The sequence below is a fragment of the Pseudomonas sp. Leaf59 genome, assembly GCF_920984685.1.
GTDB lineage: Bacteria > Pseudomonadota > Gammaproteobacteria > Pseudomonadales > Pseudomonadaceae > Aquipseudomonas.
The window spans coordinates 1-107,546 of the sequence record NZ_CAKLBR010000020.1; the positions used below are offsets into that span (position 1 = coordinate 1).

Annotated in this window: 102 protein-coding genes, 1 tRNA gene, 1 rRNA gene and 1 pseudogene; 67 read left to right on the top strand and 38 right to left on the bottom strand. The window is 61.3% G+C overall.

The features are described 5' to 3' along the window. Positions 1–76 (top strand): 5S ribosomal RNA (gene rrf / locus LUB09_RS24145); the annotation flags it as partial. Between the two features lie 73 nt (positions 77–149). Here the strand turns inward: rrf and LUB09_RS19100 are convergent. Then, positions 150–3,218, bottom strand: a complete 3,069-nt coding sequence (locus LUB09_RS19100; RefSeq protein WP_231423412.1) for an autotransporter domain-containing protein — start codon at positions 3,216–3,218, stop codon at positions 150–152. A gap of 214 nt (positions 3,219–3,432) precedes the next feature. Between LUB09_RS19100 and recC the strand changes: the two genes are divergently transcribed. The 3 genes from recC to recD are packed head-to-tail and all read left to right on the top strand — an operon-like array spanning position 3,433 to position 12,619. Further along, the gene (gene recC, locus LUB09_RS19105; RefSeq protein ID WP_231423413.1) at positions 3,433–6,882 is read left to right on the top strand and encodes an exodeoxyribonuclease V subunit gamma; all 3,450 of its coding nucleotides are present in this window, start codon (positions 3,433–3,435) and stop codon (positions 6,880–6,882) included. Beyond that, the gene (gene recB / locus LUB09_RS19110) at positions 6,879–10,553 is read left to right on the top strand and encodes an exodeoxyribonuclease V subunit beta (RefSeq protein WP_231423414.1); all 3,675 of its coding nucleotides are present in this window, start codon (positions 6,879–6,881) and stop codon (positions 10,551–10,553) included. Before recC ends, recB begins: the two co-directional genes overlap by 4 nt. Further along, on the top strand, positions 10,550–12,619 hold the full coding sequence (gene recD, locus LUB09_RS19115) for an exodeoxyribonuclease V subunit alpha (protein ID WP_231423416.1): 2,070 nt from the start codon (positions 10,550–10,552) through the stop codon (positions 12,617–12,619). Before recB ends, recD begins: the two co-directional genes overlap by 4 nt. Positions 12,620–12,745: 126 nt before the next feature. Here recD and LUB09_RS19120 read toward each other — a convergent pair whose 3' ends face one another. Then, entirely contained in the window at positions 12,746–13,693 is a 948-nt protein-coding gene (locus tag LUB09_RS19120; protein WP_209984807.1) for a LysR family transcriptional regulator, read from the bottom strand. 131 nt (positions 13,694–13,824) lie between these two features. Between LUB09_RS19120 and LUB09_RS19125 the strand changes: the two genes are divergently transcribed. Then, positions 13,825–15,342: a CoA-acylating methylmalonate-semialdehyde dehydrogenase gene (locus LUB09_RS19125; RefSeq protein WP_209984804.1), complete on the top strand. Its 1,518-nt coding sequence runs from the start codon at positions 13,825–13,827 to the stop codon at positions 15,340–15,342. Between the two features lie 15 nt (positions 15,343–15,357). Then, on the top strand, positions 15,358–16,245 hold the full coding sequence (gene mmsB, locus LUB09_RS19130; protein WP_209984800.1) for a 3-hydroxyisobutyrate dehydrogenase: 888 nt from the start codon (positions 15,358–15,360) through the stop codon (positions 16,243–16,245). A gap of 320 nt (positions 16,246–16,565) precedes the next feature. Here the strand turns inward: mmsB and LUB09_RS19135 are convergent, their stop codons facing one another. From LUB09_RS19135 to LUB09_RS19145, 3 genes are all read right to left on the bottom strand, one after another. Further along, a complete protein-coding gene (locus tag LUB09_RS19135) occupies positions 16,566–16,910 on the bottom strand; it encodes a cupin domain-containing protein (protein WP_003230905.1) in 345 nt (114 codons plus the stop codon). 130 nt (positions 16,911–17,040) lie between these two features. Continuing rightward, positions 17,041–18,441 carry an amino acid permease gene (locus tag LUB09_RS19140; protein WP_209984782.1) on the bottom strand — a complete coding sequence of 467 codons (1,401 nt, stop codon included), beginning with the start codon at positions 18,439–18,441 and terminating at the stop codon, positions 17,041–17,043. An 88-nt stretch (positions 18,442–18,529) separates the two neighbouring features. After that, positions 18,530–19,438: a LysR family transcriptional regulator gene (locus tag LUB09_RS19145; protein WP_209984779.1), complete on the bottom strand. Its 909-nt coding sequence runs from the start codon at positions 19,436–19,438 to the stop codon at positions 18,530–18,532. A gap of 187 nt (positions 19,439–19,625) precedes the next feature. Here LUB09_RS19145 and LUB09_RS19150 point away from each other — a divergent pair, with 187 nt between their 5' ends. The 4 genes from LUB09_RS19150 (at position 19,626) to LUB09_RS19165 (ending at position 23,624) form a co-directional block, all read left to right on the top strand. After that, positions 19,626–20,390, top strand: coding sequence for a sulfite exporter TauE/SafE family protein (locus LUB09_RS19150; protein WP_231423418.1), 765 nt, complete (start codon positions 19,626–19,628; stop codon positions 20,388–20,390). Between the two features lie 124 nt (positions 20,391–20,514). After that, positions 20,515–21,105, top strand: a complete 591-nt coding sequence (locus LUB09_RS19155; protein ID WP_209984773.1) for an NAD(P)H-dependent oxidoreductase — start codon at positions 20,515–20,517, stop codon at positions 21,103–21,105. A gap of 31 nt (positions 21,106–21,136) precedes the next feature. Next, complete coding sequence (locus LUB09_RS19160; protein ID WP_231423420.1) at positions 21,137–22,033, top strand: LysR family transcriptional regulator; 897 nt, start codon at positions 21,137–21,139, stop codon at positions 22,031–22,033. A 145-nt stretch (positions 22,034–22,178) separates the two neighbouring features. Continuing rightward, the gene (locus LUB09_RS19165) at positions 22,179–23,624 is read left to right on the top strand and encodes a SulP family inorganic anion transporter (protein WP_209984767.1); all 1,446 of its coding nucleotides are present in this window, start codon (positions 22,179–22,181) and stop codon (positions 23,622–23,624) included. Between the two features lie 21 nt (positions 23,625–23,645). On the opposite strand, the gene LUB09_RS19170 is transcribed toward LUB09_RS19165, so the two are convergent. Continuing rightward, positions 23,646–24,026, bottom strand: coding sequence for a lysozyme inhibitor LprI family protein (locus tag LUB09_RS19170; RefSeq protein ID WP_231423422.1), 381 nt, complete (start codon positions 24,024–24,026; stop codon positions 23,646–23,648). Positions 24,027–24,185: 159 nt separating this feature from the next. Between LUB09_RS19170 and LUB09_RS19175 the strand changes: the two genes are divergently transcribed. Then, complete coding sequence (locus LUB09_RS19175) at positions 24,186–24,554, top strand: glyoxalase superfamily protein (protein WP_209984761.1); 369 nt, start codon at positions 24,186–24,188, stop codon at positions 24,552–24,554. A gap of 92 nt (positions 24,555–24,646) precedes the next feature. On the opposite strand, the gene LUB09_RS24150 is transcribed toward LUB09_RS19175, so the two are convergent. After that, complete coding sequence (locus LUB09_RS24150) at positions 24,647–25,510, bottom strand: methyl-accepting chemotaxis protein (RefSeq protein ID WP_416350665.1); 864 nt, start codon at positions 25,508–25,510, stop codon at positions 24,647–24,649. Between the two features lie 39 nt (positions 25,511–25,549). After that, positions 25,550–26,566 (bottom strand): annotated as a pseudogene (locus LUB09_RS24155) (methyl-accepting chemotaxis protein); the annotation flags it as partial. Between the two features lie 252 nt (positions 26,567–26,818). Between LUB09_RS24155 and LUB09_RS19185 the strand changes: the two are divergent. Beyond that, positions 26,819–27,436, top strand: a complete 618-nt coding sequence (locus LUB09_RS19185; protein WP_231423424.1) for an FKBP-type peptidyl-prolyl cis-trans isomerase — start codon at positions 26,819–26,821, stop codon at positions 27,434–27,436. Between the two features lie 125 nt (positions 27,437–27,561). On the opposite strand, the gene LUB09_RS19190 is transcribed toward LUB09_RS19185, so the two are convergent. The 3 genes from LUB09_RS19190 to LUB09_RS19200 form a co-directional block, all read right to left on the bottom strand. Then, a complete protein-coding gene (locus LUB09_RS19190; RefSeq protein ID WP_209984752.1) occupies positions 27,562–27,819 on the bottom strand; it encodes a PA4570 family protein in 258 nt (85 codons plus the stop codon). A 160-nt stretch (positions 27,820–27,979) separates the two neighbouring features. Then, positions 27,980–28,321: a zinc ribbon domain-containing protein YjdM gene (locus LUB09_RS19195; RefSeq protein ID WP_209984749.1), complete on the bottom strand. Its 342-nt coding sequence runs from the start codon at positions 28,319–28,321 to the stop codon at positions 27,980–27,982. Between the two features lie 137 nt (positions 28,322–28,458). Beyond that, a complete protein-coding gene (locus tag LUB09_RS19200) occupies positions 28,459–29,427 on the bottom strand; it encodes a polyprenyl synthetase family protein (RefSeq protein WP_015372944.1) in 969 nt (322 codons plus the stop codon). Between the two features lie 239 nt (positions 29,428–29,666). Here LUB09_RS19200 and rplU point away from each other — a divergent pair, with 239 nt between their 5' ends. From rplU to LUB09_RS19235, 7 genes are all read left to right on the top strand, one after another. After that, positions 29,667–29,981 (top strand): 50S ribosomal protein L21, encoded by a 315-nt coding sequence (gene rplU / locus LUB09_RS19205; protein ID WP_003176051.1) that lies wholly within the window; start codon positions 29,667–29,669, stop codon positions 29,979–29,981. 34 nt (positions 29,982–30,015) lie between these two features. Then, positions 30,016–30,273: a 50S ribosomal protein L27 gene (gene rpmA / locus LUB09_RS19210; RefSeq protein WP_003176049.1), complete on the top strand. Its 258-nt coding sequence runs from the start codon at positions 30,016–30,018 to the stop codon at positions 30,271–30,273. A 193-nt stretch (positions 30,274–30,466) separates the two neighbouring features. Beyond that, positions 30,467–31,690: an Obg family GTPase CgtA gene (gene cgtA / locus LUB09_RS19215; RefSeq protein WP_003230855.1), complete on the top strand. Its 1,224-nt coding sequence runs from the start codon at positions 30,467–30,469 to the stop codon at positions 31,688–31,690. 113 nt (positions 31,691–31,803) lie between these two features. Continuing rightward, positions 31,804–32,922: a glutamate 5-kinase gene (proB, locus tag LUB09_RS19220; RefSeq protein WP_209990505.1), complete on the top strand. Its 1,119-nt coding sequence runs from the start codon at positions 31,804–31,806 to the stop codon at positions 32,920–32,922. 15 nt (positions 32,923–32,937) lie between these two features. Next, entirely contained in the window at positions 32,938–33,402 is a 465-nt protein-coding gene (locus tag LUB09_RS19225) for a CreA family protein (RefSeq protein ID WP_032869812.1), read from the top strand. A 100-nt stretch (positions 33,403–33,502) separates the two neighbouring features. Beyond that, a complete protein-coding gene (locus LUB09_RS19230; protein WP_231423426.1) occupies positions 33,503–33,985 on the top strand; it encodes a glutathione peroxidase in 483 nt (160 codons plus the stop codon). A 113-nt stretch (positions 33,986–34,098) separates the two neighbouring features. Next, complete coding sequence (locus tag LUB09_RS19235) at positions 34,099–35,202, top strand: NADH:flavin oxidoreductase (protein WP_231423428.1); 1,104 nt, start codon at positions 34,099–34,101, stop codon at positions 35,200–35,202. Here LUB09_RS19235 and LUB09_RS19240 read toward each other — a convergent pair. Together LUB09_RS19240 and cysZ are read right to left on the bottom strand one after the other, a co-directional pair. Continuing rightward, positions 35,171–36,373 (bottom strand): glycosyltransferase family 4 protein, encoded by a 1,203-nt coding sequence (locus LUB09_RS19240; RefSeq protein WP_231423429.1) that lies wholly within the window; start codon positions 36,371–36,373, stop codon positions 35,171–35,173. The genes LUB09_RS19235 and LUB09_RS19240 overlap by 32 nt on opposite strands. A gap of 54 nt (positions 36,374–36,427) precedes the next feature. Next, a complete protein-coding gene (cysZ, locus tag LUB09_RS19245) occupies positions 36,428–37,192 on the bottom strand; it encodes a sulfate transporter CysZ (RefSeq protein WP_209984738.1) in 765 nt (254 codons plus the stop codon). 281 nt (positions 37,193–37,473) lie between these two features. Between cysZ and trxB the strand changes: the two genes are divergently transcribed. After that, on the top strand, positions 37,474–38,436 hold the full coding sequence (trxB, locus tag LUB09_RS19250) for a thioredoxin-disulfide reductase (RefSeq protein WP_209984735.1): 963 nt from the start codon (positions 37,474–37,476) through the stop codon (positions 38,434–38,436). A 660-nt stretch (positions 38,437–39,096) separates the two neighbouring features. Here trxB and LUB09_RS19255 read toward each other — a convergent pair. From LUB09_RS19255 to LUB09_RS19280, 6 genes are read right to left on the bottom strand one after another with little or no spacing between them, the layout of a single operon-like run. Next, positions 39,097–39,438: a HopJ type III effector protein gene (locus LUB09_RS19255; protein WP_209984732.1), complete on the bottom strand. Its 342-nt coding sequence runs from the start codon at positions 39,436–39,438 to the stop codon at positions 39,097–39,099. Further along, complete coding sequence (locus LUB09_RS19260; RefSeq protein ID WP_057007330.1) at positions 39,431–39,727, bottom strand: DUF1244 domain-containing protein; 297 nt, start codon at positions 39,725–39,727, stop codon at positions 39,431–39,433. The genes LUB09_RS19255 and LUB09_RS19260 overlap by 8 nt, the downstream gene beginning before the upstream one ends. Positions 39,728–39,743: 16 nt before the next feature. Then, positions 39,744–40,115, bottom strand: a complete 372-nt coding sequence (folX, locus tag LUB09_RS19265) for a dihydroneopterin triphosphate 2'-epimerase (protein ID WP_057007329.1) — start codon at positions 40,113–40,115, stop codon at positions 39,744–39,746. A 2-nt stretch (positions 40,116–40,117) separates the two neighbouring features. After that, positions 40,118–40,678 (bottom strand): GTP cyclohydrolase I FolE, encoded by a 561-nt coding sequence (folE, locus tag LUB09_RS19270; RefSeq protein WP_209984729.1) that lies wholly within the window; start codon positions 40,676–40,678, stop codon positions 40,118–40,120. Positions 40,679–40,698: 20 nt separating this feature from the next. Beyond that, positions 40,699–41,409 carry a dihydromonapterin reductase gene (gene folM / locus LUB09_RS19275; RefSeq protein WP_231423430.1) on the bottom strand — a complete coding sequence of 237 codons (711 nt, stop codon included), beginning with the start codon at positions 41,407–41,409 and terminating at the stop codon, positions 40,699–40,701. 57 nt (positions 41,410–41,466) lie between these two features. Next, positions 41,467–42,024, bottom strand: coding sequence for an antibiotic biosynthesis monooxygenase (locus tag LUB09_RS19280; protein WP_209984723.1), 558 nt, complete (start codon positions 42,022–42,024; stop codon positions 41,467–41,469). A gap of 213 nt (positions 42,025–42,237) precedes the next feature. On the opposite strand from LUB09_RS19280, the gene LUB09_RS19285 reads away from it, so the two are divergent. Continuing rightward, positions 42,238–43,197: a MerR family transcriptional regulator gene (locus LUB09_RS19285; RefSeq protein ID WP_209984720.1), complete on the top strand. Its 960-nt coding sequence runs from the start codon at positions 42,238–42,240 to the stop codon at positions 43,195–43,197. Positions 43,198–43,199: 2 nt separating this feature from the next. On the opposite strand, the gene LUB09_RS19290 is transcribed toward LUB09_RS19285, so the two are convergent. Further along, complete coding sequence (locus LUB09_RS19290) at positions 43,200–43,805, bottom strand: hypothetical protein (RefSeq protein ID WP_209984714.1); 606 nt, start codon at positions 43,803–43,805, stop codon at positions 43,200–43,202. Positions 43,806–43,863: 58 nt separating this feature from the next. After that, positions 43,864–44,331, bottom strand: coding sequence for a PAS domain-containing protein (locus tag LUB09_RS19295; protein WP_231423431.1), 468 nt, complete (start codon positions 44,329–44,331; stop codon positions 43,864–43,866). Between the two features lie 127 nt (positions 44,332–44,458). Between LUB09_RS19295 and LUB09_RS19300 the strand changes: the two genes are divergently transcribed. From LUB09_RS19300 to LUB09_RS19330, 7 genes are all read left to right on the top strand, one after another. After that, complete coding sequence (locus LUB09_RS19300) at positions 44,459–44,914, top strand: flavodoxin (protein WP_209984709.1); 456 nt, start codon at positions 44,459–44,461, stop codon at positions 44,912–44,914. A 179-nt stretch (positions 44,915–45,093) separates the two neighbouring features. Next, positions 45,094–45,876 carry a class II aldolase/adducin family protein gene (locus tag LUB09_RS19305; protein WP_231423433.1) on the top strand — a complete coding sequence of 261 codons (783 nt, stop codon included), beginning with the start codon at positions 45,094–45,096 and terminating at the stop codon, positions 45,874–45,876. Further along, complete coding sequence (locus LUB09_RS19310) at positions 45,876–46,784, top strand: alpha/beta fold hydrolase (protein ID WP_231423434.1); 909 nt, start codon at positions 45,876–45,878, stop codon at positions 46,782–46,784. The genes LUB09_RS19305 and LUB09_RS19310 overlap by 1 nt, the downstream gene beginning before the upstream one ends. A gap of 443 nt (positions 46,785–47,227) precedes the next feature. Beyond that, a complete protein-coding gene (locus LUB09_RS19315; RefSeq protein WP_231423437.1) occupies positions 47,228–48,139 on the top strand; it encodes an SDR family oxidoreductase in 912 nt (303 codons plus the stop codon). Positions 48,140–48,580: 441 nt separating this feature from the next. After that, entirely contained in the window at positions 48,581–50,371 is a 1,791-nt protein-coding gene (locus LUB09_RS19320) for a DUF1302 domain-containing protein (protein WP_231423438.1), read from the top strand. Between the two features lie 26 nt (positions 50,372–50,397). Beyond that, a complete protein-coding gene (locus tag LUB09_RS19325; RefSeq protein ID WP_231423439.1) occupies positions 50,398–51,756 on the top strand; it encodes a DUF1329 domain-containing protein in 1,359 nt (452 codons plus the stop codon). 241 nt (positions 51,757–51,997) lie between these two features. Then, a complete protein-coding gene (locus LUB09_RS19330; protein WP_231423441.1) occupies positions 51,998–54,499 on the top strand; it encodes a LuxR C-terminal-related transcriptional regulator in 2,502 nt (833 codons plus the stop codon). Here the strand turns inward: LUB09_RS19330 and LUB09_RS19335 are convergent. Then, positions 54,496–55,368: a helix-turn-helix transcriptional regulator gene (locus LUB09_RS19335; RefSeq protein ID WP_231423442.1), complete on the bottom strand. Its 873-nt coding sequence runs from the start codon at positions 55,366–55,368 to the stop codon at positions 54,496–54,498. The genes LUB09_RS19330 and LUB09_RS19335 overlap by 4 nt on opposite strands. Before the next feature lie 139 nt (positions 55,369–55,507). On the opposite strand from LUB09_RS19335, the gene LUB09_RS19340 reads away from it, so the two are divergent. Beyond that, positions 55,508–56,413, top strand: a complete 906-nt coding sequence (locus tag LUB09_RS19340; RefSeq protein WP_231423444.1) for a DMT family transporter — start codon at positions 55,508–55,510, stop codon at positions 56,411–56,413. Between the two features lie 248 nt (positions 56,414–56,661). On the opposite strand, the gene norR is transcribed toward LUB09_RS19340, so the two are convergent. Next, complete coding sequence (gene norR, locus LUB09_RS19345) at positions 56,662–58,182, bottom strand: nitric oxide reductase transcriptional regulator NorR (protein ID WP_231423446.1); 1,521 nt, start codon at positions 58,180–58,182, stop codon at positions 56,662–56,664. A gap of 147 nt (positions 58,183–58,329) precedes the next feature. Between norR and hmpA the strand changes: the two genes are divergently transcribed. From hmpA to ptaA, 9 genes are all read left to right on the top strand, one after another. Next, positions 58,330–59,511, top strand: a complete 1,182-nt coding sequence (gene hmpA / locus LUB09_RS19350) for an NO-inducible flavohemoprotein (protein ID WP_231423447.1) — start codon at positions 58,330–58,332, stop codon at positions 59,509–59,511. Between the two features lie 212 nt (positions 59,512–59,723). After that, a complete protein-coding gene (locus LUB09_RS19355; protein WP_209984679.1) occupies positions 59,724–60,230 on the top strand; it encodes a disulfide bond formation protein B in 507 nt (168 codons plus the stop codon). 791 nt (positions 60,231–61,021) lie between these two features. Next, a complete protein-coding gene (gene cyoA, locus LUB09_RS19360) occupies positions 61,022–61,963 on the top strand; it encodes a ubiquinol oxidase subunit II (protein WP_209984676.1) in 942 nt (313 codons plus the stop codon). A gap of 3 nt (positions 61,964–61,966) precedes the next feature. After that, positions 61,967–63,985 (top strand): cytochrome o ubiquinol oxidase subunit I, encoded by a 2,019-nt coding sequence (gene cyoB / locus LUB09_RS19365; protein ID WP_057007311.1) that lies wholly within the window; start codon positions 61,967–61,969, stop codon positions 63,983–63,985. Between the two features lie 3 nt (positions 63,986–63,988). Continuing rightward, on the top strand, positions 63,989–64,612 hold the full coding sequence (locus tag LUB09_RS19370; RefSeq protein ID WP_003238390.1) for a cytochrome o ubiquinol oxidase subunit III: 624 nt from the start codon (positions 63,989–63,991) through the stop codon (positions 64,610–64,612). Continuing rightward, positions 64,612–64,947 (top strand): cytochrome o ubiquinol oxidase subunit IV, encoded by a 336-nt coding sequence (cyoD, locus tag LUB09_RS19375; RefSeq protein WP_003176003.1) that lies wholly within the window; start codon positions 64,612–64,614, stop codon positions 64,945–64,947. The genes LUB09_RS19370 and cyoD overlap by 1 nt, the downstream gene beginning before the upstream one ends. Positions 64,948–64,958: 11 nt before the next feature. Next, on the top strand, positions 64,959–65,846 hold the full coding sequence (cyoE, locus tag LUB09_RS19380; protein ID WP_209984671.1) for a heme o synthase: 888 nt from the start codon (positions 64,959–64,961) through the stop codon (positions 65,844–65,846). Between the two features lie 116 nt (positions 65,847–65,962). After that, positions 65,963–66,658, top strand: a complete 696-nt coding sequence (gene queC, locus LUB09_RS19385; RefSeq protein ID WP_209984669.1) for a 7-cyano-7-deazaguanine synthase QueC — start codon at positions 65,963–65,965, stop codon at positions 66,656–66,658. An 85-nt stretch (positions 66,659–66,743) separates the two neighbouring features. Further along, on the top strand, positions 66,744–67,838 hold the full coding sequence (gene ptaA, locus LUB09_RS19390; RefSeq protein ID WP_231423448.1) for a pyoverdine biosynthesis transaminase PtaA: 1,095 nt from the start codon (positions 66,744–66,746) through the stop codon (positions 67,836–67,838). A gap of 204 nt (positions 67,839–68,042) precedes the next feature. Here the strand turns inward: ptaA and LUB09_RS19395 are convergent, their stop codons facing one another. From LUB09_RS19395 to LUB09_RS19430, 8 genes are all read right to left on the bottom strand, one after another. Then, the gene (locus tag LUB09_RS19395) at positions 68,043–68,747 is read right to left on the bottom strand and encodes a hypothetical protein (protein ID WP_231423450.1); all 705 of its coding nucleotides are present in this window, start codon (positions 68,745–68,747) and stop codon (positions 68,043–68,045) included. Between the two features lie 86 nt (positions 68,748–68,833). Next, positions 68,834–70,087 (bottom strand): 2-aminoadipate transaminase, encoded by a 1,254-nt coding sequence (locus LUB09_RS19400; RefSeq protein WP_231423451.1) that lies wholly within the window; start codon positions 70,085–70,087, stop codon positions 68,834–68,836. Between the two features lie 103 nt (positions 70,088–70,190). Then, the gene (locus LUB09_RS19405; protein ID WP_231423452.1) at positions 70,191–71,204 is read right to left on the bottom strand and encodes a sensor domain-containing diguanylate cyclase; all 1,014 of its coding nucleotides are present in this window, start codon (positions 71,202–71,204) and stop codon (positions 70,191–70,193) included. Positions 71,205–71,398: 194 nt separating this feature from the next. Next, on the bottom strand, positions 71,399–73,300 hold the full coding sequence (locus LUB09_RS19410) for an alkaline phosphatase D family protein (protein ID WP_231423453.1): 1,902 nt from the start codon (positions 73,298–73,300) through the stop codon (positions 71,399–71,401). A gap of 103 nt (positions 73,301–73,403) precedes the next feature. Beyond that, a complete protein-coding gene (locus LUB09_RS19415) occupies positions 73,404–73,583 on the bottom strand; it encodes a hypothetical protein (RefSeq protein WP_231423455.1) in 180 nt (59 codons plus the stop codon). 139 nt (positions 73,584–73,722) lie between these two features. Next, positions 73,723–75,951 (bottom strand): ATP-binding protein, encoded by a 2,229-nt coding sequence (locus LUB09_RS19420; RefSeq protein WP_231423456.1) that lies wholly within the window; start codon positions 75,949–75,951, stop codon positions 73,723–73,725. Further along, positions 75,948–76,562, bottom strand: coding sequence for a biliverdin-producing heme oxygenase (locus LUB09_RS19425; RefSeq protein WP_231423458.1), 615 nt, complete (start codon positions 76,560–76,562; stop codon positions 75,948–75,950). The genes LUB09_RS19420 and LUB09_RS19425 overlap by 4 nt, the downstream gene beginning before the upstream one ends. A 195-nt stretch (positions 76,563–76,757) precedes the next feature. Beyond that, positions 76,758–77,138 (bottom strand): response regulator, encoded by a 381-nt coding sequence (locus LUB09_RS19430; protein ID WP_209984630.1) that lies wholly within the window; start codon positions 77,136–77,138, stop codon positions 76,758–76,760. Between the two features lie 203 nt (positions 77,139–77,341). Between LUB09_RS19430 and LUB09_RS19435 the strand changes: the two genes are divergently transcribed. Continuing rightward, positions 77,342–77,716, top strand: a complete 375-nt coding sequence (locus LUB09_RS19435) for a c-type cytochrome (protein WP_209984612.1) — start codon at positions 77,342–77,344, stop codon at positions 77,714–77,716. Positions 77,717–77,788: 72 nt separating this feature from the next. On the opposite strand, the gene LUB09_RS19440 is transcribed toward LUB09_RS19435, so the two are convergent. The 4 genes from LUB09_RS19440 to LUB09_RS19455 form a co-directional block, all read right to left on the bottom strand. Beyond that, a complete protein-coding gene (locus LUB09_RS19440) occupies positions 77,789–78,259 on the bottom strand; it encodes a hypothetical protein (RefSeq protein ID WP_231423460.1) in 471 nt (156 codons plus the stop codon). Positions 78,260–78,327: 68 nt separating this feature from the next. Further along, on the bottom strand, positions 78,328–78,552 hold the full coding sequence (locus tag LUB09_RS19445; protein ID WP_231423462.1) for a hypothetical protein: 225 nt from the start codon (positions 78,550–78,552) through the stop codon (positions 78,328–78,330). After that, positions 78,549–79,685, bottom strand: a complete 1,137-nt coding sequence (locus LUB09_RS19450; RefSeq protein ID WP_231423464.1) for an S-type pyocin domain-containing protein — start codon at positions 79,683–79,685, stop codon at positions 78,549–78,551. Before LUB09_RS19450 ends, LUB09_RS19445 begins: the two co-directional genes overlap by 4 nt. Positions 79,686–80,010: 325 nt before the next feature. After that, positions 80,011–80,382, bottom strand: coding sequence for a PH domain-containing protein (locus LUB09_RS19455; RefSeq protein ID WP_057007296.1), 372 nt, complete (start codon positions 80,380–80,382; stop codon positions 80,011–80,013). Positions 80,383–80,536: 154 nt separating this feature from the next. Here LUB09_RS19455 and LUB09_RS19460 point away from each other — a divergent pair, with 154 nt between their 5' ends. Further along, a complete protein-coding gene (locus LUB09_RS19460) occupies positions 80,537–81,172 on the top strand; it encodes a LysE family translocator (protein WP_231423465.1) in 636 nt (211 codons plus the stop codon). A gap of 9 nt (positions 81,173–81,181) precedes the next feature. Here LUB09_RS19460 and LUB09_RS19465 read toward each other — a convergent pair whose 3' ends face one another. Then, the gene (locus tag LUB09_RS19465) at positions 81,182–81,511 is read right to left on the bottom strand and encodes a hypothetical protein (protein WP_231423466.1); all 330 of its coding nucleotides are present in this window, start codon (positions 81,509–81,511) and stop codon (positions 81,182–81,184) included. A 235-nt stretch (positions 81,512–81,746) separates the two neighbouring features. Here LUB09_RS19465 and LUB09_RS19470 point away from each other — a divergent pair, with 235 nt between their 5' ends. Together LUB09_RS19470 and LUB09_RS19475 are read left to right on the top strand one after the other, a co-directional pair. After that, positions 81,747–82,643, top strand: a complete 897-nt coding sequence (locus LUB09_RS19470; RefSeq protein WP_231423467.1) for a hypothetical protein — start codon at positions 81,747–81,749, stop codon at positions 82,641–82,643. A 159-nt stretch (positions 82,644–82,802) separates the two neighbouring features. Next, positions 82,803–83,069 (top strand): hypothetical protein, encoded by a 267-nt coding sequence (locus LUB09_RS19475; RefSeq protein ID WP_231423468.1) that lies wholly within the window; start codon positions 82,803–82,805, stop codon positions 83,067–83,069. An 82-nt stretch (positions 83,070–83,151) separates the two neighbouring features. Here the strand turns inward: LUB09_RS19475 and LUB09_RS19480 are convergent. Then, positions 83,152–83,236: transfer RNA gene (locus LUB09_RS19480), tRNA-Leu, on the bottom strand. Positions 83,237–83,344: 108 nt separating this feature from the next. Between LUB09_RS19480 and queA the strand changes: the two genes are divergently transcribed. From queA to LUB09_RS19510, 6 genes are all read left to right on the top strand, one after another. Continuing rightward, positions 83,345–84,394: a tRNA preQ1(34) S-adenosylmethionine ribosyltransferase-isomerase QueA gene (queA, locus tag LUB09_RS19485; RefSeq protein ID WP_209984590.1), complete on the top strand. Its 1,050-nt coding sequence runs from the start codon at positions 83,345–83,347 to the stop codon at positions 84,392–84,394. A gap of 5 nt (positions 84,395–84,399) precedes the next feature. Next, positions 84,400–85,515, top strand: coding sequence for a tRNA guanosine(34) transglycosylase Tgt (gene tgt, locus LUB09_RS19490; RefSeq protein WP_209990501.1), 1,116 nt, complete (start codon positions 84,400–84,402; stop codon positions 85,513–85,515). Between the two features lie 44 nt (positions 85,516–85,559). Further along, positions 85,560–85,898: a preprotein translocase subunit YajC gene (gene yajC, locus LUB09_RS19495; RefSeq protein ID WP_003238439.1), complete on the top strand. Its 339-nt coding sequence runs from the start codon at positions 85,560–85,562 to the stop codon at positions 85,896–85,898. Positions 85,899–85,960: 62 nt separating this feature from the next. Then, positions 85,961–87,832 (top strand): protein translocase subunit SecD, encoded by a 1,872-nt coding sequence (gene secD, locus LUB09_RS19500; RefSeq protein WP_003238441.1) that lies wholly within the window; start codon positions 85,961–85,963, stop codon positions 87,830–87,832. A gap of 9 nt (positions 87,833–87,841) precedes the next feature. Further along, a complete protein-coding gene (secF, locus tag LUB09_RS19505; protein WP_057007285.1) occupies positions 87,842–88,756 on the top strand; it encodes a protein translocase subunit SecF in 915 nt (304 codons plus the stop codon). Positions 88,757–88,880: 124 nt separating this feature from the next. Continuing rightward, entirely contained in the window at positions 88,881–89,423 is a 543-nt protein-coding gene (locus tag LUB09_RS19510) for a glycine zipper 2TM domain-containing protein (protein WP_003238445.1), read from the top strand. A 216-nt stretch (positions 89,424–89,639) separates the two neighbouring features. Here LUB09_RS19510 and suhB read toward each other — a convergent pair whose 3' ends face one another. Further along, the gene (gene suhB / locus LUB09_RS19515) at positions 89,640–90,455 is read right to left on the bottom strand and encodes a type III secretion system regulator SuhB (RefSeq protein ID WP_003175971.1); all 816 of its coding nucleotides are present in this window, start codon (positions 90,453–90,455) and stop codon (positions 89,640–89,642) included. Between the two features lie 145 nt (positions 90,456–90,600). Here suhB and trmJ point away from each other — a divergent pair, with 145 nt between their 5' ends. The 19 genes from trmJ to der all read left to right on the top strand — a co-directional run bounded on the left by trmJ (position 90,601) and on the right by der (position 107,370). After that, positions 90,601–91,371 (top strand): tRNA (cytosine(32)/uridine(32)-2'-O)-methyltransferase TrmJ, encoded by a 771-nt coding sequence (gene trmJ, locus LUB09_RS19520; RefSeq protein WP_209984585.1) that lies wholly within the window; start codon positions 90,601–90,603, stop codon positions 91,369–91,371. Between the two features lie 2 nt (positions 91,372–91,373). Then, positions 91,374–92,159, top strand: a complete 786-nt coding sequence (cysE, locus tag LUB09_RS19525; RefSeq protein ID WP_209984583.1) for a serine O-acetyltransferase — start codon at positions 91,374–91,376, stop codon at positions 92,157–92,159. A 300-nt stretch (positions 92,160–92,459) separates the two neighbouring features. Beyond that, entirely contained in the window at positions 92,460–92,951 is a 492-nt protein-coding gene (gene iscR / locus LUB09_RS19530; protein WP_057007282.1) for a Fe-S cluster assembly transcriptional regulator IscR, read from the top strand. Between the two features lie 50 nt (positions 92,952–93,001). Beyond that, positions 93,002–94,216, top strand: coding sequence for an IscS subfamily cysteine desulfurase (locus LUB09_RS19535; RefSeq protein WP_209984576.1), 1,215 nt, complete (start codon positions 93,002–93,004; stop codon positions 94,214–94,216). Positions 94,217–94,316: 100 nt separating this feature from the next. After that, positions 94,317–94,703: a Fe-S cluster assembly scaffold IscU gene (gene iscU / locus LUB09_RS19540; protein WP_003175965.1), complete on the top strand. Its 387-nt coding sequence runs from the start codon at positions 94,317–94,319 to the stop codon at positions 94,701–94,703. 28 nt (positions 94,704–94,731) lie between these two features. Beyond that, positions 94,732–95,055 carry an iron-sulfur cluster assembly protein IscA gene (gene iscA, locus LUB09_RS19545; protein ID WP_003175963.1) on the top strand — a complete coding sequence of 108 codons (324 nt, stop codon included), beginning with the start codon at positions 94,732–94,734 and terminating at the stop codon, positions 95,053–95,055. An 8-nt stretch (positions 95,056–95,063) separates the two neighbouring features. Continuing rightward, the gene (gene hscB / locus LUB09_RS19550; protein WP_169896443.1) at positions 95,064–95,585 is read left to right on the top strand and encodes a co-chaperone HscB; all 522 of its coding nucleotides are present in this window, start codon (positions 95,064–95,066) and stop codon (positions 95,583–95,585) included. A gap of 53 nt (positions 95,586–95,638) precedes the next feature. Then, positions 95,639–97,501, top strand: a complete 1,863-nt coding sequence (gene hscA / locus LUB09_RS19555) for a Fe-S protein assembly chaperone HscA (protein ID WP_209984574.1) — start codon at positions 95,639–95,641, stop codon at positions 97,499–97,501. A gap of 3 nt (positions 97,502–97,504) precedes the next feature. Next, positions 97,505–97,846, top strand: a complete 342-nt coding sequence (gene fdx, locus LUB09_RS19560; RefSeq protein ID WP_209984570.1) for an ISC system 2Fe-2S type ferredoxin — start codon at positions 97,505–97,507, stop codon at positions 97,844–97,846. Between the two features lie 14 nt (positions 97,847–97,860). Continuing rightward, positions 97,861–98,061, top strand: a complete 201-nt coding sequence (iscX, locus tag LUB09_RS19565) for a Fe-S cluster assembly protein IscX (RefSeq protein WP_003238461.1) — start codon at positions 97,861–97,863, stop codon at positions 98,059–98,061. A gap of 91 nt (positions 98,062–98,152) precedes the next feature. Continuing rightward, positions 98,153–98,578: a nucleoside-diphosphate kinase gene (ndk, locus tag LUB09_RS19570; RefSeq protein WP_003175956.1), complete on the top strand. Its 426-nt coding sequence runs from the start codon at positions 98,153–98,155 to the stop codon at positions 98,576–98,578. Positions 98,579–98,607: 29 nt separating this feature from the next. Next, a complete protein-coding gene (rlmN, locus tag LUB09_RS19575) occupies positions 98,608–99,756 on the top strand; it encodes a 23S rRNA (adenine(2503)-C(2))-methyltransferase RlmN (RefSeq protein ID WP_231423469.1) in 1,149 nt (382 codons plus the stop codon). Between the two features lie 12 nt (positions 99,757–99,768). Continuing rightward, positions 99,769–100,527 carry a type IV pilus biogenesis/stability protein PilW gene (gene pilW / locus LUB09_RS19580; RefSeq protein ID WP_209984563.1) on the top strand — a complete coding sequence of 253 codons (759 nt, stop codon included), beginning with the start codon at positions 99,769–99,771 and terminating at the stop codon, positions 100,525–100,527. After that, positions 100,527–101,513 carry a RodZ domain-containing protein gene (locus tag LUB09_RS19585; RefSeq protein WP_209984560.1) on the top strand — a complete coding sequence of 329 codons (987 nt, stop codon included), beginning with the start codon at positions 100,527–100,529 and terminating at the stop codon, positions 101,511–101,513. The genes pilW and LUB09_RS19585 overlap by 1 nt, the downstream gene beginning before the upstream one ends. Positions 101,514–101,515: 2 nt before the next feature. Beyond that, positions 101,516–102,625, top strand: a complete 1,110-nt coding sequence (gene ispG / locus LUB09_RS19590) for a flavodoxin-dependent (E)-4-hydroxy-3-methylbut-2-enyl-diphosphate synthase (protein WP_209984557.1) — start codon at positions 101,516–101,518, stop codon at positions 102,623–102,625. Between the two features lie 23 nt (positions 102,626–102,648). Beyond that, positions 102,649–103,938, top strand: coding sequence for a histidine--tRNA ligase (gene hisS / locus LUB09_RS19595; RefSeq protein ID WP_209984552.1), 1,290 nt, complete (start codon positions 102,649–102,651; stop codon positions 103,936–103,938). A gap of 66 nt (positions 103,939–104,004) precedes the next feature. After that, the gene (locus tag LUB09_RS19600; RefSeq protein WP_322214605.1) at positions 104,005–104,622 is read left to right on the top strand and encodes a tetratricopeptide repeat protein; all 618 of its coding nucleotides are present in this window, start codon (positions 104,005–104,007) and stop codon (positions 104,620–104,622) included. After that, positions 104,615–105,766: an outer membrane protein assembly factor BamB gene (gene bamB / locus LUB09_RS19605; RefSeq protein ID WP_209984548.1), complete on the top strand. Its 1,152-nt coding sequence runs from the start codon at positions 104,615–104,617 to the stop codon at positions 105,764–105,766. Before LUB09_RS19600 ends, bamB begins: the two co-directional genes overlap by 8 nt. 134 nt (positions 105,767–105,900) lie before the next feature. After that, the gene (der, locus tag LUB09_RS19610) at positions 105,901–107,370 is read left to right on the top strand and encodes a ribosome biogenesis GTPase Der (protein ID WP_231423471.1); all 1,470 of its coding nucleotides are present in this window, start codon (positions 105,901–105,903) and stop codon (positions 107,368–107,370) included. Positions 107,371–107,546: the final 176 nt, after the last annotated feature.

Here is a 107,546-nt window from a genome sequence, read left to right on the forward strand (position 1 = left end):
CGAACTCAGTAGTGAAACGATGCATCGCCGATGGTAGTGTGGGGTTTCCCCATGTGAGAGTAGGTCATCGTCAAGATTAAATTCCGAAACCCCATTTGCGAAAGCAGATGGGGTTTTGTTTTGGGCGGTTGGAAAGTCAGGCTTTACGCTTAAAACGCCAATGTCAGCCGAGCATTCAACGACTGATCAGATGTATTGCTGCTCACCTGACCGTCATAACTCAACCCCACGCTCAAGGTATCGCTCAACCCCAGATCGACGCCCACGCCGATTATTGCTGCACTGCGAGCAATCGGTGCGCCGGCCAATTCGAAGGTGTCGCCGCCACTGAAAGCGGCACGGCTCTCTGGCGTCACGTCGCCATAGGCGCGACGCCAGCCCAGCATGGCGTTAGGCTTGACCGCGACGCTGCCAGCATTCAAATGAGTGGCTGCACGTAGGCCCAGGGTACTGAAGGTGATGTGATTGTCCTGGGACTTGTTCTCCAGCGTGATCAGGTTGCTGTTCTCATCGAAGGAGTCAGTGTCCAGTCGCACATGGGCAAGGTTGGCGAAGGGTTCGAGCAGCGCGTTACCCATTTCGATGGAGTAACCCAGTTCGCCGAAGACCTGGTTGGTCGCTGCCTTGTAATCTTCTTTGAAATGCTCGGAAGAGCCCGGCAAGTCCAGCGTGCGCTTGGCCGTCAGCTCGTGCCAGGTGCGCACCGCGCCCAGGCGCAGGCCCAGTTGGCCCCACTTGGCGCCTCCATAGACGCCCAGGTGATAGTTATCGCTGTCAGTGGAGCCGGATGCATGACGCAGGTCGAAACTGCTGCTGCTCACGCCAGCCAGCGCGCCCACGCGCCACGTATCATCGAGCGGTACATCAACGCCGAACAACAGCCCGCTGGTATGACTGTCGAGTCCCGAGACGTCACGGCTGCCGTCGGTTTTCCCGGTCGCGCCAATGGCTTGAGTCCACACCACGCCACGCGAAGCATCACCGACCAGTGTTTGCGCCGTGCTGCCGAATGCCTGCGCCGACTGCGATTGTTGCAAGCGATCATTCATGGCATTACGCACCAGTCGGCTGTCTTCAATCAATGCAGTCTGCGTTGAAGCATGCAGCTCATTGGACAACGCCTTGAACGTGGCTTGTGCCGTCGGCGCGTCATCCTGTACCACCTGACGCCAGAGCGCATTGCCAGCACCCGCGCTGTCCAGCCCTTGCGCGACAGCCCTGGCATTGCGGGTAGTCGCAAGGGTGGAGAAGCTCTGCGCGTTACGATCAAGCGTCAGGCCCACATCGGTAGCTGTGTAGTTCAACGTTGGGGTGAGGAATGCGAAGTTGGTTTGCACGGGAGCAAACGCACCGCTTACGCCGCCGGCTGCCGAGAGGATCGAGTAACGGCTCGCGGCCAGCCAGTGACCGCCTTCAACCAGCGACAATGTGCTGTTATTGATGTTTGCACGACCGCTGGCGACGATGCGATCAGCATTGCCGGCAGCGTCCGACTCCACCTGATAGACCGCACCCTGAGCAAGGTTGACGTCACCCTTGACGTTCAGTTGCCCGACCGAATTGCCCGGCGCCACCACGCCACCCTGAGCGACATTGATGCCGCCAACAATGCCGTTGCCACCCAGCGTTGCGCCTTGCTGCACACTGACGAGCGAGTTCCCCAGATTGCCGTTTACGGCCAGGCGCCCGGCTTGCACAGTCGTCGCGCCCGACAGACTGCTATTGCCGGTCAGGTTCAACGACCCCACCCCCCGTTTGATCAGCGCACCGTTGCCCGCCAGTGTGTTGCCGAGGGTATCGTTGGTTGACTGATCGACCACCAGTGTGGCGTCATCGGTGATCGCTCCGCTGCCGAACGCCTGGGCGTGACCGGTCAGAACCCCGCCATTGATCACCGTGCCGCCCGAGTAAGTGTTATTACCGGTCAGCAGCAGATTACCGCTGCCGTTCTTGATCAGCGCGCCACTGCCGCTGATATCGTTGCGCCAGGCGTCAATGGCGTTATAGCCACCGAGGCTGGCGTCCATGTTCACTGTGACGTTGGAATTGAACGCCGCGAAACCATCGCCCGCCGCGTACAGGTTCAATCGGCCATAGCCGCCTGACTGATCGATCACCGCATAGCCTGAGGCAATTTCAGTCGTCGCCAGAATCTCGCGGCGCTGGCTCGCGTCCAGATAAGGAAAGCGCGTTTCCAACAGCACTTCGGCGTTAACCGGCACTACCGGCGCCAGGTTGGTCGCGCCCACAGGATCGAATCCGTAAGTCATGCGCGACGTATACAGCGCCTTGTCCTGAGCGTGCTGAGAGGTACGGTCAGTGGCCGGGTCGATGGTCGCCAGGCAGTTATTAACATTGCCGCCGCATTGCGCAGTGAAATACGCCAGCGCCTGTGCCCGCGCATCGGCGCGCAGTTGAGCATTGGCCGGGTTGGACAAGTTATCGATGGCGAAATACGTTGCGGTAATGCGCCCACCGATCACGTCAAAAGGCGAATGCATGCCCGCTTCAATACGGTTGTCACCGATTTCCGACGCGCGCAGCATGAGTTCGCTGAAACGTTCGGGAATCGCGTAGGCCAGTGCGTAGGAAGACAAGTACGCAGCGTTGGTATGGCCGCTGGGGAATCCCGAATCGCTGGCCGGCGTCGTGCTCTTGGCCGGCCGCAGCGAAGGCTGCACCACGAACTCCAGGTTTTGACCGTCCAGGCTTTGCCGCCAGGGACGGGGATACAGATAGTGGGATTTGGCAGGCGTGGTAGACGCGTCATTACGCAACGCTCCGACCAGATCGACCACCTTGCCCAGCGCCGAAGAGGAGCTGCCGGCGCCGTTGCCTTTATCGTCGTACCTGACGGTTTTGTTGCTGTCGTCGAATTGCGTGATGGTCGTGAAAGCGCCAGCGCCTGCCTTGTAGGCAGCGCTCAACGAACCGAGCCCGCTGATGGCGCTGTAGCTCTGGTCACGGCGATCATCGAAGTAGGCGGCGGTTTCTTGCGCAACGGTACGAGCGTTGGCGCGGTCGAGCACGATTTGCAGGTTGCGCCTGAGCAATCCCTGACCCAGCGCGGTCGGCGTGCCGGTATCCCAGGTCGCGCCGGTCGTCCACAGCGTGCCGAAGCCGGACAGCAGATCGACACCGTTGATGCTGTCGTCCCCCGCACGGCTCGCTGCCTGAACCGATACGGCAAGCAATGAAAGTAGCAATGAAGACGCCATTATCTGGGCCGTTTGGGTGTTGGATCGCATAGCCTTCGCCTTCACTCTATCGGGATAAGGCGCCGACCCTAGCAAGCAGGTTTTACACGCCCATGTATGCGCAGTGACACATTTGTGGCGGCTCCAGGGGGCCTAAACCATCTCAAGCCCGCCAATAACGGCCCACAGTGCTAAAGTCGCACCCCTCGATTGTGCTTTTCCCAAGGAAGCCGTTATGCCGGATGCGACGTCCCTCAGCGCTGGGTTCATGGTGGTTCACGGCAACCGCCTGGACGAGCTGCGCAGCCTGGTGGTCAGTTGGATGCGCCGTTACCCCTTGGCGCCCCTGGAAAACGAAATCGCTCTGGTGCAAAGCAACGGCATCGCCCAATGGCTCAAGCTGGCCCTGGCCGAAGATCCGCAGGACGACGACATGGGCGGCTGCGGTATTGCCGCCGCCATCGACGTTCAACTGCCCGGCAGCTTCATGTGGCAGCTCTATCGCATGGTGCTGGGCCGCGACGAAATCCCGCCCAAATCGCTGCTCGATAAGGCGCCCCTGACCTGGCGCCTGATGCGTCTGCTGCCGGAGCTGATCGACCAGCCACACTTCGAGCCGCTGCAGCGTTTTTTGACCGACGACACCGACCTGCGCAAACGCTACCAACTCGCCGAACGCCTGGCTGACCTGTTCGACCAGTACCAGGTCTACCGCGCCGATTGGCTGGAAGACTGGGCCGCCGGCCGCCATCAATTACGCAACGGTCGAGGCGAGTCCAAACCCCTCAATCCCGCCAATTGCTGGCAAGCCGAATTATGGCGCGCACTGCTGCTGGATGTGGGAGAGCAGGGCATGGCCCAAAGTCGCGCCGGTGTGCATCAGCGCTTCATCGAACGCATCAACAGCCTTGAGCAAGCGCCAAAGGGCCTGCCTTCGCGAGTGATCGTCTTCGGCATTTCATCACTGCCCGCCCAGGCGCTCGAAGCCCTCGCCGGCCTGGCCCGATTCAGCCAGGTGCTGCTCTGCGTGCACAACCCTTGCCGCCATCATTGGTCCGACATCGTTGCCGACAAGGACCTGCTGCGCAACGAGTACAAACGCCAGGCGCGCAAAGCCGGCATGCCCGTCACCCTCGACCCGCAAACCCTGCACCAGCACGCGCACCCGCTGCTCGCCGCCTGGGGTAAGCAGGGGCGCGACTACATCAGCCTGCTGGACAGTTACGACGACCCCAGCAGCTATCGCGCCGCGTTCCGCGACGGTCGCATCGACCTGTTCAGCGACAGCGAGCCCACCACGCTGCTCAACCAGCTGCAGGACGACATTCTCGAACTGCGCCCCTTGAGTGAAACCCGCGAAATGTGGCCCGCCGTCGACCTGCAGCGCGATACCTCAGTCCGCTTCCACATCGCCCACAGCGCCCAACGCGAAGTCGAAATCCTCCACGACCAACTGCTCCAGCGCTTCAGCGCCGACCCCACGCTGCGCCCTCGGGACATCATCGTCATGGTCCCCGACGTCGACAGCTACGCGCCGCATATTCGCGCGGTGTTCGGTCAACTCGAACGCAGCGATCCACGCTTCATTCCGTTCACGCTCACCGACCAGGGCCAGCGCGGCCGCGATCCGTTGCTGATTGCCGTCGAGCACCTGCTCAAACTGCCTGACAGCCGCTTCCCCGTCAGTGAAATCCTCGACCTGCTCGACGTGCCCGCCCTGCGCGAACGTTTCGCCATCAAGGAGCGCGACCTGCCCACCCTGCATCGCTGGATCGAAGGCGCCGGTATCCGCTGGGGCCTTAACGCCGAACAGCGCGCCGGCCTGGGCCTGCCGCCAGCGCTGGAGCAGAACAGCTGGCGATTCGGCCTGCGTCGCATGTTGCTCGGCTACGCGGTCGGCACCGGTATGGCCTGCGACGGCATCGAACCCTACGACGAAATCGGCGGCCTCGATGCTGCCCTGATCGGCCCGCTGGTGGCCCTGCTCGACGCGCTCAATGACGCCCATCAAGCCCTGTCGCAAGCCGCGTCGCCGAGGGTATGGAGCGAACGCCTGCAGCGCCTGATGCAACGGTTCTTCCTGGCCAGCAGCGAACATGACGACTACCTGCTGGGCCAGCTCGAACAGTTGAGAGAAACCTGGCTGGAAACCTGTGAGTCCGTCGGCCTGCAGGACGAATTACCCCTCACCGTGGTGCGCGAAGCGTGGTTGGCCGGTCTGGATCAGGGCCGCCTGTCCCAGCGTTTCCTCGCCGGGGCCGTCAATTTCTGCACCCTGATGCCCATGCGCGCCATCCCCTTCAAGCTGGTGTGCCTGCTCGGCATGAACGACGGCGACTACCCGCGCGCGCAACCGCCGCTGGATTTCGACCTGATGGGCAGCGACTACCGTCCCGGCGACCGTTCACGCCGCGAAGACGACCGCTACCTGCTGCTCGAAGCCCTGCTCTCGGCCCGCGACCAGCTCTATATCAGTTGGGTGGGCCGCAGCATTCGCGACAACAGCGACCGGCCGGCCTCGGTGCTGATCGGCCAGTTGCGCGACCATATGGCCAGCGGCTGGCACAACCTCCAGGACGCTCCATTGCTGGAGGCCATGACCCAGGAACACCCGCTCCAACCGTTCAGCGCCCGCTACTTCCACGAAGGCGACGCGCTGTTCAGTTACGCCCGCGAATGGCAGATGCTGCACCAGGCGACCGACGCCCCACCCATCGCAGACGCACTCGCACCGCATCAGCAGGAAGAACCCCTGAGCCTCGGCCAATTGCAGGATTTTTTGCGCAACCCGGTCAAACATTTCTTCAGCCAGCGTCTGAAGGTGTTCTTCGAAGCCGCCGAAGTACCGCTGGCGGACGAAGAACCTTTCGTCCTCGACGCCCTGCAACGCTATAGCCTGAGCGACAGTTTGCTCAACGCCGCCCTGACCCGACCCGATCAGCTCGACCAGGCCCTCAGCGCCCAGGCCCTGCGCCTGCAAGGCAGCGGCCTGCTGCCCATGGTCGGTTTCGGCGAATGCCTGCGCAACGAGTTGATCGAGCCGTTGCCCGACTTGCTGCAGCGCTATCAACAATTGCTCGCGCTTTGGCCCACGCCCCACACCGGCGCAGAACCGATCAGCTTCGACTACCAGGGCATTCAACTGGACGGCTGGGTCAGCGGCCTGCATCGGCGCAGTGATGGCGGATTACTGAGCGTCACCACCATCCCCAACAGCATCGGCTCGATCAAGACACGCAAGTGGCATCGCCTGATTCGGCCCTGGGTCAACCATGTAGTGGCCTGCGCCTGCGGACTGCCATTGAGCACCGGCCTGGTCGCCAGCGACGACACCTTGCTGCTGGCCCCACTGGAAAAGGCCGCGGCCCAAGCCCTGCTCAACGACCTGCTGCTGGCCTGGCACACCGGCATGAGCAAGCCGCTGCCAGTCGCCGTCAAAACCGCGTTTGCCTGGCTGGGCCAAACCGACCCCGTCAAGGCGCAGGCGGCCGCCAGCAAAGCCTACGAAGGCGATGGCATTACCACTGATGGCGAGCGCCGTGAAAGCCCGGCACTCACCCGGCAATTTCCCGACTATGCCGCGCTCACCGCCAGCGAAGAGTTCGAGGGCTGGGCCGAAACCCTGTATCGCCCGCTGATCAATGCGTCCTGGCGATCACTCACCCGCGAGGAGGCCGGCGCATGACCCGCAAACCCCTGGCCCTGGCGTTCCCGCTCAAAGGCAGCCAACTGATCGAAGCCAGCGCCGGCACCGGCAAGACCTTCACCATTTCGGCCCTGTACCTGCGCCTGGTGCTCGGCCACGGTGGCGAAACGTCCGGTTTTGGTCACGAGTTGCTGCCGCCGCAAATTCTCGTGGTGACCTTCACCGACGCCGCCACCAAGGAACTGCGCGAACGCATCCGCATCCGCCTGGCCGAAGCCGCACGCTTTTTCCGCGTTGAAATCGAACAGCCGGACGCGCTGATCGCCGACCTGCGCGACGAATACCCGCCCGAGCTATGGCCTGCCTGCGCCAATCGCCTGGACATCGCCGCGCAGTGGATGGACGAAGCAGCCGTCTCGACCATCCACAGCTGGTGCCAGCGCATGCTGCGCGAACATGCCTTCGACAGCGGCAGCCTGTTCACCCAGACCCTGGAAACCGACCACAGCGATCTGCTGGGCGAGGTGCTGCGCGATTACTGGCGGCTGTTCTGCTACCCCCTGCACGACGACGCACTCAACTGGGTGCGCAACCACTGGGGTGGCCCGGCCGCGCTCATGCCACGGGTGCGCGCGCTGTTCGGCAGCGAGCGGCCGACCGACGAGACCCGCGAGCCGGCCGAGCTGATCAACGCCTGCCTGCAGGAACGCCGTGAAGCGCTGATCCACCTCAAGGCGCCCTGGCAACAATGGGCAACGGAATTGCGTGAGATCTGCCTGCAGGCCGTCGCCGCCAAAGCGGTTGACGGCCGCAAGATGCAGGCCCGTTACTTCGAGCCGTGGTTCGAAAAAATCAGCGCCTGGGCCGCCGACGAAAGCCTGGAGCAGTTGGACATCGGCACCGGCTTCACGCGGCTTACCCCGGACGGCATGGCCGAAGCCTGGAAGGGCGACCCGCCGCAGCATCCCGGCATCGAGGCCATGGCCGATCTCAAAGCCCGTCTTGATGCCTTGCCGACGCCCGACGCCGCCGTGCTGCAACACGCCGCCGGGTGGGTCGGCAAACGGTTTGAAGAAGAAAAACGTCGCCGCGCCGAAATGGGCTTTGACGACATGCTGATCCGCCTTAACGCCGCCCTGCAAGCCGAAGGCGGCGAGCGCCTGGCCAGTGTGATCCGCGAGCAGTTCCCGGTGGCCCTGATCGACGAATTCCAGGACACCGACCCGGTGCAGTACAGCATCTTCGACAGCATTTACCGTATCGAAGAAAACCACCTCGACAGCGGCCTGTTCCTGATCGGCGACCCCAAGCAGGCGATTTACGCGTTCCGGGGCGCCGACATCTACACCTACCTGCGCGCGCGCAAATCCACCCTCGGCCGCCATCACACGCTGGGCACCAATTTCCGTTCCAGCCATGCCATGGTCGAGGCGGTAAACCATGTGTTCCAGCGTGCGGAAACAGGCCGTGGCGCGTTTCTGTTTCGTGAGCCCAATGGCGATAACCCGGTACCGTTCCACGCGGTGCTGGCCCAGGGCCGCAAGGAACAGTTGCAGGTCAATGGTCAGACGCTGCCGGCGCTGAACCTCTGGCACCTGCCCACCGATCAGCCGATTTCCAACGTCATCTATCGCAAGCATCTGGCTGCTGTCTGCGCGACCCAGATTGTCGAGCTGCTCAACGGTGGGCAACAAGGCACGGCAGGTTTGCGGCAGCAGGATGACCGCTTCAATGGCGTGCTGCCGTCAGACATCGCCATCCTGGTGCGCGATGGCAAGGAAGCCCAGGCCGTGCGTGCCGAGTTGGCAGCCCGTGGCGTGCGCAGTGTGTACCTGTCCGATAAGGATTCAGTGTTCGCCGCTCAGGAAGCCCACGACCTGCTGGCCTGGCTCAAAGCCTGCGCCGAGCCCGACGTCGAGCGCCCACTGCGCGCCGCGCTGGCCTGCGTCACCTTGAACCTGTCGCTGGCGGAACTGGAGCGCCTGAACCAGGATGAACTGGCGTGGGAAACCCGCGTGATGCAGTTTCGTGGCTACCGCGCGATCTGGCGCAACCAGGGCGTGCTGCCGATGCTGCGTCGCTTACTGCATGATTTCAAACTGCCGCAAACGCTGATCGCCCGCAGCGATGGCGAACGGGTGCTGACCAACCTGCTGCACCTGAGCGAGTTACTGCAACAGGCCGCCTCGGAACTCGATGGCGAGCAGGCGCTGATCCGTCACCTGGCCGAACACCTGGCGCTGTCCGGTCAGGCCGGTGAAGAGCAGATCCTGCGCCTGGAGAGCGACGAGCAACTGGTCAAGGTGGTGACCATTCACAAGTCCAAGGGCCTGGAATATAACCTCGTTTTCCTGCCGTTCATCTGCTCGGCCAAACCGGTGGATGGCAGCCGCTTGCCGCTGCATTACCACGATCAACAGGGTAAGTCCCAGGTCAGCCTGCGTCCCACCGCCGAGCTGATCGCCCAAGCCGACGACGAGCGCCTGGCCGAAGACCTGCGCCTGCTCTACGTGGCCCTCACGCGCGCGAAACATGCGTGTTGGCTCGGCATCGCCGACCTCAAGCGCGGCAACACCAGCAGCTCGGTGCTGCACCTGTCGGCGCTCGGCTATCTGCTCGGTGCCGGCGCCGCGCTGGGCGAGTCTGCCGGGCTGGCGGGCTGGTTGCTGGACCTGGCGCAAGGCTGCCCGGCGGTGCACTACACTGAGGTGCCCGACCCGCAGGACAATGTCTTCCACCCGCCGCGCAACCAGGCCACCTTGCTGGCGCCGTTGCTGCCCACGCGCAAGGCGGCGGAAAACTGGTGGATCGCGTCCTACAGTGCCCTGCGCATTGGCGACAGCATGAGCGCCGCCCCCCTCGAAGCGCCGGAAAGCCCCCAGGCCCAGAAGCTGTTCGATGACGAACGCCTCGACCCCGATGCCCCGCGCGAAGTGGCAGCGTCCGGCGGCGATATTCACCGTTTCCCACGTGGCCCTAACCCCGGGACCTTCCTTCACGGTTTGCTCGAGTGGGCCGGTGAGGAAGGTTTCGACGTGACCCCACAGGCGCTCGAAAAAGCCGTCGGCGCGCGCTGCAATCGTCGCAACTGGGAAGGCTGGATCGTCACCCTCAGCAGTTGGCTGGGCCATCTGTTGGAAACGCCGCTGCCCCTGCATGACGATCAGGTCACGCTCAGCGGTCTGCAGCACTATCAGATCGAGATGGAATTCTGGTTCGCCAGTCACAAGGTCGATGTGCTCGCCCTCGACAGGCTGGTGTGTCAGCACACCCATCACGGCGTGTCGCGCGTGGCTGCCGAACCGGTATTGCTCAATGGCATGTTCAAAGGCTTTATCGACCTCACGTTCGAACACGAGGGCCGCTACTACGTGGCCGACTACAAATCCAACTGGCTCGGCCCCGATGATTCGGCCTACACCGTCGAGGCCATGGAACAGTCGATCCTCGAGCATCGGTACGACCTGCAATACGTCCTCTACCTGCTGGCCCTGCATCGCCAGCTCAAGGCCCGTTTGCCCGATTACGACTACGACCGGCATGTCGGCGGTGCGCTTTACCTGTTCCTGCGGGGCACCCAGGCCGCCAGCCAGGGCGCGTATTTCACCCGGCCACCGCGCGCGCTGATCGAGGGGCTTGACCTGCTGTTCCAGGGTAAATCGATACCGCCCAAGGCTGAGCCCGCGTGGGAACAAGGAGTGCTGTTATGAGCCTGTCGCCGCTACCGCTGGAGGCACTGGCGCCCTTGAACCGCGCCGCCGACCTGCTGCAACTGCTCGAACGTTGGGTCGAACGTGGCTGGCTGCGTGCGCTGGACAAAGCCTTCGTCGGCTTCCTGCATGAGCTCGACCCGCACGCCGACCCCCTGGTGTTGCTGGCGGCGGCCTTGACCAGTCACCAGCTTGGCCACGGCCATGTGTGCCTGGACCTGTTCGAAACCCTCAAGGCAGCGGATTTCGCCCTGTCGTTGCCCCCCGAAGGCGACCTGCAGACCGGCGCCATGCTGCTGCCGTCGCAACTGCTCGACGGCCTTGACGGCGCCCATTGGTGCCAGGCCCTGGCGGCCAGCCCGTTGGTCGCGTTGGCCGTCGATGACAGCGAGTCCGCCCACAGCCGGCCGTTGGTGCTGGCCGGCAAACGCCTGTACCTGCGCCGTTACTGGGCCTATGAGCGGCGCATCGACACGGCGTTGCGCCTGCGCCTGGCCACCGAAGAAACCGTCTCGACCGACTTGCCCCAACGCTTGAACGGCCTGTTCGAACACGCCCCGCCGGATGGCGTGATCGACTGGCAGAAACTCGCCTGCGCCCTGGCCACCCGCGGTGCGTTCAGCATCGTCACCGGCGGCCCCGGCACCGGCAAGACCACCACCGTGGTGCGCCTGCTCGCGCTGTTGCAGGCGCCCGCCGTGGAGGCCGGCAGCCCGTTGCGCATTCGTCTGGCCGCGCCCACCGGCAAGGCCGCCGCGCGCCTGACCGAATCCATCAGCCAGCAAGTGTTGTCGCTCAATGTGCCGCAGGGCGTGAAGGACAAGATCCCGACCCAGGTCACCACCGTTCACCGCTTGCTCGGCAGCCGCCCAGGCACCCGGCACTTTCGTCATCACCTGGGCAACCCGCTGCCGCTGGATGTGCTGGTGGTGGACGAAGCCTCGATGATCGACCTGGAAATGATGGCCAACCTGCTCGACGCCTTGCCGTCTCACGCGCGGCTGGTGCTGCTGGGTGACAAGGACCAGCTCGCCTCGGTGGAGGCCGGTGCCGTGCTCGGCGACCTGTGCCGCGACGCCGAGGCCGGCTGGTACAGCCCACAGACGCGGCAATGGCTGCAAGCGGTCAGCGGCGAAGACCTCAGTGCCAGCGACTTGCAGGAAGACCTCGACGCCAGCCACCCGCTGGCGCAACAAGTGGTGATGCTGCGTTACTCGCGGCGTTTTGGCGAAGGCAGCGGCATCGGCCAGCTGGCGCGCTGGGTCAACCAGCAAAACGCCGAACAGGCACGTGCACTGTTGGCCGCGCGCAGCCACAGCGACCTGTTCTGCGTCAGCCTCAAGGGCGAGCACGACCACGCCCTGGAACGGCTGGTGCTGGACGGGCAGGGCGATGGCGCCCAGGGTTATCGCTACTACCTGAACCTGCTGCAGTCCGCGCGCCCGCCGCTCGATACCCCACGCGAAGACCCCGCCTGGACCCACTGGGCGCAACAACTGTTGCAAGCCTTCGACGCGTTCCAGTTGCTCTGCGCCGTGCGCAAGGGCCCCTGGGGCGTGGAAGGCCTCAACCTGCGTATCACCGCCGCCTTGCGCAAAGTGAAGCTGATCGAAGGCGACGAGCAATGGTACGAAGGGCGCCCGGTCTTGATGACGCGCAATGACTACGGCCTTGGGCTGATGAACGGCGACATTGGCATCGCCCTGAAACTGCCGGAAAGTGACGGCGGCCCGCAGGTATTGCGCGTGGCCTTTCCGCGCAACGACGGCCAGGGCGGCGTGCGCTTTGTGCTGCCCAGCCGCTTGAATGATGTGGAAACCGTGTACGCCATGACCGTGCACAAGTCCCAGGGCTCCGAGTTCACCCACACTGCGCTGATCCTGCCGGATGCGCTCAACCCGGTGCTCACCAAAGAGCTGATCTACACCGGCATCACCCGCGCCAAACGCTGGTTCAGCCTGATCGAACCGCGTGGCGGCGTGTTCGAAGAAGCGGTGCGGCGCAAGGTCAAGCGCTTGAGCGGGTTGATGCTGGAACTGGGCCAGGACACAGTAGAGGCTGACTGAACGGACCCTCCATTCTCAATCTGTAATGCAATCAAAGTGTGGGAGGGGGCTTGCTCCCGATAGCAGAGTGTCAGGCACTGATAGGTCACTGACTCACAGCCATCGGGAGCAATCCCACTCCCACATTTAATCGGCAAATCGCATCTCCCGCGTTTCCCCCATCAACAACCGCTGGTTCTGCTCCGTCACCTCACGGATGTAATCCCACAGCAGGGTGATCCGTTTGAGCTTGCGCAAATCCTCCCGGCAGTACATCCAGAACTGCCGCGTAATCGCAATCTGCTCCCCCAGCACTGGCAGCAAGCGTGGGTCCTGCGCCGCGAGAAAGCATGGCAATATCGCCAGCGACCGCCCTTGCTGCGCGGCCACGTACTGCGCGATTACGCTGGTGCTGCGCAAGCTGGCGCTGGCACCTGGCACCACGTTGGCGAGGTACAGCAACTCTGAACTGAACGCCAGGTCATCCACGTAGCTGATAAACGGATGCTCGGCCAGATCTGCCGGACGCTGGATCGGTGGGTGCCGGTCGAGGTAGTCCTGGGTCGCGTACAGCTGCAATTGGTAATCGCACAGTTTGCAGCACACATACGGCCCGTGTTCCGGGCGTTCCAGGGCGATGACGATGTCGGCTTCGCGCTTGGACAGGCTGATGAAGTGGGGCAGGGGCAGGATGTCCACCGAGATGGCGGGATAGGTGTCGACGAAATGGCTCAACTGCGGCGTGATGAAAAAACTGCCAAAGCCCTCGGTGCAGCCCATGCGCACATGGCCGGACAACGCCACGCCGGAGCCGGACACCTGCTCGCAGGCCATGTGCAACGTGCTTTCGATGGACTCGGCGTAACCGAGCAAACGCTGGCCCTCGGCGGTGAGCACGAAGCCGTTGGTGCGGGATTTTTCGAACAGCAGCGTGCCGAGGGACACTTCCAGCGAAGTGATGCGCCGCGACACCGTGGTGTAGTCCACTGCCAGGCGCTTGGCCGCAACGCTGGCCTTGCGGGTACGCGCCACTTCGAGAAAAAACTTCAGGTCATCCCAGTTCAGGGAGCCCAGTGAGGTGATGTTTTTTTGCATATTGGACCGGCTTTTATGTGCGTTCTTATTAGAGATTTGCACATCTATACTCCAAAAACAGTCCGAACGCCTCACTTCCCAAGGCGGTTCACGCGCCTTGTCTCTGCATAACTATAAGATTTGGAGACCACATGAACGCATCCACCGACATTTCCGTGCAACGGGTCAAGCTGCTGATCGACGGTGAGTGGGTCGAATCCGGCACCACCCAATGGCAGGACATCGTCAACCCGGCGACCCAGGAGGTGCTGGCCAAAGTCCCGTTTGCCACCGCTGACGAAATCAACGCCGCCATCGACGCCGCCCATCGCGCCTTCCAGACCTGGAAACTGACCCCGATTGGCGCGCGCATGCGCATCATGCTCAAGCTGCAAGCGTTGATCCGCGAACATTCCAAACGCATCGCCGCAGTCCTCAGCGCCGAGCAGGGCAAGACCATCGCTGACGCCGAGGGCGATATTTTTCGCGGGCTGGAAGTGGTCGAGCACGCCTGCTCCATCGGTACCCTGCAAATGGGCGAGTTCGCCGAAAACGTTGCCGGCGGTGTCGACACCTACACCCTGCGCCAGCCCATCGGCGTGTGCGCCGGCATCACGCCGTTCAACTTCCCCGCAATGATTCCGCTGTGGATGTTCCCGATGGCCATCGCCTGCGGCAACACTTTTGTGCTCAAACCGTCCGAGCAGGACCCGCTGTCCACCATGCTGCTGGTGGAGCTGGCGCTGCAAGCCGGTGTGCCGGCCGGCGTGCTCAACGTGGTGCACGGCGGCAAGGACGTGGTGGATGCGCTGTGCACCCATACACACATCAAGGCCGTGTCCTTCGTCGGCTCGACCGCCGTCGGCACCCACGTTTATGACCTGGCCGGCAAACATGGCAAGCGCGTGCAGTCGATGATGGGCGCGAAGAACCACGCGGTGGTGCTGCCGGATGCCAACCGCGAACACACGCTCAATGCTTTGGTGGGCGCCGGTTTCGGCGCGGCGGGTCAGCGCTGCATGGCCACTTCGGTGGTGGTGTTGGTGGGCGCGGCCAAGCAATGGCTACCGGACCTCAAGGCGCTGGCGCAGAAACTCAAGGTGAATGCTGGCAGCGAAGCGGGCACGGATGTCGGCCCGGTGATCTCCAGGCGTGCCAAGGCGCGCATCCTGGCGTTGATCGAAAGCGGCGTGAAAGAAGGCGCCACGCTGGAGCTGGACGGCCGCGATATCAAGGTGCCGGGCTTCGAGCAAGGCAACTTTGTCGGGCCCACCCTGTTCTCGGGCGTGACCACGGACATGCAGATTTACACCGAGGAAATCTTCGGCCCGGTGCTGGTCGTGCTGGAAGTCGCCACGCTGGATGAGGCCATCGCGCTGGTCAACGCCAACCCGTTCGGTAACGGCACCGGCCTGTTCACCCAGAGCGGCGCGGCGGCGCGCAAGTTCCAGAGCGAAATCGACGTGGGTCAGGTCGGCATCAACATTCCGATCCCGGTGCCGGTGCCGTTCTTCAGCTTTACCGGCTCGCGCGGCTCCAAGCTTGGCGACCTCGGCCCCTACGGCAAGCAAGTGGTGCAGTTCTATACCCAGACCAAAACCGTCACCAGCCGCTGGTTCGACGACGACACGGTCAACGATGGCGTCAACACCACTATCAACCTGCGCTGAGTGGGGGAGACGATCATGAAAATTGCATTTATCGGCCTGGGCAATATGGGCGCACCCATGGCCCGCAACCTGATCAAGGCCGGCCACGCGCTGAACCTGTTCGACCTGAATCAGACCGTGCTCAAGGAACTCGCCGAACTGGGCGGCACGATCAGCGGCTCACCGCGTGACGCTGCCCAGGGCGCCGAACTGGTGATCAGCATGCTGCCGGCCGCCGCCCATGTGCGCAGCGTGTGGCTCAATGAAGACGGCGTACTCGCCGGTATCGGCCACGGCGTGCCAGCGGTGGATTGCAGCACCATCGACCCGCAGACCGCACGCGACGTGGCGGCCGCTGCCGCCGAGTACGGCGTGGTGATGGCTGATGCGCCGGTGTCTGGCGGCACCGGCGGGGCGCAGGCCGGGACGCTGACCTTTATGGTGGGCGCCACGCCGCAATTGTTCGCCACCCTGCAGCCGGTGCTGGCGCAGATGGGCCGCAACATTGTGCATTGCGGTGAGGTGGGCACCGGGCAAATCGCCAAGATCTGCAACAACCTGCTGCTGGGCATCAGCATGGTCGGCGTCAGCGAAGCCATGGCGCTGGGCGACGCATTGGGCATCGACACCCAGGTGCTGGCGGGCATCATCAACAGCTCCACCGGGCGTTGCTGGAGTTCGGACACCTACAACCCGTGGCCGGGCGTGATCGAAACCGCGCCGTCATCACGCGGTTACACCGGCGGCTTCGGCGCCGACCTGATGCTCAAGGACCTGGGCCTGGCCACCGAAGCGGCGCGCCAGGCCAAGCAGCCCCTGATCCTCGGCGCGGTGGCCCAGCAGTTGTATCAATCGATGAGCCAGCGCGGGGAAGGGGGCAAGGACTTTTCGGCGATCATCAACAGCTATCGCAAGCCCAAATAGCAGGACTTTTGCGCCTTTGTGGCGAGCGGGCTTGCCCCGCGTTGGGCTGCGCAGCAGCCCCAATCCAGGCACCGCGATTTTCCGCAAAGATCGCGGTGAGAGATTTCAGGGCTGCTACGCACCCCCAACGCGGGGCAAGCCCTAATGCCGTTCAGTTAAGCGCAGATTCCCTGTGGCGAGCAGGCTTGTCCTGCGTTGGGCTGCGCAGCAGCCCCAAAGCCAGACGCTGAGCCGTATCAGGTACACCGCGTTTTGCTTGATTGGGGGCGCTTCGCACCCCAACGCGGGGCAAGCCCGCTCGCCACAACGCACTACGCGTATCAGGCAAACACAAAATACTTGCGCACCGTCTCCACCACTTCCCACGTGCCCTTCATCCCGGGCTCCACCACAAAGATATCCCCGGCGCGCAAGTGAATCGGCTCCATGCCCTCAGGGGTGATCACGCAGTAGCCTTCCTGGAAGTGGCAGTATTCCCACTTCACGTACTCCACGTACCACTTGCCCGGCGTGCAGATCCAGGTGCCCATGATCTTGCTGCCGTCTTCGCTGGTGTAGGCGTTGAGGTTGACCGTGTGGGGATCGCCTTCGAGCTTCTCCCATTTGCATGCGTCCAGGACCGGCAGGGGATGGGTGTCGCGCAGTACGGTGATGGGCTTGGACATGATGACTCCGAGGCAGGGAAGGGAAGGATGCACCCTAAGGCCTCGGGCGTTGCGTCAGTGGTCTGAACTCGACATCAGGATGTCTGTAAGCGCATGAGGTGTGGGAAGGGATGTCCCTTCCCACATCCAATCAGTGTGCTGGCGCAGCGTTTGCGTTTCTTATCCGCACCCGGTAGGCCAGGTAGATGATCCCCACCCACACCGGCATCGCGTACACCGACTCGCGAATTCCCGGAATCGCCAGCATCACGCTGATGATCATCACCATGAACGCCAGGCACAGGTAGTTGCTGAACGGGAACCAGAAAGTCTTGAACGACGGCGTCACGCCTTGCTCGCCCATGGCCTTGCGGAACTTGATGTGGGTGATGCTGATCAGCGCCCAGTTGATCATCAGCGAGGCAACCGCCAGTGCAAACAGCAGCTCCAGCGCACTTTTGGGGGCCACGTAGTTGACCACCACGCAGAGCAGCGTCACCAGCGCCGAAACCGCCAGCGCCCGCAGTGGCACGCCCTGCTTGTTGAGCTTCATCAGCGCCTTGGGCGCATCGCCCTGCTCGGCCAGGCCGAACAGCATGCGGCTGTTGCAGTACACGCCGCTGTTGTACACCGACAGCGCCGCGGTCAGCACCACGAAATTGAGGATGTGCGCGGCGGTGTCGTTGCCGATCAGCGAGAAGATCTGCACAAACGGGCTGCCGCTGTAGGCATCGCCCGAGGCGCCGAGGGTTTGCAGCAATTGGTCCCATGGGTACAGCGACAGCAGTACGGTCAGCGCGCCGACGTAGAAAATCAGGATGCGGTAGACCACCTGGTTGATCGCTTTGGGGATCACCTTGCGTGGCTCGCTGGCTTCGGCGGCGGTGATGCCTACCAGCTCCAGGCCACCGAACGAGAACAGGATGAACGCCATGGCCATCAACAGCCCCATGCCGCCATTGGGGAAGAACCCGCCGTGACTCCACAGGTTGCTGACCGACGCCTGCGGGCCACCGCTGCCGCTGAACAGCAGGTAGCCGCCGAGCATGATCATGCCGACGATTGCCACCACCTTGATGATCGCGAACCAGAACTCGGCCTCACCGAAGATCTTCACGTTCAGGGTGTTGATCAGGTTCACGGCGGCGAAGAAAACCAGCGCGCTGACCCAGGTCGGAATCTCGGGCCACCAGAACTGGATGTACTTGCCCACCGCCGTCAGTTCGGCCATGCCCACCAGCACGTAGAGCACCCAGTAGTTCCAGCCCGACAGAAAACCCGCGTAACCGCCCCAGTATTTATGGGCAAAGTGGCTGAACGAGCCGGCCACCGGCTCCTCGACGATCATCTCGCCAAGCTGGCGCATCATCAGGAACGCGATGAAACCGGCAATCGCGTAACCCAGGATCATCGACGGCCCCGCCGACTTGAGCACCCCGGCGGAACCGAGGAACAGGCCCGTACCAATCGCACCGCCCAGGGCGATCAACTGAATATGCCGGTTCTTCAGGCCACGCTTGAGGCCTACCGGGTTTACTGTGTCATCCGCCATTAAACATTACCTTCTACTTGTTGTTCCGCAGGATCGGTTGCACGCAGAACCCATCCCCGGACGCTGAGGGGGCAGATATTACAGAACCTTAAGTTGAATGAAGATCAAAATGTGGGAGCGGCTTGCTCAAGGCTTCCCACAGCGCCTTGGCATACCCCGGCAACTGCTCGAACGAGCGCGCGCACAGCAGCAACCGACGACGGGCCCACTCTTCCGCCAGCGCTTGAGCCTTGAAGGCACTCGGCACCGGCCCGCGCGCCAGCGCCGCCTGTGGCACGATCCCGATGCCTGCTCCACCGGCCACCATGCGCATCAACCCCTCGAAGCCATCGGCGCGGATGCGGGTTTGCAGGCGAAACCCTGCGTGCAGGGCCTGTTCCTCCAGGTACACCGCCAGCGCACTATGGGCGGCCAGGCCGACGTAGTCGTGTTGCAGGCTGTCGATAAAGCTGACCGGGGCGGCTGCCAAGGGATGATCCAGCGGCATGATCAGCACCAGCGGGTCATCGCGAAAGGGCAGGGTCTGCAAGCCATGGGTGTCGACCGCGTCGGAGATGATGCCCAGGTCCGCCGTGCCCTGGCGCAGGGCCTGGGTGATGCGCAGGCTCGGCAGCTCCTGCAGGTCGATATCGAGGTTGGGGTGTTCGCGTAGAAACGCCGCCAGCAGTTCCGGCAGGTATTCGCTGAGTGCGGTGGTGTTGCACAGCAGACGCACCTGGCCTTTGACGCCGTTGGCGTATGCCGCCAGGTCCTGTTGCAGGTGGTCGGCCTGTTGCAGCAGCAGCCGTGCATGGCGGGCCAGGGCTTTGCCGGCGGGCGTTGGCGCGACGCCACGGCGGCCGCGCTCAAGAAAGGCAATGCCCAGCGAAGCTTCCATGGCGCGGATACGGGCGCTGGCGGCGGCCAGGGACAGATGGCTACGGGCGGCGCCGGCGGTGATGTTGCCGGTGTCGAGGGTATGCAGGTAGAGGCGCAGGTCGATCAGGTCAAAGTGCATGGCTGGATTTCCGGTGACTGGGCTGACGCTATCGGGAGCAAGCCCCCTCCCACACTTGAAGGTATTCACACGTCATCATGTGGGCGGGGGCTTGCTCCCGATGAGGCCCTAAGCCTCACGCAAAACAAGAGGCAGCCTCAGTATATGCCGCATTTTCGATCCAGCCGGAAGCCCGCACAATCGCCCCATGACAACCTTCCTCGCGTTCTACCAAAGCCTCGGTCCCACCCTGACAATGCTGGTCATCGGCACTTTCCTGCTGGCCGGCACGGTCAAGGGCGTTATCGGCCTCGGCCTGCCCACCGTCGCCATGGGCCTGCTCGGTCTGACTATGTTGCCGGCGCAGGCTGCCGCGCTGCTGATCATTCCCTCCATGGTGACCAACCTCTGGCAACTGGCGTTCGGCGGCCACTTGAGTGCGCTGCTCAAGCGTCTATGGCCGATGCTCTTGCTGATTTTCCTCGGCACCGGGCTGGGCACGCTGTGGCTGGGTATGGGCGCCGAGCAATGGGTGGTGCGCGCACTGGGCGCGGCGTTGTTGATTTACGCGCTCAGCGGCCTGTGCCTGCCCACGTTCAAAATGGCGCCGCGCACCGAGCGCTGGCTGGCGCCGTTATGCGGTTTGATCACCGGCCTCATCACCTCGGCCACCGGCGTCTTCGTGATTCCGGCGGTGCCTTGTCTGCAGGCGCTCGGCCTGAGTCGCGACCAGTTGGTGCAGGCGCTGGGGTTGTCGTTCAGCGTGTCGACCCTGGCGCTGGCCGCAGGCCTGGCCTGGCACGGCACTCTTGGCACTGGCGAAATCAGCGCCTCGTTGCTGGCACTGGTGCCCGCGCTGCTGGGGATGTGGCTGGGGCAGGCGCTGCGCCAACGCATCAGTGTGGTGCTGTTCAAGCGGGCGTTCTTCATCGGCATGGCACTGCTGGGCGCCCACCTGCTGATCAGCGGATGAATTCAAGAATAACGTTCCATTCGTGCGTTCTGGTCAACTGTATTTTGCCGCGCCGCCGCTTATTCCGAGTGGGCGATATCGATAGCCTGACGGCCTGTATTGATAACCCTCAGGATTCCCTCCCATGAAAAAAGTACTCCTGCTCAACGGTGGCAAAAAATTCGCCCATTCCGATGGCCGCTACAACGCCACCCTGCATGACGCCGCCGTGGCCGTGCTCGACCGTGGCGGCCTTGACGTCAAGGTCACCCACATCGACGACGGCTATGACGTTGCCGAAGAAGTCGCCAAGTTCCTCTGGGCCGATGTGATCATCTATCAGATGCCCGGTTGGTGGATGGGCGCGCCATGGATCGTCAAGAAATACATCGACGAAGTCTTTACCGAAGGCCACGGCAGCCTCTACGCCAGCGATGGTCGTACCCGCTCCGATGCCTCGCAAAAGTATGGCAGCGGCGGCCTGATCCAGGGCAAACGCTACATGCTGTCGCTGACCTGGAACGCGCCGCAGCAGGCCTTTGACGATCCGGCCGACTTCTTCGAAGCCAAGGGCGTGGATGCGGTGTACTTTCCGTTCCACAAGGCCAATGCGTTTCTCGGCATGAGCGCCTTGCCGACGTTCCTCTGCGTGGATGTGATGAAACGCCCGGCCATCGAGGCCGACGTGGCGCGCTACGAACAGCATCTGGCGCAGGTGTTGGGCCTGTCGGTGTAAGCTTGCGTCGACCGATCACGAGGACAGCCCCTTGAAAGCCCGATCCGATGAGCTACAGATCTTCGTCAGCGTGATCGAGTGTGGCTCGATTTCCGCGGCGGCCGAGCAGGCCGGGCAGACGCCCTCGGCGGTCAGCCGCACGCTCTCGCGGCTGGAGGCCAAGCTCGACACCACGCTGATCAACCGCACCACGCGGCGCATGGACCTGACGGAAGAGGGCCGGTACTTCTTCGAACAGGCCAAGCGGATCCTGGCGCAGATGGATGAGTTGGAGGAGCACCTGTCGTCGCGCCAGAAAACCCCGGCCGGGCGGCTGCGGGTCAATGCAGCGGTGCCGTTCATGCTGCATGGGATCGTGCCGTACATTGCCGAGTTTCGAGCCTTGTACCCGCAGATCCAGCTGGAGCTCAACAGCGATGACCTGATCATCGACCTGCTGCAACACAGCACCGACATTGCCATACGCATCGGTGCCCTGGCCGACTCGACCCTGCACGCGCGCGCCCTTGGCTGCACGCCGCTGCAGGTGCTGGCCAGCCCGGAATACCTCACGCGACACGGCACGCCGGCCAGTGTCGCCGACCTGGCGCGGCACACCTTGCTGGGCTTCAGCCAGACCGAGACCCTCAACCACTGGCCCCTGCGCCATGTGGAGGGCGACCGATGGCTGATCCAGCCGGCCATCGTCGCGTCCAGCGGTGAAACCGTGCGGCATCTGGCGTTGCAGGGGCAGGGCATTGGCTGCCTGTCGAACTTCATGACTGGCGAAGACATCAGCGCCGGGCGCCTGGTGCCGGTGCTGGAGGCGTTCAACAGTGGGTATCGCCAGCCGATCCACGCGGTGTTCTACCGCAACTCGCAACTGGCGCTGCGCATTCAGTGCTTCCTGGATTTTATCCAGGCCAAGCTGGCGCGCTATGCCTGCTGACCGGCGGTGAACACCGCCCAATGTGGGAGCGGGATTGCCCGCGAAAGGCGCGCTTTGGGGCACCTGTCGTCACACTTCACTGGCCCCTCCGAGCACATTTCCGTACCATCCGCCGCCTGATCCCCCGCAACTCCCTGGTACCTCCATGACCTTCACCCGTTTGCGCGCCGACGCCCTGGCCGGCCTCACTACGTCTTTCGCATTGCTGCCCGAGTGCATCGCCTTTGCGCTGGTGGCCCATCTCAACCCGCTGATGGGCCTGTATGGCGCCTTCATCATCTGCACCCTCACCGCGTTGTTCGGCGGTCGGCCCGGCATGGTGTCCGGTGCGGCAGGCTCGATGGCGGTGGTGATCGTCGCGCTGGTGGTGCAACACGGCGTGCAGTACCTGCTGGCCACGGTGCTGCTCGGCGGGTTGATCATGGTCGCCTTTGGCGTGTTGCGCCTGGGCAAGCTGGTGCGCATGGTGCCGCATTCGGTGATGCTGGGGTTCGTCAATGGTCTGGCGATCATCATTGCGCTGGCGCAACTGGAGCATTTCAAGCGGGGTGAACACTGGCTCAGCGGCACGCCGCTGTACGTGATGATCGGCCTGGTGGCGGCGACGATGGCGATTGTCTACCTGCTGCCACGCTTGACGCGCGCGGTACCGCCGGCGCTGGTGGCGATCCTCGGCGTGGGCCTGGCGGTGTACCTGCTCGGCCTGCCCACCCGTACCCTGGGCGACATGGCCCACATCGCCGGCGGCCTGCCGACCTTTGCGCTGCCGCAGATCCCCTGGACCCTGGAAACCCTCACCATCATCGCGCCCTATGCGTTCCTGATGGCGATGGTTGGCCTGCTGGAAACCCTGCTCACCCTGAACCTCACCGACGAAATCACCGAGACCCGTGGCTACCCGGACCGCGAAAGCGTGGCCTTGGGGGCTGCGAACATGGTCTCGGGCCTGTTCGGCGGCATGGGCGGCTGCGCGATGATCGGGCAAACCGTGATCAACCTCAGTTCCGGCGGGCGCGGGCGGTTCTCCGGGGTGTTTGCCGGGGTGATGATTCTGTTGTTCATTCTGTTTCTGTCACCCTTGATCGAGCGCATCCCGCTGGCGGCGCTGGTGGGGGTGATGTTCGTGGTGTCCCAGCAGACCTTCGCCTGGGCATCCTTGCGGGTGATCAACAAGGTGCCGGTCAATGATGTGCTGGTGATCATTGCGGTGACGGTGATCACGGTGTTCACCGACCTCGCCACGGCCGTGCTGTGCGGCATCGTGATCGCGGCGCTGAATTTCGCCTGGCAGCAGGCCCGTGAGTTGTATGCCGATGAGCACCTGGAGGCGGATGGCAGCAAGCTGTATCGGCTGCACGGCACCTTGTTCTTTGCCTCAACCACACCATTTCTGAACCGTTTCGACCCGGCCAACGACCCGGCTCAGGTGACGCTCGATTGCCGTCACCTGAGCTTTGTCGACTATTCAGCGATAGCCGCGCTGATGACCCTGCGCGAGCGCTACACCAAGGCCGGCAAGCATGTGCGGGTGCTGCACCTGTCGGAACGCTGCAAGAAGCTGCTCAAGCGAGCGAAGGTGCATCACGATTGAGCGTGTTTATGGCCCAACCCGTTATGGCCCAACCAGGTCTTCGAGTTCCTGGGCGCGGGTCTGGGTCATGTCCAGCACGCAGCCGGAGCCGTTGACCTGATCGATGGTGCCGCCGGTGGCGCTGCCGACGAAGGCGCAATTGGCGTCGCGGTACTGTATCCACAGGCGCTGCACGTCCTGCAGTTGCTTCTTGCGTTCACCTTCCTGAGCGCCCATTGCGGTCTTGTAGGCCCTGTTCAGGCGCGCATCCTGCACCTTGGTTTCCTTGACATTGCACGTGACCATCGCGAGGGTCGTTTCGGCGCTGTCCATGCATTTTTTCAACGCAGGATTGTCGGCGGCTGAAGCGGTGCCGCAAAGCGCCACAAGCAGGGCGCTGACGGCAAAGGATGTACGAATCATGATCGGGTTCCTGGGCTTGAGTGGAGTCGCAGTCTATGACTCGCAGACAGCGCTTGAGTTTCGGGCACGTCCGAGCGAGCTGTAAGCCCACCTCATGGCGAATTTTCTTGGTGGGTTTTCGCCTCTATAGTGGGCGCTCTTTTACACGGAGCAGTCGCCATGCACTTAGGAAAAGTCATCCCCATCCTGCGCAGTTTCGACGAGGCCAAGGCGTTGGAGTTCTATGTCGACTTCCTGGGGTTCAAGGTCGATTGGCAGCATCGGTTCGAAGCGAATTATCCGCTGTACCTGCAGGTATCGCTGGGGGAGTGTGTGCTGCATTTGTCCGAGCACCATGGCGATGCGTCGCCGGGGGCGGCGGTGCGGATTCAGGCGCAAGGGGTGGACGCTTACCAGCAGCAGTTGCAGGCCAAAGACTACCGTTTTGCCAAGCCCGGAATTGAGCAAACGCCTTGGGGCTCGCGGGAGATGAGCATCAAGGACCCGTTTGGGAATCGGCTGGTATTTGTCGAGGAAGGCGAGGGCTGAGTGGTCAATAGCAGGCAATAAAAAACCGCCTTGGTCGGGCGGTTTTTTGTAGAGAGCCGCCTCGGTTAACCCTGAGGCGGCTTTTTGCATTGTTAAACGCGGAAGTGACTGACCATCTGCTGCAACTGGCTGCCCAATCGCGCCAGTTCCACGCTCGACTTGGCTGTCTCGTTGCTTGCCGTGGCGGTCTGTTCCGACACGTCGCGCACATTCACGATACTGCGGCTGATCTCTTCGGCCACCGCACTTTGCTGTTCGGCCGCCGCGGCAATCTGCTGGTTCATCGACTGAATGTTCGACACCGTGCGGGTGATGTTTTCCAGCGACACACCGGCCTTGCGCGTCAGCTCGACGCTGCTGTCGGTGAGGCTGCGGCTGTTGTTCATCACGTTGGCCACTTGCTGGGTACCGTTCTGCAAACCGGCAACCAGGCCTTCGATTTCCTCGGTGGATTTTTGCGTGCGTTGGGCCAGGCCACGCACTTCGTCGGCCACTACCGCAAACCCGCGACCGGCTTCACCGGCACGCGCTGCTTCAATCGCCGCGTTGAGTGCCAGCAGGTTGGTCTGTTCGGCCACGGCCTTGATCACGTCCATCACGCTGCCGATCTTGTTGCTCTCTTGTTGCAGGTGCGACATGGCGTCGGTGGAGCGTGCCACTTCGGCGGCGAGGCGTTCGATCTGGGCGATGGCTTCGGCCACCACCTTGTCGCCGGCGCGGGCCTGGCCATCGGCATCGGCGGCGGCCAGTGACGCCTGCTCGGCGTTACGCGCCACTTCCTGCACAGTGGCAGTCATTTCATGCATGGCGGTGGCGACCTGATCGGTCTCGATCTTCTGGCTGTTGACCCCGGCGCTGGTCTGTTCGGTCACGGCCGACAGTTCTTCGGCAGCGCTGGCGATCTGGGTCACACCGTCGCGAATGCCGCTGATCAGCTCACGCAGGGTGGTGCCCATGCGCTGGATGCCCTGTTGCAGCACCCCCAGTTCATCCCGGCGGGTGACCTGGATGTTGTGGCTCAAGTCGCCGGAGGCAATGCGCTCGACCACGGCAAGGGTTTCCTGCAGCGGGCGGGTGATCTGGCGAGTGATGACCAGCGCCGCAATGATGCCAACCAGCAGGGCCAGCAGCGTGCTGATCAACTGCAGGCTCCGGGCCTGGGCGCTTTCGGCGTCACGACGTTGCAGTTGAATCTCGTAGAGTTTCTCGCTGATCGTGACGATATCGGCGCCCTGGGTGGTCATCTCGGCGCGGGCGCTGACGATGTTGGCATTCGCTGCCTTGTAGCTTTGCACGGCGCTGCGATAGGCACCCAGCGCGGTTTCCAGGGAACTCAGCGCGGTTTGCTGGCTGCTGCCAAAGGCGGCGCTGAGGTTCTTCAGGCTGCTGATGGCCTTTTCGATCTGCGCGGCAGCACGGGCCTCGGTCTCTGCGTTGACGTTGTTGGTGTAACCACGCACTTCGTAACGCGCCTGCTGGAGTTCGGTCTTGGCGTTGACCACGGCCTGGTATTGGGTGAAGCGCTCGGGGCTGTCGGGCATCTGCTGCACGCCGGCTTCAAGGGCGTTGATCTGCGCGTTGGCGATGTCGGCCTTGTCCCCCATCATTTCGCGTGCGGCGTTGCCGTTGCGGTAGGCCTCGCGCATCTTGTTCAGCGACTGCTGGTAGGCGGTGATCACGGTTTTCTGCGCATTGAGCAGCTTGAGGTTTTCCGGGCTCTTGAAGCTGTCGAGCAGCTTTTGCTGCTGGGCGGTGAAGGCTTCCAGGCTGGTCTGCACATTTTGTGCGACGGCCTCGTCACCATTGGCCAGCATATATTGCAGGCGCACGATGCGAAGTTTGGTCAGGGAGGCATTGAGCTGGGTGATATCGCTCATCCAGTTGCTGCGGTCGATCAGGCCGCCCAGGCTGGTCCAGCCGGTGAATGCCAGGATCGACGTGAGGACAAGCACCAGGCCGAAGCCCAGGCCGAGTTTGAGGTTTACGCTGATGTTACCGAACCAGCTGTTCATCGATTGCTCCGCAAGAAAAAATGTCTGTCTGCTGGACGATGTTGTTTTTTGAGCCAGCCAAGGTGTAGCTCTCTATCGGCGACGAGAAAAAAATCTGTAGGGTTTTTATCTGCGATGCGAAGAAATAGCACTAAAAGGGTGCGACGATGCTCCGCCAGGGCGCATCCCCAGTTGCCCGTATTATGCTAGTCTGCGGGCCCTTTTAATTTGGACGGCGCGGCAAATCGCGTGGTCCTGCAGCGGAGCCTCTTCATGTCCGACGTTAATCTGTCCACCGACGAAACCCGCGTCAGCTACGGTATCGGCCGTCAGTTGGGCGACCAACTGCGCGACAACCCGCCACCGGGCGTCAGCCTGGACGCCATCCTGGCCGGCTTGACCGACGCGTTCGCAGGCAAGCCAAGCCGCGTCGACCAGGAGCAAATGGCCGCCAGCTTCAAGGTGATCCGCGAAATCATGCAAGCCGAAGCGGCTGCCAAGGCTGAAGCGGCCGCTGGCGCTGGTCTGGCATTCCTGGCTGAAAACGCCAAGCGTGACGGCATCACGACTCTGGCGTCCGGCCTGCAATTCGAAGTGCTGACCCAGGGTGAAGGCGCCAAACCGACCCGTGAAGACCAGGTGCGTACCCACTACCACGGCACTCTGATCGACGGCACTGTGTTCGACAGCTCCTACGAGCGCGGCCAGCCTGCGGAATTCCCGGTAGGCGGCGTGATCGCCGGTTGGACCGAAGCCCTGCAACTGATGAATGCCGGCAGCAAATGGCGCCTGTACGTGCCGAGCGAGCTGGCTTACGGCGCTCAAGGCGTTGGCAGCATTGCGCCGCACAGCGTACTGGTATTCGACGTCGAGCTGCTCGACGTTCTGTAAGACCTGCTTTGGCTTCAAGTGGGAGCTGGCCTGCCTGCGATGGCATCACCTCGGTGCTTCAGACCGAGTTACCGCATCGCAGGCAAGCCCGGCTCCCACATAAAGCGCAGCATCCCGTGTCTGGCTCACGGATGAAACCTGCCATGCAGCTCCGTCGCCGGGCGCAATGCTCGCGCATAGCAGAACAGAAACAGGTTGCGCACCACTTCCTTCAACACACCCGGTTCACTCGAACTCAGGCCGTTTACGTCCAGGTCGCCCTGGTCCTGCAGCTCATTGAGCGCTTCTTCTTCCAGCACCGCGCAGACTTCGCCGGTTTCCCGATGGAGGATTCGCAGGTAGGGATGTGGACGGTCCAGCCAGGCATCGATCAAATAAGTCATGGTTCATTCTCCTTGATGGGTTTCAATGAGAATAATTCTTATTCGCTGAATAGCAAGGGCCTATTGGCAATTTGTGTGTTTTTCTGTGGGGGTATTGAGCTGAGTCAGCAAACAGGGCGAAACGCCATCCCGCAGTGGCTGCGGGATGGCGGCAGCAAGTTCAGACCTTGCGCACGAACTCGGACTTGAGTTTCATCGGGCCGATACCGTCGATCTTGCAATCGATATCGTGATCGCCGTCACACAGGCGGATGTTCTTGACCTTGGTGCCGACCTTGACCACCAGCGAGGTGCCCTTGACCTTGAGGTCCTTGATCACAGTGATGGTGTCGCCGTCCTGCAGGACATTGCCCACAGCATCTTTCTTCACGGTGTCATCGCTGGCCGCATCGGCTTCGCCCGTGGCGGACCACTCATGGGCACACTCAGGGCAGATCAGTTGGGTGCCGTCTTCGTAGGTGAATTCGGAATTGCATTTCGGGCAGGGTGGCAACGTGCTCACTAAAGCTCCTCAAGGGTCAGGGATGGCTAAAAGTCGCACATTATATAGGGTTTATTGGCGAGTGCGGGACAGTGAGTTGGTAATGGGATCTAAATGTGGGAGCGGGCTCCCACACAAACCCACTACGCCAATCGTCTTTAGTGCGTACGGGCTACCGCAAACTCGCTCAGCTCGACCAGGGCATCCCGGTATTCGCTGGCTGGCAGAGCTTCCAGGCACTGGATGGCACGGGCCACGTAGTCGCGCGCCAGCTGTGCGGTGTACTCCAGGGAGCCCGAGGCTTCTACCGCAGCACGGATAGCTTCGAGGTCTTCGATCCCGCCTTTCTGAATCGCCTTGCGCACCAGTGCCGCCTGTTCCGGCGTACCTTCACGCATGGTGTAGATCAGCGGCAGCGTCGGCTTGCCCTCGGCCAGGTCGTCACCGACGTTCTTGCCCAGGGTTTCAGCGTCGCCGCGGTAGTCGAGCAGGTCGTCCACCAGTTGGAACGCCACGCCCAGATGGTCTCCAAAGGTACGCAGAGCCTCGGCCTGTTCGGCTGTTGCACCGCACAACGCCGCGGCGCTGTGGGTCGAGGCTTCGAAGAGCATCGCGGTCTTGCCGCGAATCACTTCCATATAGGTTTCTTCGGTGGTGCTGGCGTCGCGCACTTTGGACAACTGCAATACTTCGCCTTCAGCGATGATGCGCGTGGCCTGTGAAAGAATCTTCATCACCGGCATCGAGCCCAGCTCGACCATCATTTCGAACGAGCGCGAGTACAGGAAATCGCCCACCAGCACGCTCGGCGCGTTGCCCCACATCGCGTTCGCGGTCTCGCGCCCACGGCGCATGCCGGACATGTCGACCACGTCGTCATGCAGCAGGGTGGCGGTGTGCAGGAATTCAATAGTGGCGGCCAGCAAGCGCAGGTCATCGCCTTCGCGGCCCAGCGCCTTGCCGCACAGCAACACTAATAAAGGACGCAGGCGTTTGCCTCCGGCCGACGTAATATAGTCGCCAATTTTGGAGACCAGCGGCACTTTCGAGGTGAGCTGCTGCTTGATGATGCCGTCGACGGCGCTAAAATCGTCCGCCACCGCGCGGTAGAAAGCTTGGGGTTGCATCAGCGACAGTCGCTCCAGAAGGGTTGCGCGGCATGCTAGGACCCTGACCCCCGGGTGTCAAGGCGCGATAGACGGCCCCTTGCAAGCCTCCTATAGCTTGCGTACAATCGCGCACCCTGAACTTCCTGGGCAGCACCTGCCTTACGCAATTGCATTCGGGACGTCCATCCCATGCAGCCATGCCAGCCAATACCTCTTCTTATAAAGCGCTGGGTGAGCAGGATTATCGGAGAAATACCATGTCGTACGCAGTAATTGTTACTGGTGGCAAGCAATACAAAGTCGCCCCAGGTGAATACCTGAAGATCGAAAAACTGGAAATCGCCACTGGCGAATCCGTGACGTTTGATCGCGTTCTGTTGGTCGCCAATGGCGATGACGTGAACATCGGCGCTCCAGTTGTTGCTGGCGCTACCGTTGTGGCTGAAGTGATCTCCCAAGGTCGTCACGATAAAGTCCGCATCATCAAGTTCCGTCGTCGTAAGCACCACATGAAGCGTATGGGCCACCGCCAGTGGTACACCGAGATCAAAATCACCGGTATTCAGGCTTAATTTCAGCCTAATTCCTCACTAGGAGAATTGACTCATGGCACACAAAAAAGCTGGTGGTAGTACCCGTAACGGTCGCGACTCAGAAGCCAAACGCCTTGGCGTGAAGATGTATGGCGGCCAGAAAATCATTCCGGGCAACATCATCGTGCGTCAGCGCGGCACCCAATTCCACGCCGGTTACGGTGTTGGCATGGGCAAGGATCACACCCTCTTCGCGAAAATCGAAGGCGTGATCAAGTTTGAAGTAAAAGGCGCGTTCAACCGCCGTTACGTGAGCGTTGTCGCCGCTTAATTGCGCGATCGCTGGAAAAGCCCTGTCTCGCGACGGGGCTTTTTCGTTTATGGGGTGAGTCTCTTGCAAAGCTGTTTGTGATGGGCTCCGGGGCTGGATTTGCGGTCGCTGATTGAGGTCGCTACGCTCATTTTTGCAAGAGTCTTATGTCTTGGTTTCTTAAGCTCGTCCGTGCGGCGAGAGGCGTTTTGTTATGAAGTTCGTTGATGAAGTTTCCATCCGAGTAAAAGCAGGCGACGGCGGTAACGGTTGCATGAGTTTCCGTCGCGAAAAATTCATTGAAAACGGTGGCCCAAACGGCGGTGATGGCGGTGACGGCGGTTCCATCTACATGATGGCCGACGAAAACCTCAACACCCTGGTCGACTACCGTTACACCCGGCACTTCGATGCCGAGCGTGGCTCCAACGGCGGCAGCACCGACTGCACCGGTAAAAAAGGCGAAGACCTGGTACTGCGCGTTCCGGTCGGCACCACCATTATCGACTCGGCCACCCAGGAAGTGATTGGCGACCTGACCAAAGCCGGCCAGAAGCTGATGGTCGTGCAGGGCGGCTGGCACGGTCTTGGTAATACCCGATTCAAGTCCAGCACCAACCGTGCGCCGCGCCAGACCACGCCGGGCAAGCCGGGCGAGCAGCGCGACCTCAAGCTGGAAATGAAAGTACTGGCGGACGTGGGCCTGCTGGGCCTGCCGAATGCGGGCAAAAGTACCTTCATCCGCTCGGTCTCGGCCGCCAAGCCGAAAGTCGCCGACTACCCGTTCACCACCCTGGTGCCAAACCTGGGCGTGGTCAGCGTCGACCGCTGGAAGAGCTTTGTGATCGCCGACATCCCCGGCCTGATCGAAGGCGCTTCCGATGGCGCAGGCCTGGGCATTCGCTTCCTCAAGCATTTGTCGCGCACCCGGTTGCTGCTGCACCTCGTCGACATGGCGCCGCTGGATGAAACCAGTGCTGCGGATGCTGCCGAAGTGATCGTCAGCGAACTGACCAAGTTCAGCCCGGCGCTGGCCGAGCGTGATCGCTGGCTGGTGCTGAACAAGTGCGACCAGATCCTTGAAGAAGAGCACGAGGAGCGCGTCAAGGAAATCGTCGACCGCCTGGAATGGGAAGGTCCGGTCTACGTGATCTCGGCCATTGCCAAAGAAGGCACCGAGCGCCTGACCCGCGACATCATGCGCTACCTGGAAGACCGTGCCGACCGCCTGGCGGCCGATCCGGTGTTCAAGGCAGAGCTCGCCGAGCTCGATCAGCAGATCGAAGACGAAGCCCGCGCCCAGTTGCAGGCCCTGGACGACCAGCGTGCCCTGCGCCGCAGCGGCGTGAAGTCGGTCCATGACATCGGCGACGACGATTGGGACGAAGAAGACGTGGATGATGAGGACGGTCCGGAAATCATTTACGTGCGCGACTGATTCGTTGCGATAAACTTGAACGCCGCTCCTTATAGAGCGGCGTTTTAGTATCCGGGTATAACGTTATGGGCGGCGCTGGGTCGCGTGCAGCCCTCACTCTAAGGTTGAAGATGATGCGGAGCAAAGTGACAGGCGCGCAGCGCTGGGTCGTGAAGATCGGCAGTGCGCTGCTGACGGCGGATGGCAAGGGTCTGGATCGCGCAGCAATGAGCGTCTGGGTCGAGCAGATGGTGGCCTTGCATGAAGCGGGCGTGGAGTTGGTGCTGGTGTCCTCAGGCGCCGTTGCCGCCGGCATGAGCCGCCTTGGCTGGACCGCGCGACCCAGCGCGATGCACGAACTGCAAGCCGCCGCTGCCATCGGCCAGATGGGCCTGGTGCAGGCCTGGGAGTCGAGCTTTGCCGAGCACGGCCGTCATACGGCGCAGATCCTGCTGACCCACGACGACCTGTCCGACCGCAAGCGCTACCTCAACGCCCGCAGCACCTTGCGCGCGCTGGTGGAGCTCAAGGTAATCCCGGTGATCAACGAGAACGACACGGTAGTCACCGACGAAATCCGTTTCGGCGACAACGACACGTTGGCCGCGCTGGTCGCCAACCTGGTCGAAGCTGACCTGCTGGTGATCCTGACCGACCGCGACGGCATGTTCGACGCCGACCCGCGCAACAACCCTGACGCGCAGCTTATTTATGAAGCGCGCGCGGACGACCCCGCGCTGGACGCGGTTGCCGGCAGCGTCGGCGGCGCACTGGGCCGTGGCGGCATGCAGACCAAGCTGCGCGCCGCACGCCTGGCGGCGCGTTCCGGTGCCCACACCATCATCGTTGGCGGGCGCCTCGAACGCGTGCTGGATCGCCTCAAGGCGGGCGAGCGCATCGGCACGCTGCTGTCGCCGGAGCGCGGCATGCTGGCAGCGCGCAAGCAGTGGCTGGCGGGGCATTTGCAAACCCGTGGCACCCTGGTGCTGGACGCCGGTGCGGTCTCGGCGTTGTCCCAGGGCAACAAGAGCCTGCTGCCGGTGGGCGTCAAACGGGTGCAGGGCAGCTTCCGCCGTGGCGAGATGGTGGTGTGTGTCGCGCCTGACGGTCGCGAAATCGCTCGCGGGCTGGCCAACTACAGTGCCCTGGAAGCGCAGAAGATTATTGGACAATCGTCCGACGCCATTGTCGGATTATTGGGTTACATGGCCGAACCGGAACTGGTTCACCGCGACAACCTGATCCTGGTTTAACCAAAGGAATACACGATGCGTTTAATGAAGTGCGTACTCGGCTTGTTGTTGCTCACACCGCTGGTGGCCTCAGCCGAAGAAATCGCCCAGGTGTCGACGGTGTTCAAGTTTGTCGGCCCCAACGACCGTATCGTTGTCGAAGCCTTTGACGACCCCAAGGTCGACGGCGTGACCTGCTACCTGTCCCGCGCCAAGACCGGCGGCGTGAAGGGCGGCCTGGGCCTGGCCGAAGACCGCGCCGAAGCCTCGATCGCCTGCCGTCAAGTCGGCCCGATCCACTTCAAGGGCGATCTCAAGGATGGCGACGAGGTGTTCAAGGAACGCACCTCGCTGGTGTTCAAGACCATGCAGGTGGTGCGCTTCCTCGACAAGAAGCGCAATACCCTGGTGTACCTGGTCTACAGCGACCGCCTGATCGAGGGCAGCCCGCAGAATGCGGTCACTGCGATTCCGATTCTGCCGTGGCCGACCGCTCAGTAACCGGCGGGCGAGTTTTGTCAGCGGTGTCTATGATTGCAGGCTCGCGGTCTGTAATCTCGAACCTGTGCAACGCAAAGAACATGGATATCTGGAGTTCGTCATGAGTGCTTTCCACGACCTGAAACTCAAAGCTTTGGACGGTCAAGAACTGCCGCTGGCACCCTTCAAGGGGCAGGTGGTGCTGGTGGTCAATGTGGCCTCCAAATGTGGTTTGACCCCGCAGTACGCGGCGCTGGAAAACCTTTATCAGCAGTACAAGGACCTGGGGTTCACCGTGCTGGGCCTGCCGTGCAACCAGTTTGCGGGGCAGGAGCCGGGCACCGACGAAGAAATCATCCAGTTCTGCAGCCTGAACTACGGCGTTACGTTTCCCCTGGGCAGCAAACTCGACGTGAACGGCCCCGAGCGTCACCAGTTGTATCGCTTGCTGGCGGGCGAGGGCGCCGAGTTTCCTGGGGATATCACCTGGAATTTCGAGAAATTCCTGTTGGGCAAAGATGGGCGCGTGCTGGCGCGTTTCTCGCCGCGTACCCCGCCGGAAGACCCGGCAATCGTCCAGGCCATCGAAAAAGCCCTGAGCTGAGTCACAGACTCCGCTCACTTCTGGCCCTCAATCACTCAGATCAATAGTGCTGTGCGGCGCACGCTCCGGACCATATTATCCACGTCATAAACCCTGCTTTCGTGGAGTGTCCCGTGCCTGTCCAAGCCCTGTTCAAACCCTTCCAACTCGGTACTCTGCAACTGTCGACCCGCGTGGTCATGGCGCCCATGACCCGTTCCTTTTCGCCGGGCGGCGTGCCCAACGCCAAGGTTATCGAGTACTACCGTCGCCGCGCTGCTGCCGGCGTGGGCCTGATCATCACCGAAGGCACCGTGGTCGGTCACGTGGCCTCCAATGGCTACCCCAACGTCCCGCATTTTTACGGCGAAGCCGCCCTGGCCGGCTGGAAGCAGGTGGTCGACGCGGTACATGCCGAAGGCGGCAAGATCGTCCCGCAGCTGTGGCACGTGGGCAGTGTGCGCCGTCTCGGCACCGAGCCTGACGCCAGCGTGCCGGCTTACGGCCCGATGGAAAAACTCAAGGATGGCACGGTGGTCGTCCACGGCATGACCGTTCAGGACATCAAGGACGTGATCGACGCCTTCGCTCAGGCCGCCAGGGATGCTCAGCGCATCGGCATGGATGGCGTGGAGATCCACGGCGCTCATGGTTATCTGGTCGACCAGTTCTTCTGGGAAGGCAGCAACCAGCGTACCGACGACTACGGCGGCAGCCTGGCCAACCGTTCGCGGTTTGCCATCGAGTTGATCCAGGCCACCCGCGCCGCCGTGGGCCCGGATTTCCCGATCATCTTCCGGTTCTCCCAGTGGAAGCAGCAGGACTACACCGCGCGGCTGGTGCAAACCCCCGAGGCGCTGGGTGAATTCCTCAAGCCGTTGTCCGACGCCGGCGTGGATATTTTCCACTGCTCCACCCGTCGCTTCTGGGAGCCGGAGTTCGAAGGCTCCGACCTCAACCTGGCTGGCTGGACCCGTCAGCTTACCGGCAAGCCGACCATCACCGTGGGCAGCGTCGGCCTGGATGGCGAGTTCCTGCAGTTCATGGTCAACACTGACAAGGTCGCACAGCCGGCCAGCCTGGAAAAATTGCTCGAGCGCCTGAACAACGACGAGTTCGACCTGGTGGCCGTGGGCCGTGCCCTGCTGGTGGACCCGGAGTGGGCGGTGAAGGTGCGTGAAGGGCGTGAGGGCGATATTTTGCCGTTCAGTCGTGAGGCGTTGACGACCCTGGTGTAAAGGGCGTGAGGACCGGCAACGGGTGCGGGTCCTTGCACACGCCGCGCAGTTGACGCTCGAACTGCTCGATAATCGCCGTCCACCCCTGGCGGCTCGCATGCTGGCGCGCGTTCAGGCGTGCCCTGCGCAAGGTCTCGCGTTCCTCCAGCAGCCAGATGGCTGCATCGCAAAACGCGCCCTCATCGCCAGGCATGGCCAGCACGCCGTTGTAGCCATGGCGAATATGCTGGGTGGCCGCCGCCTGGTCATACGCGACCACACCAAGCCCCGAGGCCATGGCTTCCAGCACCACATTGCCGAAGGTCTCGGTCAGGCTGGGAAACAGGAACAGATCGCCTGAGGCGTAATGGCGCGCCAGTTCTTCGCCTCGCCGGGTGCCGCAGAACACGGCGTCGGGCAGATCGCGCTCCAGTACCGCGCGTTGTGGACCGTCACCCACGATGATCAGCTTGATGCGCCGGGTCGGGTAGCTGTCCTGCAGCCCCTCAAAGCAGCGCTTGAGCAGCCCGAGATTTTTCTCCGGAGCCAGGCGTCCCACGTGCAGCACGGCGATGTCGTCGCTCTCCAGGCCCCAGCTCTCACGCAGCGTGCAGTCCCGTTTGGCGGGATGGAACAGTTGGCTGTCGACCCCACGCGACAACATCCCCAGACGTTCGAAATGCCGGCGCTCCAGCTCCAGGCGCTGGCTGGCGCTGGGCACCAGGGTCAGGCTCGAGCGGTTATGAAACCAGCGCAGGTAATGCGTAACCATACGGCTCAGCAGGCTCAGCCCGTAGCGGTTGGTGTATTGCTGAAAATTGGTGTGAAAGCCACTCACCACGCTGATGCCCAACCTGCGCGCCGCGCGCAAGGCCGAGAGCCCCAGTGGGCCCTCAGTGGCGATGTACAGCACGTCCGGGCGTTGGCGCGTCCAGCGTCGCAACAGCTTGTGCATCGACGACTGGCCCCATTGCAGGCCGGGGTAGCCTGGCAGCGGCCAGCCACGGCACAGCAGCAGTTCGTCGTCGCTGGGTCGGCACTGGTCGACGCCCTGGCGCGGGCGAACCAGTTCGACCACGTGGCCACGGGCGCGCAAACCGTCGCACAGACGGCCAAGGGTATTGGCCACCCCGTTGATTTCCGGCGGGAAGGTTTCGGTGATCAGAGTGATGTGGAGCGAGGCTGTCGTCATGACCCACAGTGTCGCTGTGGGCCATGTCGTCAATGTGTCGCGCGGATGATGGATTTATGACCGAGTGATCTGCTGCGCCGCCATCGCCTCGGCCCCTTGCTCGCGCACCCAGAACAGCGTCGCGCCGGCCACCGCCGCCGGCATCATCAGCAGGTTCACCACCGGCACCAGCAGCACCAGGTAGACGACCCCGCCAAAACTCATGCTCTGCCAGCGCTTCTGACGCAGCCAGGCGAGCATTTCGTTCCAGCCCAGCTTGTGGTTGTCGGCCGGGTAGTCGATGTACTGGATCGCCATCATCCACACGCCGAACAGCAGCCACAGCGGCGCTGCGATCAGGTTGACCACCGGAATGAATGACAGGATAAAGAGCCCGATGGCGCGGGGCAGGAAATAGCCCAGCTTGCGCATTTCCCGAGCCAGGGTGCGCGGGACCATAGCGATCAACTCGCCCCAGCTGAATGCCGGGAAGTCATCGGTGCCGCGTACCACCACTTCGACCTTTTCCGACAGAAACCCGTTGAACGGCGCTGCGATGATATTGGCGAGCATGGTGAAGGTGAAAAACACCATCAGCACCACCAGCACCACGAACAGCGGCCACAACAGGTAATTCAGAAAGCTCAGCCAGCCGGGCAGCGTTGGCATCAGGTGATCGACCCACAGGCTGAACTGATGGCCGGCGAAATAGATCAAGCCGACGAACAGCACCAGGTTGATCGCCAGCGGCAGCAGCACGAACAGGCGCAGGCCTGGGCTCAATACCAGTTTGAGGCCTTCGCGCAGGTATTGCGGGCCGGAAAGAACAGGAGCGGGCATGGTGAACTCCGAGCAGGATGACGAACGCGCCGACCTTACCGACTTTGCACTCAAGTCGAAAGCGGCAACATCAGCAGTTACAAAGCCGTCGATGAGTCAAGTCGACTGCATAGAGACCACCTATGAGCTGGATTGTTAATGCGTATTTCCTTAATCTTGCCCCCCTCTATACGCTGCACCCATCATTTTCAGGATCTGCGAGTTCAAGCCTTCCCCAAGTGCTTCGCAGTCCTTTTTTATTCCAGCCGTCCTGTTCTGCGGGCGGTCGACAGGAGTGAGTCATGTCTGATACCCGTCATTCGCGAGTGATTATTCTCGGTTCCGGCCCTGCCGGTTACAGCGCAGCCGTCTACGCTGCCCGGGCCAACCTCAAGCCGCTGCTGATCACCGGCATGCAGGCGGGCGGTCAACTCACCACCACCACCGAAGTCGACAACTGGCCGGGTGACGTGCACGGCCTGACCGGCCCGGCGCTGATGGAACGCATGAAGGAACACGCCGAGCGCTTTGAAACCGAGATCGTGTTCGACCACATCAACAAAGTCGACTTCTCCAAGAAGCCTTACAGCCTGACCGGCGACAGCGGCGTGTACACCTGTGACGCACTGATCATCGCCACCGGCGCCAGCGCCCGTTACCTGGGCCTGCCGTCGGAAGAAGCGTTCATGGGCAAAGGCGTGTCCGCCTGCGCCACCTGCGACGGTTTCTTCTATCGCAACAAGCCGGTCGCCGTGGTCGGTGGTGGCAACACCGCCGTGGAAGAAGCGCTGTACCTGGCCAACATCGCCAGCACCGTGACCCTGGTGCACCGTCGCGAGACCTTCCGCGCCGAGAAGATCCTGATCGACAAGCTGCACGCGCGTGTCGCTGAAGGCAAGATCATCCTCAAGCTCAACGCCACCCTGGACGAAGTCCTGGGCGACAACATGGGCGTGACCGGTGCACGCCTGAAGAACAACGACGGCAGCTTCGACGAGTTGAAAGTCGACGGCGTGTTCATCGCCATCGGCCACACCCCGAACACCTCGCTGTTCGAAGGCGTGCTGGACGCCAAGGACGGTTACCTGGTGGTGCAGGGCGGCCGTGAAGGCAACGCGACAGCCACCAACATCGACGGCATTTTCGCCGCCGGTGACGTGGCCGACCACGTCTACCGCCAGGCCATTACCTCGGCCGGCGCCGGCTGCATGGCGGCCCTGGACGCCGAGCGCTACCTCGATGGGTTGAAGGACGCGTCGTTCTAAACCTGTTGAACTGAAAAAACCGGCTGAGAGGCCGGTTTTTTTATGCCCAATCTAAATCACACCGCAAGACAAATGTGGGAGGGGGCAAGCCCTAATGCCGTTCAGTTAAGCCAGCGTGATGCTCGAAGCAACGAGCGGTGCGACTTTTCGGTGTACCTATCGGTTTGTGCGGTAACGGCGGCTTAGGGTTCCGCCCTTACGGCGGCTCACTTTTGAAAAGCGCAAAAGTAAGCAAAACGCTCTTGCCCCAACACTCGGCACCTCGCCCAGGCTCGGTGTGCCCTCACTCAGGCTTTGGAGCGTGGGCCGCCGCGATGGGCCATCCTTGGCCCAGCGCGGCTAACCCGGCGTCCTGCCGGGTTACCCACGCTCCAAAATCTGCGTTCGGCCAGCGTGTTTGACGGGGCGCTTCCAGATCAAAAGCAAAAGCAAAAGCAAAAGCGTGGCGGCCTGAGAGCCGACCGAAATGTCTGCCGAACGCTGTACAAAATGTGGGAGGGGGCTTGCTCCCGATGGCGTCGGCCCAGCAAACATTGATGTTGAAGACCCACCGCTTTCGCGGGCAAGTCGAATCGTCGCACCGCCGTTCCCACAGGGGAGCGGCGCTTAACTGACTGGCATTAGGGCAAGCCCCCTCCCACATGTTGATCTATGTCTGGCTCAGGATTTGCGGGTCAGGGGCTGCGCGGTGAACTTCACCCCGGCCAGGCCATGCTCGATCAACGCCCGGATATTGCCATGGTCACTGCCCTCCGGCGTCGCCATCACCGACCGGTAATGCTCCCCAAACGCCAGCAATGCTTGCTGGTCGCTCAACCCTTCCAGCAACGCCAAACCCAAGGTCTTGCACGAACCTTCGTTCTGGCCGGCCGCATTTTCCACGTTGCCATTGGTGAAGGCTTGCGGCTGGTAGTCGTAACCGGCGGCGATAAACGCCAGGGTGTCGGCAAACAGGTGTTCGCCGCTGTTGAGGCTGGCGCGCAGGGTGTTCAGGTCAGTCATGGGTTTTTCCTTTGGCAAACGCGGCCTGCTGGTCGGCGCTGGCTTCTTGCTGGTACTGGGCTTTCCACTCGGCGTAGGGCATGCCGTACACCACTTCCCGGGCGTCATCCAGGCTCAGTTCGATCTGGCGCTCGTCGGCCTCGGCCTTGTACCACTTGGACAAGCAGTTACGGCAGAAGCCCGACAGGTTCATCAGGTCGATGTTCTGTACATCCTTGCGGCTGTCCAGGTGCGCCACCAGCCGGCGAAAGGCGGCGGCTTCGAGTTCGAGGCGTTGTTGGTCGTTCATAGGGCTCACTTCACTGTCAGCGGCTGGCCGCCAGGGTAATCGACACCGATTCGGCAAAGCGCAGCGCATGGGGCTTGTCCACTTCGACTTCGGCATACAGGACGGATTCATTGCCCATCACCAGGTCCAGCAGTTCCTGGGTGAGGCGTTCGAGCAAGGCAAAGCGGTTGCCTTCCACATGAGCAATGATCGCTTTGGTGATGGTGCGGTAGTTCAGGGCGTGGTCGATATCGTTGTCGCGCACGGCTGCCTGGGCGGCATACAGGATGGTCAGGTTGATCAGCACGTCCTGCTTGTTGAGGATTTCTTCCTCGTTGATGCCGATAAAGGTACGCAGGCACAGGTCCTTGACCCGGATGCGCGCCATGCCTGGTTGAAGTTGTGGCATTGCTACTTGCTCCGTCCAATCAGTTGCAGGAACTCCATGCGCGTGGTGCTCGACTCGCGAAACGCGCCGAGCATCACCGAAGTGTTCATGGTTGAATTCTGTTTTTCCACGCCGCGCATCATCATGCACATGTGCCGGGCCTCGATCACCACGGCCACGCCGGCGGCCTGGGTTACGCTCTGGATGGCGTCGGCGATTTGCCGCGTGAGGTTCTCCTGAATCTGCAGGCGCCGGGCGAACATGTCGACGATGCGCGCCAGCTTCGACAGGCCCAGCACCTTGCCGGTCGGAATATAGGCCACATGGGCCTTGCCGATAAAGGGCAGCAGGTGGTGCTCGCACAGCGAATACAGCTCGATGTCCTTGAGGATCACCATCTCATCGTTGTCGGACGCGAACAACGCACCGTTGACGATGGTTTCCAGGTTCTGCTCGTAGCCATGACACAGGTATTGCATGGCCTTGGCGGCGCGCTTGGGGGTGTCGAGCAGGCCTTCGCGTTCCGGGTCTTCACCCAGGCCCTTGAGGATCTCGCGATAGTGGTGGGGCAGGGATACAGTCATACAACATCCTCGAAAACGGCTTACTTGATATGCCGCCCACCGTTGACGGTCAGGGTGGTTCCAGTGACATAGGGGTTGTCCAGCAGGTAACGCACACTCTGGTAGATCACGTCGGGCCCGGGCTCGATGCCCAGGGCCGACTTGGCCAGGACTTTGTCGCGGTAAGCGGCATCGTCGCCCTCGTTGAACATCACCATCGCCGGCGCAATGCCGTTGACCTTGATCAGCGGCGCGAACTGCGCGGCAAACGACAGCGTGAGGCTGTCGAGCCCGGCCTTGGTGGCGCAATAGGCGATGTGCCGGTGGCTGCCCTTGCGTACCACGTCATCGCTGATATGCACGATATCGGCAGGTGTCGAGCGGTGCAGCAAGGTTGAACAATGCAGGTTGATCAGATACGGCGCAAGCATGTGCACACTGAACATGTCGGTAAACGCGCGGCTTTCGTCGCCCGGCGTTGGCGCGACCCAGGTCGAGGCGTTGTGGATGATTGCACGCAGGCAGTCGGTATGGGTTTTCAGCTCGGTGATAAACGCAAGAATCCCGGCCTCGCTGGAGAAGTCGGCAAACAGGCCTGTGGCACCGCGCTCGCGCAACGCGTGCACACCCGGGCGCTCGCTGCGGTAGCTGAAAATCACCGGCTGACCCGCGTCCAGCAGGCGCTCGGCACAATGCAGGCCGACGCGCTGGGCAGCGCCGGTGATCAGGATCGGGGCAAGGGGTGCGGTCATGGGAGGCTCAGGTCGCGGGCAGGTTGAAACTATACCAGCGACCGGCCTTCCCTGTACTCAGGCCGGAGCTTGCGTGGCCTTGGACGGCGGCGATGGGTGGAGCCAGTTGGCCAGCAGGTGGGTCGACAGAGGAATGAACCAGAACACCATCAACGGCGTAAGCGCCAGGGTGCTGATCAGAATGCGCGGGACCAGATCCAGCTCGCCCAGCAGCGGCCCCAGGCCAAAGTTGAACAGCAGCGACACCGGGAAAAACGCCAGCCAGATCGCCACCGCCTGTTTCCAGCGCGGCGGTCGCGCGCCCGCTGCGCCAAACCAGCCATCGATGCCGCGCACGCGGTGTTCGGACGGGTCGGCAAACAGCTCGCTGCCACGGCTCAGCCACGCACTGCGCGAGGCGGAAAACTCCCAGGCGTGCAGGGTGGTTTCATCGGCGAAGCGGAAGATGATCTGAAATTCATCGTCATGGGGCGGCGGGGCCAGTACGCCGGAGCCCAGGTAACCGGGGAAGTCCGTGGCCAGTTGCTCGCCTTCGCGCAGCCAGGCCATCAGTTCTTCATAGCGCCCTTTGGCCACACGGCGCGCAACCATCAAGGTGACGGGTGAGGTAGACATTGTGTATCTCCGAATGTACGGGTGCGCTGAACCGGGTAGGTGGCGCACAAACGAAGCTGCGGGGTGTTGCAGCTCTGTTGAAAAGGCAGGCAAGGATTATTCCTGTTTTGCGCGAATACACCAGCGACATTGGTCCGATAGGCACGGTCCTTGAAAAACCACGGTATAAAAGCGTTAAATGGGATCCAATTTCACGTACGTCGTGGCCGCCTGATGTCCGAAACCATTGCTCCTGTTCACGAAATCGCTCCGGTTGCCGACTCCGTTTCCGACCAGCTGTTTCCGATTCGTGAAGTCTCCAGGTTGACCGGCGTCAACCCCGTTACCCTGCGTGCCTGGGAGCGGCGCTATGCGCTGATCCAGCCCACACGCACCGAAAGTGGGCATCGTCTGTACTCCAGGGCGGATATCGACACGGTCAATCGCATCCTCGACTGGATCGAACGCGGCCTGGCCGTCAGCAAGGTCGCGAAGATCATCGCCCGTGATGACCAGCAGGCCGTGGTGGTGCGCGCTGAGCGAAACCCGGTCGAAGAGGGAGAATGGCCGAGTTGGCAGGCGCAGTTGATGCTTGCGATCAGCGCTTTTGACGATGCCCAGTTGGACACCCTCTACGGCCGGATTTTTGCGACTTACCCGGCCAGCGTAGCGTTCCAAGGCATCCTGATGCCGCTGTGGAGCGACCTGTTGCGCCATCAAGGCCGCTTCGGCCAGGCCAGTGAATGGTTGTTCTTCGATAACTTTCTGCGTGCCAGTACCTCAAAACGCTTGCGACTGGCCTGCGCTTCTCCGGCGCCGCGTGTGTTGCTGGCGGCCATTGCCGGAGAGTGTCGTGAGCTGGAATTGTTGGTGGCAGGGGTCTTGATGAGCAGCGATCAACTCTCGGTCAAGGTGCTGGGCGTGGGCCAGCCGTTCGATGAGTTGACGCTGGTGTGCGAAAAGACCCGACCGCGCGCACTGGTGTTGTTTTCCAATCACGCGCCTGGCAGCGAATTGCCGCTGCGCCTCAAACGCCTGGCGCTGACCCTGGACTGCCCGTTGCTGCTGGCCGGAGACGCGTCGGACCTGGCCCGCGAAGGCCTGGTGGATTCCACCATCGGCTGCCTGGGCAATGACGGTAAGTTGATGCAGGCTCGCTTGCAGCAGTTTATCGGCGCGAAGCTGGATGCCTGAATTCAGGCGTGCATATGCGGGTGCACCCGGCGGTGTTCGTGCAGGATGAACTGGCGCAGGCGCTCGGTTTCATCCGCATCACCCTGGCTGAGGCGGTAGGCGAACAGGCCCCGCGCCGTCTCCCGCTCGAACGCACCGCGCAGCGAAATTCGCTCGTAGCCCGATGGGCTGAACCACAGCGAAAAACTCTTGGGCGGCTTGACCCGGCCACGCATCTCCACCAGCACGCCCTTGAATGACACCTGATGCACCCACAGTGCGCCGGGGGTGCCGCGGATGTTTTCCAGCGCCACCGGTGTATCCAGCGCCAGGCGCCACGGGCGGATCATCGGCCCGTCTTCGAAGATGCTCGGCACCCCGACTCGCAAATGCACCGCATTGAACTCATCCTCCTCCAGATGCAGCGGGAACGTGAGTTGCTGGTTGTCGAATTGCGCCTGCAGCGTGACGTGATCGTGAGCCGCCAGCCGGGTGAGCAGGTCGCGCAATTGCGCACCGCCATTGACCGTCAGGCTCGACGATGCATCCCTTAGATTGAGCTGGGGGTTGTGCTGCATGTTCTGAATGAAATCCAACTCATCCTGAGTCAGAAGCGCTTCGCGTGACATTGATCGGGCTCAATGAGGAAGAGTAAGGGGCGATTATCCATTCTAATGCCCACGTTTTCTAAACTTTATTCGATCCGGCCGCCGCCTTCAGCGCTGCGAGCTCAGCCTTGACCCCGGCCAGTTCCGCTTCAAGCTGCGCGACGCGCTGCTGAGCCTTGACCTGCAGCGTGACGTCCTTTTGCACACCGATGAAATACGTCAGCTTGTCGGCCTCGTTATACAGGGTAGAAAGCGACAGCTCATTCCAGAACAGCGTGCCGTCCTTGCGGTAGTTGCGCAGGATTTCGCGGCAGGGGCTGCCTTCTTGCATGGCTTTGCGGACTGCTATCAGGCCCGGCTGGTCGCGGTCACCGGTCTGCAGGAAGCGGCAGTCCTGATAGAGGATTTCATCGAGGGTGTAGCCGGTCAGACGCTCGAACGCCGGGTTGACGTAGATCACCGGCGTCTCTCGGCCTTCCCGTTCGGCGACCACGATGCCGTCGTTGGAAGCGTTGATCACCATTTGCATCAGGTTGGGGTTAATCATTAAGCGGTCCAAAGCGTGTTTTCAAAGGGCAGTTTATGGCACCGGCAGGATGTTGCACGGGGCGCACCGAACTATATGCCTCAACTGTTAATATCCCAGGCTTTCACTCAACCACAGGATCAGATTGATGAAAGTCGCCATCCTTTCCGGCTCAGTGTACGGCACGGCTGAAGAAGTCGCCCGCCACGCCGTCGGCATCCTCAATGCGGCCGGCTTCGAAGCCTGGCACAACCCTCGCGCCACCCTGGCAGAGGTGCAGGCATTTGCGCCCGAGGCTTTGCTGGCCGTGACTTCCACCACCGGCATGGGCGAATTGCCCGACAATCTGCAGCCCTTGTATTCGAGCATCCGTGACCAACTGCCCGCCGCCTGGCGCGGACTCCCGGGCGCCGTGATCGGCCTGGGCGACGCCAGCTATGGCGACACCTTCTGCGGTGGTGGCGAGCAGATGCGTGAACTCTTCGCAGAGCTTGGCGTGCGCGAAGTCCTGCCGATGCTGCGCCTGGACGCCAGCGAAAGCGTCACCCCGGAAGCCGACGCCGAGCCCTGGCTGAGCGAGCTGATAACGGCCCTGCGCGGCTGATTGCGGCTTTTCTGGCGGCGCTTCTCTGACGCCGCCGACCCCTGATCTGGACTATTCTTACAACTGACTCGCACGGTCATCAAGCTGGCTGCGAAGGCAACTCATCGCGCCAGGGTGTCTGACTAGACTGGCCCATCACTCAAAAAAATAATAAGAAATGCGCCAAGGAGGTCATCGCCGTGAGCCTATCCCCCGTTCTATCGCCACCGAATGTCAAAGACCAGGTCAGCGCCGCCGAATGGCAAGCGCGTGTCGATCTGGCAGCCTGCTATCGCCTGGTGGCGATGCACGGTTGGGACGATCTGATCTTCACCCATATCTCGGCCAAGGTGCCGGGCACCGAAGACTTCCTGATCAACCCCTATGGGCTGATGTTCCACGAGATCACCGCGTCGAGTCTGGTCAAGGTCGATCAGGCCGGCAATAAACTGATGGACAGCCCCTACGAGATCAACCCTGCGGGCTACACCATTCACAGCGCCATTCATGAAGTGCGGCATGACGTGGTGTGCGTACTGCATACCCACACCGCTGCCGGCGTGGCGGTGGCGGCGCAGAAGCAGGGGGTACTGCCGATCAGCCAGCAATCGTTGTTCGTGCTGGCGAGCCTGGCCTACCACGCCTACGAAGGCGTGGCGCTGAACCACGAGGAGAAGGTCCGCCTGCAGGCCGATCTGGGCGACAACGGTTTTCTGATGCTGCACAACCATGGGCTGCTGACCTGCGGCAGCACCATTGCCGATACATTCCTGATGATGTTCATCTTTCAGCGGGCCTGTGATATTCAGGTACTGGCGCAAACCGGCGGCGCAGAGTTAATCGCCATCGAACCGCAGATTCTCGCCGGCGCGAAGGCCATGGCCGCCGCCGTCACCCGCAGTGCTCAGGGCCTGGGCGGCGCGCTGGCCTGGCCTGCGCTGCTGCGCAAACTCGAGCTGCAAGACCCGGGGTATAAAACCTGATGCCACTCGCCGAGATCCCGTTGCGTGCCTGGCGCAAGCGCAGCCGCAGTTTTGACTTTCGCGGCCATACCATTCGTTACTGGGTGGCCGGTCAGGGTGAGCCGCTGCTGCTGATCCATGGCTTCCCCACCGCCAGTTGGGACTGGCACTACCTGTGGCAGCCCCTGGCCCAGCGCAACCTGGTGATCGCCTGCGACATGCTCGGCTTTGGCGATTCGGCCAAGCCGCTGGATCATGGCTATTGCCTGCTGGAGCAGGCCGATCTGCAACAGGCGCTGCTCCAGCACCTGGGGATCGAGCAGCCCGTGCATGTGCTGGCCCATGACTACGGCGACAGTGTCGCCCAGGAACTGCTGGCACGGCATTACGAAGGCCGCTTCCAGATGGCCAGTTGCGTGTTCCTCAACGGCGGGTTGTTTCCCGAAACCCATCACCCGGCGCTGCTGCAAAAGCTTTTGCTCAGCCCGCTGGGGTGGATGATCAGCCGCGCCTTTGGGCGCAACGCCCTGTCCAACAGCTTCAGCCAGATCTTCGGCCCCCAGACCCGCCCCAGCGAAAGCGCTCTGGACGATTTCTGGAGCCTGATCAGCGCCAACGACGGCACGCGCATCCTGCACAAACTCATCGCCTACGTGCCCCAGCGCCGTACCCTGCGCGATCGCTGGGTGGCGGCCATGCAAGTGGGCGATGTGCCGTTGCGCGTGATCGATGGCGAGGTCGACCCGATCTCCGGCGCACACATGGTGGAGCGATACCATCAACTGGTGCCCCACGCCGATACCGTGCTGCTGACCAATATCGGCCACTACCCGCAGATCGAAGCGCCGGTGCAGGTGCTCAAACACTACCTGATGTTTCGCGCGCACATCGCACGCGCCACCGTGTGGGAGGGGGCTTGCTCGCGATGAAGCCTTGGGTAAGCCTATTTCAGCCAACCAATATCCCTGTGGCGAGCGCGCTCGCCATAGCCACAACAACCGGGCTTGCCCTAATGCCGTTCAGTTAAGGAAATTTTGATCGTTCCCACGCGTGGGAACGATCAAGAGGGCTCTTGTGGGCTTATTGTGGCGAGCGGGCTTGCCCCGCGTTGGGGTGCGAAGCGCCCCCAATCAAGCAAAACGCGGTGTACCTGATACGGCTCAGCGTCTGGTTTTGGGGCTGCTGCGCAGCCCAACGCAGGACAAGCCTGCTCGCCACAGGGAATCTGCGCTTAACTGAACGGCATTAGGGCTTGCCCCGCAATCATCCCGCTGCCTTATCGCGCACCATTCAGCCGCGGCCGTGTTCATTGTGACCGCACGCCCGGTGCCGGACACTCGAACCATTGTCATTGTCGCCTGTGGAGTTCGGTATGAGTGAGTCAGTGCAGTTCCAGGATAAGGTCGTGATCGTCACCGGTGCCGGCGGCGGGTTGGGCCGCGCCCATGCGCTGCTGTTTGCCAGGCACGGGGCCAGGGTACTGGTCAACGATCTCGGCGGCTCCGCCCAGGGCGAAGGCGCCAACGCCTCGGCGGCCGATCGGGTGGTTGCCGAAATCCGCGAAGCCGGTGGCACTGCCGAGGCCAACCATGACTCGGTCACCGACGGTGACAGGATTGTGCAGAACGCCATGGACGCATTCGGTCGCATCGACGTGGTGGTCAACAACGCCGGCATCCTGCGCGACAAAACCTTCCACAAGATGGAGGACAGCGATTGGGACCTGGTTTACCGGGTGCATGTCGAAGGCGCCTACAAAGTCACCCGCGCCGCCTGGCCGCACCTGCGTGAGCAAGCGTACGGACGGGTGATCTTCACCGCGTCCACCTCGGGCATTTACGGCAACTTCGGCCAGTCCAACTACGGCATGGCCAAGCTCGGGCTGTATGGCCTGACCCGCACCCTGGCGCTGGAAGGGCGCAAGCACAACATTTTGGTCAACGCCATTGCCCCCACCGGCGGCACGCGCATGACCGAAGGCCTGATCCCGCCGCAGGTGTTCGAGCGCCTCAAGCCGGAGTTGGTCAGCCCGCTGGTGGTGTACCTGGGCAGCGAGGCCTGCCAGGACACCTCGGGCCTGTTTGAAGTCGGCGGTGGCTGGATCGGCAAGACCCGCTGGGAGCGCAGCCTGGGGGTGGGTTTTGATCCGCAGGCCGGCTTCTCGCCCGAGGATGTGGCGGCGCACTGGGCACAGATCTGCGACTTCGAAGGAGCCGCCCATCCGCAGGACAACATCGAGGCGCTGAAGGAGATGATGGCCAATTTGCAGAAGTACAGCCTCTGATCGTTGCGTGATCGTCCTTTAATCCCCAGGCAAAAAAAAGCCGCTGCAAATGCAGCGGCTGAAGTAAGACGTTGTACCAAGGAGCGGCAGATAAACGTCAATGAACACCGATAACCGATTGAATAAAAACATCAATCAAGTTGAATCCGGCTTTGCACCCTGGGGTGGGAGCGAGCGCAGTGCTCTTAAAGCCCGGCCAGAATAGTCGTTTGTTACAGAATGAGTAATACCTCATTGGGACAAGGACTATTACAAAATTGGTAACGATTCATCCATCCCTTTGATAAGACTCCATCCATCCGCTGCATGCCCGCGCCCGAAGCCCGGCCAGCGTGGCCGTTAATCCTTTCGAACGACAACACGAATACCTCCTTGGTGCGCTTATCGCTCCCCACGGGCGGCAGTAGGGTGAAGCCTTCTGTTACTCACTGGGGAAGACGCATGACAAAAACAACAATGCGCGCCATCTTCACGCCGCAGGCGCTGGCCGCTGCGGTTGCCTTGGGTTGCTGCGCCCAGGCGCAGGCTGTTTCGTTCAACATCGGCGAGATCGAAGGGCAATTCGATTCGTCGCTGTCGGTGGGCGCCAGTTGGGGCATGCGTGATGCCGACCGCAAGCTGGTGGGCACCGTCAACGGTGGCAGTGGCCAGGCCTCCACGGGCGATGACGGGCGGCTCAACTTCAAGAAAGGCGAGACCTTCTCGAAAATCTTCAAAGGCCTGCACGACCTCGAGTTGAAATACGGTGATACCGGCGTGTTCGTGCGTGGCAAATACTGGTACGACTTCGAACTCAAGGACGAAGACCGCGAGTTCAAGCCCATCAGCGATCACAACCGCAAAGAGGGCGCCAAATCCAGTGGCGCGCAGATCCTCGATGCCTTCGTGTATCACAACTATTCCCTGGGCGACCTGCCGGGCACCGTGCGCGCCGGCAAGCAAGTGGTCAGCTGGGGCGAAAGCACGTTTATCGGCAACTCCATCAACAGCATCAACCCGGTTGACGTCTCCGCGTTCCGCCGCCCGGGCGCCGAGATCAAGGAAGGCCTGATCCCGGTGAACATGCTGTTCGCCTCCCAAAGCCTCACCAGTCAGCTCACCGTCGAAGGCTTCTACCAACTGGAATGGGACCAGACGGTGCTGGACAACTGCGGCACCTTCTTTGGCGGCGATGTGGCGGCGGACGGTTGCACCAATAACTACACGGTCGGCAGCCCGGCGATCCGGCCCTTGCAACCGGTGGCAGCCGCATTCGGCCAGGGTTTCGGCGTGACCAATGAAGGCGTGATCGTACGGCGTGCCGGCGACCGCGATGCGCGCGACTCCGGCCAGTTCGGCGCGGCCCTGCGCTGGCTCGGCGACGACACCGAGTACGGCCTGTATTTCATGAACTACCACAGCCGCACGCCGACCGTGGGCACCCTTACCAACAACACCAGCCTTGCGACCCTCGGCGCCATTGCAGGTGCCGCCAACCGCCTGGCGCCCGGCTCCGGTGCGGGCCTGGTGCAAAGTCTGATGCTCGGCCGCGGCCAGTATTACCTCGACTATCCCGAGGACATCCGCCTGTTCGGCGCCAGCTTCTCCACCACCTTGCCCACCGGCACGGCGTGGACCGGGGAAATCAGCTACCGCCCCAACGCCCCGGTGCAACTCAACACCACCGACCTGACCCTGGCGCTGATCAACCCGATTGCCGGTAACACCGCCTCGCCCATCCGCAGCTCGTTCGGCGCCGATAACGTGGGTTACCGGCGCAAGGAAATCACCCAGATCCAGAGCACCATGACCCAGTTTTTCGACCAGGTGCTGGGCGCCGAGCGCCTGACCCTGGTGGGCGAGGCGGCGGTGGTGCACGTTGCCGGCCTGGAAGACAAAGCCAAGCTGCGTTACGGCCGCGACTCGGTGTACGGCGCTTACGGGTTTCAGGGTGACACCGATGGCTTCGTCACCTCCACCTCCTGGGGCTACCGCGCGCGGGCGATCCTGGACTACAACAACGCGATTGCCGGGGTGAACCTCAAGCCCAACCTGTCCTGGTCCCATGACGTCGCCGGCTACGGCCCCAACGGCATCTTCAACAAGGGCGCCAAGGCCATCAGCGTCGGCGTGGATGCCGACTACCGCAGCACCTACACCGCCAGCCTCAGCTACACCGACTTTTTTGGCGGCGACTACAACACCCTGACCGACCGCGACTTCCTCGCCCTCAGCTTCGGCGTGAACTTCTGATTTGGCTTAAAGAAGGACAAGAACTTATGCGTAAGACAATTGCAGCGTTGGCCCTGAGTCTGCTGGCCGCTCACGTGATGGCGGCGGTCTCGCCGGAAGAGGCCGCCAAATTGGGCACCACCCTCACGCCGGTCGGTGCCGAAAAGGCCGGCAATGCTGACGGCTCGATCCCGGCCTGGACCGGCGGCATCCCGAAAAACGCCGGCGCGGTGGACAGCAAAGGCTTTCTGGCCGATCCGTTTGCCAGTGAAAAACCACTGTTCGTGATCACCGCCGCCACCGTCGATAAGTACCAGAGCAAACTCTCCGACGGCCAGGTGGCGATGTTCAAGCGTTACCCCGAGACCTACAAGATCCCGGTGTACCCCAGCCACCGTACGGTAAACCTGCCGCCGGACATCTACGAGTCGATCAAGCGCAGCGCGTTGAACGTCAAGGCGATCAACGACGGCAACGGCCTGGAGAACTTCACCGGCAACCGCTATTACGCGTTCCCGATTCCCAAGACTGGCGTCGAGGTGCTGTGGAACCACATCACCCGTTACCACGGCGGCAACCTGCGCCGCATCATCACCCAGGCCACGCCGCAGACCAACGGCAGCTACACGCCGATCCGTTTCGAAGAAGAAGTGGCAGTGCCCCAGGCCATCCCCGACATGGACCCGGCCAAGGCGGCCAACGTGCTGAGCTTTTTCAAGCAATCGGTGACGGCCCCGGCGCGGCTGGCGGGCAACGTGCTGCTGGTGCACGAAACCCTCGATCAGGTGAAGGAGCCGCGCCTGGCCTGGATCTACAACGCCGGCCAGCGCCGTGTGCGGCGTGCACCGCAAGTGTCATATGACGGGCCGGGCACCGCTTCCGACGGCCTGCGCACCACCGACAACTTCGACATGTTCTCCGGCGCGCCCGACCGCTACGACTGGAAGCTGGTGGGCAAGAAAGAGATGTACATTCCCTACAACAGCTACAAGCTCGATTCGCCGAACCTCAAGTACGACGACATCATCAAGGCCGGCCACATCAACCAGGACCTCACCCGCTACGAGCTGCACCGCGTGTGGGAAGTGGTCGGCACGGTCAAGCCCAGCGAGCGGCATATCTACGCCAAGCGCCACATGTACATCGACGAAGACAGCTGGCAGGTGGCGCTGGTGGATCACTACGACGGTCGCGGCCAACTGTGGCGCGTCGCCGAAGGTCATGCGCAGTTCTATTACGACCACCAGGTGCCGGCCTACACGGTCGAAACCCTGTATGACCTCATCGCCGGGCGCTACATCGCCCTGGGCATGAAGAACGAGGAGAAACGCAGCTTCGTGTTCGGCTTCGCCGCCAAGGCCGCCGACTACACCCCCGCAGCATTGCGCTCCGAAGGCGTGCGCTGAAGGTGAGGTGAAATGCAATCACTGTGGGAGGGGGCTTGCTCCCGATAGCGGTACATCAGCCACAAGCGAGCCGACTGACCCACCGCCATCGGGAGCAAGCTCCCTTTCACAGTGGAGTGTGTACACCCTGGCTTTTATGCATGGCCGTCAATCACCCCGCTGAATACTTCTTCAACAACCACCAACCCCAGGACTAGGGTACGCGTCAGGCTTCATCACAATAAAAACGCAGGATGCAGCAATGACCGCCATGACTCGTTGCCTGGACCGTCCCGGATTCATGCCACGGCTGTCCGCTCACCACCTGCTGCGGCCGCGACTGGCCCAGCCCTTGCTCGCGGCGCAGGCACGGGTGAGGTTGCTGTGTGCGCCGGGCGGCAGTGGCAAGAGTGCGTTGTTCGCCGAGTGCGCCTTGCAGGCGCCGGCGGGGTGCCCGGTGTACTGGCTGGCGCTCAATGGGGTGGCCTTGAGCCCCGAGGGTCTTTGCCGCCGAGTGGCGCAGAGCCTGGGCCTGCCCTTCACCGATGAAGCCGCGCTGTTGCTCGACCTGAGTACCTGGTCAACGCCGGCCTGGCTGTTTCTCGATGACTTCTGCCGTTTTCCCGACCCCGAGCTGGATGCCTTGCTCGACCGCCTGCTCACCCTCGGCAGCCCGGCGCTGAGCTGGTGGCTCGGCACGCGGCGGCGCCCGGCGTGCAACTGGCCAAGGCTGTTGCTCGATGATGAACTGTGGGAGTGCAGCGCCGGCGAGCTGGCGTTCAGCGCTGGGGAAGTCCAGGCTTTGCTGGGCCCCGGCCAGAGCCTCGACAGCGTCATGCACTTCAGTGCCGGCTGGTGCGCCGGCGTGCGGATCGCCTTGCTGGGCGACGGCCCTCCCGACAAGACCTTGCGCGACTATTTGCAGCACGAGCTGTTCAGCACCTGGTCCGCCGAGTGGGTCGAGGCCTGGCAGGTGCTGGCCCATCTGCCGAGGTTCAATGCGAGCCTGTGTGAACACCTGTTCGGCGCGGGCGACGGCGCCCGCTACCTGCGCGATCTGCAGGCGCTCGGTGCCTTTGTCCAGCCGTGGGAACACAGCGCCGACTGGCTGTGCATATTCGCGCCACTGGCCCACGTGGTGCGCGACGAACCGTGGCCGGCCCGGCGTTCCTGGCATCGGCGCGCCTGCCAATGGTTTACCACCGAGGGCGACTGGCAGGCCGCGTTCGAACAGGCATTGCTGGCCGAAGCGTTCGAAGTGGCGGTAAGCCTGTTGCAGCATTTCAGTTTCGAAGACCTGTTTCGCCAGCAGAACGCCGTGTTGGTGTTACGTCTGCACGAACAGCACGGTGATGAACTGCTGCTGTTTTCTGCGCAGTTGGTGGGGCTGGTGACGGCGGCGCTGCTGTTCGCCGGGCGCTTCGATCAGGCCGCGCAGTGCATCGATCAGTTGGCGCGCTTTACGCCGCAACCTGGCGCCGTACAGCAACGTCACCTGCTGGCGCGTTGGCAGGCGCAGTGGGGCTGGCTGTTGCATTTGAACGGCGATGCCGAATGCGCCCGCGCGCATTTTCTTGAAGCCCTGCAGGCCTTGCCCGACAGCGCCTGGACCTCGCGCCTGATGTGCCTGTCCGGGCTCACCCAGCAAGCCTTGCTGCGCGGCGAGCTGGACGTCGCCCAAACCCTCAATCGCGAAGCGCTGTGCCTGGCGCGCGCCGAGGGCTCGCTGCTGCTGGAGGCGTTACTTGAGCTGGATCACGCCCAGTTGCTCGAGCAGCGCGGCGCACCGCATCGGGCGCAGAGCTTGTTGGAGCAAGTGCAGGCGATGTTGCTCAAGCAGCAGATCGAGGCCGGCCCGCTGGTGGGGCGGATCGCGTTGCGCCGTGGCCACCTTGCCTTGCGCCAGGGCCAGGACGCACTGGCCGCCGAGTGTTTCCAGGCAGGCTTGGCGATGTGCCTGCACAGTCAGGACAAACGCGTGCTCTACGGCTTTCTGGGCCTGGCACTGCTGGCGGCCAACCAGGGCGACTACGCCCAGGCGTTTATCCAGCTGCGCGAGGCCGAGCGGTTGATGCAGCAGCGGCACGTCCCGCAGAGCGTTTACCGCGCGGTGCTGCTGTTGATCAGCGGGCATTTCTGGTTGCAGCAGGGGCGGGCCGACTTGACCGTGGAAGCGGTGCGCCGCGTGCTGCGTCACTTTCATGGGCCGCACGCCAGGCAGGCACCGCCGGCCACGCTGGAATTGATCCCGCGCCTTGAGTACCTGCTGGTGCTGGCAGAAGTGAGGCTCGGGTGCGCCGAGCAACCTCTTTCAAGGCTCAACGCGCTGCTGGAGGTCACCCGGCAACGCGGCATGCTCTGCCTGGAAGCCGAGGTGCAGTTGGTGCTCGGCGAGGTGGCGTGGCAGTTGGGCGACACCGCGCTGGCGCGGCGTGCGCTGCAGAGTGGCCTGGCCCTGGCGGCGCGTTGCCAGGTGCAGCAAGCGATCCGCGAGCTGCGCCTGCGCTCCCCCGGTGTGCTGAGTGAACTGGGCCTGGAGCCGCACACAGCCGCCATTGGCGCGGCGGACAATCCCTTGAGCCAGCGCGAGCTGGAGGTGCTGCGGTTGATCGCCCTGGGCAATTCCAACCTGCAGATTGCCGACCGTCTGTTCATCTCCCTGCACACGGTCAAGACCCATGCCCGGCGCATCCACAGCAAGCTCGGCGTGGAACGGCGCACCCAGGCGGTGGCCAAGGCCAAGACCCTCGGGCTGATGGTCTAGACGAAGGCCTGACGGTAGTCGCCAGGCGTTGCGCCCGTGGCCTGGCGAAAGCGCTGGTTGAAATGGCTGGCGCTGGAAAACCCGCACATGAGGGCGACCTCGCCCAGCGGCAGGGCGCCGCCGCGCAGCAGGCTGCGCGCACGGGCCAGGCGCCGCGCCAGCAGGTATTGATGGGGCGGCAGGCCGAAGCTCTGGCGAAACATTCGCGCGAAGTGATATTCCGACAAGGCGCACAAGCCCGCCAACAGCCCGAGGCTGATGGGATCCTGCAGGTGCTGCTCGATGTACTCCACCAACCGCCGCCGTTGGTAGGCCGCCAGCCCGCCTTTCAAGCGCAGGCCATCGCGGGCGCCGACCTGGTTGAGCAGGGTGTGGCTAAGCATTTCATGGGCCAGGCTGCTGGTGAGCAGGCGTTCGGCCGGCTCGTGCCAATTGAGCGCGATCAGTTGATGAAAGCGCCGCGCCTGGCCCGGGTCTTCAAGAAAGGTCGCTTCCTGCAACGCGAGGGCACGCGGTTCGCGGTCCAGCAGGGTGACGCAACCGAGGGCGAATTGTTCCGGGCTGAAATACACATGGGCCAGGCGGATGTCGCCGTTGATCACCCAGGCCGACTGATGCTCGGCCGGCAGCACGCACAACTTGTCCGGGCCGCCCTTGATGCCTGGCTGGTCACGGCGAAACGTACCGGTGCCGCCGCCGATGTAGCAGGACAGCGTGTGATGGCTGGGCCCCTGGTAATCCTGGGCATCGTGGTGGTTGCTCCACAGCGCGGCCGACACGCCGTCACCCAGCTCGGCGCAGGCGTGCAGGCGTGCGTTGGGCGAGCGGTTGAGGGACTGAAAGATGTGCAGCGATTGCAGATCAGGCATGGCGTGTGTTCTCCGATGCCTGGCATCCTACCGCGCGAGGTCCGGGCTGTGATCCCTTCGCCCGACAAAAGCGCAAGAATGTGCAAGAGCGGTCCGTGGCTTGAGGCGGACACTGTGGCTCAACCTTCGGAGCCGCGCCATGAACCTTTCCCTGTATGTCCTTACCGTGCTGATCTGGGGCACCACCTGGATCGCCCTCAAGTGGCAGTTGGGGGTTGTCGCCATTCCCGTGTCGATTGTGTACCGCTTCGGCCTGGCTGCGCTGGTGCTGTTTGCCTTGTTGTTGCTCAGTCGCAGGCTGCAGGTGATGAACCGGCGCGGGCATCTGATCTGCCTGGCCCAGGGCCTGTGCCTGTTCTGCGTCAACTTCATGTGTTTTTTGACCGCCACGCAGTGGGTCCCCAGCGGCCTGGTGGCGGTGGTGTTTTCCACGGCTACGCTGTGGAACGCGCTGAACGCGCGGGTGTTCTTCGGCCTGCGTGTGGCGCGCAATGTGTTGATGGGCGGCGGCCTCGGTCTGCTGGGACTGGGCTTTCTGTTCTGGCCGGAACTGGCCGGGCACACCGCCAGCCCGCAGACGTTGCTGGGGCTGGGTCTGGCGCTGCTGGGAACGCTGTGTTTTTCGGCGGGCAATATGCTTTCGAGCCTGCAACAGAAGGCCGGGCTCAGACCGTTGACCACCAATGCCTGGGGCATGGCCTACGGCGCCTTGATGCTGGCGACCTGGTGCGGGGTGCGCGGCATTCCCTTCGAGATGGACTGGAGCGCGCGCTACGTCGGCGCCTTGTGGTACCTGGTGATTCCGGGGTCGGTGATCGGGTTTACAGCCTATCTCACCCTGGTGGGGCGCATGGGGCCCGAGCGTGCGGCGTATTGCACCGTGCTGTTCCCGGTGGTGGCGCTGAACGTGTCGGCGTTTGCCGAGGGCTATCAGTGGACGCCGCCGGCATTGGCCGGGTTGGTGCTGGTGATGCTGGGCAATGTGCTGGTGTTCCGAAAGCCTAAAGTTATGAGCCCGACCTTACAGACAAAACCAATCCAGTGAGGCTCCGCCAACGCGTCGATTCTGCTGCCGCCCTGTGGCAAGCCCTAATGCCGTTCAGTTAAGGAAAATGTGTGGGCTTATTGTGGCGAGCGGGCTTGCCCCGCGTTGGGGTGCGAAGCGCCCCCAATCCAGCAAATGCGGTGTACCTGATACGCCTCAGCGCCTGGTTTTGGGGCTGCTGCGCAGCCCAACGCAGGACAAGCCTGCTCGCCACAACACGCCGGTACCCGCAGGGATGTGGTTGCCTGCTACTTCAGGCCCAGGCGTCTGGCCAGGCGGCCCAGGTTGGCGCGGTCCAGGCCCAGCTCGCGGGCGGCGCCGGCCCAGTTGTGCTGGTGGCGTTCCAGGCAGGCGCCGATCACCTGGCGCTGGTAGTGCTCGGTGGCCTGGCGCAGGTCACCGGTGACGGGTGCCGGCGGGGCTTGCGCTTCAATGAGCGGGGCGTTGACCTCCGGCAGATCCAGGTCCCTGGCGCTCAGGCTGAGTATCTTCGGACGCTCGCGGCAGTTGCCCAGCGCCTTGAGCGCGCTGCGCCCGATTGCGTGCTCCAACTCGCGCACATTGCCCGGCCAGTGATAGGCCAGCAGCGCGGCCTGGGCATCGCCGCCAAGGCGCAGGCTGCCCAGGCCCATGCGTGAGCGGTTCTGTTCAAGGAAATAACCGGCCAGCAGCAACACATCGCGTCCGCGTTCACGCAGCGCCGGCACGTGCAGCGGGTACACGCTGAGGCGATGGTAGAAATCGGCGCGGTAGCGGCCGCTGCGCACTTCTTCGGCGAGGTCGCGGTTGGTGGCGGCGATCAGGCGCACGTCCACCTGGTGTTCGCGGTCCGAGCCCAGGCGCTGCAGCTGGCCGCTTTGCAGCACACGCAGCAGCTTGGCCTGCACGCTCAGCGACAGTTCGCCGACCTCATCGAGAAACAGAGTACCGCCATTGGCCAGTTCAAATTTGCCTCGGCGTTCATTCAGTGCGCCGGTAAAGGCGCCGCGCACGTGGCCGAACAGCTCGCTTTCCACCAGCGTTTCCGGCAGGGCGGCGCAGTTGAGGCTGATCAGCGGTTTGTCGGCCCGCGTCGAGGCGTCATGGATCGCCTGGGCCACCAGCTCCTTGCCCACCCCGGTTTCGCCGGTGATCAGCACCGTCAGGTCGCTGCCGCCGACCAGGTTGATCTCTTCCACCAGGCGCTTGTGGGTTTTGCTCTGGCCGATCATTTCCTTGTGCGGCTGGCCGCCGGCCTGGCGGTAGATCTCGGCGCGCAGGGCCAGGCGTTCAATGCGTTCGGCGACATTGACGGTGGCGGCGGCGAGGCTGGCGAAGGCTTGCAGGGCGTCCAGCTCAACGCGTTCGAAACGTTCGGTGTCCAGCGCATCCAGGGTCAGCAGGCCCCAGGGCCGGTCATCGACGAACAGCGGGCAGCCCATACAGTCGTGCACTTCCAGTTGCCCGTGCACACCGGCGACCAGGCCGTCATAGGGGTCGGGTAACGCACTGTCGCTGTCGAAGCGGGTGGGGCCGGGGCTGCTCAGCAGCACGGCGAAGCGCGGGTGCTCGCTGACCTTGAAGCGTCGCCCCAGGGTATCGGCGCTCAGGCCATCCACCGCCAGCGGCACCAGCCACTCGCCGTCCAGGCGCAACAGCGCGGCGGCGTCGCACGGCAGCAGGGCGCGCATGGCGTGCAGCAGGCGGCGGTAACGCTCGCCTTCGGGCAGGTCGCGGGAAAGGTCGGCGACCAGGGGCAGCAGGGTGGTAAGCAGCGAATGCGCAGTCATAATGACTCCTTGTAGTCGTTGTGACTATAAGGCGTAGCAAGTCATATTGACTAGGTATGTCGTAACCAATTGAAAATATTGGATTTGTAGATTGGCACGAATACTGACTGCTTCAGGGCACTTCATTAACAAGCCCAGGAGTCTCCCATGCTGACGGCCCAAGACCGTACCATCATTCAGTCCACCGTGCCGTTGCTGGAACGCGGCGGTGAAGCGCTGATCACCCATTTCTACCGCATGATGCTGTCCGAGTACCCGCAGGTGCGTCCGCTGTTCAACCAGGCCCACCAGGCCAGCGGCGATCAGCCCCGCGCGCTGGCCAATGGCGTGTTGATGTACGCGCGGCATATCGACCGGCTCGACCAGTTGGGCGACCTGGTGGCGAAGATTATCAACAAGCACGTGGCGCTGCAGATCCAGCCGGAGCACTACCCGATTGTCGGCGCCTGCCTGTTGCGTGCGATCTCTGAAGTGCTGGGCAGCGACATCGCCACGCCTGCGGTCATGCAGGCCTGGGGCGCGGCCTACGGCCAGTTGGCGGATATTCTGATCGGCGCGGAAAAAGCCCTTTATGACGAAAAAGCCAAGGCGCCGGGTGGTTGGCGCGGGGCTCGGTCGTTCAAACTGGTGAAGCGGGTGGAGGAGAGCGCCGAGATCATTTCGTTTCATTTTGCTCCGGTGGACAACGGCCCGATTCTCAAGGCCGCGCCGGGCCAATACATCAGCCTGCGGCTGGTGCTCGACGGCGAAGAAGTGCGCCGCAATTACTCCCTGTCGGCACTGAGCGATGGCAGCGAATACCGCATCAGCGTCAAACGCGAAGCCGGGGGACGGGTGTCCAGCTATTTGCATAATCAACTGCAGGTCGGCGCGACGATTGAGCTGTTCCCGCCGTCGGGGGATTTCACGCTGGTGGCCAGCGACAAACCGCTGGTGCTGATCAGTGGCGGGGTGGGCATCACACCGACCCTGGCGATGCTCGAGGCGGCCCTGGCCACCGAGCGCCCGGTGCACTTTATCCACTGCGCGCGCAATGGCGGGGTGCATGCGTTTCGTGAGTGGGTGGATGCACTGGCGGCCAGGCATCCGCAGCTCAAGCGGTTTTACTGCTACGCCGAGGACGATGGGGTGAGTCCGGCGGCGGACAGTATTGGGTTGTTGAGCCAGGCGCAGTTGGCGGCGTGGTTGCCTGAACAGCGCGATGTGGATGCCTATTTCCTGGGGCCCAAGGGCTTCATGACCGCGATCAAACGTCACCTCAAGGCACTGGGCGTGCCGCAGGCGCAAACGCGCTACGAGTTCTTCGGCCCTGCAGCGGCGCTGGAGTAACGCGCGTCAACAGTGTGGGAGGGGGCTTGCTCCGGATGGCGGTGTATCAGTGACAGCCAAGCTGGCTGACCCACTCCCATCGGGAGCAAGCCCCCTGCCACCGTTGGAACGGTGTGCTGACTGATTAATCCCCCGTTAACCCCCCTCTGTTTAAACCATGCTCTGTGTGTAAACTTGCGCCCATTGGCACAACCAAACAAAGGGATACGGGGATGAGTGACGAATTGCGTTTAGGCAGGGAGCGGCGCTTTCTGGTGTTGCTGGGCATCATCTGCCTGGCGCTGATCGGCGGTGCGCTGTACATGCAGGTGGTGCTGGGCGAAGCGCCGTGCCCGTTGTGCATCCTGCAACGTTACGCCTTGCTGCTGATCGCGATCTTCGCGTTCATTGGCGCGGCGATGCGCACCAAGGGCGCGGTCACCCTGTTCGAAGGGTTGGTGATCCTCAGTGCACTCGGCGGTGTGGCTGCGGCGGGGCACCATGTGTACACCCAGTTCTTCCCCCAGGTCAGCTGCGGCGTCGATGTGTTGCAGCCGATCGTCGATGACTTGCCGCTGGCCAAGGTATTCCCGCTGGGCTTTCAGGTCGATGGCTTCTGCAGCACACCGTACCCACCGGTGCTGGGCCTGTCGCTGGCGCAATGGGCGCTGGTGGCGTTTGTGCTGACGGTGATCCTGGTGCCGCTGGGCATTTATCGCAATCGCCAGCGCACAGCCTGAACTTTTCGTAAAAAGCCCCGGTCACTCCTGAAGAAGGACCGGGGCTTTTTTGTGCGTCGGCAAATGTGAAAGGGCCGTGACGAACGGCGACAAATGGGGCGTGCGGCGTGCGACATGTTGTCACACGGATGCTGTTGCAGGCGCTTTCCATGCGTCGTTTTTGGCGTGCGGATTTGCACCAATCGGTCAGTTTGTGCTGTCAGTTCATCGTTTGAATCGTACCTTTGACAGGTCGCGGTCGTGGCCGTGAGGTGATGTCCCAATGCCTTGTTTTATGGGGACTTCGACGGCCTCGTCATGCCCTTACAACTTGTAAGGGATGGCCTGGAGGAACGAATAACACGGTATTTTTTGTGGGTTTTATTGAGAATTGACCGCAATAAGATCGCGCATCCCGGCCCTGTCAGTGAAGAATTATTGCTGTAATCGATAAAAATTATTTCTTTATCAGACATGGTTTATACATCGCCAGCTAACTACAATCCCCCGCACTGAGTGTCCGATGCTGTGCAATATTTGAGCATCGCAGGGGTCGAGGGGCGATGGACGGCTCCGTGCGACCCAGGTTCCGGCAGCCTTTCAACTATCCGCACCAAATGGAATTGGTCTGTAACAAGGCCTTTAACCACGAAATCGAATAAGAACGCGCCGCAGGTCAGTGAAACGTACAGTTTTTTTGGTGTGGCGGGCAGGCTCTTATTCAATCGAAGAGAAATGCCAACCCTTGGCAGGGTGAAGTGTTGGCGATCAAAACCCAACTGCATTGCGCAAGCTGCTTTAGAGGTCGTGAGATGAGTAAAAACAGGTACCCCCGATTACTAGGCTTTTTGCCGCTGCTTGGCATGCTGTTAATGCTGGGAGGCTGCAAGTGGACCTTGCTCGACCCAAAAGGACAGGTCGGTCTGGATGAACGAAACCTGATCATCACCGCCACCCTGCTGATGCTGCTGGTCGTGGTCCCTGTGATCATCATGACCTTCGCCTTCGCCTGGAAATACCGCGCGTCTAACACCAACGCGACCTACGCGCCGAAGTGGTCGCACTCCACCAAGATCGAAATCGCGGTGTGGCTGGTCCCGATCCTCATCATCGTTGCCCTGGGTTATGTGACCTACAAGTCCACCCACGCACTGGACCCGTACCGTCCGCTGGAATCGGACGTCAAGCCGATCAACATCGAAGTGGTCGCGCTGGACTGGAAGTGGTTGTTCATCTACCCGGACCTGGGTATCGCCACCGTGAACCAGATCCGTTTCCCGGAGCACACCCCGCTGAACTTCAAGATCACCTCCGACGCCGTGATGAACTCGTTCTTCATCCCAGCCCTGGGCGGTCAGATCTACGCGATGGCAGGTATGCAGACCAAGCTGCACCTGATCGCCAACCAGAAAGCTGAAATGGAAGGCATCTCCGCCAACTATAGCGGCGCTGGCTTCACCGGCATGAAATTCAAAGCGATCTCGACAAGCCAGGAAGACTTCAACGCCTGGGTCGCCGAAGTCAAGGCCGCACCTAAACAGCTTGATCAAGCTGAATACGACGCCCTGACCAAACCAAGCCAGAACAACCCTGTCGCCCTGTACTCCTCGTACGAGCCGAACCTGTTTCAGAAAATCGTCGACAAGTACGAAGGCATGAAACCAGGCAAGCCGGTCAAGCACGAGAAGAAAGAAGTGGCCGCGGCTGAAGGTTCTGACACGGGCTCGAATTCAACTGCTGGGGCAGAGGAGTAAACGATGTTTGGTAAATTAAGTTGGGACGCGGTCCCATTCCACGAGCCGATCGTGATGGTGACCATCGCCATGATCGCGCTGGGTGGTCTGGCACTGTTTGCGGCAATCACCTACTTCAAGAAGTGGACCTACCTGTGGACCGAGTGGTTGACCTCCGTCGACCACAAGAAAATCGGTGTCATGTACGTCATCGTGGCCATGGTCATGCTGCTGCGCGGCTTTGCCGACGCCATCATGATGCGTACCCAGTTGGCCATGGCCACCGAGGGTTCGCCGGGCTACCTGCCGCCTGAACACTATGACCAGATCTTCACCGCCCACGGTGTGATCATGATCATCTTCATGGCGATGCCTTTCTTCACCGGCCTGATGAACCTTGCCTTGCCGCTGCAGATCGGTGCGCGTGACGTTGCCTACCCGTTCCTGAACTCCCTGAGCTTCTGGCTGCTGGTATCGGGCGTGGTGCTGATCAACCTGTCCCTGGGCGTCGGCGAATTCGCCAAGACCGGTTGGGTTGCGTATCCGCCATTGTCGGGCCTGCAATACAGTCCGGGCGTGGGGGTGGATTACTACATTTGGGCACTGCAGTTATCAGGGCTCGGGACGACATTGACGGGGGTCAACTTCCTGGCCACCGTCCTCAAGATGCGCGCCCCTGGCATGAAACTGATGGACATGCCGATCTTCACCTGGACCTGCACCTGGGCAAACGTGCTGATCGTGGCTTCGTTCCCGATCCTGGCCGCTACCATGGCGCTGCTGTCGCTTGACCGTTACCTGGATTTCCACATTTTCACCAATGAACTTGGTGGCAATCCGATGATGTACGTGAACCTGTTCTGGGCATGGGGTCACCCTGAGGTGTACATCCTGATCCTGCCAGCGTTCGGTATCTTCTCCGAAGTGATCTCGACCTTTACCGGCAAACGCCTGTTCGGTCACCACTCGATGGTCTATGCATCGGGCGCGATCTCGGTACTGGGCTTCATGGTCTGGCTGCACCACTTCTTCACCATGGGTTCGGGGGCCAGCGTCAACGCCTTCTTCGGCCTGGCGACGATGCTGATTTCCATCCCGACGGGGGTGAAGCTGTTCAACTGGCTGTTCACCATCTACCACGGTCGTCTGCGCATGACCAGCCAGGTTCTGTGGACCCTGGGCTTCATGGTGACCTTCGCCATTGGCGGCATGACCGGCGTACTGCTGGCCATTCCGGGTGCTGACTTCGTGCTGCACAACAGCCTGTTCGTGATCGCTCACTTCCATAACGTGATCATCGGTGGCGCGGTATTCGGCTACATCGCCGGTTTCAGCTTCTACTTCCCGAAAGCGTTCGGCTTCAAGCTGCACGAAGGTTGGGGCAAGGCTGCGTTCTGGCTGTGGATCTCGGGCTTCTTCGTCGCGTTCATGCCGCTCTATGCTCTGGGCTTCATGGGCATGACCCGTCGTCTGAACGCCACCACCAACCCTGAGTGGGTGCCGTACCTGTACGTCGCCATGTTCGGTGCGTTGATGATCGCGGCCGGTATCGCCTGCCAGTTGATCCAGCTGTATGTCAGCGTGCGTGATCGCAAGCAGAACCTGTGCGAGTCCGGCGACCCGTGGAACGGCCACACCCTGGAATGGTCGACCTCGTCGCCACCACCGTTCTACAACTTCGCCGTGATCCCGACTGCGAACACCATTGATGCGTTCACCGAAGCCAAGGAAGACGGTACTGCGTACCAGAAACCTGCGCACTACGAGCCGATCCACATGCCGAACAACACCGCCACTGGCGTGGTGATGGGCGCGCTGTTGACCGTGTTCGGTTTCGCGATGATCTGGCACATCTGGTGGCTGGCAATCGTGGGCCTGGTGGGCACTATCGGTTACTTCATCGTCCACGCTGCACGTGACGATCAAGGCTACATGGTGCCGGTGGAAACCATCGAACGCATCGAAGCCGAGCAGCACGCTCGCCTGGTAGCCGAGAAGAAGATCCCGGCCAACCGTGTTGAAACCCCGTTGGAACAGGTTTAAACCATGTCGAACTTAGCGACCAATGCTGGACACGCCCATGTCGATGACCATGGGCACCACGACCACCACGACACCGGCCCGATAACCGTCTTCGGTTTCTGGCTCTACCTGATGACCGACTGCATTTTGTTTGCGTCGATCTTCGCGGTGTACGCGGTACTGGTAAACAACGTAGCGGGTGGCCCGTCGGGCCACGACATCTTCGAACTGCCTTACGTGCTCGGCGAAACCGCCTTGCTGTTGTTCAGTTCGATCACCTACGGCTTCGCCATGCTGGCCTTCTACAAAGGCAACAAGAAAGGCGTGCTGAGCTGGCTGGCCCTGACCTTCCTGTTCGGCCTGGGCTTCATCGGCATGGAGATCAACGAGTTCCACCTGCTGATCTCCGAAGGCTACGGCCCGCACCGTTCCGGTTTCCTGTCCGCGTTCTTCACGCTGGTAGGCACCCACGGTCTGCACGTATCGGCCGGCCTGCTGTGGATGGCGGTGATGATGTATCAGGTCAATAAACACGGCCTGACCAACACCAACAAGACCCGCCTGAGCTGCCTGAGCCTGTTCTGGCACTTCCTGGACGTGGTCTGGATCTGCGTATTCACCGTCGTCTACTTGATGGGGACTCTGTAATGGCTAATGCACACTCCCATGACAGCCATGATGCGAGCCACGGCAGCGTAAAGTCTTACGCTATCGGCTTCATCCTGTCGGTCATCCTGACCCTGATTCCGTTCGGCCTGGTGATGTACCCGACCTTGCCGAAGTCGATCACCCTGATGATAGTGCTGGCATTCGCCGTGATCCAGGTGCTGGTGCACCTGGTGTACTTCCTGCACCTGGACCGCTCCGAAGCCCAGCGCGAGAACGTGATCGCGTTCGTGTTCGCAGGTCTTGTGATCGTTCTGCTGGTTGGTCTGTCGCTGTGGATCATGTTCAGCATCCACACCTACATGATGGCGAAGTGAGGTAAGACCCGATGTCGCTTAAGCACTTTATCCAAATCACCAAACCGGGGATCATTTTCGGTAACGTGCTTTCTGTGGCAGGCGGCTTCTTCCTGGCCTCCAAGGGGCATGTCGATCTGGCCATCTTCCTGGCGGCAATGATCGGCACTTCCCTTGTTGTGGCGTCCGGTTGCGTGTTCAACAACTGCATCGACCGTGACATCGACATCAAGATGGAGCGCACCAAGAATCGTGTGCTGGTGCAGGGGCTTATTTCCCTGAAACTGGCGCTGATCTTCGCGACCGTCCTGGGTATTGCCGGTGTGGTGTTGTTGTACAAGGTGGCCAACCCGTTGGCGGCGCTGTTTGCCGTGATCGGTTTTGTCATCTACGTCGGCCTCTACAGCCTGTACCTCAAGCGCAAGTCGGTTCACGGCACGCTGGTGGGCAGTCTGTCGGGGGCGATGCCGCCGGTGATTGGTTATGTGGCTGTGACCAATAGCTTCGACATGGCCGCGCTGGTGCTGCTGGTGATGTTCAGCCTGTGGCAGATGCCGCATTCCTATGCCATCGCGATTTTCCGCTTCAATGACTACCTGGCTGCGTCGATCCCGGTTCTGCCGGTCAAGCGTGGCATCCAGGTGGCCAAGAAACACATCCTGCTCTACATCCTGGCCTTCCTTGTGGCGACCTTGATGTTGACCTTCAGTGGCTATGCCGGCATGAGCTACCTCGCCGTTGCCGCCGCCATGGGCATGTACTGGCTGTACATGGCCTGGACCGGCTACAAGGCGGTGGATGACACCGTCTGGGCGCGCAAGCTGTTCGTGTTCTCGATTTTCACCATCACCGCGCTCAGCGTGATGATGTCTCTGGATTTCCAGGCACCCAAAGAGCTGTTGCTGACTTACGCTCACTGAGTCATCGAGCACCGGCTCTTTAGCCAAAATCAGCCCCGCCCTCGAAAGAAGCGCGGGGCTTTTTATTGAGCCACCCTTAAACTCTTCACCACTTCCAAGCAGGCAGGAACAAAAGCATGAGTAAAACAGCCGTTCTGGTCTTCAGTGGCGGGCAGGACTCGACGACCTGTCTGATCCAGGCCCTGGCGCGTTACGAACAGGTGCACTGCATTACCTTCGATTACGGCCAGCGCCATGTCGCCGAAATCGAAGTGGCCCAGCGATTGGCCAAGCAGCTGGGCGCCACCGTGCACAAGGTGATGGATGTGTCGTTGCTCAATGAGCTGGCCATCAGCAGCCTGACCCGCGACAACATTCCCGTGCCCACCGAGAGTTCAGGCGATGGTTTGCCGAGTACCTTCGTGCCGGGGCGCAATATCCTTTTCCTGACATTGGCGTCGATCTACGCCTACCAGGTAAAGGCCGAAACCGTGATCACCGGCGTGTGCGAAACCGACTTCTCGGGCTATCCCGATTGCCGGGACGAATTCGTCAAGGCGCTGAACAAGGCGCTTGCGCTGGGCATGGATTACACACTGCGCCTGGACACCCCGTTGATGTGGCTGAACAAGGCCGAGACCTGGGCACTGGCCGATGACCTGGGCCAACTGGAGCTGGTGCGCCAGCAAACCCTGACCTGCTACAACGGCGTGATCGGCGACGGCTGCGGCAATTGCATCGCCTGCGAGCTGCGCGCGCGTGGTCTGAATGACTACCTGCAGAACAAGACGGCAGTCATGGGCAGTCTGAAGCACAAGTTGCAGTCGAGCTGAACCGCGGTTAAATCCACTGGCCGGCTTCTCGTCATACTTCCTTACACAGTGAGCATTCAGCACTCGCCTACAAGGAGTAGACACCATGGTCAGCGTCAGTCGTCGTTCCCTTCTCGCCTTTGGCGCCGCGTTGCCGGTGCTGGGGCATCTGAACTGGGCGCACGCCAGCCCCGCGCCGAAAACGTCTGACACCGTGCGGCTCAACTACAACGAAAGCCCCTACGGCCCCGCAGGTACCGCCCGCGATGCGATGCAGCGCGGGATTACAGCGGCGTGGCGTTATCCCTACCCGCACATGTACGCGCTGGCCGCGTTGTTCGCCCAGCAGCAGGGCATCGCCGAAGAACGGGTGGCGGTGTTTGCCGGCTCCATGGCCGCCCTGCGCTATGCCGTCCTGGCATTTACCAGCGCCACCCGTGGCCTGGTGATGGCCACGCCGTCGTACGAAGTCCCGCACCAGTCTGCGCAGGCGTGGCGTGCTCCCGTGCATGAGGTGAGCCTGAACGCCAACCACGCCCATGACATACCCGCGATGCTTGCCGCCGACCCACAGGCGGGCATGCTGTACCTGTGCAATCCCAACAACCCCACCGGCACCCTCACGCCTACCGAGGCGATCCGCCATGCGCTGGCGAACAAACCCAAGGGCAGCGTGCTGGTGGTGGACGAGGCCTACATCGATTTCTGCGACGCTCCCAGCTGTGTGGGGTGGGTGAACGACCACGACGACCTGCTGGTGCTGCGTACCTTCTCGAAAATCTACGGCATGGCTGGCGCGCGGGTGGGCTTGGCGATCGGGCATCCGGCGTTGCTGGAACGGCTGGCGGTGTTCGGCGGCGATAACGTTCCGGCGGGCGCAAGCCTGCTGGGCGCGCAGGCCAGTCTGGAAGACATCAAACTGCTGCCGCAGCGCAAGGCCCTCAATGCCCGGGCGCGGGATGAGACCATCGCCTGGCTGAGGGCGCGCGGGTTCACCTGCACGGCGTCGCAGAGCAACTGTTTCATGGTCGACGTGAAGCAACCGGCGCAGCAGGTGGTTGAACGGCTGGCAGCCCATCACGTGCTGGTTGGGCGGGTGTGGAGCAACTGGCCGCAGTGGATGCGCGTGACGGTGGGCAACAGGCAGGAGATGGCGCGTTTTCGCGAGGTATTCGCAGCGCAGGTCAAACGGATCAGTTGAGACACCACAGTCTCAATTTGGCAAGCGGGCTTGTTGTGGCGAGCGAGCTTTATGTGGCGAGCGGGCTTGCCCCGCGTTGGGCTGCGCAGCAGCCCCAAAACCAGGCTCTGCGTAGTGTCAGGTACACAGCATTTTGTTCAATTGGGGGCGCTTCGCGCCCCAACGCGGGGCAAGCCCGCTCGCCACAACAGCTCCCGCGCATAGTTACTGCTGGGCGATGCTGTAACCGGCGAACGCCGTCTGCTGCTGCAGCGCGGTGATCACGCTCTTGCGGCTCAGCGGCTGTTCGGCGCCTGAGTTGTCCACAAAGCTCTCGACTTCCAGTTCGGCCTCATCGCCTTCACCCACGAAGCTGAACCCCAGGAACTCGAATGCCTCACGGTCGACATTGAGCCTGGAGCGCGGCGTGCGCAGCGGCAGGGTGACGCTGACGCCATCCTTGCTGATCACGAACACTTCAGCGTCTTTTTTGCTACGCGCGGCCTTGCTCTTGCCGGCGCTCGGGTTGCTGATGGCCTGGTGCGACTGATTCAACACCTTGAGGGCCAGGCCGTACACCAGTTCCTGAAACTCGGGGTCGTCCTTGAAACTGGACAAAATGCGGCTGATCGAGAACTTGCTGCTCAGGTCTTCCAGGGCGAGGTTGTCGGCCGCTTCAGCGTCCTTGAGTTGCTTGAGCCGGCCCATCAGGTCATAGGCCTTGTCATCGTCGAAGGCGTCGTGAGCCTGGCGGATGGCCACGCGCAACTCGCGGATCTGGTCGCTTTCCTTTGAGGTGTGAAACGCGTCCAGCACCATCTCGCTGATGATCTTGGCCGCTGGCACATGCTGTGAAAGATTGATGGCGTTTTCGTATTCAGCCTTGGCGTGCAAGGTGGCTACGGATTCTTCGAGGTGGGAATCAGGCATTGAAATTTCACTACTTCAGTAAACGGAGACAAAAAAGCGTCGGGCATTTTCAGGGGGGAGGGGGGTGAGGTCAAGGCGGATGCGTGCTACTCGTCCAGTTGCGCAAGACACGCTTGCAGAATATCCAGGCCCTCCTCCAGCACCGCAGGCTCGATGGTCAGCGGTGCCAGCAAGCGGATGATGTGCCGCGACTTGCCACTGGGCATCAGCAGCAAGCCGGCGTCTCGCGCCAAGCCCAGCAACTGGGTCAGTTGCCTGGAGGCAGGGGTGCCGTCGGCATTCGTCAGCTCGATGCCGCGCATGGCGCCGACGCCGGTAAGGCGTCCCAGGCAGGGCGACAGGTGCTGGGCCCGCCAGGTTTCATAACGGCTGACGATCGCGGCCGCCTGCTGCGCTCCCCAGCGCTGCAAATGGTCATCCGTCATCACGTCGAGGGTGGCCAGGGCCGCTGCGCAGGCGATGGGGTTGCCCGAATAAGTGCCACCCAGGCCGCCTTTGGGCAGGTTGTCCATCTGCGCCTTGCGGCCCACCACTGCACCGAGCGGCACGCCGCCGGCAATGCTTTTGCCGAGCAGAATGAGGTCTGGTTCGATACCCAGGCGTGAGAAGGCAAAGCGCTGCCCGGTACGGCCGAAACCGGACTGGATTTCATCGGCGATCAGCAGGATGTTTTTGGCGTCGCAGAAACGGCGAAGTGCCTGGGCGAACTCGATATCCAGGGCCAGGAAGCCGCCCTCGCCCTGCACCGGCTCAATGATGAAGCAGGCGACATCGTTGACGTCGATTTCCACGCTGAACAGGCGGTCCATCGCCTTCAGCGCTTCGGCGCAGGTCACGCCGTTATCGGCACTCGGGTAGGGCAGGTGATACACCGGACCGGGCAGTACGCCGACCTTTTGCTTGTAGGGCGCGACCTTGCCGTTGAGGTTGAGGGTAGCCAGGGTGCGGCCGTGGAACGCGCCGTCGAAGGCGATCACAGCGGTACGGCCGGTGGCGCCCCGTGCGATCTTCAAGGCATTTTCGGCCGCTTCCGCGCCGCTGTTGGTGAGCATGCCGCTGACCGGATAGCTCACCGGGATAAATGCGGTCAGGCGCTCCATCAGTTCGATATAGGGTGTATGCGGCGCGGCGTTGAAGGCGTAGTGGGTCAGCCGGGTGGCCTGCTCGCGTATCGCCTCGACCACGGCGGGGTGGCAGTGGCCAAGGTTGAGCACACCGATGCCACCGACAAAATCGATATAGCGTTTGCCGGCCGTGTCCCAGACTTCGGCGTTTTTACCGTGGCTGAGGCTGATGGGATGAACGATGGAAATCGACTGGCTGATCGGATCGTGGCTCATGAATCCTGGACTCGGCGGTGGCGGGCGTCTTTTTATCTAAGCTGCCCGCGTGCCCTTGCCGCAAACGAAATAAAGTCGCCGGGTCATTAATAAAAGTCGCGATCTACTCAGAAACCCTGTTCTTGCCCGCCGCTTTGGCCCGGTACAACGCCTGATCGGCGCGCCTCATCAACGCGGCTGCGGACTCACCCGGATGACGTTGCGCCACACCCAGGCTCAAGGTCACGCGAACGTCGTGCAAGATGGGCAATTGCGCGATGTGCTTACGAATATGTTCGGCCGCCCGTTTTGCCGCGTCCAGTGTGGTTTTGGGCAGCACCACCATGAACTCATCGCCGCCCCAGCGGGCCGGCAGGTCGCCAGTGCGCATGCACGCGTTCAGGCCCTCGACCACGATCATCAGGGTCTCGTCGCCCATGCTGTGGCCGTGCTGGTCATTGATCAATTTGAATTCATCAATGTCCATGGCTACCAGTGTCAGCGGCAGGCGAAAACGCTCGGCACGCTCGCATTCTTCCAGCAGGACTTTCTCCAAACGGTAGCGGTTGGCGATGTGCGTCAGGGCATCCTGTTCGGCGAGGATGCGGTTCTCGTCCAGTTGCAGCTGCAGTTGTTGATTGACCCGCGACAGTTCACGGGTGCGTTCGGCTACCAGCGCTTCAAGAGACTGGTTGCGCTTTTGCAGTTGTTCAATGGAGTGTTTGCGCGAATGAATATCGCGGTGTGCGCCGACCATGCGCCTTACCGAGCCGTCGGGGTTGCGCGCAATCACATAGCCCCGGTCTTCGATCCACAGATAGCTGCCGTCTTTTTTTCGACAGCGATATTCGGCCTGATAATGGGGCGCGCGCTGGTTGATGTAATCATCGAAAACAACCATCACAAGGGGGTAATCATCCGGATGGATGACGTTCTCCCAGGTAAACACGTTGTTTTCCAGCGAGTGGCGGGGGTAGCCGAGCATCTCGTACCAGCCGGGGTTGCGGTAGACGTAACCGGTGTCGGCGTTCCAATCCCAGATCCCGTCGCTGACCAACTCCATGACCGCATGCAGCAGGTCGGCGTTGAGGTCGGAAAAGTCATTGGCCAACGGGTTATTGCCGGATGTATCGTCCATCTGCGCGCTTCCCTGCGTGTGCTGGCTCCCAGGCCAGGGTGTATTGGCGCCGATACTCCGTGGCAGATTTCACTCTACAGGGGGGGCTGTGGGGTTTGAATAGGAAGAGTGTGCTGCTTTAGTTTGATGGCGATTGGCTACTTATTTGGTGTGGATGCGCCTCTACTCGGTCGGAGTAGCGCGCACCCTGGCGCCTATAACGGTGGCTCCACCATCCTCGTCCGAGGCTTTCCATCCGCGTTGTGCTGGTAGATCGCCTCAGGCTGGCCCTGGGCATTGAAAAACACCTGGCCGATGCCCGCCGAGTTCCACAGCCGTTCCCCGGCTTCGGCATGTTCCGGGATGTGCGGTACCACCTGCATGGTGCGCCGACGCGTGAACCAGTTGAGTGGGGAGCGTGGTGAGTAGAGCCAGCGGTTGAGGCGGTCGAACCACTCCAGCAAACGCGGGGGAAACTGGTTCTTGATGCCGCTGCTGGTGATCTGCCAGAGCCTGGGGCCGCCGTTGCGATGGCGAATCAGCACCTGGTAGACAAACGAATAGTGCACGTCACCGGAGAGAATCACGTAGTTACCCGGCGTGCGGGAGTGGCGGAAAATATTGAGGATCACCTGGGCCGCGCCGCGATGGGCCATCCAGTTTTCAGCGTCCACCAGCAGCGGATAGCCGCACCAGCTGAAGACCTTCTGCACCGTCTCGATCAGCTTGACGCCGAACACTGGCGCGGGAGAGACGATAATCGCCGAGGGGTGGTCCAGCAGCGCCTGTTGCAGTTCGCACAAGGCTTCCCAGTCCAGCAGGCCGGAGGGTTGTTTGAGCGTGAATTCGCTGCGCCAGCGCCGCGTTCGGGTGTCGAGCACCACCAGGGCGGGAGACGTGGGCAACACGTAATGCCATTGCTGGAATTTCAGCAGCGCTTGCAGCAGGTCATCTTGCGCAGCGGCCTGCAGATGGTTGTTGTGCGGCTGGGCGGTGAGTGCCTGGGTTTGTTTCAACAGATCGCCAAACACATCCGGCTGGTTACCCCAGCCCTGGCACAGCAGGTAGGCCAGCAGGGCATTGCCGATGATGCGTTTGGAGAAAGGATGGCCATAGGCGGTTTCTTCCCATTGCGCGCTGAGGTTCCAGTCATCGGTGATGTCGTGGTCGTCGAAGATCATCAGCGTCGAGAGGTGAGCCAGGACCCTCGCGGCGCCGGGCAGGCCGTCGCAGAAGCGCTCAATCTGCACCTGCTCCCCGGCATACCGCCGTTGTTCCTCCGCGCTCAATTGCGGCGCATGTGGGCTGATCAGTGTCCAGGGCGTGGGCGACCAGACCAACAGGTACATCGCGACCACTTCGGCAAAGGTCACGAGGTGATTGTCGGCGGTGCTGCTGGTGAAAATCGGCTTTTTCACGCCGCCGAAAAACCGTTCGCGCAAGGTCTCGTTGCTGTCCAGTGCGGGCAGCAGATCGGCCCGGTGGTAATAGCTGGCGCGATGCCCGTAAAGGCTCGCGCTGTCATCCACCACGGCGCCTTCCAGGTATTCGTCGAACAACTCCAAACGCGCGATCAGCGCATGAATCGCCCGCAGCATCGGCCCGGCCACGTCGTCGGCGTAGATCTGGTCACCGCTCATCATCAGCAAGGCCGGGCGTTGTGCCGGTGTGTGTGCCTCGGCCAGCAAACGGTCGATGCACAGCAAGCCTTCGTCGGCACTGTGGTGCGGTTTGCGGCAGGAGCCATGCACCAACTGATGGATGCGGCTGTGTAATACGAAGGTCGGCAAATGGGCATCGGCATACAGCAAATGCGTGGCCCACTCGGCAATACCGGTGCCGTCGGTCAACAGGTCATAGCCAATCGCGACGTCCTGGGGCAGAGGGTTGCTGAGCGCTACGTCAACCAGGTGAATAAAGGCGTGGCGCCCCACCGGGATGACTTGGCAATGCGTCGCGTCGAGCGGGATGTCCAGTGTTTCGTCCCGAGGTAATTGCAACCTGAGGGTCAATTGCACGGCACGACTTGTCACCAACCAGATGTTCAGGCGCTGCGGTTCCAGGCGCCGCAGCAGCGGGCCGGCAAGCACGGCGGGCAGTGTGTCGGGTTGAGGCATGAAGAGGGCAGCTCACACAAGATAGAACTGGAAAGCGTAGCGCAGAGGATGTCAGTGTTTTGTTAACGGAGCGCAACGCGGGGCGCCGCGCCCCTGGCCAAGATCAGATCAGCCGGCCTTGCCCAAGAGAATCCAGGGACGAGGTGTTGTCCTGCTGCTGCGTGTTTTGCCTCGGTGCGTCGCCGTTGATAGAAGCGGTTTTTTCTACAGGCTTGGTGGCGTTCTGAATCGTTTGTAGGGCGTTGTTGAGGTTATAGGTGTGAAAGCTGTTACCGATAATCATGGAAGACCCCTTGCTCAAATGGACGATTGCTTCTCGCATCCCTGCTTTTGGGTGCGCACTGAGTCAGTGGCAGTGGCCGGGTTGAGCGTTCCCGGCCATGGGTGTCCGAATGTTTTGCAGGCCTGTGCCTGAGGGCGTTTCAGTTCGGTTTTGGTACCGTAAACCTGAACTCACTGCCGCGGCCCACTTCGCTTTGCGCCTCTATCCGCCCGCCGTGGGCCTGGACAATACCTTGGGTGATGTACAGCCCAAGCCCGCTGCCGCTGGGGTTGTTTTCGGTCTGGGTCCAGTAGCGATCAAACACATGCGGCAACTGTTCAGGCGCAATACCTTCACCGGAGTCGCGCACCGAAAACACGATCTCCTCGCCGTTGCTCATGGCGCTGATGCCGATATTGCCCTGGCGCGGGGTGAACTTGATGGCGTTGCCGATCAGGTTCGACAGCACCTGGAACAGGCGCTCCGGGTCGCCGTTGATCTGCAGGCCGGGCTCGGCATTGAACGACAAGTCGATGCCTTTCTCCATCGCTAACGGTGCGAGCAGGGAATAGGCCTCTTCGAACATCTGGCTGACGTCCAGTGCAACCGGTTTGACCACGTAACGCCCGGCCTCGATTTTTGAGGTGTCGAGCAAGTCTTCCAGCAACACATTCATGCGCGCGGCCGCCTGTTGCATGGTGTCGATAGCCGAAGAAATCCGCCGCGAAGTGTGCGGGCCCTCGGAGCTGAAGGCCTTTTGCATCATGCCGCAGAGCATCGAGATGACGGTCATCGGGTTGCGCAGGTCGTGGGACACCACCGCCACCAGCTCGTCACGCGCACGCACGGCCTGTTGCTCGCGCAGTACCTGGCGGGCCAGGTCGTTTTCCAGCGCGGAGCGGCGCAGGTCATTGGCGGCGAACAGGTCGCCGTGGCTCCATTTGGTAGAGATGCCGGCCATCTCCACTTTCCAGATTTCAAACGAGGTGCGTGGGCGAAGGCGCATGCCGGCATCGGAGCTTTCCAGGTTGAGTGGTTTGCTCGGGTCGCCGCTCCAACTGATGTTTTCCTTCACCTCCGGGCGGAACCACAGCACGCCGTTGTCCACAGGCTTGGGCAGGCTCATGGCGAGCACGCCGCTGGCCACTTGCTGGAAGTCGGCCGCCGGCGGGTACAGCGCCGCCAGATTGTGGCTGGCGAACACCGGCTCGCCGTTCTGTTGCAACCAGCGATGCAGCGCACGGATCTGCGCCGGCTCCGGGCAGTTGCCGTAACGGTGCAGTTGCTTGTCTTCGATGATCGCCACGCCGCCGGACAAGGTCAGGTCCATCAGCAACTGGCCGCGTTGGGCGAGGCCATCGAACACATTATTTTCCGAAGATTTCATCGCCTGATCCAGCAAGGCCAGGGCGTCGACTTTTTCTTCGCGTTGGCGGCTCAGGTCCAGGGCTTCCATGGCGCTGATCTGCAACGACAGCACCTGACCGATGGTCTGGCAGGCGCTACGCAACGCGTGCGGCACCAACAGCGGCTCACGGTTGCCGCAACTGATCAGGCCCCAGAGCGTGTCACCCTTCATCAGCGAAATGCTCATGGACGACAGCACGCCCATGTTCTGCATGTACTGGCAGTGAATCGGCGACACGCTGCGCAGGGTGGCGAAGCTCAGGTCCAGCGGCTGGTCGATGTCCGGGCGCAGTCTGGGCAGCAGTGGCACCGGTTCGTAGGCTGCATTGGGGATGATTCGCAGCCAGTTGGTGCGGTACAGCTCGCGGGCTTGCTCGGGGATGTCGGACGCGGGGAAGAACAGCCCGTTGAACAGCTCCATGGACGGCGCGGACGCTTCGGCGATTACCTGGCCGTGGCCTTCCTCTTCAAAACGGTAGATCAGCACGCGGTCGTAACCGGTCATGGCCTGGATTTCGGTCACGCTGATTTCGTACAGCGCCTGCAGGGTTTTCGCCGATTGCAGGCGTTGCAGCATCTTGCCCAGGTTACTGGTGCGACCATTGAGCGCCCGTGGTTTGAAATCCTCGAGCAGCGGTTCGAATTCCAGCACCAGCACTCGCTGATGGCGATGCAGCAAGCCTTCGAACTGCGCACCATTGAGGCAGACATGCAGGGGCGGCGCGTCGAAAAAAGTATTATGCGCGGCCATGCTGTGCACCGCCTCGGCATGCTCGGCGCCGATCAGCGTGTGCAGCGGCTGACCGAGCAGCGACTCGGGCGTATGGCCGAACAGGGTGTCCACGTTGGCACTGACCTGGATGATGTTCAGGTCGGGCTCCGACAGCGTCAGCAGCACGCCGTGGGGCTGAATCGCCCCGGGAAAGCGAATGGGCTCGTCGGCACAGTTGGCAAGCAGCTCTTCGAAATCTTCGGTTTTCATAGCAGTACCTCCTGGCGGGCGAGCCATTGCTCAAAGCCGCTGAATGTTGAACGGGCAGCGATCACGGCGCGTTGTTTGTCAGCCGCGTCCAGTGTCTGCCGGTCCAGGTAATCAAGAAATGCTTTCCAGCGCCGTCCGGTCTCGGCGCCATAGACATCAAGAAATGCGCCACCGTTGTCGGCATCCACGCCCAGGCGTTGAGCCATCTCCCGACGCAATACCTGGCCGCCGAGGGTCGCGCCTTCCAGCACATACAGGGCACCGAGGCAGGCTTCGGGGGTGTCGAAAGTCGGGAGGTCGGTCCAGCGGGGCAGGGCGCTGATGGCGGCGTCGTTCAGGCCGAGGGCGTGAAGGTCACTGACCAATGTCGACGTTTTCTCACGCAACGATGTGTCAAAACCTTCGGGGATCAAGCCGCTGTCGTACAGCGCTGCTTCAATCGGCGCATAAAAGCCGAAGTACGCCTGCAGCAGACGTCGATACCACTGGGCATCCAGGCGCTCGGAAAAAAACGGCATACGCTTTTCCAGTGCGACGTGCAGCAGGCCAGTCCCCGTGCGCAGCGCTTCCAGCAGAGGTGGCGCACCAACGTCAGGGGCCTGTGAATGCATTCAGTAAGCTCGAACTGTGGGCCTGTCGGCCATGAATGACGCGTGAAAATGGGCGACCATTCTACACAACTCATTGCCGTTAGCCGTGCGCACAAGGCGAAAAGCCTGACAGGCGGATCAGAAAAGTCGCTCCTTGCTGACTAGGTGACCGCAATAACGGGCTCGAAGTTCGGTCTAGGTGATATCGCGACGCTATCAATGCATCGAAGCACCTTGCTGAGTCAATGCCGTTTGCACGCATTCAATCAGGTGACTGGTGCTCCAGGGTTTGGGCAGGAAGCGTACCGAACCGCCCAGTTCCTCGGCGATCCTGGTATTGCCGGAGGTCAACAGCACCTGCACCTCGGGCCAGCGGTGCGCGACCACGCGGCTCAAGTCGTAGCCGTTGAGCAAACCGGGCATCTGCACGTCACTGACAATCAGGTCGACCGGCTCATCGCCCCGCTCAAGGTAAATCATGCCTTCATCCGCCGAAGGAAACGATGTCACCACCGCGCCGAAATCTTCCAGCACATCCACCATCAACGCCCGAATGATTTCGTCGTCTTCCAATACCAAAATCGATGGCTGAGCCATGATCCTTACTCCACCATCAGGGTTCAGTAAGGTGGAGTGGGCAGGGGCCGATTAGGTTCGATTGGATGTTTTTTAAACGATGGGTGGTCGGTTGAAGGGTCTAGGTTGCGTGCTTGCGGGCAGAGGCGGCATCCGCATCGACCCACAGGCGGTGTGAACCGGCATGGGGCATAATCGCCGGTAACCGCCGATGTGGAGTCGCCATGAAATACGCGTTGATCGCTCTAGCCCTTTTCCTGAATGCTCCTTCAGCCTTTGCCGCCGGCGATGCCGAAGCAGGCGGCAAGCTCTTCGCCAAGACCTGCGGCGGTTGCCACAGCGTCGGGGAAGGCGCGCGGGGTGGGTTTGGGCCGGAGCTGAACGGCATCATCGGCAGGCCTGCCGGTACTACCACGGATTACCAGTATTCCGACGCGATGAAGAATTCGGGTGTGGTTTGGACGCGGGATAAACTTGCGGCCTATATCGAAGACCCGAAAGCGGTGGTGAGCGGGACGCGGATGATTTTCTGGGGGATCAGTGATCGGGAGAAGATTGAGAATATTCTGGCCTATCTGGAAACCTTCCAACCTAAATGATCACTCCCATAAACGTTGCGAGCATTTTGCATAAAGCCAGGTCCAGGGAGGAAATTGAACGGTGGGCATTGCTCACCGTTTTCTCGATAACGGCTGTGCAAATACCACACCGTTGAAGGAGTGGGTGTAGTAGTCGGAGAAGGATTCCATGTGCTCAGGCGTCAGCAGTGGATTAACCTTTTGCAGTAGGCCCGCTTCGTCGACCCACAAGCCGCTGTAGTAGCTATTTTCATCTGTTCTCACGTACTCCTGCTTGTCGCTTTCATGTAAAGCAACCACCCAGAATATGGGCTCCGGACGATCCAGACGGGCGTTGGCTTCGCTGAAAACCTGATCCCACGGCTGACCGACTTTGGAAAGGAGAAAACGGAATAGCGGGGTGTAATCAAAACCGTGTCGATGGTGGCTGTGCATTGAGCCGCGGTTTGATAATGCGCGCGTTTCTTTTTTGCTATTTCTTTCGCTCCGATAAGCGCGATGACTTCCGTGGCATACGTCATGTGTACGGGTGTCAACTGAGCGGTATAGACAGGGCTTTTTCATGGTGGCCTAATTTTTTTGCGCTGCTTTGTAGATCGTGGCCAATCCTTATCCAGTTGAAAACGCCTGCATCACGCATCGCATGCCAAATACAGCGACGCGTTTTTAGGAAGGACTAATGTGGTGATTTTTTCGATGTCTTCAATTTGTTGTGGTGTAAGCAAATAGTCATATACACATTCGTTCTCATCTTCCCAGCCCATTATTGGCAGCAAGTCTGCAGCGTTCAGGTCCAGCGGAATCTCGGTCGAAATGTGTTCGCTTCCCGTGGGAACAACGTAGATCAGATGTTTCATGGATCTATCCGCCTTGTGTCATCTGCCTCTTTGGTTCGCTCACCTGTTATAGAATCGAACTCGCCAAGGTGTTTGCCTTTTTTGTTGTACATCTCAACCTTGCCTCCTTCAAAGTCCCATTCGTAGATATACCCGTAGGGCTCTTTCCAGCGAGGCCGAAGCCTGCCTCCGCCCTTGACGCGGGATTTGGCTGGTGCGCGTATGGCTTTCGGAAATGCAGGTAAGAACGTTGGACTCGGATGGTATTTGTGATCCCCTGGCCGAACACTCACCACCACATACAGCGGCCGAACCCCCGACTCCACCGGGAACACCAGAATAAAATCCCGATACTGAGGTGGATAAATCGGGTTCACCAGAATCTGTGCCGCCTTCTCCGTTGGCGGATAAATCCAGATCACCGGCGCCTGCGGCGCAGCTTCCAATGCCGGAATACCTAACATGTCACTGGGATCAACCGCAGGCGTCCAGATCAGCTCCACGCCCTCGCCCAAATCCGCCACAAACTGATCGCCACGGCTTTGAAACTGCACCACATCAATCATCTGCCACGCGGCATGATTGCCCGTGTAAAACCCATACCCTTTGAGCGTGCCGTCCTCACGTTGCTCGATATGCAACCGCATCTGCGAACGCGCCCGTTGCATCGAACGCAACTGCTCCTCGCTGTACAGCGCGCTATCACCCAGCGCCGAAGGCCAAGCCAGCGCCACCAAACCCGTCAGCAGGCCTGCGGCGACGGACCCAACGGCTGTGGCCGCCGACTCCCAAACCGCCGAACGCAATGCCAGCTGCCCCAAGCCCGCGGGCAATGGGCTGCCGCTGATCTTGCGCAAGGCGACTGCGCCCCGGCTGTCCACCTCACGTCCACCCAGCAGGCTTAAATGGCCGTACTCCTTGATCAACTCCAACGGGACATACCCGGCCGGGTTGAAGTAATGAGTGACGCCGTCAGGCAGCTGGCAAGGCTTGATGAAAACGCAGCCTGGAGGTTTGGCTGGCTCGGGTACTGGAGCAGGCGATGGCTCTAAAAAATCAACAGACGGCGAATACGGCACACGCGATGGCTGCGGGGTCAGGATCCGTCGCTTGCGTAAATCTTCTTCGGTGGGCGGGTAAAAGCGTTCTGACATGAAGGGCTCACTTCCTTGTGCGAGGGAGTGAGCCTACGAGGTAGGCAAAGAGGCGAATGTCGTCTTTGTTCGCTGCTGAGCGTGGGAAAAGTGGACTGATGCCCCGTCGGTGCCTTTTCTATCACCGCCGAATGCCTCTGTGGCGAGCGGGCTTGCCCCGCGTTGGGTTGCGAAGCAGCCCCAAAACCCGACCCCACGGAGTATCTGATACACCGCATTCGTCTTTACTGGAGCTGCTGCGCAAACCAACGCAGGGCAAGCCCGCTCGCCACGAAACCGCTGGCGCTCAAGCGTTCGATCAGCTTGTGCAGATACTGCCTGCTGATCAGCCGAGCAAGTGCCTGGAAATCAGCCGGGAGATTTCCACGATGGAGGTCTTGCCGGTGAATTCGAATTTCACTTTGCCCAGCGACGAAAAGTAGATTTCCAGCTCCGAGTCCAGATCGAAGGTGCCGGAGGTTTCCACGGAGTACGCCACAATGTTTTTGTACGGCAACGAGGTGAAGTCCTTCTTGCTGCCGGTGATCCCCTGCACGTTCACCGCAATAATGCGCTGGGTGGTGAAGACCACGCCGTCGCGCATGGCCTTGTAGGCGTCGACCACTTCTTCGCCGTCCAGCAGCAGGGCTGATACGCGTTCGGCGTATTCGTTGTTTTGCTTGAGCTTGAAGAAGCCTTTGTTGTTGAAGTCGATCATCTGCCTGTCCTGGGTGGGTGGTGTTTCAAACGGGTGCCGGTGTATGGCGTTTTGCTTGTGGATCTGTATCTGACGCACGGGATTTGTACGCTCTACCATGGCGACCCTGGCGAAGGATTCCACGCCGGCAGAACAAAAATCCAGGAGCCAAACAATGCCCGATATGTCCAGCTTGCTTGCCTACGGCCTGATCTCACTCGGCATGGTGCTGACGCCCGGGCCGAACATGATTTACCTCATTTCCCGCTCGATCTGCCAGGGGCGCATGGCCGGGCTGATTTCCCTGGGTGGCGTTGCGCTGGGTTTTGTCGTGTACATGCTGTGCGCGGCGTTGGGGATCACGGCGTTGCTGATGGCCGTTCCCTTTGCCTACGACGCGTTGCGCCTTGGCGGCGCGCTTTATCTGGCCTACCTCGCGTGGCAGGTGGTCAGGCCGGGCGGGCGTTCACCTTTCCAAGTGCGCGACTTGTCCAAGGACAGCCCGCGAAAGTTGTTCAGCATGGGCCTGGTCACCAACCTGCTCAATCCCAAGGTAGCGGTGATGTATGTGTCGCTGCTGCCCCAGTTCATCGACCCGAACGGCCATGGCAGTGTGCTTGCGCAGTCCCTGGTGCTGGGCTTCACGCAGATTTTTATCAGCGTGAGCGTCAACGCGGTGATTGCCTGCATGGCCGGTTCGATTGCCGTTTTTTTCGTCACCCGACCGGGGTGGCAGGTGGTGCAACGCTGGGTGATGGGGTCGGTGTTGATGGGGTTGGCGGTGCGGATGGTGGTGGAGGGGCGGCGGTAGGCGACCACCTCACAGGATTGCTTTCAGGTACTGCTTGAGTGCTTCGAGCGGGGCCGTGAGTGCTTCAAACGTAGGCGCTTGGCGCACGTCCGTCGCCAGCCGTTGCAGTTCACGGCCCATTACCGTGTTGGCGCCGCCCAGCGCCACCAGGGCCAGCGCGATGCACTCGCTGATTTTTTGCTGAGTCGTAACGAGATCGCCCTTGCGTACGAGCAGCCCAAACACCTCCCGTTCATACCCATCCATCACCAGATCATCCCGCAAAATCGGGCTACCGCCGTCCGTCTCGTGCGCAAGCTTAAGTGCAAAGAGCGCGACCGCTTCCAGCGTCAATTCCATGGTTTTGGGTCCTGGGTTATGTGGAGGAGGGCGATGATCACTGTTCTGTGCCTGAAAAAAAAGACCCCGGCGCCGTACAACGTGGCTCGCGCGCGCAAAAGGCAGTCCAAGGAACGATATTAATTAGCCATGCTCCAACTCGCCATGCATCCGGTTCTCAAAGGGCCGGCATGCAGGGCTAACTCGCGCTGTCTGAACAGCGGCGCGTTCTCCTTCAGACAAGGACGCAACGACCATGCAGCCATCTCCCACCCAGGTACCTTCGGCCACCGGCGAACTGATCGCCAGCTTCCGCCACGGCAAGGGCTTTCTGATTTTCAGTTTGATAGTTGGCGTCGTGCTGTTGGGCCTCGCCGTGTTTGTGTTGTACCTGGGCACCCTGCTGCCCGCAGGCAGCGAAGGACCCATAGCTGGCGAGACCTCCCGCGGCCTGTCATTCAGCTTCAGCAGCCCGCAGACGCTGATCTACGCCACCAGCGCCTTGCTCGCGGTTATCGCGTTGGGCATGTTTGCGGTCTACGCCTGGCACAAAAAATTGCGCGCGCCGGTGTACAACGTGTTTGAGTTGGGCATAGAGCGCATCGTCAACGGTCAGCGCCACTACACCGCGTTCGCCGACATCGAAGACTTGTACCTGTTCGGCTCCGGGCAAACCGCGATGACCGGCCTGATCACCAACCTGGCCTATCGCCGCAACGCGTCCGAGCCGTTTCACCGCGTGATCGAAAGCCTCAAGGGCTTTTATGAATTCCAGCAACTGGTACGTGAGCGTCACGTACTCGCGCGCATGCCGGCGGTGGTCGCGACGCTGGAGGCGGGCGGGTCGGTGACGTTCAACTGCGTCAACTCAGGGCAGGTCTGGGGCAAACGTGTGAGCGGCAACTTCCTGAAAATCACCACCTCGCCGATTGTCGTCAGCCGTACGTTTTTGCAATACAAGGGCGAGAACGTGTCGATGGCGTCCTTGCGCAGCGTTGACCTGAATGCCTGGACTGAAAACGTGGTGATCAAGGACGAGAGCGGCAAAGTAGTGTTGTCGACGGTTGCCACGGGGATCTTGAGTCATGATGTGTTTCTAAACACGCTCAATGCGTTGTTTGCCTCACAAGAGCCAGCGCGCGAGTTGATCTGAGCCGTGTTGAAACAAACTTACCGACCGCTCGGCAGGGGACGGTCGGGTTCCGCCCCTCGTCGCAGCAAAAAAATGGAACGGCTCTTGGCGGCGTTCGCCTAATGATTAGCCTGTGGATAATTCCCCAGGCAGCGTGCCAATACCGGCATCCTTCGAGAGGTGGTCAACGTGGCTAAAGACGAGAAGAAAAGCAAAGGCGAGTCTTCAAAAGCCAGTAAGGAATTGAAAGACAAGACGTCATCACCGGCAAAAAAATCAGCAGCAGCGTCGACCCTTTCGAAGTCTTCTGAAAAGAAAGACAAGAAAAAGGATGCCGAACCGAAGAAGGTTGTGAAGAAGGCTGATAGCAAGCCGGAAAAGGCCAAGAAGGCAGAGAAGGCAGAGAAGGCAGAGAAGGCGGAAAAGCCTGCCAAGAAGAAAAAGTGATAGCTGGAAGGGTTTAAGGCCTCACGATTCACTTTCCTGCAGACGAAAAAAAGACCTTGAATTTCAAGGTCTTTTTTTAAGATGGTGCCCCGAGGGAGACTCGAACTCCCACTCCTTTCGAAAACGGATTTTGAATCCGCCGCGTCTACCAATTCCGCCATCAGGGCTCAATGGCGGCGAAGTATAGAGACGAGATTACCGTTGGTCAATCACGTTTCATGGTCAATTTTGACTAATTCCGCTAGACTTCCCGGCCCTGCTAGACGAACCCCATCATGCGCGTTGCTGACTTTACTTTTGAGCTCCCTGATTCGCTGATCGCTCGCCACCCATTGGCCGAGCGTCGCGCCAGTCGACTGCTGACCCTGGATGGGGTGAGCGGTGCCCTCGCACACCGTCAATTCACTGATTTGCTTGAGCATTTGCGCCCGGGCGATTTGATGGTGTTCAACAATACCCGGGTGATTCCGGCGCGGCTTTTTGGCCAGAAAGCGTCCGGCGGCAAGCTGGAAATTCTGGTGGAACGGGTGCTGGACAGCCATCGCGTGCTGGCCCATGTGCGTTCCAGCAAGTCGCCGAAACCGGGCTCGAGCATCCTGATCGACGGCGGTGGCGAAGCCGAGATGGTGGCGCGCCATGACGCGTTGTTCGAGCTCAAGTTTGCCGAAGAGGTGTTGCCGCTGCTGGAGCGCGTCGGCCATATGCCGTTGCCTCCTTATATAGACCGTCCCGACGAAGACGCCGACCGCGAGCGCTATCAGACGGTTTACTCGCAGCGCCTGGGCGCCGTGGCCGCACCTACCGCCGGGCTGCATTTCGATCAGCCGCTGCTGGATGCGATTGCCGCCAAGGGCGTCGACAGCGCCTATGTGACCCTGCACGTGGGGGCCGGCACGTTTCAGCCGGTGCGTGTGGATAATATTGAAGATCATCATATGCACAGCGAATGGCTGGAAGTCAGCCAGGACGTGGTGGATGCCGTGGCGGCGTGCAAGGCGCGCGGCGGGCGGGTGGTTGCCGTGGGCACCACCAGCGTGCGCTCCCTGGAAAGTGCCGCGCGCGATGGCGTGCTCAAGCCGTTCAGCGGTGACACCGATATCTTCATCTACCCGGGCCGCCCGTTCCATGTGGTCGATTGCCTGGTCACCAACTTCCATTTGCCGGAATCCACGCTGTTGATGCTGGTGTCGGCCTTTGCCGGTTACCGCGAAACCATGGCGGCCTACCAGGCCGCCATCGCCAACGAGTACCGTTTTTTCAGTTACGGTGATGCGATGTTTATCACCCGCAATCCGGCGCCAAGCGGCCCAGAGGAACAACTATGAGTCGTATGTCGTTTGAACTGCTGGCCACCGATGGCAAGGCCCGTCGTGGTCGCCTGACCTTCCCGCGCGGCACTGTCGAGACCCCGGCGTTCATGCCGGTCGGCACCTACGGCACCGTCAAGGGCATGCTGCCGCGCGACATCGTCGCCACCGGCGCCGAGATCATCCTCGGCAATACCTTTCACCTGTGGCTGCGCCCGGGCACCGAAGTGATCAAGAAGCATGGCGACCTGCATGATTTCATGAAGTGGCAGGGCCCGATCCTCACCGATTCCGGTGGTTTCCAGGTGTTCAGCCTGGGCGCCATGCGCAAGATCAAGGAGGAGGGCGTGACCTTCGCCTCGCCGGTCGACGGCGCCAAGGTGTTCATGGGGCCGGAAGAGTCGATGCAGGTGCAGCGCGACCTGGGCTCGGACATTGTGATGATTTTCGACGAGTGCACGCCGTACCCGGCCGATGAGGACGTGGCGCGGATTTCCATGGAGCTGTCGCTGCGTTGGGCCCAGCGTTCGAAAAACGCCCACGGCGACAATACCGCCGCGCTGTTCGGCATCGTCCAGGGCGGCATGCACGAAAGCCTGCGCAAGCGCTCGCTCGAAGGCCTCGACACCATTGGCTTCGACGGCCTGGCCATTGGCGGCCTGTCGGTGGGCGAGCCCAAGCACGAGATGATCAAGGTGCTGGATTATCTGCCAGGCCTGATGCCCGCTGAAAAACCTCGTTACCTTATGGGCGTTGGCAAACCGGAAGATCTCGTAGAGGGTGTGCGCCGCGGTGTGGACATGTTCGATTGCGTGATGCCAACCCGTAATGCCCGCAATGGGCATCTGTTCATCGATACAGGCGTGCTGAAGATCCGTAACGCGTTCCATCGCCATGATGAATCGCCGCTCGATCCCACCTGTGACTGCTACACCTGCCAGAACTTCTCGCGTGCTTATCTGCATCATCTGGACAAGTGCGGGGAAATGCTGGGTAGCATGTTGAATACCATCCACAATTTGCGTCACTACCAAGTCCTGATGGCTGGTTTGCGCGAGGCTATTCAACAGGGTACATTGGCCGCCTTCGTCGATGCCTTCTATGCCAAGCGCGGGCTCCCTGTGCCGCCCTTGGACTGAGTTTTCCCGACCCTAAGATTCACTATTTGCAACTGGAGTGCTAAATGAGCTTTTTTATCTCTAACGCCATGGCTGACGCCGCTGCGCCTGCCGCTGCCGGCCCTATGGGCGGTGGTTTCGAGTGGATTTTCCTGGTCGGCTTCCTGGTCATCTTCTACCTGATGATCTGGCGTCCACAGGCCAAGCGCGCCAAAGAGCAGAAGAACCTGCTGGGCAGCCTGCAAAAGGGCGACGAAGTGGTGACCACTGGCGGCATCGCCGGCAAGATCACCAAGGTTGCCGATGCTTTCGTGGTACTGGAAGTTTCCGACACCGTGGAAATGAAGTTCCAGAAGGGCGCCATCGCTGCCACGCTGCCTAAAGGCACGCTCAAAGCGATCTAAGCAACAACCTTTACCAATCGACGGGGCGCGCAAGGCGCCCCGCGTTATAAGCGGGCGGCGTGATGCTGAACAAATACCCTCTGTGGAAATACGTACTGATCCTGGCGGTGCTGGCGATCGGTTTTATTTATTCCGCTCCCAATCTCTATCCTGATGACCCGGCGATCCAGATCACGGGCGCCAGCACTTCGCTGCAGGTCAATCAGGCCGATCTGGAGCGCGCGAGCAAAGCGCTCAATGACGCGGGTATCCAGGTTAAAGCGGCAACATTGGCCGCAGGTGCCAAGGGCGGCTTGCTGCGCCTGACCAAATCCGAAGACCAATTGCCGGCCAAGGACGTCGTGCGCAAGGCCATGGGTGACGACTACGTTGTCGCGCTGAACCTGGCACAGACCACGCCACAATGGCTGCGCAGCATTGGCGCGCACCCGATGAAGCTGGGTCTGGACTTGTCCGGTGGTGTGCACTTCCTGCTGGAAGTCGACATGGACAAGGCCCTCGACGCGCGCCTGAAAGTCTATGAAGGCGATGTGAAGAGCCTGCTGCGCAAAGAGAAGTTGCGTTATCGCAGCCTGCCGCAGCTCAACGGTGCCATCCAGCTGGGCTTCTCTGATGAAGCGTCCCGCGAACAGGCCCGTGCGCTGATCCGCAAGAACTTCAATGACTTCGACATCGTACCGGCCGACCTCAATGGTCAGGCGGTACTGCGTCTGGCGATGAGCCCGGCGAAGATCGCGGAAATCCGCGAATACTCCATCAAGCAGAACCTGACCACGGTGCGTAACCGTGTCAACGAGCTGGGTGTGGCCGAGCCGATCGTGCAGCGTCAGGGCGCCAACCGTATCGTGGTTGAATTGCCGGGCGTGCAGGACACCGCTGAAGCCAAGCGTATCCTGGGTAAAACCGCCAACCTGGAGTTCCGTCTCGCGGCTGAGCCGGGTGCTACCCGCGCCACCTCCGAAGAGTTCGAGTTCCGCGAAGGCAACCGCCCACCTGCGCTGATCGAGCGCGGCCTGATCATCACCGGTGACCAGGTCACCGATGCCAAGGCCGGTTTCGACTCGCAGCACGGCACTCCCGAAGTGAACATCCGCCTGGATGGCCACGGCGGCGACCTGATGAACCGCGCCACGCGCAGCAACGTCGGTCGCAGCATGGCGGTGATCTTCATCGAGCAACGCCCGGTGACCACCTACACCAAGCAGATGGTCAACGGTGTCGAGAAAGACGTGCCGGTGCAGACCTTCAAGGAAGAGAAGAAGATCATCAGCCTGGCGACCATCCAGTCGCCGCTGGGTGCTCAATTTCGCATCACCGGCCTGAACGGCCAGGGCGAATCCTCCGAACTGGCGCTGTTGCTGCGTGCCGGTGGTCTGGCGGCGCCGATGTACTTCGCTGAAGAACGCACCATTGGCCCGAGCCTGGGTGCCGACAACATCACCAAGGGGGTCGATGCAGCCTTGTGGGGCATGCTGTTCGTGTCGCTGTTCATCATCGCCATCTACCGCTTCTTCGGCGTGATCGCCACCGTGGCCCTCGCGGGCAACATGGTGATGCTGCTGGCCCTGATGTCGCTGCTGGGCGCAACGCTGACCCTGCCGGGTATCGCCGGTATCGTGCTCACCATGGGTATGGCGGTGGATGCCAACGTGCTGATCTTCTCGCGGATTCGTGAAGAGATCGCCGCCGGCATGACTGTGCAGCGCGCAATCAACGAAGGCTTCGGCCGGGCATTCACCGCGATTCTCGACTCCAACCTGACCACTCTGCTGGTCGGCGGGATTCTCTTTGCCATGGGCACCGGCCCGGTCAAAGGTTTTGCGGTGACCATGTCCCTGGGTATCTTTACCTCGATGTTCACGGCCATCATGGTGACCCGCGCAATGGTCAACCTGATCTTTGGCGGACGTGACTTCAAGAAGTTGTGGATTTAAGGGGCTGCCATGTTACGTACAATCAACTTCATGGGCGTTCGCAACGTTGCGTTCGGCGTCACCGTGCTCCTTACCGTTCTGGCGTTGTTCAGCTGGTTCCATAAGGGCCTGAACTACGGCCTGGACTTCACCGGCGGTACGCTCATCGAGCTGACCTACGAGAAGCCGGCCGACGTTACCCTGGTGCGCAACGAGCTGGTCAAGGCCGGCTATCACGAAGCCGTGGTGCAGAGCTTTGGTGCTACCACCGACCTGTTGGTGCGCATGCCAGGCGAAGACCCGCAACTGGGCCACCAGGTGGCCGAGGCCTTGCAGAAGGTCGGCGGCGACAACCCGGCGTCGGTCAAGCGCGTCGAGTTCGTGGGCCCGCAAGTGGGTGAAGAGCTGCGCGACCAGGGCGGCCTCGGCATGCTGATGGCGCTGGTCGGTATCATGATCTACCTGGCTTTCCGCTTTCAGTGGAAGTTCGGTGTCGGCGCCATTGTGTCGCTGATCCACGACGTGATCGTGACCGTGGGTATCCTGGCGTATTTCCAGATTACCTTCGACCTGACCGTGCTGGCGGCCGTGCTGGCGATCATTGGTTACTCGCTCAACGACACCATCGTGGTATTCGACCGGGTTCGTGAGAACTTCCGCGTACTGCGCAAGGCGTCGTTGATCGAAAACATCAACATCTCCACCACCCAGACGCTGCTGCGTACCATGGCGACGTCGATCTCCACCTTGCTGGCGATTGCCGCGCTGATGATCTTCGGTGGCGACAACCTGTGGGGCTTCTCCCTGGCGCTGTTCATCGGCGTTCTGGCGGGCACCTACTCGTCGATCTATATCGCCAACGTGGTGCTGATCTGGCTGAACCTCAACAGCGAAGACCTGATTCCTCCGGCCAGCACTGGCAAGGAGGTCGACGACCGTCCTTGATGGGCGTTTGTTGACACGCTGTTACAAAAGAGGCACGAGAATTGAACTCGTGCCTTTTTTTTTGCTCCAAGGCTGGGTATAGCGCGGATCTTTCGGTCCGCTTGTGATGGTCAGGAGGTTCAACGTGAACAAGTCGTTGCTGGTTGGTGCGGTATTGGGTGCTGTCGGTGTGACTGCCGGGGGCGCTGTTGCCACCTACAGCCTGGTAAAAAGCGGCCCTGAGTATGCGCAAGTGCTGGCTGCACAGCCGGTAAAAACCCAGATTAAAACGCCGCGTGAGGTCTGCAAGGACGTCGCGGTGACTCGGCAGAAGCCGGTGCAGGATCAGCATCAGATCGTCGGCACCGTGGTCGGTGCGCTGGCCGGTGGCCTGTTGGGTAACCAGGTCGGTGGCGGTAACGGTAAGAAGCTGGCCACTGTAGCCGGTGCGGTCGGTGGCGGTTACGCCGGTAACAAGGTTCAGGAAGGCATGCAGAACCGCGATACTTACACCACCACTCAGACACGCTGTAACACCGTCAACGACATCAGCGACAAGGTTGTCGGCTATGACGTGCGTTACACCCTGGATGGCAAGGAAGGCACCGTGCGCATGGATCGTGATCCAGGCGGCCAGATTCCAGTGGATAAAGAAGGGCGTCTGATCCTGGGTCAGAACCAGCAGTAATTCAGGGGCAGATTCAAAGCCCCATGCAGTAAAAAATGTGGGAGGGGGCTTGCGCCCGACGGTGGTAGGTCAGTCAATACATCTGGCGACTGACAAGCCGCTATCGGGAGCAAGCCCCCTCCCACAGTTGATTTCTGTGTGACTGGCATGTGTGTTCATGCTAAATTCCAGGCATGAAAAAAGCACCCCGCGGGGTGCTTTTTTTTGCCTGCTCGCTTAGCGCTTCAGCGAAGCCGGCAGGTGCGGCTGGATTGCTGTCAGCACGGCCTTGAAGCATTTGGTGTTGCCCGCAACCACGTGGCCTTTCTCAAGGAAGTCGTGACCGCCGGTGAAGTCGCTCACCAGGCCGCCGGCCTCTTGAATCAGCAGTGCGCCTGCAGCCATGTCCCACTCGGACAGGCCCGACTCCCAGAACGCATCAAAACGACCGGCGGCCACGTAAGCCAGGTCCAGGCTCGCTGCGCCGGCGCGGCGGATGCCGGCGGTCTGGCCGACCAGGGCGCGGAACATGCCCAGGTAGTTTTCCAGGTTATCCATCTGGTCGTCACGGAACGGGAAGCCGGTGCCCAGCAGGGCGCCGTCCAGGCTGGTGCGGCCGCTGACACGCAGGCGACGACCATTGAGTTGCGCGCCACGGCCACGGCTGGCGGTGAATTCTTCCTGGCGAACCGGGTCGAGTACGACGGCGTGTTCCAGGCGGCCACGGTATTTGCAGGCGATGCTCACGGCAAAGTGCGGAATGCCGCGCAGGAAATTGGTGGTGCCATCCAGTGGGTCAATGATCCACAGGTAGTCTTCGCCTTCGCCGCTGCCTTTGTGCAGGCCGGTTTCTTCACCGAGGATGCCGTGGGTAGGGTAGGCCTTGCGCAGAGCGTCGATGATTTTCTGTTCGGCGGCGCGATCCACCTCGGATACGTAATCCTTGGCGTCTTTTTCGTCGACCTTGATGGTATCCAGGCGCTCGATGGAGCGGAAGATCAATTCACTGGCGCTGCGGGCGGCGCGCAGCGCGATATTCAGCATGGGCTGCATGGATAGGTCACCTAAGGTTGTTAAAGAAAGCCGGGCAGTTTAGCAGAAACTTTCTTCAGGTGAAGGACGACGTTAGCTTTCATGGCATAACCTTAGGCTGTTCTGTAAGATTTGCTCCCCTTTCCCGTGTCCGAGAGCGCCTCCCTTGCTGCAAAACATTCGTGTCGTCCTCGTCAATACCAGTCATCCCGGCAACATCGGCGGGGTGGCGCGAGCCATGAAAAACATGGGGCTGACGCGCCTGGTGCTGGTCGAGCCACGGGTGTTTCCGCACCACGAGGCCGATGCCCGTGCGTCCGGCGCCAATGACCTGCTCGCGAGCGCCCAGGTGGTCGCCACCCTGGAAGACGCCTTGGTGGGCTGCAACCTTGTGCTCGGCACCAGTGCCCGTGACCGGCGCATCCCCTGGCCGCTGCTGGACCCGCGTGAGTGCGGCACCAAAGTGATCGAAGAGGCTGCCGGCGGCGCTGAAATCGCCCTGGTGTTCGGCCGTGAAGACTCCGGCCTCACCAATGAAGAGCTGCAGCGATGTCATTACCATGTGCACATTCCATCCGACCCCGAGTTCAGCTCGCTGAACCTCGGGGCCGCGGTGCAGGTACTGAGCTACGAGGTGCGCATGGCCTGGCTGGCGGCGGCAGGCCAGCCGAGCAAGGTCGAGAAGGATGAAGTGGCGTCGACCAAGAGTGGTGAGCTGGCCACCATGGACGAGCTGGAGCGTTTCTATGAGCACCTGGAGCACACCCTGGTGGCCATCGAGTTTCTCGACCCGGAAAAACCACGGCACTTGATGGCGCGCCTGCGTCGCCTGTATGGGCGCAGTTCGGTGAGCCGAGCGGAAATGAACATATTGCGTGGCATCCTCACGGAAACCCAGAAAGCGGCCCGTGGCGAGCTTCTTAAGCGGAAGGATTAACAATGTTCGAGCGTTTGCGAGAAGACATCCAAAGCGTTTTCCACCGTGACCCGGCGGCGCGCAATGCCTTTGAAGTGCTGACCTGCTACCCGGGCATGCACGCGATCTGGATCCACCGCCTGTCCGGCTTCTTTTGGGGCATGGGCTGGAAGTGGCTGGCACGGCTGGTGTCGAACTTCGGTCGCTGGCTGACCGGGATCGAGATTCATCCGGGCGCCAAGGTCGGGCGCCGCTTTTTCATCGATCACGGCATGGGCATTGTGATCGGCGAGACCGCTGAAATCGGCGACGATGTGACTCTTTACCAGGGCGTGACCCTGGGCGGCACCAGTTGGAACAAAGGCAAGCGCCACCCGACCCTGGAAAATGGCGTGGTGGTGGGGGCGGGCGCCAAGGTGCTCGGTCCGTTCACGGTGGGTGCCGGCGCCAAAGTGGGCTCCAACGCCGTGGTGACCAAGGCGGTGCCGGCTGGCGCCACGGTGGTGGGTATCCCCGGTCGCATCATCGTCAAGCCGGAAGCCGGCGACGAGCAGGAAGCCAAGCGCAAAGCCATGGCCGAGAAAATCGGCTTCGATGCCTACGGCGTCAGCGAAGACATGCCCGACCCCGTGGCACGCGCCATCGGCCAGTTGCTCGATCACCTGCAAGCGGTAGACGGCAAGCTGGAGGGCATGTGCGGCGCGCTCAAGGAGTTGGGCAGCAGCTATTGCGCCAAGGACCTGCCCGAGTTGCGCGAAGAAGACTTCGCCGAAATCAAGAGCGAAACCGCCACCACCAAGGCTGGCTGAAGATTCCCGGTCACTGCAAATCCCCTGTGGGAGCGGGCTTGCTCGCGAAAGCGGTCCATCAGTCAGCATTTTCGGCGACTGATACGCCGCTTTCGCGAGCAAGCCCGCTCCCACATTTGATCCTCATTGTGGCTGAGAGTGCTGGTTGTCCGTTCCCGCTGTTCGCCCCCGCCCCATCCTGCTATGATTCGCGCGCCCTTTTTTCGGGCAATCCTGACTAAATTACTAGGTCTTATAGTTGACTTAAATACTCGGGAATCGCATACTTGCTCCCATTCTGAAACACCCTGGTACTTGTCCATGAGACTGACTACAAAAGGCCGATACGCGGTAACCGCCATGCTTGACCTGGCCTTGCACGCGCAGACCGGGCCGGTGTCCCTGGCCGATATCTCCGAGCGCCAAGGCATTTCACTGTCTTACCTCGAGCAGCTGTTCGCCAAATTGCGCCGCAGCAATCTGGTCTCCAGCGTTCGCGGTCCAGGTGGTGGCTATCAGTTGTCCCGCGAGATGCAGGGCATCCAGGTCGCCCAGGTGATCGATGCGGTCAACGAATCCGTCGATGCCACCAAATGCCAGGGCCTGGGTGATTGCCACGCCGGTGACACCTGCCTGACGCACCACCTGTGGTGTGACTTGAGCCTGCAGATCCATGAGTTTTTGAGTGGTATCAGCTTGGCTGATCTTGTGACTCGCCGTGAGGTGCAAGAAGTAGCCCAGCGTCAGGACCAGCGCCGTTGCAACACCAGGGCGCCGCGTCTGGACAAGATTGAAGCGTCCGCCGTCGAGTGACAGCCGAAGAGCTAACGGCACGCCAGCCAGCCTGATTTAGGAGAAAGTCCATGAAATTGCCAATTTACCTTGATTACTCAGCGACCACCCCGGTTGATCCGCGTGTTGCGCAAAAGATGAGTGAATGCCTGCTGGTTGACGGAAACTTCGGCAACCCGGCCTCCCGCTCCCACGTATTCGGCTGGAAAGCCGAGGAAGCGGTCGAGAACGCTCGTCGCCAGGTCGCCGACCTGGTGGGCGCAGACCCGCGTGAGATCGTCTGGACCTCCGGTGCCACCGAGTCCGACAACCTGGCGATCAAGGGCGCGGCGCATTTCTACGCGACCAAGGGCAAACACCTGATCACCACCAAGATTGAGCACAAGGCTGTCCTCGACACCATGCGCCAACTGGAGCGTGAAGGTTTCGAGGTCACCTACCTCGAGCCGACCACCGACGGTATCGTCACCCCGGCCATGATCGAAGCTGCACTGCGTGAAGACACCATTCTGGTTTCCGTGATTCACGTGAACAACGAAATCGGCACCATCAACGACATCGAGGCCATCGGCGAGCTGACCCGCTCCCGGGGTATCCTGCTGCACGTCGATGCTGCCCAGTCCACCGGCAAGGTCGACATCGACCTGTCCAAGCTGAAAGTCGACCTGATGTCGTTCTCGGCCCACAAAACCTACGGCCCTAAAGGCATCGGTGCTCTCTACGTGAGCCGCAAGCCTCGCGTGCGCATCGAAGCGGCCATGCATGGCGGCGGTCATGAGCGCGGCATGCGTTCGGGCACCCTGGCTACCCACCAGATCGTTGGCATGGGCGAGGCCTTCCGCGTAGCCAAGGAAGACATGGCTGCCGAAAACATTCGTATCAAGGCCCTCAGCGATCGCTTCTACAAGCAGGTCGAGAACCTTGAAGAGCTGTACGTCAACGGCAGCATGACCGCCCGCGTACCGCACAACCTGAACCTGAGCTTCAACTACGTCGAAGGCGAGTCGCTGATCATGGCGCTCAAGGACCTGGCGGTGTCGTCCGGTTCGGCCTGCACCTCGGCCTCCCTTGAGCCTTCGTACGTACTGCGCGCCCTGGGCCGCAATGACGAACTGGCACACAGCTCGATTCGCTTCACCTTCGGCCGCTTCACCACCGAAGAGCAGGTCGACTACGCCGCGCAGAAAGTGTGTGAGGCGGTCAACAAGCTGCGCGTTCTGTCGCCGCTGTGGGACATGTTCAAAGACGGTGTCGACATCTCCAAAATCGAGTGGGCGGCACACTAAATTATAGAAGCCGCCACCCATACTCTGTAGGAACGTGGCGGAAAACGCAGGCGTTTCTACAGGGTTCCAGAGCGGCCCTGATGAGTGAGGATTGAATACCATGGCTTACAGCGAAAAGGTCATCGACCACTACGAAAACCCGCGCAACGTCGGCAAGATGAACGCGGAAGACCCTGATGTGGGCACCGGCATGGTCGGCGCTCCGGCGTGCGGCGATGTGATGCGCCTGCAGATCAAGGTCAACGACGCTGGCGTCATCGAAGACGCCAAGTTCAAGACTTACGGCTGCGGTTCGGCCATCGCCTCCAGTTCCCTGGCGACCGAATGGATGAAAGGCAAGACCCTGGATGAGGCTGTCACCATCAGCAACACCCAGCTGGCCGAAGAACTGGCGCTGCCGCCGGTGAAAATCCACTGCTCCGTACTCGCTGAAGACGCCATCAAGGCGGCCGTTCGCGACTACAAGCAGAAGAAAGGCTTGATCTAAGCATTTGGCGACGAGTAAGGAGTCAACGATGGCTATCAGCATGACAGAAGCGGCAGCGCAGCACATTCGCCGCTCCCTGAATGGGCGCGGTAAAGGTGAGGGGATTCGTCTGGGTGTTCGCACCACGGGCTGTTCCGGCCTTGCCTACGTGCTGGAGTTTGTCGACGAGGTGGTTGCGGAAGACCAGGTGTTCGAAAGTCACGGCGAGAAAGTGATCATCGACCCCAAGAGCCTGACTTACCTGGACGGCACCGAACTCGATTTCGTCAAGGAAGGGTTGAACGAAGGCTTCAAGTTCAACAACCCCAACGTACGCGGTGAGTGTGGCTGCGGCGAAAGCTTCAACATCTGAGGCTACTTGTGGGCACTCCTTGTCATTTCGCTTTATTCGAGCTGCAGCCGAGCTTTCGACTGAACCTCGAGCAGCTTGCCACGCGCTACCGAGAATTGGCGCGTGGGGTGCATCCGGACCGCTTTGCTGACGCTTCCGAGCGCGAGCAACGCCAGGCGCTGGAGCAATCGGCCAGCCTCAACGAGGCCTATCAGACGCTCAAGAGCCCTGCGAAACGCGCGCGCTACCTGCTCGCGATGAACGGTGGCGAGCTGCCCCTTGAAGTCACGGTGCACGACCCGGACTTCCTGATGCAGCAGATGCAGTGGCGCGAAGAACTCGAAGATCTGCAGGACGAAGCCGATGTGGCGGGTGTCGCGGTCTTCAAGCGTCGGCTGAAGGCGGCCCAGGAAGAGCTCAACGAAAGCTTCGCAGCCTGTTGGGATGATGCAGCGCAACGTGAACAGGCCGAACGCCTGATGCGGCGCATGCAGTTCCTCGACAAGCTCACCTACGAAGTGCGCCAGCTTGAAGAGCGCCTCGACGATTAACCCAGTGTGCTGCCCGTGATGCACGCCTGATAGACAGATAAGACCTGATTACCATGGCTCTACTGCAAATCGCCGAACCCGGCCAAAGCCCTCAACCGCACCAGCGTCGCCTGGCGGTGGGGATTGACCTGGGCACCACCAATTCCCTGGTCGCTGCCCTGCGCAGCGGCCTGTCCGAGCCGCTGCCCGACGCTGATGGCAAGGTGATCCTGCCGTCCGCTGTGCGTTATCACGCAGACCGTACCGAAGTGGGCGAGTCGGCCAAGCTGGCGGCCTCCACCGATCCATTGAATACCGTGCTGTCGGTCAAGCGCCTGATGGGGCGTGGCCTGTCCGACGTCAAGCAACTGGGTGAGCAACTGCCGTACCGCTTTGTCGGCGGTGAATCCCATATGCCGTTCATCGACACCGTGCAGGGCCCTAAAAGCCCGGTGGAAGTGTCCGCCGATATTCTCAAGGTGCTGCGCCAGCGCGCGGAAACCACCTTGGGCGGCGAACTGGTCGGCGCGGTGATTACCGTTCCGGCGTATTTCGACGACGCTCAGCGGCAGGCCACCAAGGACGCGGCGAAACTTGCCGGCCTCAACGTGCTGCGCCTGCTCAACGAGCCGACCGCAGCCGCCGTGGCGTATGGCCTCGATCAGCACGCCGAAGGCCTGGTCGCGATCTACGACCTGGGCGGCGGCACCTTCGATATTTCCATTCTGCGCCTGACCGGCGGTGTGTTTGAAGTGCTCGCCACCGGTGGCGACAGCGCCCTGGGCGGCGATGACTTCGACCACGCCATCGCGGGCTGGATTATCACCAGCGCCGGCTTGTCCGCCGACCTGGATCCGGGCGCGCAGCGTAACCTGCTGCAAACCGCCTGTGCAGCCAAGGAAGCGCTGACGGATGCTGCCTCTGTTGAAGTGTCCTACGGCAACTGGTCGGCCCAACTGACCCGCGAAGCCTTCGATGCGCTGATCGAGCCGATGGTTGCGCGTAGCCTCAAGGCCTGCCGTCGCGCGGTGCGCGATTCCGGCATCGAGCTGGAAGAGGTGGTGGCGGTGGTCATGGTTGGCGGTTCGACTCGCGTACCGCGTGTGCGTGATGCGGTGGCCGAAGCATTTGGCCGTCAGCCCCTTACCGAAATCGATCCGGATCAGGTGGTCGCCATTGGCGCGGCGATTCAGGCCGACACTCTGGCCGGCAACAAACGCGAGGGTGGCGAACTGCTGCTGCTCGACGTGATTCCGTTGTCCCTTGGGCTGGAAACCATGGGCGGTCTGATGGAGAAGGTGATTCCGCGCAACACCACTATCCCCGTCGCCCGCGCCCAGGACTTCACCACGTACAAAGACGGCCAGACGGCCATGATGATTCATGTGCTGCAAGGCGAGCGTGAACTGATCAGCGACTGCCGCTCCCTGGCACGCTTCGAGTTGCGCGGCATTCCAGCGATGGTCGCCGGCGCAGCGAAAATCCGCGTGACCTTCCAGGTCGACGCCGATGGTTTGCTCAGTGTGGCTGCGCGTGAACTCGGCTCGGGCGTTGAAGCCAGCATCCAGGTCAAGCCATCCTACGGCCTCACCGACGGCGAAATTGCCAAAATGCTCAAGGACTCGTTCCAATACGCCGGTGACGACAAGGTCGCCCGCGTGTTGCGTGAGCAGCAAGTCGACGCTCAGCGCCTGCTCGAAGCAGTGCAGGGCGCCCTTGAGGCTGACGGCGAGCGCCTGCTGGACGCCGAGGAGCGCATGGTCATCGACCTGCAGATGCAGGAACTGGCCGAACTGATGAAAGGCACCGATGGCTATGCCATCGAGCAGCAGACCAAGCGTCTGTCGCAAGTGACCGACGCCTTCGCCGCCCGCCGCATGGACCAGTCGGTAAAAGCCGCCCTGGCGGGCCGCAACCTGAATGAAATCGAGGAATAATTAATGCCGCAGGTCATTTTTCTGCCACACGCCGAGCATTGCCCGGACGGTATGGTTGTTGAGGCTGAGACCGGCAAGTCCATCCTCGACGTTGCCCATGACAACCACATCGAGATCGAAAGCGCCTGCGGCGGTGTCTGCGCCTGCACCACCTGTCACTGCATCATCCGCGAAGGGTTCAACTCCCTGGAAGAAGCGGACGAGCTGGAAGAGGATTTTCTTGACCGTGCCTGGGGCCTGGAAGCGCATTCGCGCCTGAGCTGCCAGGCCAAGGTCGGGACTGAAGACATCACTGTCGAAATTCCGAAATATTCCCTCAACCATGCAGCCGAAGCGCCGCATTGATTCAAGGAAATGTCATGAGCCTGAAATGGGTTGATGTACAAGAAATCGCTATACAACTTGCCGAAGCCCATCCTGAGGTCAATCCTCTCACGGTGAACTTCGTCAAGCTGCGCAATCTCGTAATGGAGCTGCCGGATTTTGACGACATCCCGGACCGGGGTGGCGAAAAGGTCTTAGAGGCGATTCAAGGCCTGTGGATCGAAGAAGCAGACTGAGTCGCCTTTTACGCAGTTAGGCAATACCTGATAACCCGCGTATAATTCGCGGGTTTAATTTTTCGTAAATTACCGTTTCTGGAGTTACACCATGGCTGTTCAACGTACTTTCTCCATCATCAAGCCTGACGCTGTTGCAAAAAACGTCATCGGCGAGATCACCACTCGTTTCGAAAAAGCCGGCCTGAAGGTTGTAGCTTCGAAACTCAAGCAACTGTCCAAAGCCGAAGCTGAAGGCTTCTACGCTGAGCACAGCGCCCGTGGTTTCTTCGGCGACCTGGTTGCTTTCATGATCTCCGGTCCTGTTGTTGTTCAGGTTCTGGAAGGCGAAAACGCCATCGCTCTGAACCGTGAGCTGATGGGCGCCACTAACCCTAAAGAAGCGGCTGCCGGCACCATCCGTGCTGATTTCGCTGAGTCCATCGACGCCAACGCCGTACACGGTTCGGACTCCGAAGCCGCTGCTGCTCGCGAAATTTCGTACTTTTTCGCAGCTACTGAAGTAACCGCTCGCTAAGCATCGGCTTAAAGAGTGAGGGTGAATCCATGACGACATCGACTGTTAAAACCAACCTGCTGGGTCTGACTCAGCCGGAAATGGAGAAATTCTTCGACTCAATCGGGGAGAAGCGTTTCCGTGCCGGTCAGGTAATGAAATGGATTCACCACTTTGGCGTCGATGATTTCGACGCCATGACGAACGTCAGCAAGGCCCTGCGCGACAAGCTCAAGGCCATTGCCGAGGTTCGTGGTCCGGAAGTGGTCAGCGAGGACATCTCCAGCGACGGCACCCGTAAATGGGTGGTGCGCGTGGCGTCCGGCAGCTGCGTCGAGACCGTTTACATCCCCCAGGGCAAGCGCGGCACCTTGTGCGTTTCGTCCCAGGCAGGCTGTGCCCTGGACTGCAGTTTCTGCTCCACCGGCAAGCAAGGCTTCAACAGCAACCTCACCGCCGCCGAAGTTATCGGCCAGGTATGGATTGCCAACAAATCCTTTGGCAGCGTCCCGGCAACTGTCGACCGTGCCATCACCAACGTGGTGATGATGGGCATGGGTGAGCCGCTGCTGAACTTCGATAACGTGATTGCGGCCATGCACCTGATGATGGACGACCTGGGCTACGGCATCTCCAAGCGCCGTGTAACCCTGTCGACCTCCGGCGTGGTACCGATGATCGATGAGCTGGCCAAGCACATCGACGTCTCTCTGGCGTTGTCGCTGCACGCGCCCAATGACGCATTGCGTAACCAATTGGTGCCAATCAACAAGAAGTATCCGCTTAAGATGCTGCTCGAATCCTGCCAGCGTTACATGGCGACCCTGGGCGAGAAACGCGTGCTGACCATTGAGTACACCATGCTCAAGGACATCAACGACAAGGTCGAACACGCCGTCGAGATGATCGAGTTGCTCAAGAACACCCCGTGCAAGATCAACCTGATTCCGTTTAACCCGTTTCCACATTCCGGCTACGAGCGGCCGAGCAACAACGCCATCCGCCGTTTTCAGGATCAACTGCACCAGGCCGGCTACAACGTCACCGTGCGCACCACCCGTGGTGAAGACATCGACGCCGCCTGTGGCCAATTGGTAGGGCAGGTGATGGACCGCACCCGCCGCAGCGAACGTTACATCGCCGTGCGTGAATTGAATGCCGCCGACGAACTGCCGCAAATCGCTGTGAATCGAATCTGAGAGAGGATCTCTATGCCCTTGCGCCTTGCGCTGCTGTTACTGTTTACCGGTCTTGCGGCCGGTTGTGTTTCATCGGGCCATGACAGCCCCTTGCAAACAGACAAAGGCCGTGACGAGGCGCGAGTGGCGTATGTGCAGTTGGGCCTGGGTTACCTGCAGCAAGGCATGAGCGAGCAGGCCAAAGTGCCGTTGAAAAAGGCCCTTGAGCTGGATAGCGATGACGCCGACGCCAATGCAGCGTTGGCATTGGTGTTCAAGGCTCAGGCCGAGCCTGAACTGGCCGACCGGTATTTTACCAAGGCGCTGTCCGCGCGGCCTGCTGATCCCCGGCTTTTGAACAACTACGGCAGCTTCCTGTTCGAGCAGAAACGTTATGCCCAGGCCGCCCGTTATTTCCAGCAAGCCAGCACCGATACCCTGTATCCGGAACGTTCGCGGGTATTCGAGAACCTTGGGGTCACCTCGATGCACCTCGGGCAGCGCGATTTGGCGCGCCAGCAATTGGCAAAAGCCCTGCACCTGAACGGTCACCAGCCTCGCGCATTGCTCGAAATGGCTGAGTTGTCCTACGAAGACAGGCATTATGTGCCGGCACGTGACTATTACGAGCGTTTTAGCCTGCTCAGCGGGCAAAATGCACGTAGTCTATTGCTCGGTGCGCGCCTGGCGACGGTTCATGAAGAACGCGACACGGCCGCACGTTTTGGCCAGCAACTCGAACGACTCTATCCCGGTACGCCGGAATATCAGCAATACCTGTCGGAGCAATGATGAAAGCGGCGCACCCGGAAGTTGTAGCAGCTAATCGCGTAAACCCAGGCGACACCTTGCGTCAGGCCCGCGAAAGCAATGGTTGGTCGCTGGCGGAAGTGGCCCTCAAGCTCAATTTGACGGCCACGTCCCTGGGCAACCTCGAGGCCGGCGCGTTTGACAAGCTGCCGGGGCACACCTTTGCCCGGGGTTATATCCGTGCTTATGCCAAGTTGCTCGGCATCGATCAAACCGTGCTGGTCCAGCAGTTCGATCAGTTCACCGGCACCGACTCCCAGGGCAGCAACGTCCATGGTCTGGGGCGTATCGAAGAGCCGACGCGAGTCTCCCACACGATTTTGCGGATTGTCAGCCTGCTGCTGCTGATCGCGGTGATCGGCGGTGGTTTTGTCTGGTGGCAGGACCAGGCGGCCCAGCGCACCAAGGACATGACCAGCAACGCCATGGAGCACGTCGAAGTCGAAAGCGCCGACGGCACCACCCAGATTCATCCGCTGGATGAGCCCGAAGACCAGGCCGTCGTGCAAAGCCAGACCGCGCCTGAAACGCCGCCAGCCAACGAGCAGCCGGCGGCGCAAACCTCCCCGGCTGCAACCGCTGCTGTGCCTGCGCCTACCACTCCGGCTGCGCCCGCCGCCCAGGCCCACACGCCGGCCGCTCCTGCCCAGGCACCGGCGACCACGGCTCCGGTTACGCCAGCAACTCCCGCTATTTCGGCCCCTACGACCCCCGCTTTGATCGCCGGTGACGGGCACGTACAGGTTACCTTCATCGCCGACTGCTGGACGCAAGTCACCGATGGCAACGGCAAAGTGCTGTTCAGCGGCCTCAAGCGCAAGGGCGACACGCTTGACCAGGGCGGCAAGCCTCCTCTGACGCTGCGTCTGGGCTATGCCCGTGGCGCGCAAGTGGTCTACAACGGCCAGCCTGTGGACGTGGCGCCGTTCACCAGTGGCGAGACCGCTCGCCTCAAGTTGGGACAATAGTCATGCACGGCGAATCTCCAATCAAACGTCGCGTATCGCGCAAGATCTGGGTCGGCTCCGTACCCGTGGGCGGCGATGCCCCCATTGCCGTACAGAGCATGACCAACAGCGACACCAATGATGTGGCCGCCACCGTGGCCCAGATCAACCGTCTGGAAGCAGCCGGCGTCGACATCGTGCGCGTTTCCGTGCCGGACATGGACGCCGCCGAAGCCTTCGGCCGCATCAAGCAACTGGTCAAGGTGCCGCTGGTTGCCGACATTCACTTCGACTACAAAATCGCGCTGCGCGTGGCCGAACTCGGTGTGGACTGCCTGCGCATCAACCCGGGCAACATCGGTCGCGAAGACCGCGTGCGCGCCGTGGTGGATGCTGCCCGTGATCGCGGCATTCCGATCCGCATCGGCGTCAACGCCGGCTCCCTGGAAAAAGACCTGCAAAAGAAATACGGCGAGCCCACCCCGGCGGCGCTGGTCGAGTCGGCGCTGCGCCACGTTGAACACCTCGAACGCCTGAATTTCCAGGACTTCAAGGTCAGCGTAAAGGCTTCCGACGTGTTCATGGCGGTAGAAGCCTACCGCCTGCTGGCCAAGGAAATCGTACAACCGCTGCACCTGGGTATCACGGAAGCGGGCGGTCTGCGCTCAGGCACAGTGAAATCTGCGGTGGGTCTCGGTATGCTGCTCGCCGAAGGGATCGGCGACACTATCCGCATCTCCCTGGCGGCAGACCCCGTAGAGGAGGTGAAGGTCGGTTACGACATTCTCAAATCCCTGCGTTTGCGTTCCCGTGGCATCAACTTCATTGCCTGCCCGAGCTGCTCGCGGCAGAACTTCGACGTGGTGAAAACCATGAACGACCTGGAGTTGCGCCTCGAAGACCTGCTGGTGCCGCTGGATGTTGCGGTGATCGGCTGCGTGGTCAACGGGCCGGGCGAGGCCAAGGAGGCGCATGTCGGCCTTACCGGTGGTACGCCGAACCTGATTTACATCGACGGCAAGCCGTCGCAGAAATTGACGAATGACAATCTGGTGGACCAGTTGGAGAAGCTGATCCGCGAGAGAGCGGCCGAAAAGGTCGCCGCTGACGCAGCGCTGATCGCTCGCGGCTGATTGAACGAATTTAAGGATTTGATGTGAGCAAGTCTCTGCAAGCCATTCGTGGCATGAACGACATCCTGCCGGAGCAGACGCCATTGTGGCGTTACTTCGAAAGCACGGTCGCGCGCCTGTTGGATAACTACGGCTACAAACAGATCCGCATGCCGATCGTCGAGTTCACCGAGCTGTTCAAGCGCTCCATCGGTGAAGTGACCGACATCGTCGAAAAAGAGATGTACACCTTCGCAGACCGTAACGGCGACTCCCTGACCCTGCGTCCGGAAGGCACTGCCGCCTGCGTGCGTGCGGTGCTCGAGCACGGCCTCACCGGTGGCGGTCAGCCGCAGAAGTTGTGGTACATCGGCCCGATGTTCCGTCACGAGCGTCCACAGAAGGGCCGTTATCGCCAGTTCCACCAGATTGGTCTTGAGGTGTTCAACCTTGACGGCCCGGACATCGACGCCGAGCTGATCGTGATGACCTGGCGCCTGTGGGGCCAGTTGGGCATCCGTGACGCGGTCAAGCTCGAACTCAACAGCCTGGGCACCAGTGAGTCCCGGGGCCGCTACCGCGAAGCCCTGGTCGAATACCTGTCCGCCCATCTGGATAAACTGGACGAAGACAGCCAGCGCCGTCTGAAAACCAACCCGTTGCGCGTGCTTGATACCAAGAACGCCGACACCCAGGCCGTGCTGGTAGACGCGCCGAAGATGGCCGACTACCTGGACGACGAATCCCGCGTGCATTTCGACGGCCTCAGGGCGCGTCTGGATGCCGCCGGGATTCCCTACGTCATCAATCCTAAACTGGTGCGCGGCCTCGATTACTACAGCAAGACGGTGTTCGAGTGGGTCACCGACAAGCTTGGCGCCCAGGGCACCGTGTGCGCGGGCGGCCGTTACGACGGGCTGGTCGAGCAAATGGGCGGCAAGCCCACCACCGGCGTAGGCTTCGCCATGGGCATCGAGCGCCTGATCCTGCTGCTGGAAACCCTGGAGCAGGTCCCGGAAGAAATCGCCCGGCAAGTCGACGTGTACCTGTGCGCCTTTGGCGAGGCCGCCGAACTGGCAGCCCTGGCCTTGAGCGAACAGGTGCGTGACCAACTGCCAAACCTGCGCCTGCAGATCAATGCCGGCGCTGGCAGCTTCAAGAGCCAATTCAAGAAGGCCGACAAGAGCGGTGCGCTGTATGCGCTGATCCTCGGCGATGACGAGCTGGCCCAGCAAGTGATAGGTTTCAAACCCCTGCGTGGCCAGGGCGAGCAACAGAACATTGCCTTTGATGCGCTCGCCGCGCACCTGGCCACCTGCGTTGTGCAGGGTTGAAGCTGTCGAACAGCCGAATTTAGCGATTTAAGGAGTATTGGGGTGTCGAGTATTGATGATGATCAAATGACCGAGTTCAAGGACTGGTGGCAGCGTAACGGCAAGCCTCTGGTTACTGGCGGTCTGCTCGCTTTGGTGGTGGTGTTCGGCTGGCAGGCCTGGCACAAATATCAGGCCAACCAGTCCCAGGGCGCCTCGGTTCTGTATCAGCAGTTGCTGGAAACCACGCTGACGCCGGACGGCAAGCCTGACCCGGCTCAGGTTGCAGACCTGGCCGGCAAGCTGAAAAGCGAATTTGGCGGCACCACCTACGCTCAATACGGTAGCCTGTTCGTCGCCAAGGTGGCGGTCGATACCGGCAAGCTGGACGATGCTGCGGTTGAACTGAAGGCCATCGCCGACAAACCGACCAACCCGACCCTGGGTGAAATCGCCCGTCAGCGCCTGGCTCAGGTACTGGCGGCACAGAACAAGGCCGACGAAGCACTCAAACTGCTCGACGGCGATGCGGACAAGGCATTTGTAGCCACTCGCGAAGAGCTCAAGGGCGACCTCCTGGTCCAATTGGGTCGTACTGACGAAGCCAATGCTGCGTACAAGAAGGCCAAGGCTGCGCTGTCTGATGAAGCGGCGGTCGGTGGCTTACAAATCAAGCTCGACGACTTGGCCAAAGGGGATGCGTGACGTGATCCGTTGGAAACATGCAGCATTGCTGGCTCTGGCCATTCTGGCCGCGGGTTGCAGCAGCAACAGTAAAAAAGAACTGCCTCCGGCCGAGCTGACCACCTTCAAGGAGGAAGTGGTTTTGCAGAAGCAGTGGAGCCGCTCCATCGGTGACGGCCAGGGCGACACCTACAACATGTTGGTGCCGGCAATTGACGGCGAAAACATTGTGGCCGCTGACGTGACCGGCGTGGTCGTGTCCATGGATCGCATGACCGGCGACGTGAAGTGGAAAAAAGACCTTGAGTTGCCTGTGTCCGGCGCCGTCGGTGTGGGTTATGGCATGGTCATGCTCGGCACGCTCAAAGGCGAAGTCGTGGCGCTGGATTCCAGCACCGGTGAAGAGAAATGGCGCGCTCGCGTGACCAGCGAAGTGCTCGCACCGCCTGCCACCAACGGCGATATCGTCGTGGTGCAGACCCAGGATGATCGGGTGATCGGCCTGGACGCCAGCACCGGCGAGCAGCGCTGGTTGTATGACAGCACGCCGGCGGTACTGACCCTGCGCGGCACCAGTGGTCCGATTGTCACTAACAATCTGGCCGTTGCAGGCCTGTCGACCGGTAAAGTGGTCGCCCTGAACACCCAGAACGGCGTGCCGGCCTGGGAAACCCGAGTGGCCATCCCGCAAGGTCGTTCCGAGCTGGATCGCGTAGTGGACATCGACGGCGGCTTGCTGCTGTCGGGTGAAACCCTCTACGTCGCCACTTACCAGGGCCGTGTGGCCGCACTGGACCTGCAGAGCGGTCGCGTCAACTGGCAGCGTGATGCTTCCAGCTACGCCGGTGTCGCCCAAGGGTTTGGCAGCGTCTACGTAAGCCTGGCGTCCGGCACCGTTGAAAGTGTCGACGAGCGATCCACCACCGCGCTGTGGAGCAACGATTCGCTGGCTCGCCGTCAACTGTCGGCACCGGAAGTGTTCTCCAGCTACGTGGCGGTGGGCGACTTTGAAGGCTACCTGCATCTGTTGAGCCAGGTGGATGGTCGTTTCGTAGGTCGTGAGCGTATTGACAGCGACGGCCTGCGTGCACGTCCGCTGGTCGTGGGTAACATGCTTTATGTGTTTGGCAACAGCGGCAAGCTGGAAGCCCTGACCATCAAGTAAGAATCATGCTTGGGGTAACACCCAGGCGGCCCCGCTTCGGCGGGGCATGCGGCATCTGACGATGCTGCCCCGAGCACCAGCCGCTGCCTTGCAGCGGCTTTTGTATTTTCTGAAATAACGAAGTGGAGAGCCGCATGGTTCCCGTAATCGCCCTGGTGGGCCGACCTAACGTCGGCAAGTCCACCTTGTTCAACCGCCTGACCAGGACTCGCGACGCCATCGTCGGCGACTTGTCCGGTCTGACCCGTGATCGCCAATACGGTGAGGCAAAGTGGCAGGGGCGCTCCTACATTATTGTCGACACCGGTGGTATCTCCGGTGACGAGCATGGCATGGACGAAAAGATGGCCGAGCAGTCGCTGCTGGCCATTGAAGAAGCCGATGTCGTGTTGTTCCTGGTGGACGCCCGCGCGGGCTACACCGCTGCCGACCAGATGATTGGCGAGCACTTGCGCAAGCGCAACAAGCGTTCCTATCTGATCGCCAACAAGATCGACAACATCGATCCTGAGGCCGCCCGCGCTGAATTCAGCCCGATGGGCCTGGGCGACGCGATCCCGGTCGCCGGTGCCCACGGTCGCGGCATCACCCAGATGCTGGAAATCGCTCTGCGCGACTTCCCGAAGGATGACGACGGGGAAGAAGAGGGCGAAGAAGAGATCGTCGCCGAAGGTGAGGAAGCCAAGCGCATTCCGGGCCCGAGTGAAAAAGACGGTATCAAGATTGCCATCATCGGCCGCCCTAACGTGGGCAAGTCGACCCTGGTCAACCGCATGCTCGGTGAAGACCGGGTCATCGTCTACGACCAACCCGGCACCACCCGCGACAGCATCTACATCCCGTTCGAGCGTAATGACGAAAAGTACACGCTGATCGACACCGCCGGTGTGCGCAAGCGCGGCAAGATCCACGAGGAAGTTGAAAAGTTCTCCGTGGTGAAAACCCTGCAAGCCATAAAGGACGCCAACGTGGTGATCTTCGTGATGGACGCCCGCGAAGGCGTGGTGGACCACGACCTCAACCTGCTGGGCTTTGCCCTGGAGGCCGGTCGGGCATTGGTGATCGCGATCAACAAGTGGGACGGTATGACGCCCAGCGAGCGCGACTTCGTCAAGATCGAGCTGCAGCGTCGGCTGTTTTTCGTCGAGTTCGCCGATATCCACTTTATCTCGGCCCTGCACGGTACCGGCGTGGGCAACCTGTACGCGTCCGTGCAGAACTCGTTCAAGTCCGCCGTCACCCGCTGGCCCACCAACCGCCTCACCCAGATCCTGGAAGATGCGGTGGGCGAGCACGCGCCGCCGATGGTCAACAACCGCCGGATCAAACTGCGTTACGCCCACTTGGGTGGTGCCAACCCGCCGATTATCGTGATCCACGGTAACCAGATCGAGAAGGTGCCCAAGTCTTACGTGCGTTACCTGGAAAACACCTACCGTCGTGTCTTGAAGCTGGTCGGTACGCCGATTCGCATCGAGTTCAAGGGCGGCGAGAACCCGTACGAAGGCAACAAGAACACGCTGACGGACCGTCAGGTGAACAAGAAGCGTCGTTTGATGACTCACCACAAAAAAGCCGACAAAAAGCGCCGCGACAAGAAATAACGCAGCGTTGAGTGGTGGCGAGAGAGGGCTCCTTTGGAGCCCTTTTTTGTGGTGCGCCAGGCATGGCGCGTTGCGCGAAGCGCAACCAGTTTGGCTGTGGTGGCCACGCTGGTGACTTGGAGGTGAAAGTCCTCTACACACCCGGCAAGGGGAAGTGTTAGCCAGAGGCAAGGGTG

Excerpts from the sequence above, each read along its gene's own strand:
- LUB09_RS19100 (WP_231423412.1), bottom strand. The coding sequence starts at position 3,218 with ATGGCGTCTTCATTGCTACTTTCATTGCTTGCCGTATCGGTTCAGGCA.
- recC (WP_231423413.1), top strand. The coding sequence starts at position 3,433 with ATGCCGGATGCGACGTCCCTCAGCGCTGGGTTCATGGTGGTTCACGGC.
- recB (WP_231423414.1), top strand. The coding sequence starts at position 6,879 with ATGACCCGCAAACCCCTGGCCCTGGCGTTCCCGCTCAAAGGCAGCCAA.
- recD (WP_231423416.1), top strand. The coding sequence starts at position 10,550 with ATGAGCCTGTCGCCGCTACCGCTGGAGGCACTGGCGCCCTTGAACCGC.
- LUB09_RS19120 (WP_209984807.1), bottom strand. The coding sequence starts at position 13,693 with ATGCAAAAAAACATCACCTCACTGGGCTCCCTGAACTGGGATGACCTG.
- LUB09_RS19125 (WP_209984804.1), top strand. The coding sequence starts at position 13,825 with ATGAACGCATCCACCGACATTTCCGTGCAACGGGTCAAGCTGCTGATC.
- mmsB (WP_209984800.1), top strand. The coding sequence starts at position 15,358 with ATGAAAATTGCATTTATCGGCCTGGGCAATATGGGCGCACCCATGGCC.
- LUB09_RS19135 (WP_003230905.1), bottom strand. The coding sequence starts at position 16,910 with ATGTCCAAGCCCATCACCGTACTGCGCGACACCCATCCCCTGCCGGTC.
- LUB09_RS19140 (WP_209984782.1), bottom strand. The coding sequence starts at position 18,441 with ATGGCGGATGACACAGTAAACCCGGTAGGCCTCAAGCGTGGCCTGAAG.
- LUB09_RS19145 (WP_209984779.1), bottom strand. The coding sequence starts at position 19,438 with ATGCACTTTGACCTGATCGACCTGCGCCTCTACCTGCATACCCTCGAC.
- LUB09_RS19150 (WP_231423418.1), top strand. The coding sequence starts at position 19,626 with ATGACAACCTTCCTCGCGTTCTACCAAAGCCTCGGTCCCACCCTGACA.
- LUB09_RS19155 (WP_209984773.1), top strand. The coding sequence starts at position 20,515 with ATGAAAAAAGTACTCCTGCTCAACGGTGGCAAAAAATTCGCCCATTCC.
- LUB09_RS19165 (WP_209984767.1), top strand. The coding sequence starts at position 22,179 with ATGACCTTCACCCGTTTGCGCGCCGACGCCCTGGCCGGCCTCACTACG.
- LUB09_RS19170 (WP_231423422.1), bottom strand. The coding sequence starts at position 24,026 with ATGATTCGTACATCCTTTGCCGTCAGCGCCCTGCTTGTGGCGCTTTGC.
- LUB09_RS19175 (WP_209984761.1), top strand. The coding sequence starts at position 24,186 with ATGCACTTAGGAAAAGTCATCCCCATCCTGCGCAGTTTCGACGAGGCC.
- LUB09_RS24150 (WP_416350665.1), bottom strand. The coding sequence starts at position 25,510 with ATGGGCACCACCCTGCGTGAGCTGATCAGCGGCATTCGCGACGGTGTG.
- LUB09_RS19185 (WP_231423424.1), top strand. The coding sequence starts at position 26,819 with ATGTCCGACGTTAATCTGTCCACCGACGAAACCCGCGTCAGCTACGGT.
- LUB09_RS19190 (WP_209984752.1), bottom strand. The coding sequence starts at position 27,819 with ATGACTTATTTGATCGATGCCTGGCTGGACCGTCCACATCCCTACCTG.
- LUB09_RS19200 (WP_015372944.1), bottom strand. The coding sequence starts at position 29,427 with ATGCAACCCCAAGCTTTCTACCGCGCGGTGGCGGACGATTTTAGCGCC.
- rplU (WP_003176051.1), top strand. The coding sequence starts at position 29,667 with ATGTCGTACGCAGTAATTGTTACTGGTGGCAAGCAATACAAAGTCGCC.
- rpmA (WP_003176049.1), top strand. The coding sequence starts at position 30,016 with ATGGCACACAAAAAAGCTGGTGGTAGTACCCGTAACGGTCGCGACTCA.
- cgtA (WP_003230855.1), top strand. The coding sequence starts at position 30,467 with ATGAAGTTCGTTGATGAAGTTTCCATCCGAGTAAAAGCAGGCGACGGC.
- proB (WP_209990505.1), top strand. The coding sequence starts at position 31,804 with ATGCGGAGCAAAGTGACAGGCGCGCAGCGCTGGGTCGTGAAGATCGGC.
- LUB09_RS19225 (WP_032869812.1), top strand. The coding sequence starts at position 32,938 with ATGCGTTTAATGAAGTGCGTACTCGGCTTGTTGTTGCTCACACCGCTG.
- LUB09_RS19230 (WP_231423426.1), top strand. The coding sequence starts at position 33,503 with ATGAGTGCTTTCCACGACCTGAAACTCAAAGCTTTGGACGGTCAAGAA.
- LUB09_RS19240 (WP_231423429.1), bottom strand. The coding sequence starts at position 36,373 with ATGACGACAGCCTCGCTCCACATCACTCTGATCACCGAAACCTTCCCG.
- cysZ (WP_209984738.1), bottom strand. The coding sequence starts at position 37,192 with ATGCCCGCTCCTGTTCTTTCCGGCCCGCAATACCTGCGCGAAGGCCTC.
- trxB (WP_209984735.1), top strand. The coding sequence starts at position 37,474 with ATGTCTGATACCCGTCATTCGCGAGTGATTATTCTCGGTTCCGGCCCT.
- LUB09_RS19255 (WP_209984732.1), bottom strand. The coding sequence starts at position 39,438 with ATGACTGACCTGAACACCCTGCGCGCCAGCCTCAACAGCGGCGAACAC.
- LUB09_RS19260 (WP_057007330.1), bottom strand. The coding sequence starts at position 39,727 with ATGAACGACCAACAACGCCTCGAACTCGAAGCCGCCGCCTTTCGCCGG.
- folX (WP_057007329.1), bottom strand. The coding sequence starts at position 40,115 with ATGCCACAACTTCAACCAGGCATGGCGCGCATCCGGGTCAAGGACCTG.
- folE (WP_209984729.1), bottom strand. The coding sequence starts at position 40,678 with ATGACTGTATCCCTGCCCCACCACTATCGCGAGATCCTCAAGGGCCTG.
- folM (WP_231423430.1), bottom strand. The coding sequence starts at position 41,409 with ATGACCGCACCCCTTGCCCCGATCCTGATCACCGGCGCTGCCCAGCGC.
- LUB09_RS19280 (WP_209984723.1), bottom strand. The coding sequence starts at position 42,024 with ATGTCTACCTCACCCGTCACCTTGATGGTTGCGCGCCGTGTGGCCAAA.
- LUB09_RS19285 (WP_209984720.1), top strand. The coding sequence starts at position 42,238 with ATGTCCGAAACCATTGCTCCTGTTCACGAAATCGCTCCGGTTGCCGAC.
- LUB09_RS19290 (WP_209984714.1), bottom strand. The coding sequence starts at position 43,805 with ATGTCACGCGAAGCGCTTCTGACTCAGGATGAGTTGGATTTCATTCAG.
- LUB09_RS19295 (WP_231423431.1), bottom strand. The coding sequence starts at position 44,331 with ATGATTAACCCCAACCTGATGCAAATGGTGATCAACGCTTCCAACGAC.
- LUB09_RS19300 (WP_209984709.1), top strand. The coding sequence starts at position 44,459 with ATGAAAGTCGCCATCCTTTCCGGCTCAGTGTACGGCACGGCTGAAGAA.
- LUB09_RS19310 (WP_231423434.1), top strand. The coding sequence starts at position 45,876 with ATGCCACTCGCCGAGATCCCGTTGCGTGCCTGGCGCAAGCGCAGCCGC.
- LUB09_RS19315 (WP_231423437.1), top strand. The coding sequence starts at position 47,228 with ATGAGTGAGTCAGTGCAGTTCCAGGATAAGGTCGTGATCGTCACCGGT.
- LUB09_RS19320 (WP_231423438.1), top strand. The coding sequence starts at position 48,581 with ATGACAAAAACAACAATGCGCGCCATCTTCACGCCGCAGGCGCTGGCC.
- LUB09_RS19325 (WP_231423439.1), top strand. The coding sequence starts at position 50,398 with ATGCGTAAGACAATTGCAGCGTTGGCCCTGAGTCTGCTGGCCGCTCAC.
- LUB09_RS19330 (WP_231423441.1), top strand. The coding sequence starts at position 51,998 with ATGACCGCCATGACTCGTTGCCTGGACCGTCCCGGATTCATGCCACGG.
- LUB09_RS19335 (WP_231423442.1), bottom strand. The coding sequence starts at position 55,368 with ATGCCTGATCTGCAATCGCTGCACATCTTTCAGTCCCTCAACCGCTCG.
- LUB09_RS19340 (WP_231423444.1), top strand. The coding sequence starts at position 55,508 with ATGAACCTTTCCCTGTATGTCCTTACCGTGCTGATCTGGGGCACCACC.
- norR (WP_231423446.1), bottom strand. The coding sequence starts at position 58,182 with ATGACTGCGCATTCGCTGCTTACCACCCTGCTGCCCCTGGTCGCCGAC.
- hmpA (WP_231423447.1), top strand. The coding sequence starts at position 58,330 with ATGCTGACGGCCCAAGACCGTACCATCATTCAGTCCACCGTGCCGTTG.
- LUB09_RS19355 (WP_209984679.1), top strand. The coding sequence starts at position 59,724 with ATGAGTGACGAATTGCGTTTAGGCAGGGAGCGGCGCTTTCTGGTGTTG.
- cyoA (WP_209984676.1), top strand. The coding sequence starts at position 61,022 with ATGAGTAAAAACAGGTACCCCCGATTACTAGGCTTTTTGCCGCTGCTT.
- cyoB (WP_057007311.1), top strand. The coding sequence starts at position 61,967 with ATGTTTGGTAAATTAAGTTGGGACGCGGTCCCATTCCACGAGCCGATC.
- LUB09_RS19370 (WP_003238390.1), top strand. The coding sequence starts at position 63,989 with ATGTCGAACTTAGCGACCAATGCTGGACACGCCCATGTCGATGACCAT.
- cyoD (WP_003176003.1), top strand. The coding sequence starts at position 64,612 with ATGGCTAATGCACACTCCCATGACAGCCATGATGCGAGCCACGGCAGC.
- cyoE (WP_209984671.1), top strand. The coding sequence starts at position 64,959 with ATGTCGCTTAAGCACTTTATCCAAATCACCAAACCGGGGATCATTTTC.
- queC (WP_209984669.1), top strand. The coding sequence starts at position 65,963 with ATGAGTAAAACAGCCGTTCTGGTCTTCAGTGGCGGGCAGGACTCGACG.
- ptaA (WP_231423448.1), top strand. The coding sequence starts at position 66,744 with ATGGTCAGCGTCAGTCGTCGTTCCCTTCTCGCCTTTGGCGCCGCGTTG.
- LUB09_RS19395 (WP_231423450.1), bottom strand. The coding sequence starts at position 68,747 with ATGCCTGATTCCCACCTCGAAGAATCCGTAGCCACCTTGCACGCCAAG.
- LUB09_RS19400 (WP_231423451.1), bottom strand. The coding sequence starts at position 70,087 with ATGAGCCACGATCCGATCAGCCAGTCGATTTCCATCGTTCATCCCATC.
- LUB09_RS19405 (WP_231423452.1), bottom strand. The coding sequence starts at position 71,204 with ATGGACGATACATCCGGCAATAACCCGTTGGCCAATGACTTTTCCGAC.
- LUB09_RS19410 (WP_231423453.1), bottom strand. The coding sequence starts at position 73,300 with ATGCCTCAACCCGACACACTGCCCGCCGTGCTTGCCGGCCCGCTGCTG.
- LUB09_RS19415 (WP_231423455.1), bottom strand. The coding sequence starts at position 73,583 with ATGATTATCGGTAACAGCTTTCACACCTATAACCTCAACAACGCCCTA.
- LUB09_RS19420 (WP_231423456.1), bottom strand. The coding sequence starts at position 75,951 with ATGAAAACCGAAGATTTCGAAGAGCTGCTTGCCAACTGTGCCGACGAG.
- LUB09_RS19425 (WP_231423458.1), bottom strand. The coding sequence starts at position 76,562 with ATGCATTCACAGGCCCCTGACGTTGGTGCGCCACCTCTGCTGGAAGCG.
- LUB09_RS19430 (WP_209984630.1), bottom strand. The coding sequence starts at position 77,138 with ATGGCTCAGCCATCGATTTTGGTATTGGAAGACGACGAAATCATTCGG.
- LUB09_RS19435 (WP_209984612.1), top strand. The coding sequence starts at position 77,342 with ATGAAATACGCGTTGATCGCTCTAGCCCTTTTCCTGAATGCTCCTTCA.
- LUB09_RS19440 (WP_231423460.1), bottom strand. The coding sequence starts at position 78,259 with ATGAAAAAGCCCTGTCTATACCGCTCAGTTGACACCCGTACACATGAC.
- LUB09_RS19445 (WP_231423462.1), bottom strand. The coding sequence starts at position 78,552 with ATGAAACATCTGATCTACGTTGTTCCCACGGGAAGCGAACACATTTCG.
- LUB09_RS19450 (WP_231423464.1), bottom strand. The coding sequence starts at position 79,685 with ATGTCAGAACGCTTTTACCCGCCCACCGAAGAAGATTTACGCAAGCGA.
- LUB09_RS19455 (WP_057007296.1), bottom strand. The coding sequence starts at position 80,382 with ATGATCGACTTCAACAACAAAGGCTTCTTCAAGCTCAAGCAAAACAAC.
- LUB09_RS19460 (WP_231423465.1), top strand. The coding sequence starts at position 80,537 with ATGCCCGATATGTCCAGCTTGCTTGCCTACGGCCTGATCTCACTCGGC.
- LUB09_RS19465 (WP_231423466.1), bottom strand. The coding sequence starts at position 81,511 with ATGGAATTGACGCTGGAAGCGGTCGCGCTCTTTGCACTTAAGCTTGCG.
- LUB09_RS19470 (WP_231423467.1), top strand. The coding sequence starts at position 81,747 with ATGCAGCCATCTCCCACCCAGGTACCTTCGGCCACCGGCGAACTGATC.
- queA (WP_209984590.1), top strand. The coding sequence starts at position 83,345 with ATGCGCGTTGCTGACTTTACTTTTGAGCTCCCTGATTCGCTGATCGCT.
- tgt (WP_209990501.1), top strand. The coding sequence starts at position 84,400 with ATGTCGTTTGAACTGCTGGCCACCGATGGCAAGGCCCGTCGTGGTCGC.
- yajC (WP_003238439.1), top strand. The coding sequence starts at position 85,560 with ATGAGCTTTTTTATCTCTAACGCCATGGCTGACGCCGCTGCGCCTGCC.
- secD (WP_003238441.1), top strand. The coding sequence starts at position 85,961 with ATGCTGAACAAATACCCTCTGTGGAAATACGTACTGATCCTGGCGGTG.
- secF (WP_057007285.1), top strand. The coding sequence starts at position 87,842 with ATGTTACGTACAATCAACTTCATGGGCGTTCGCAACGTTGCGTTCGGC.
- suhB (WP_003175971.1), bottom strand. The coding sequence starts at position 90,455 with ATGCAGCCCATGCTGAATATCGCGCTGCGCGCCGCCCGCAGCGCCAGT.
- cysE (WP_209984583.1), top strand. The coding sequence starts at position 91,374 with ATGTTCGAGCGTTTGCGAGAAGACATCCAAAGCGTTTTCCACCGTGAC.
- iscR (WP_057007282.1), top strand. The coding sequence starts at position 92,460 with ATGAGACTGACTACAAAAGGCCGATACGCGGTAACCGCCATGCTTGAC.
- LUB09_RS19535 (WP_209984576.1), top strand. The coding sequence starts at position 93,002 with ATGAAATTGCCAATTTACCTTGATTACTCAGCGACCACCCCGGTTGAT.
- iscU (WP_003175965.1), top strand. The coding sequence starts at position 94,317 with ATGGCTTACAGCGAAAAGGTCATCGACCACTACGAAAACCCGCGCAAC.
- iscA (WP_003175963.1), top strand. The coding sequence starts at position 94,732 with ATGGCTATCAGCATGACAGAAGCGGCAGCGCAGCACATTCGCCGCTCC.
- hscA (WP_209984574.1), top strand. The coding sequence starts at position 95,639 with ATGGCTCTACTGCAAATCGCCGAACCCGGCCAAAGCCCTCAACCGCAC.
- fdx (WP_209984570.1), top strand. The coding sequence starts at position 97,505 with ATGCCGCAGGTCATTTTTCTGCCACACGCCGAGCATTGCCCGGACGGT.
- iscX (WP_003238461.1), top strand. The coding sequence starts at position 97,861 with ATGAGCCTGAAATGGGTTGATGTACAAGAAATCGCTATACAACTTGCC.
- ndk (WP_003175956.1), top strand. The coding sequence starts at position 98,153 with ATGGCTGTTCAACGTACTTTCTCCATCATCAAGCCTGACGCTGTTGCA.
- rlmN (WP_231423469.1), top strand. The coding sequence starts at position 98,608 with ATGACGACATCGACTGTTAAAACCAACCTGCTGGGTCTGACTCAGCCG.
- pilW (WP_209984563.1), top strand. The coding sequence starts at position 99,769 with ATGCCCTTGCGCCTTGCGCTGCTGTTACTGTTTACCGGTCTTGCGGCC.
- LUB09_RS19585 (WP_209984560.1), top strand. The coding sequence starts at position 100,527 with ATGAAAGCGGCGCACCCGGAAGTTGTAGCAGCTAATCGCGTAAACCCA.
- ispG (WP_209984557.1), top strand. The coding sequence starts at position 101,516 with ATGCACGGCGAATCTCCAATCAAACGTCGCGTATCGCGCAAGATCTGG.
- LUB09_RS19600 (WP_322214605.1), top strand. The coding sequence starts at position 104,005 with ATGACCGAGTTCAAGGACTGGTGGCAGCGTAACGGCAAGCCTCTGGTT.
- bamB (WP_209984548.1), top strand. The coding sequence starts at position 104,615 with ATGCGTGACGTGATCCGTTGGAAACATGCAGCATTGCTGGCTCTGGCC.
- der (WP_231423471.1), top strand. The coding sequence starts at position 105,901 with ATGGTTCCCGTAATCGCCCTGGTGGGCCGACCTAACGTCGGCAAGTCC.